This is a genomic window from Vibrio sp. AIC-3 (genome assembly GCF_013114515.1).
In the GTDB taxonomy this organism is placed as follows: Bacteria; Pseudomonadota; Gammaproteobacteria; order Enterobacterales; family Vibrionaceae; genus Vibrio; species Vibrio crassostreae_C.
This window is the reverse complement of the sequence record NZ_VTXG01000002.1, coordinates 288,357-369,599: the sequence shown is the minus strand read 5'-3', so window position 1 is coordinate 369,599 and position 81,243 is coordinate 288,357. Positions and strand designations below refer to the sequence as shown.

Below are 81,243 nucleotides of genomic sequence, written 5' to 3'. Positions count from 1 at the left end.
TGATATCAGGAACTGTGCGCCTGTTGGTGACGTTCACCTAAATCCAGAAAGAGAAGCTGCTTAATAAGTAAGCAAATGATGACAACTACCTTGAAAAACACCGATTGTGAGCATGAAGACCATTCATCTCACATTTATCTATCCTTACGGATTTAATTTGTCCGTTGGAAAAAGAGCCTAAATTGTAACAACCAATAAGTTGAAATATCTTTTCTGGCTGATTATACGAGTCAAATGAATTACTGAAACCTTCTGGAAAATAGATGTTATCAAAGCGTATAATCAGTTCTGATTCCTGATTTTTTATCAGAATTTCAAGCTGCTCATCAAATTTATTTTTTTCGAATTGACGTGATTTAGGACTGTAATCTGCCTTTTCACCAATAAAAAAAACCTTCGGTCCTATGTAGTACTTCGGGGTGTGTAATAAACAGTAATGATGGCCATTCCTATCTTGATAAACTATCTCAGGAGAGATAGCTCTACAATCTGATCCTTTAGATCCACCCCAGTGGTAGCATGTTGCCACTTTCTAATACTCCTTCAAGCATATGACGCCTTATAGACGGACTTTTCCGTCTTTGCATTCCGTCTATGTTGCTGCCATTTATTATGAAACTCAACTGGTATCAACCTGTTATGTGAATCGGCATATAGTTGTGGGGTCGAATTACGGAAAAACTCCGTAAAAAGTGAACAACGTACGGATTAGATCAACTTGGTCTATTGGTGTACTGTTCAGGTGTTCCGTTTGCAGGTTCTGAGAAGGTTTGGGGCAAATCCGTGTTAGTCCTACTAAAAATCCCCTCCTAGCCTCCCCTTAATCAGTATCTACAATCCATTGTGGTTCGTAGAAAGGGGAGGAACTGAATACAGATCGTTACATGTGCAGTTACACATTCAGCGCTAAAGAAGGTTCTCCCCCTCGGTCGTCAATCTAGAGGGGGGATAAACTTAATTGGAGGGGGAGTTAGAGGGGGTGGGTGTTTCAAAATCGACGAATACACGGCAGCCTATCAGCTATTGAAAGCACTGCGATTGAGCCTGATATGAATGGAACGCACATACGTTCCAATTGAAAGGTTTAGCGTTCTAAAACTCACAACGTATAAGCGTTATTCGATTCCAACCACTCTTTTACGGCTCGGTTAAAAGTGACCAACTTCTGCGGTGTTACCCTTCTTTGAGCATAGATAAGGCTTAGCTTTTGGGCTTTTATCGACCATTCTGGGAACACGTGAATAAGCTTACCTTGTTTGATCTGCTCTTCAACTTGATAGAACGGCAAGCTGGCGACACCTATCCCTTGCATCGCTAACTCTAAAATTGAACTGTAGGTATTAGAGCTAACACTTCCGGTTACTTCAACATGGTAGGTTTGTTCGCCATTGCTCAACTCCAGCTGATTCCAGCGTTCATTTTGACTGTTAAGAATGAAGCTGCATTTATGGATGTCTTTAGTGGTGGCAAGTGGGTTAGTCGATGCGTAACCCGCACTGCAAACCAGAACATTGCGGATATGTCCGAGATCGTTGGCAATCACATCATTAGGGAGTTCATCGTAGGCTCGGAAAGCAATGTCAAAGTCGCCAGACTCTATCTTCTTTTTCATCGGCCCAAAGTCGAGAATCAAATCCACTTTTGGGTACTCTTGCTTGAAAGTAGGGATGATATGACGACAAAGCGCACGCCCAAACTCTATCGGCGCGGTAATTTTCAAATCGCCTGCCACTTCCTGCGTCATGTCTAAGACACGCATTTCCGCTTCGATTGCTAATAGTTGAATTTGCTTCGCTTTCGAATACAACTCTTCACCCACTTCCGTGAGGCTGATAGAACGAGTCGTTCTGTGAAACAGCTTAGAATTCAATGTTTCTTCGAGTCGTTGTACATGCCGAGACACCAAACCTTTTGACACATCCAATACTTCAGCGGCCTTGGTGAAGCTTTGCTCTTCGGCGACAGTCAAGAAGGTCTGCATATAAATCAAATTCATCATTAACATCATTTAGTAAACAGTGAAGTCATTTTGTACTGTTTTTCTCACTCCTTCAAGCAACTAAGATTCAAAACGTAAACAGAAAGGAGAAGAACAATGAACAAATTACTACTTATTACCGCTGCAATGGCTGCCTCTGTGAATGTTTCAGCTGCCTCTGTTGTAGAAAGCAACCCAACATTGGTTGGAGACTCATTCGGCTTTGTTGAAGGCCCTACATGGGATGTGGAACATCAACGTTTCTTGTTTAGCGATATTCCAAATAACACAACCTATTCTTACGACCTTAACGGCAAGTTGAGCGTTTTTGATGACAATTCTGGCTATGCCAATGGTCTCGATATTGATGCCAAAGGCAACCTGTGGGCTGCCCGCCATGATAGAAAGCTGTCGTACCGTCAGGGCAACGGAGAGAAAGTGATTGTCGCTGCAACGTATAACGGCAAGCTGCTTAATAGCCCGAACGATTTAACCGTTAATAGCGATGGAAGCGTGTGGTTTACCGATCCTCCGTTTGGTATCCAAGGTTACGGCCCAGCAAAGGCAGAACCAGAGCAAGCGGTTAATGGCGTTTATCGTTACCTAAATGGTGATCTAAAGTTGATCACTGGAGAGTTCAAGTTACCAAACGGCATCGCTTTTTCTTCTGATGAATCTTCGTTATACGTTGCCGACACATCTGATGGCTGGGTATACCGATTTGATGTTGATGGACAGTCACTCAGCAATAAGACGCAATTTGCTCAAGTGAAAGCGGAGTCTGGCTCTGAACCTATGGTTGATGGCGTTGCTGTTGATGCCGATGACAACCTCTTTGTTGCAGCGCATGGTGGCGTGGGTGTGTTCGATAAAGACGGTAAGCAAATAGACTTCATTGCTATCGATGCGGGCCATATCAGCAATCTAGAAATTGGCGGGAAACAGCAAGATTTACTGATGGTAACGGCATACAACAAAGTGTTGGTGTTCAAGCTTAAGTAATACCTTACACAAACGAAAATAAAAAGGGACGGGTAGAAATACCGGTCCCTTTTCTCATTTGAATAGGTCGAAAGTGGGTTAGCTCGATGCGCAGTAATGATGCTGCCGACGATTAAGGCTTAGGCTGATTAGCTTCTATATCAAGGGCCGTCTGGTTTGGCCTACTGAAATACTTCTTCCATTTTATTGGCATCATAGGAATGACGATCAGGCTAATACCGACAAGGGTCAACATGTCTGGAATCTCGTCAAACCACATCACGCCAAATAGGGTCACAAACACCAACCCCGAATATTCTGCGAGAGCAATTTGGTTTGCTGGCGCTTTTTTATAAGCGACCACCACAAGGGCATGGTACCCCAGAACGAATAGGTTGATTGCCATAATCCACCCAACATGACGCCATTCAATCGCCGCCCATGCAGGCAGAGCAAGAGCCAACGCCAGCGGTAGAGTCATCACACTGGTCCAAAATAGTGTCGAGATAATGTGTTGTTCTGCGTGAAGACGTTTAATCAAAATATTGCCGACACCCATCGCGAGCGCACTGCCTAACCCTGCAATAGCGGCCCAGTGAAATTGCTCTGGACGCAACACGATTAACACACCCACGAAACCAATCAATGTCGCCACCACTTTTGATGATGTCGGCTTCTCTTTCAGTAAAACAATAGAAAGCGGGAGCATAAGAATGGGCCCAACATAGAACATCGCATTTGCGGTCGCCAACGTTAGGTGTGTGATGGCAATCATTGCGCAGCCACTACCTACTAGGATGAATTGAGCCCGTAAGAAGTTGATGCGACAGCCACCTTGCATGCGCGTCTCTCTGGGTAGCTTTAGCCAAAAAGGAAGCAGCAACATCACGCTCAATAGCTGGCGGATAAACACATATTGGAACGTGGGCACTTCGCCATTCAGTACTTTTAGTGAAACGTCTGAAAAGGAGGCGAGCAGGTTGGCGAATACTAAGAGCAAAATCGCGTGGTTGGTGGCTTTGGTCATACAGAAACGGCGCTACATATTTGTCATACAATTATGGGCGCACATAATACATGAGAATCGAAAATATGTAAGAACAAAAAACCAAGTAAGAACAATGTCGTTCGATGCTTAGTGATATGGGGTGCGAGATCTGCTATTACGACCTGAGTTCAGTAGGTGAGTGCCCAGTCCAATTCGGTATTTATCGAATAATCGAATGAATATGCAACAATATCAGCGCATTGGAGATCATCGCTGCTTGAACCTACTTGGCAGAGAGACACTGTCGGGTAGGATCTCGCAACTCAATAATGGTATTGCTTGTGTCGATTCGTTTGAAAGCAGAGTCACTGACTTGGGCATTGCTGAAATCGGTACGGAATAAATCGGCGCGCAGTAAATCGACGTTGAGCATTTGGGCGTAACTCATGTTGGCGTTACGCAAGTCAGCATCGCGGAAGCTGGTATTGTTGAGGTTCGTGTGGCTGAAATTGGCGTAGGTGATATCAGCCTCATTCATGTTCGCACCCGATAAATCGGCGCCACTAAAATCAGTACGTATCAGGTTGGCGCAACGAAGGTCAACATCTTGAAGCGCTAGATTACTTAGATCGGTATTACCTAATTGTGCTCGTTCGCCGCCTTGGTTTTCCAACCACAATTTATGCTGATCTAAAATAGAATCGAGTTGTTGTCAGAGTTTGTTGGTCGAAAGCGAGATCAGTTTTAGGCGATTCAAAGAAAAGCAAACAACCAAGTTAGTCATCTCGGTTATTTGCTTTAGATTTGTTGCTTTTATGGTGAATGGACGAGCGCTTTTCGAGGTTAAAGCGTGTTTTTGTACACCTTGCCGTCTTTCATGATCAGTTTTAGTGTCTCTGTGTTTGCCACACAAGCAACACTTTCCAGTGGGTTGCCATCGATGATCAATAAGTCGGCATACACGCCTTCAACGATCTGACCTAACTTGCCTTCTTGGTATGGGTGTTGATAAGTCGACATTTCGAACAGGCGTCCACAGTTTGATGTCGCCATGCGAAGCGCGGTGATGGTATCGAATACTTGCTCAATCGCACCAAGTTCATTCAATTGTGTCGCATGAACGTTGGTTTCACCCACACAGTCGGTACCAAAGGCGATGTTTTGGATATCGTATTTCTTAATCAGTTCTGCCGACTTGAACATGGCTTTACCTACGCGTTCTGTTTTGCGGTATGTCTCTTCGTTTGGTAGTGGGATCTTACGCTCTGCAATCAATGAAGAGGTAAAGTAAGAAGGAATCACCCAAATGCCTTTCTCTTTAATGATCTCGGCAATGTCGTCGTCCATGATGGTCGCGTGTTCGAAAGACATCACGCCCGCTTCAGCTGCTCGGCGCAGCGACATAAGTGCCGTAATCTGAAGCGGCATCAACCGCAGCTTTCATCTCTTCAGATGTGAACTGCAATGTGTCTAGCGGATCAAACGTTGAAGATGCGCCACCACCCGCCATGATCTTGATTTGGGATGCGCCCATAAATAGCTGTTCGCGAACCGCTTTTAAGACTTCTGAACGACCATCTGCCACTTTCATTGCGCCAAGCTTCCTCATAGGTGAGTCTTCATGGCCGTTTGCTAAACGCTCTTGTGCTTGGTTTTGACGGTAATCGGAGTGACCACAGGTTTGTGAGATAGCTGCCATTGAAGGCAGAATACGTGGGCCAGTGGCATAGCCGTTGTCGATACTGGTTTTTAAGGCCAAGCGTGTTACCTGCTACATCACGAATGGTGGTAAAGCCACGCATTAACATCTCTTCAGAAATCTTTGCTGAGCGAATCGCCACTTCTTCACGCGTCATGGTATCAATGACATTGAATGGTGCAGATAAAGTGATATGAACGTGCGCATCAATCAGGCCTGACATGACCGTGCCACCTTGAGCATCAATCGTTTCATCGGCAATCGTTGGGTCAATCTCTCCAATCTGAGTGATCAAGTTATCTTCGATGAGGATTGATACGTTCTCGATTAAGTTGTTATCAACACCGTTAAATACGTTCGCGTTAGTGATTAGTTTTTTCATAATCTGCACCTTTTGGAAATGAGTGTGTGTCGCTGATGGAGTCATCTTATGGGGCGCAGCATTTGAAGAATGGCCATTTGGTGACAGTGATGAATTGGGCGTGTTTTTGCTATTGTTATAAGAGAGGCAAAGGGGATTTTTGTCGAATCATTAATTTGAGGAATGAATGTTGGCGATGTCATGAAATGGTAAGTTTTGCTTCGATTCGAACGCTAAGATGTATTTCAAATCAAGGCGACTTATCAAATTAGATTAGAGAGAGACAGAATGACTAAATCAGACAAAGTTTACGGGTTCAACACACCACAACGTCTATTCGTAGGTTACACGTTAGCCGTGCTGGTGGACTTAGTAGTGCTTAACTTCTTCGATGAGTACTGGGACTTCGTCAACATTGAGTCTTTCACTATATCTTTGATTGCGGCGTTGTTGTTGCAGCTATTATTGAAGCTCTCTATTGGTTTAGAGCACAAGATTGCTGAACACTTCAAAAGCAAGCCGGGCACTGCACCTAAGGTGTACCGAGCAATCACCACTTACATTATCTTGGTGGGCTCAAAATTCGTGATGCTAGAAGCGATTAACCTTCTGTTCGGAGATAAGGTGAGTTTTACAGGACCTTGGGGCGGCGTGGTTGCTTTCTTCGCTGTGGTATTTACGATTCTGGTTGCGGAAGTGATTGTATCGAAGATCTACTTTGCTCTGGATGACAAACAAGATTCACATGTGAAAGCGCTTAAAGAGACCAACGCGTAACAGAACTAAAATACAGATGTGAATAACAGACGAGCCAGTTGAATAAGCTGGCTCGTTTTCGTTTGAGTTGCGATAACCAATTCGATACGCGAATTGGCTCTATTTTTCGTAAACCACGTTCCCGCGTAACACCGTCATCAACACCTGAGTTTTGGCGATTTGTCTTGCTGACACTGTGGTGATGTCGCGGTCGAGAATCGCGAAGTCCGCCGATTTTCCTACCTCAATAGATCCAGTGATGTCGTCGATGCCCAAGCTAGAAGCGGCATTAATCGTGTAAGCGTCGATAGCCGTGTAGATATCAGTTAGGCCCGTTTTACCCATGATTAAACTGTTCGCGATGCCGACCAAAGGGTTGATGTCGTGTACATTCCAATCACTACTTAAGGTGATATTCGCGTCGGTCTTGAGTATCGCGTCGAGGTTCATCATGGCTTTGGCACGGCGAGCACCAAGAAAAGCTTCGGCCCATTGGTGTTGATGCCTTGCAACGTAATCAGAGCCGACTTGGAAATCTGCGGTCACGTCTAATTGGCGAAAGCGTGGCACATCTTCATCATTGATTAATTCGACATGGGTTAGGGTGTAGGGTTTGGTTGAACCTTGTTTGCGAATACTTTCTATCGCATCAAGAGATTCACGAACCGCTCCATCACCAATGGCATGAATGTGGGCGCTAAAGCCGATTTTCTCGAGCGCAGTTAGCCACTCCTTCATTTGTTCTGGTGGAATATAGTTCAAGCCATTAGGAGACTGGGGCAGATAAGTATCTAAGTAGGGCGCGAGTGTTTTGGCGGTGCCGTTGATGAAGATGCCATCGCTGTACATTTTCACCTGATCGACAAGTAACAGATAGCTTTTATCGTCGGAATGCATTTTCTCAAAGACTTCTAATTGAGAAGACATCACCATCGATGGGTACACCCAAGGGCGTAGCGATACTCGCGCCGTTAAGTCTTGATTTTGCTCGGCCTCTAGCCAAACGTCATACCAACCTCGTTTCCAATACATGTGACCGTCGCCAATGGTGGTGATGCCGTGGGTTGCCGCTTCCTCAAGCCCGAACATTAAGCCTTGGTAGCTTTGCTCAAACAGTTCACTTTGGCTATTCCAAGCCATCTCCATCACTTGATCGCCAGCATTGTCTAGCAAGATGCCATTGAGCTTGCTGCTGTCTTGGTCTTTTAAATAAACACCGCCTTGTGGGTCTGGAGATTGTTGGCTGATTCGAGCGATTTTTAGTGCTTTTGAGCTGACCCACATCGAGTGTGAAGTCTGCTCCATAAGCACCACGGGGCGATTAGGGAAGACACTGTCGATGATCTCTAGTGGCGTGTAGTCAGAGTCGCTATCGAGCGTCGCTTCCAAAGAAAAACCATAGCCCATAAGCCAACCTCTGCCATCGGTATCAGCATTGATCTTACACGCTTCTAAGTAGGGGATTTGCTCTTCTAACGTTGCTTCAGAGTCGAGTTCACAATTGCCACCCAGCTCTGAGGCGGCTTCAAACACATGGTTATGGTTATCAATAAATCCCGGAAGGACAAAGGCATTGTCTAAATCAATGACATCAGTGCTTTGCCCTTGAAAAGTTTGCGCCTGTGATTGGTTACCAATGAAGATGATCTTGCCTTTGTGGGTAACGATCGAGTCCGACTCACAATGCCCGTATATATCAGCATTGATAAAGATCTGGTCAGCACTTTGGTTATGAACAGATGTTTGCGCTTGAACTGCTGTTTGTGTTTGAACTGCTGTTTGCGCTTGGACAACGGTGTTGGCTTGTGCAAGCACCGGCGCTACGGCCGATAAGCTTGTGAGTAATGCTATCCATGCAGTACGTGGCAGAGTGAGCTTGTTATTCATTATTATGTCTTCCATGTTCCACGGTTTAGTAAGTATAGAAAGCGAGTGGCGAGAATCATATCGTGAATTTTTAATAATAAAGTGTCCTTGGTTGCTCTCTTGTTTGAATGTAATTCCAGTGCCTTTTGAGGTGGTTGTGGGAATACAGCTCGTCAATAAAGGATTGCGAATCCATTCGCAGACTAAACAATTCACATAAGGTTCTGAATAAATTACAGTTAAGTGAGCTATAAAAATGGATTTAACGTATTACCAAGGATGTAAGTTTATGTTTTCAAGAGACTTACTCGCATTACTAATAAAAACAAGTCGAGGTTAGGATGAAAAAAATATTATTGCTGCTTAGCGTGATCTTATTGGGTGGTTGTGTTGGCATGCCCGAAACGGTAAAGCCTGTTCAACAGTTTGAGTTGGAACGATACCTAGGGAAATGGTACGAAGTGGCTCGTTTGGATCACTCGTTTGAGCGTGGCTTAGACAACATCAGCGCTGAATACAGCCTTCGTGATGATGGCGGCGTGAAGGTGATTAACCGTGGTTATTCGGCGGAAGAAGGTGAGTGGAACGAAGCGGAAGGAAAAGCGTACTTCGTTGAGGGCTCTGAACAAGGCTATTTGAAAGTGTCTTTCTTTGGCCCTTTCTACGGCGCTTATGTCGTGTTTGAATTAGACAAAGAGGGCTACCAATACGCGTTTGTTTCTGGGCCCGACACCGATTACTTATGGCTACTCGCAAGAACGCCTGAAGTCGCACCAGAAGTGATGGAGAAGTTTAAAGCCATGTCGAAAGAGCGTGGCTTCAATACCGATGAGCTGATCGTTGTGGAACATACCCAATAAACCGATCGCTGTTATTGCTGAGAGTGACTGATGATTGATAAGGCACAGAGGATGAATTTCTCTGTGCCTTTTTTATTCAAAGATAGAGCTACAATTAACGAGGCTGGTTGCCGTTCAAGAATAGCGCGACACATTCGCGAGTGTAGTGAAGCCTTTCTTCTTCGGATTCTCCGCTATCGTGACCGAAGAATGACCAATACGCCGATTTGCCGTGAAACATCAGCAACAGTTGGCGTGCTGCAATGACTGGTGAGCTTGATGTCGACAGTGTGAGATCACCAGAGTCTATTTTCGACTGCAAATAATCAGCAAGTAATTTGGTGGTTTTCTGAGGCCCAGTTTCTAAATAGATAGAGGCGATCTCTGGGTGCGTGTTGGATTGGCTCACAGCATTTTGAAAGGTCTGTCTGGACTGCTCATCAAGTAACAAATCTTGAAACTTCACACCAAACTTCACCAATTCGTCTTCCAAAGTGGCATTCATATCAAAAGCAGAAGGGCTGAGTTCGCGCTCGGCACACTTAGTTTGCATGCAGGTTTCGAAAAGCTCGTCTTTGTTTTTAAAGTGAGAGTAGACCGTTTGCTTGGAAACGTTCGCTGCTTTGGCTATTTGATCCATATTGATCTTGAAGCCATGTTCAGAGAAAAGTTGGCTGGCTGCGGTTAAGATCTGCGATCTCTTCTGTTCACTCTTGATGATTTTAGTCACGTGCTTGCTTCTCGTTACTTAGTGTTGTCTCGTTACCTAGTTTGTCTCTTTGCTTGGTGCCTGTTGGTGCTCAGTTCTATGTGTCTCGTTTTACGCTAAGCATTATGCTTTTTGTGATGGTTTTATCAATCATTAACGATGAAACTTATTTTTAACACAATCAAACTAGACAGTCTAGTTTGATTTGGTTAGTCTAAAAAAAGAACATAATTGAGTACCGCATAGGAACAGTACGTATGTATAAATTGATGAAGGGAAGCGCAGTGGCAGTGGCGTTGTCGGCTTTTCTTGTTGGATGTGGCGAAAAGGAACAAGCCCAAGAGTCGGTTGATTCAACCTCTGAAACGGCATCGAGCGTCCAAACTATTTTAACCGTGGAAACGATGTCCTTGGCGCTGTCTTCCTCTTATGCAGTACAACGCGAATATGTCGGTGTGGTTAAGGCGGGTCAACAGGCCAATTTAGGTTTCGAGTTGGCCGGAAAAGTAAACGAGATTCTGGTGGATGTCGGTGACACAGTCACAACGGGTCAGCCGTTGATCAGACTGGATACCCAACTTTTGGAAACCGAGTCTAGCCAACTGAAAGCGCAGGCTGAAGAAGTCAAAGCTCAATTGAGTTTGGTGGCAGCGAACCTTAAACGTCAACGTTCATTGAAAGCAAAAGGCTTCAGTGCTGAGGCGGAAATTGATTCGTTAACCAGTGAACAGCGCGTGTTGCAGGCGAACTTATTGCGTATTGATGCCTCGGTAAAAGGCAATGAATTGAAGTTGGTTAAGTCGACGGTTCGTGCGCCTTATTCGGGCACTATCGCGACGCGCTTTGTTTCGCTCGGAGATGTGGTGAATGTAGGGAATCCAACTCTTACACTGCTTGCCTCTGAAGGGAAAGAAGCCTTTATCGGTATTCCTGCCCATCAAATGAAAAAGGTTACTTCACTTTCCGCACCAAGTATTCGCGTCGGGCGAGATGAATTCGCTGTGAGCCTGTTGAATCCGGGCGCAATGGTTGACACACAGTCTCGCAGTGTCGGTTTGCGTTATCTGTTTCCTGAACAATCAGCGGTATTAGAAGGACAACTTGCCTATCTGAAATTTGACGAACAGATTGACGACCAAGGCTACTGGGTGCCATTAACGGGTTTGATTGATGGATTGCGCGGTGTGTGGAACATCTTTGTGATTGGTGAAGACAACAAGGTTGAGCGCCGAAGTGTTCAAGTGTTGTTTGCCAACAATCAACAAGCGTACGTGAGTGGGGCGATTGAAGACGGTGAACAAGTGATTGCCAGTGGCTTACATCGTTTAGTTCCCGGACAAACCGTGAAGCCAGCAAGCGTTACTGCTGAATAGGAAATAGCATGAAAATCATAGAGACTATTTCCAACACTCGACTGCTTATCTTAATGACCGCACTGCTGATGGTGAGTGGTATTTCGGCGTTCATGACGTTGCCACGTGCAGAAGATCCAGTAATCATCAACCGTTACGCGAACATTACTACCAGTTTCCCCGGAGCCAGTGCCGAGCGTGTTGAAACCTTGGTAACAGAAGTTATCGAGAACAAGCTGCGTGAGCTGAGTGAAGTTAAACTCGTGAGCTCGACGTCAAGGCCGGGCGTGTCTATTGTCACCTTAGAATTGAATGACACCATCACCGAACCTGAGCCGGTTTGGTCTCAAGCTCGCGACAAGCTATCTGACATCGAATCCATTTTGCCTGCGGGCTCTCATTCTCCCGATCTCGATAGCGACCATACCTATGCTTTTACAACCATCGCATCTCTAACCTGGTCTGGTGCAGGCGAGCCTGACAGGTTAACGCTGGGTCGTTATGCCAAAGAACTCGCTAAGCGACTAAGAACTTTGTCGGGTACTGAATTCGTTGATGAATACGGGATGCCACAAGAAGAGATTCAAATCAGTTTACGTACCGCAGATGCAGCCGCGCTTGGTCGTTCAAGTGCCAATATCGCAGAATCTTTGGAAGGAGCAGATGCGAAAAACTCTGCCGGTGAACTGGTCAGTGCTTATTCTCGCTTTGGCTTAGAAATTAAATCTGAACTGGATTCCATTGAACGCATTAAGCAAGTGCCAATAGCCACTGATAGCAAAGGTCACATCATCCGTATGGAAGACATTGCTTCGGTGAAACGTGGTGAGAAAACCCCACAAGACCAGATTGCTATTGTTGATGGTGAGCCGGGTGTGATTGTCGCGGCAAGAATGCACCCTGATCTGCGAGTTGATAACTGGACGTCGCGAGCTAATGCTCTGATTGGTAAATTTGAGCAAGAGTTACCAAGTAACGTTAAGGTGACCGTGCTCTTTAATCAGCAAGGTTATACCGAAACTCGCTTAGACGATTTAGGCAAAAGCTTGATGATCGGTTTCGGTCTGATCTTGATTGTTCTGTTTGTCACTTTAGGCGTGCGTGCCGCGATCTTAGTCGCCATTTCTCTGCCGTTAACCTCATTATTGACCTTGTCGATCATGAAAATGACCGGTGTGCCGATTAACCAAATGTCGGTGACAGGCCTAATTGTGGCGCTCGGGATCATGGTTGATAACGCGGTGGTGATGGTCGATACCATTCAAGCTTATCGTTTGAAAGGGCAACAACGAGCAGAAGCGACCATGAATGCATTGAAGCATTTATGGGTGCCGTTATTAGGCTCAACTTTAACTACCGTGTTGGCGTTTGCCCCGATTATCTTGATGCCGGGTGCATCGGGTGAGTTCGTCGGTGGTATTGCGATTACCGTTTCTTTCTCATTGATCGGCTCTTACATCATCTCGCACACCTTAATCGCAGGCTTAGCGACCAAGCTATTGCCGAAACAACTCAGTGATGTCGATAAGAAAGGGCAGCACCATTGGTACATGACGGGTTTGAGAATCCCGGCTTTGACGCGCTGGTTCTCATCTTCTGTCCGCTTTGGTGTCACGCATCCAATCATCACGATTGTTTTGGTGTTGTTGGTTCCGTTTACCGGTTACTGGAGTATGTCTCAGCTGACTGAGCAATTCTTCCCGCCATCAGACCGAGACATGTTTGAGATCCAGGTGTACATGCCGCCGCAAGCGAGCATTTATGCCACTAAAAACACCTCTGAAAAAATCGACGATATCATTCATCGTTACCCTGAAGTGGAGCGTATCGATTGGCTCGTGGGTGCAAACTTCCCATCCTTCTATTACAACCTGCAAGCAAGGCAAAATAATGCGCCATACTTCTCGCAAGCCATGGTGAAAACAGAGAACTTTGACCAAGCCAATACGCTAATTCCACAGTTGCAAAAGGTGTTGGATGAAGAGGTGCCGGAAGCACAAATCTTGGTACGTAAGCTTAACCAAGGGCCTCCATTTACCGCGCCCGTTGAACTGCGAGTGTATGGTGAAAACCTCGATACCCTAAAAGCGATTGGTGAAGATGTTCGTCTAATTTTGGCGGGTGTTCCTCATGTCACGCACACAAGGGAAACCCTGCAACCAGGTACTCCGAAGGTGTGGTTGAAGGTTGATGAAGACACCGCAAAGCTGAATGGTATTTCATTGAACCAGTTCGCAGGTATGCTGCAAACTACTCTGACAGGTCGTGAAAGTGGCTCTGTGATTGAAGGCAGTGAGTCGGTACCAATCCGTGTTCGTGTGGCAGATGAGGCGCGTGAAAACTTGGTTCACTTAAGCAATATTCGTCTGCCAATCAGTTCTGATGTCTACTCAACAGGGATCAATGTTTCGACGCTGGCAGAACTGGAATTGACGACCAGTCGTGGTGCGATTACCCGTCGTAACGGGCAACGAGTGAACACCATTGAAGGTTACATTGAAGCGGGTGTTTTACCTCAAACCGTCCTTAATGAATTCCAGAAACGCTTAGCAAGCTATCAGATGCCATCGGGTTATACGATTGGTTTCGGTGGTGAATCCGCTGAGCGTGATAATTCAGTTAACAGCCTTATCTCGAATGTCGCCGTTGTGGTGGTATTGATGGTGTTGGTGGTGGTGATGTCGTTCAACTCGTTCCGAATGAGCAGCATCATCTTCATGGTAGCAGGGTTGGCTGGTGGACTAGGGCTGTTGTCGGTATGGATCTTCGGTTATCCGTTCGGCTTTACGGTGATTATCGCGATGCTCGGGATTGCAGGCTTAGCGATTAACGCGGCCATTGTTATTCTGACGGAATTGAAACTCGATAAAGAGGCTTCATCAGGTAATGTAGATGCAGTCGTTGAAGCTGTGATGTCATGCACTCGACATATCAGTTCAACCACGATAACGACTGTTGGCGGCTTTATGCCATTGATCATTGCTGGCGGTGGTTTCTGGCCTCCGTTTGCGGTCGCGATTGTGGGTGGTACTGTGTTAACCACGCTTATCTCGTTCTACTTTGTGCCGGTGGTTTATCATTTGATGACTCGAAATCAGCGAAAAACCATCGCGACTCAAGCGGCATAACTGTTTTTTAATTTAACTGCTTTTCAATTGCCCATAATCGAGCCGTATCTGGCTCGATTATGGTGTTGTTATTCTCGATAAATTCATCCCAATTCCTACCATTGTGTTGTTCTTTTCACCGCTATAACGTTCTCAATTAGTCAAATTATCCTTTCTGTTAGTCATAATATTCTTTCAATTCGTCACATTAGTGCATCGGTGAATGCTTGTTTATCTAGTTGCTGAATGAGTGGGTGTTTTGAATAATCTAATCAGTGAATACCTTGTAAATGGTATGTGAATTCACAATCTTGACGGGCGTCACACTTCTATTTATTCGCTCTTTCTAATGTACCTTGAACTGGCTCTGAGCTGTGGTGACGCGCGAGTGTTTATCTGTTTTTTGTAAATCCCTTGTCAGCACTGGCTCCACCTATGTAGCACGCTGCTGGTGTGTGTCTTAATCCTCTTCTACTTCTTAGTTTTCTCATCCATAAATGGAAGGTTAGTTTCCAAGTTTGTTTGGTGAGCTTTCAAATTCAACTCTTCATAATGCGCCAAATGTAACAATGTATTTCAAAGTGTAACAATTAAGTCATGTTTCCTGTGTGGTTTTAACCCAGCGGTAACGGGCTCTATTGCATTGCTTTTTGAGATGCGGCGTTTCACATGCTCAACACATAAATATTCTAATGACCATGACAACCAGTACTCGGGCGTTCGTTCTGAGGCTGGATAACCATCGAGAAAGTTAATGGAAGCTTCAAGATATAAACGCATTTTATCGAGGACAAATTTGTCGAAGATTGGTTTGCTGGGAACCGTTCTGATGCTCGAAGGATGTAACTCCGCATTGCTCGACCCAAAAGGTAGCGTTGGCGTTCAGGAAAAAGAGCTGATTATCACGGCTCTGTTGCTGATGTTGATTGTCGTCATCCCAGTGATTCTGATGACCATCTACTTTGCTTACCGATACCGCGAAAGCAATACCACGGAAGAGTATGCACCAGACTGGGCGCACTCAACCAAAATTGAAATAGTGGTATGGACAATTCCAATCATCATTATTGCGATTCTAGCCACCATCACTTGGCGAACAACTCACGAACTGGAGCCATCTAAGCCTCTGGTGAGTGACGTTAAGCCTATGGTGATCGAAGTGGTCTCTCTGGACTGGAAGTGGCTGTTCATCTATCCGGAGCAAAACATTGCGACGGTTAACTATGTTGCGTTCCCGAAAGATGTACCGGTGACGTTTAAGCTAACTTCAGACAACATCATGAACGCGTTCTTTATCCCGCGTCTTGGTTCGCAGATCTACGCGATGCCAGGAATGGTGACCAAGCTGAATTTGATCGCGAACCACGAAGGTGACTTCAAAGGTTTTGCATCGAACTACAGTGGTAAAGGGTTCTCTCAAATGAAATTCACCGCATCAGCCATGCCTGATCAAGTGGCGTTTTTAAACTGGGTGGAGAAAGTGAAAGCAAGTCCTGATCGTATTGAAGATTGGGAGCAGTTCCGTTCATTGGCCGCGCCAAGTGTGGCTGAACCTGTGACTCTGTTTTCTAGTATCCCACCATTTTTATTCACTGATGTCGTGACCCAGCACCCTGGTTCAATGAACTGTTTGCCGGAAACCCAAGGATAATCGTCATGTTTGGAAGATTAACTCTAGACTCAATTCCCTACCACGAACCCATTATTTTGATCACCTTAACCATGATCGCTTTAGTGGGTAGTTTAGTGGTGTATGCGGTAACAAAAGCCGGTAAGTGGCAATACCTATGGAATGAATGGTTTACGTCTGTAGACCACAAAAAACTAGGCTTCATGTACATTGCGGTCGCGATGGTGATGTTAGTTCGTGGCTTTGCCGATGCGGTCATGATGCGCAGTCAGCAGTTGCTTTCTGCAGCTGGTGAGACTGGCTATTTACCGCCACATCACTACGACCAAATCTTCACGGCTCACGGCGTGATCATGATTTTCTTCGTAGCGATGCCTCTGGTTATCGGCTTGATGAACATCATCGTGCCGCTGCAAATTGGCGCTCGTGATGTTGCATTCCCTTATCTGAATAACTTGAGCTTCTGGCTATTTGTGGTGGGTATTATCCTAACCAACATGTCGCTTGGCTTGGGTGAGTTTGGCCGTACGGGTTGGTTGGCGTATCCGCCGTTGTCTGGCATTGAGGCGAGCCCGGGAGTCGGGGTCGATTATTGGATATGGGCGCTGCAAATATCCGGTGTGGGTACCACACTAACGGGTGTGAACTTCTTTGCGACCATTTTGCGCATGCGTACTCCGTCTATGCCAATGATGAAGATGCCAGTGTTCACATGGGCATCTCTGTGTGCCAACATCCTGATCATCATCTCTTTCCCGATCCTAACTGTGACCATTGCGTTACTGACTTTGGATAGATACATCGGCACGCACTTCTTCACCAATGACCTTGGTGGCAACGTGATGATGTATGTGAACCTGATTTGGGCATGGGGACACCCTGAGGTGTACATCCTAATCTTGCCTATTTTCGGAGTGTTCTCTGAAGTTACTGCGACTTTCTCTCGCAAAAAACTGTTTGGTTATACCTCACTGGTATGGGCGACGGTGGCTATCACTATTTTAGCGTTTGTGGTTTGGCTGCATCACTTCTTTACCATGGGTTCAGGCGCCAATGTGAATGCCTTCTTTGGCATCGCAACCATGATTATCTCTATCCCGACCGGGGTTAAGATCTTCAACTGGCTGTTCACCATGTACAAAGGTCGTATCCGTTTCACAACACCTATGTTGTGGACAGTTGGCTTCCTTATCACCTTCACTGTTGGTGGTATGACGGGCGTATTAATGGCAGTACCGGGCGCAGATTTCATTCTGCATAACTCAGTATTCCTGATTGCTCACTTCCACAACGTGATCATCGGTGGCGTAGTGTTCGGTTGTTTCGCTGCTATTGGTTACTGGTTCCCGAAAGCGACGGGTTTCACTCTGAACGAACTTTGGGGAAAACGCGCATTCTACTGCTGGATAATCGGTTTCTTGATGGCGTTCTTGCCGCTTTATGCTCTGGGCTTTATGGGCATGACGCGTCGTTTGAGCCAAGACATCAATCCTGAATTCTTCCCTCTACTGGCGGTTGCGGCTGCAGGTACGGGCGTGATTGCGATGGGTGTGGTTTGTCAGTTCGTTCAGATTTACGTGAGTGTTCGTGACCGCGACCAAAACCGAGATCTAACCGGTGACCCGTGGGGCGGACGCACATTCGAATGGGCAACGTCTTCACCACCGCCGTTCTACAACTTTGCAAAATTGCCTAAGGGCGATGAGATCGATTCGTTCTGGTATCAAAAGCAAAGTGGTGAGTTTGATCCAACTCAGGAAGAAGAATACGAACGTATTCACATGCCTAAGAATACACCGACAGGCATTTATGTGTCTGCATGGGCGTTGGCATTTGGCTTCGCAATGATTTGGTACATCTGGTGGCTAGCGGCGGCAAGCTTAGTGGGCATCGTGGTGACGTGTATTCAACACAGCTACAACGACGATGTGGACTACTACGTGGAAGTTGAAGAGATCAAAGCGATTGAAGCGGCTCGACGTGCACAGCTTGAAGAAGCTAAGAGACAGTCAGTGAAGGGCGACAACTCTGGTCGTGGTAACAGCGCTGACGGTGACAGTGATAACAACAATAAAGATGATTTGGAGACGACGTATGCAAGCTAATACTCCGTCACACACTTATGATCTTGCACACTCGCATGATCATCACCACGAAGCTGCGGGTAACAAGTTGTTTGGCTTCTGGGTTTACTTGATGAGTGACTGTGTCCTGTTTGCCACACTTTTCGCGACTTATGCCGTGCTTGAGAGTGGTTCAATCGCAGGGCCTACAGGCAAAGACATCTTTGAACTGCCGTTCGTGTTTGTCGAAACCATGATGCTGCTGTTCAGTAGTATCACCTTTGGCTTTGGCATGATTGCAATGAAGCGCAAAGACGTTACCGGACTGAAGCGATGGATCAAAGTTACTTTCGTATTGGGCTTAGCCTTTATCTGTATGGAAGTGTATGAGTTCCATCACTTAATTGCAGAAGGTTATGGTCCTCAAGAGAGTGCGTTCCTTTCTGCGTTCTTTACCTTGGTTGGCACACACGGGTTGCACGTAACGTTTGGTCTGATTTGGATGGCAGTGGCGTATCACCAGCTTTCAACCAAAGGCTTGAACGACAACATGTCGATGCGTTTCCAGTGTTTAAGCTTGTTCTGGCATTTCCTTGATATCGTTTGGATTTGTGTATTTACCATTGTGTACTTAATGGGGGTGATGTAATGGAACAGCATCTAGACAGCGGTGCAACGGATTATGTGAAAGGCTTTATTGCGTCACTAATTCTGACCATTATTCCGTTCTACATCGTGTGGTCACATGCGCTATCAAGCACGGAAACTTACGTGATCTTGTTCGGGTGTGCGCTGGTGCAAATCTTTGTGCACTTTAAGTACTTCTTGCATATGGAAGCGAAATCTTCCGATGGGCGTTGGAACTTGGTGTCACTGATGTTTACCGCCATCGTTGTATTGATTCTTATCGCTGGTTCGGTATGGATCATCTATAACATGAACGTCAACATGAAGTTGTAGGCTAGGGTATGCTGAAAAGATATCTGTCTATTACCAAACCGGGCATCATTTTCGGCAACCTGATTTCTGTTGCGGCGGGGTTCTTCCTCGCCGCAAAAACAGAACCAGCCAATGCGATGTTGTTACTGACAACATTAGCGGGTGTGGGACTTGTGATTGCATCAGGTTGTGTGGTGAATAACATCTTTGATCGAGACATCGACCAAAAGATGAAGCGCACACAAAATCGAGAATTGGTTCAAGGAAACATCAATACAGATGTAGCGTTCGTCTATGCCTTGGTTTTACTGCTAGCAGGCACAGCGCTGCTGTTTCAGTTCGCTAATCCGATCTCTGCGGTCATGGTGTTGCTTGGCTATGTGTTTTACGTCTTTTTCTACACCATGTGGTACAAGCGTACATCGGTTTACGGCACTTTAGTTGGCAGTATTTCGGGAGCCGTTCCGCCGTTAGTGGGCTACTTGGCGGTGACTAATTACATTAGTTTGGAAGCGGTTTTGTTGTTCGCGATGTTCTGTTTATGGCAAATGCCACACTCGTACGCGATCGCGATGTTCCGCCTTCAAGATTATCGAGATGCAGGCATTCCAGTGTTACCGGTGAAAGAGGGCGTCGACAAAGCACATCAACACATGAAAGCGTATGTTGTGGCGTTTGGCGCAGTCTCGTTGGCGCTGTTCCTACTTGGGGAAGCAGGTTATGAATACCTAGCGGTGTCGGCAGCAGTCTGTTTTATGTGGACCAAAGTGACATTCCGCAAAGTCGATTGCCTTAACTACATCCAGTGGTCAAAGACGGTCTTCAAGGTCTCTCTGCTGGTAGTTATGAGCATCAGTGGTGTACTGGGGCTGGAGTTGATTCCGTTGCCTACGCTTTTTTGATTTAAGTTTGTCGTTGAACCCTCAATGTTCTGAAGTCCGAGGGTTTGACGACTTTTTATCTGTCCCGCTTTAAGCTATTACCCTTCAAAAATATCACTAAGCCAATCTTCAAGCTGCTCTCGTTTATCTTGTGGGCCATTGATGATCACTAAGCCGTTTAGTGTCGCGTGATCCCAAGATATAGTGCCAGTTGCTAGCGCATCGAACACATCTAATTCAGTAATTAACAGTAGATCTTCTTCAGTAGGCAAAGTGTCTCTACCTGACACATCGACACCCTTCTCAAGTTTCACTTGGCTGTAATGACCTTTGATTGCTTCGAACAAGTTGAACTCAATTTTGCTTGGGTGGGGTTTCGCAAGCGCAGCCTTGATGGCAAAGAGTCGAAAGTGATCTGGCTTATTGAGGTTGTTGAATTCATCGTCTTGTCTGGCTGTAATGACGTTGCCAAATACCTCGAGTGAACCGGGCTCTGTCACTAAACTAAACCCTGTCTCTTGGTGAAGACCGCAGGCAAACGTAAGTGAAGAGGTGAGTGAAAGAATCAGAGCAAATCGTTTTAATATAATGGTTATCGAGACCTATAACAGGGTTAAGAATCTGACGGCAGAAGCCGAACCTGACGATAAAAAAAGGGACCACAAAGGGTCCCTGTATTTGTTTGTCGTCCATGTGAAGCGGTCAGCGTATTGGTTGATAGTGTGTTAGTGATTGTTTACTAACACGCTATCATCGAAGAGCGACCGTTCGAGCTCACTATTAGCGAACGATGAGCATGATCTCTTCTGGAGTCATTGGCTTATCGAAGTAGCTCATGAATTGACCGAAGCCTTTGATGTCGCCATTCGAGAACTTGAATGCACCAGACTGTAGGTTGGTACCAATCACTTGTTGAGCGTTTGGACCCGCAATCAAGATTTGGTTCAATACTTCACGAGTGGTGTCGATTTGAACGTCTGCGCCTTTCACTGCCTCTTCGTGTAACTGAGCAATGCCGTTACGAATTTCGATAGTGAATGCTTCGTTAGTATCAGAGAAGTTGTACGTTAGCATCATGTTTATGTCTAACGAGTTTTCTGCGATTAGCGTCGACGTCATCATATCGAAGATTTGCTTACTTGGTAGGGCAGTTAGTACGTCTACAGAAGCAAAGCTGATCATGTTAGAGAAATCACGAGTACCTTCTAGTTCAGCTGCAGCATTCAATGCCCAGTTGCGCCAGTTGATGTTCACTTGATCGGCAGACCATGCTTTGTAAGCTTGTGCTTTCAGTAAGCGTGCTTCCATGTCATCTTTGTTTACCGTGATTGGGTAAGAAAGAATCTCTGCTGCAAAGGTATAGTTCTCAGCTTTCATCGCTGCTTTTGCTGTGTCGATGATGTTGTCACGACCGCCCATGATCTCTACGAATGCTTTAGCGCGTTGCTCGTAAGCCATTGGCTCTAGCTGCCATGGAGCCGCTTCGAAGAAACCGTTGTAACCTACGTAAATCTGGCGAACGGCGTGTGCAACAGTGCCGTAGTGCTAACCTAACCAAGGGTGTTCTGCAAGGTGCTTAGGAAGTTTAACCACTTCAACTAGCTCGTCTGGCGTCATACCTTTGTTCATGTAACGGATAGTTTGATCATGAGTGTATTGAATCGCATCACGGTAAGCCGTTAGTACGTCAGATACCGCTTCTTTGCCTTCAATAGGACGACCGTGAGAGTTAATCATGATCTCAGTGTCGAACTTGCGCATTACGTCGATGCCCTTGAACCACATTGATGGGTCACGGAATTTAGTACCACGGATGGTGTGAAGGTTAGGGAAGTTCTCACCTTGAAGTACTTCAGCCGCGTGCAGGATTTTCTGGTCTGGGAAGTAAACCACTAACTCATCTTTAGTTTCAGATGGCACGTTCTCGATGTGCATTTTCACGCCAGAAATTTCGATTTCGATGTGGCTTTGGCTTGGTACAAGCAGGTTTGGTTCGATGAACGAGATAGCACCTTGCATGAAGCGCGGACCAAGGCCGTCGTTTACTGTGCCGTGCTCGCCTTCTTCTACGTGCTTAGCACCTGTGTAAGAAGTACGGTGACCAAATAGAGTACCTAGGTTTGAAGACCAGTTAGCCACTGCAGCGGTTAGGCCTTCTTCAGCGATGATTTTTACTTCACCTGATGCCACTTCTTCGTCAGTCACCCACGCACGCACACCAGAGATGTGGTCGATGTGGTTGTGAGAATAAATGATTGCTTTAACCGGCTTGTCGGTGATTTGACGGAACTGTTCTTTAACCCGATTGAGCCATTTCTACCGACTCGCCTGGATCAACAATGATGATGCCGTCCGTACCTTCAATCATGACGGGTGTATCTAGACCGAAACCGTAACCAAGATATACGTTGTCATCTACTTTGATGATTGCTTGGTCCATTTTACGACCATGCTTGGTGAGGATTGGGTGAACATGGTCAGACTCAGCAGTGTAAGCTAGAGAATCGCCTGTTTTAGAAACAACTTGAATACGTTCGCCTTTTCCCCAGAACATGTTTGATTTGTGTTCGAATAGAACCTCGCTCTTGTAGCGAGCATCAAGATCAATGTTTTGGTATTGCGCAGCATTTGCCGTCTGAAGTTCTTGGCCGACTTTCGATGTCGCTTCTACAGTTGGCGTTGCAGATGCAAAACCAGAAGCAAGTAGAGTGCTCGCAATAGCAACAGGAAGCGCCATTTTTTTGAATGTATTAGTCATGGTAGTGACCTTATATTTGGATACAGGAATTGGATTTCTTGAGCCAAATGATAGAGGTGGGGGAGGTCGCTATCTACGCGCTAATAATATTTCAATCTATCGTTTTTTCGATGATTTGTTTGATAAACGATTGTATTGGCGATTAATTTTAATCTAAATCAATTAGTAAATGAGCTTGCAACAGATACAAAAATGCCCTGAAATTCAGGGCATTTGTTTTACAATTAGTCGCTAGTTCATGAGTGGCTGTGATACGAGTGAATAACAGCCAAATCATTGAATATTTAATTGCTTATCAAGAGCTAATCGTTTACCAAGAGCTTAATCGTTTACCAAGCACCTAGGTATGACTTGTAAGATTGTAGGCGAACTGTTGCTGCGCCGATTACATCAATGAAGCCCCAGAACGGATGTGGCTTCTCAGCCGAGATCCAAGCCGCGCCAGTTGAACCAATAGGGATGTTGTAACCTTCTGGTTCAATGATCTCAAGTACGATAGTACGACCTAAACCATTGCCGTTTCTTACCACGTGTTGACCGACGCTTTGTGGCCCCTGAAGTGGAGAAATACTCGACTCACCGGTACCGGCATTAAAGCTGTGTACTTTTGCTCGGAACACGTGGCCTGGGTATGCATCAACGAAGAACTCAGCGAAGTCTCCTACTTGAACATAGCCATAAGTTTGGTCTGAAATACGCATCTCAAGAAACTTTTTGCTGGTGTTGTAGAGGTGCATGTTACCCATGACAGAACCTTCAGCAATATTCACTATCGATACCTGACCATCAAACTCAGCTCTAATGGTCTTTTTCTCTTGCGCCCAATTTACTTTTTGTAAATCGGCTTTTAACGACACCAGTTCAGCATGCAGCACTCGAAGATCAGAGTCGTACTTTTCTACGTCACGCATATTGAAAATTTCAGGTGACGTTTCAGCACGCTCTAAGTCGCGATCCATTTGCTTGATCTCTTCTTCTTTCTGAACAATTGAAGATTCGATCTTTGCTTTGTCTGCGGCTGAATCAATGTCGACGAGTGTGTAAATTACGTCGCCTTCTTTAACCATTTGGTTGTGCTCAACAAGCACTTGGTCGATCTGCTGGCCAAAGATTGGTGACATTACCGCGTGTGGTGCTTTCACTGTGGTTGAGTTGGTTAAATCAACGGGTGCCCACAAGCGAGAGATAACCGCTAATACCGCAAGAATCGTTACGCCACCAATGGCAGCCCATGTGTAGTTCTTGAAGTTCTTCTTAAGTGCGCCTGTCGCAAACAGTGACCATACAATTAGGATGTATGGGATCATCATCTCTTTCATTATGCGACCTCTTTTTCTGTAGCGGATGGTGTTGTTGGAGTCTTTTCTTCTGAAGCCTGTTCTTTTGAAGATTGCTCTACTGAAGACGGCTCTGTTACCGGTTGTTCAGGTGATACGTGGACTGCGGCTGTCTCTGTATTGGTCGTGTCTTGTTTAGGCTGTACACCACGGCGAATTACATCACTCAGTGATTGACCAATATGTTTCCAGTTCGCCAATGCGATAACCAAAGCGATGACCCAGAATGTTTTGCTGATGAAGAGTCCGCAAAGTGACAGTGCAAACACGATTTGAACGTGAGCGCTTTTGTGCTCTTTTGCTTTATGCACACCCAGTTCATGCAACTGCCACATGCCGTAAACACCGGCTAAAACCACAGCAATGGTCACTGAGAACAAGTAACCAGAGAAGGACTCCATCTGGAAGAAGTTCATCATCATTTCATTGGGATGATTGTTGAATTGAGACATGTCGATGTCTTTAGAATGGATTGTGCCTAATGGTGCAAGAGCCCATGCTCCCGCAAACATCACTGCCATAAACAGGCAGAATTTAATCAAGACCATCACAACGGCCCAGATTTTCTGGAAAACGATTTTTATAAAGTTCATATCTCAACCTAAATAAGGAGAGAGAAAGTGCAGCCTTGGTACAAGACTTTTAGAAGACATCTGAAAGAGGTGTTGAACTCACGTAACCGTATAGACCTACTGAGTCAAAAGTACTAGATGACAATTAAAAATCGCTTTGACCACGTAGACAACGCATTCTCGCGAATAGAGTGTTAAAAACACCTGGCGAAATCATTCTTAAGTAACGTCTACCATTGATAGGTTCGTTTGCTGCATTGGGTTTTAAGGCCGTCTTCCGTGATGTGTGCAACACCATCATCTACACATTTTTAGGTTTTCTGTTTAGGTTAAGAATTGATTTGTTGGCGAAATAATAGGAAGTGTAACTGGTGCTATCTACGCATTATTGCGATATTGAATTATCGTAATTACGATGAATTGAGTGGTTGCTTAAACGTGAGGTGGGTTTATTTGAACAGGCTCAAACTCGGCTTATAAAATATGTCTATTTAATTAGCCTGGATCATAGAAGTGGCTATAAAAGTATCAATAAGGCAGGACGGAAATATTGAATACTCCGACCAGTCTAGGGTGAGTTTGGGTGGATTAAGCGTTACTGGCACAGCGAAGAGATTTAGATTCCAATCTGGCGAATGTGGCAGCTATTCGAAAGAGTGAGTTGTTCTGACATTTTTGCTCTTTACCATATGATGCTTCCTTCTCAGTTTTGTTTTCTCAATGAGCATCCGTTGTTTCATTCTATCGCTTTTACGATAAGATAATTAAATCTATCGCCAAATGAGCACTGAATCATGAGTAATGACATTCCGAATTTTAACTTATTGGCTGTGTTTTCAGCGGTGATGGAGCAGGGCAGTTTGAGTAAGGCTGCCGATCATTTGAATACCAATCAATCGACGATCAGCACTGCGCTCGGCCGACTGAAAAATGAAATTGGCCAAGAGTTGTTTGTGCGCAGTGGGCGAGGGGTTGTGCCTACTGCTTACTCGCAAAGCTTGTATGAGCAAATCAAAGCGCCAATACACGAGCTCAACGGCGTGTTTCAAGGTATGGCTGGGTTTGATGAAGCGAGTACAGAGCGCAGGTTTGTGGCTTCGGTTCCCGAACATTTAAAGTGGATGTTGCTCGATCGATTTTCTCAGTTATCTAACCAAGGCTTATCTCTTGAGGTGTATGACCAACCAGATAGTGATGATCAAGTCCATGAGGATCTATTAACTCAGAAGTTTGATTTGATGATCGACATTGTGTTGCCTGAGCATTCAAGCATGATGAGCGAAAAGCTCTACGACAGTGAGTTTGTGATTGTTTGCCGAAATGGGCACCCTAGGATCAAAGGTGAGATCACCGAGGCGCAATATCTCAGTGAGCAACATGCGGTTTTAGCCAGAACACGTCGCCAAGTAAGAAGTTTGACTCACTACACTTCGTTAGACTTATCCTCGCGTAAAATTGTAATTCACGGCAGCTCTATGGCCAGTAACCTAATGCTGTGTAGCCAGACTGATTACATCACTGTTGTGCCGCTTTCTATGGCGAACCAGTATCAGGAACGTCTTGGGTTACAGTTGTTCAAACCGCCTTTCGATTATCAGCCTATCTCTCATTACCTCATTTGGTTGAAAAAACAGAACACCGATCCGGCACATAAGTGGTTGAGAGAGCAGATCATCAATACGACTAATGACATGTCTAAATCACTAAACAGTTGGCGCTCCGCTTTCTGATCGTCGCCCTATCTTTTGTTTGCCAAATATCTTCTTAACAAATCACTTGTATTAAGTGAGTTATAATAAAAAATTATCACAATGAGAATTTATGATAATTTCATTTATTTGCTGTCAGCTCGTATATTAACCCTAACAAAGAAGTGGGTAACCTCCACTCACGATTATATCGGCTCAGGTTGCTGGGCTAAAAAGGGCGAAATATGAAATTCCTACACACAATGATCCGAGTTACTGATTTAGACAAGTCTATCGAGTTCTACACCAAGGTATTGGGAATGAAGGAACTTGAACGCCACGAAAACAAAGAGTACCGCTACACATTGGTTTTTGTTGGCTATGAGCAAGGCGGCACGACTATCGAGCTAACGTACAACTGGGATACGAATGAGTACGAGATGGGCAGCGCGTTTGGTCATCTGGCATTGGGTGTAGAAGATATTTACGCAGCATGTGACAAAATCAAATCGCTAGGTGGCAACGTCACTCGCGAAGCGGGTCCAGTGAAAGGCGGCTCAACTCATGTCGCTTTTATTACTGACCCAGACGGCTACCAAATCGAACTGATTCAACTAGGTTAATCGAGGATATAACAATGACAAACGCACTATTTCAACCAATTCAACTTGGTAATATCGAGCTTAAAAACCGTATTGTTATGCCACCGATGACGCGTTCTCGCGCAACGCAACCTGGTAATTCAGCAAACGATATGATGGCGGCTTACTACGCTCAGCGTGCTTCTGCAGGTTTGATTATTGCTGAAGGCACACAAATTTCACCTATGGGTCAAGGCTATGCTTGGACTCCGGGTATCTATTCTGATGAGCAGATCGCTGGTTGGAAAAAAGTGACTGATGCCGTACATGAAAAAGAGGGCGTTATCTTCGCTCAACTTTGGCATGTAGGCCGTGTAACACACCCAGACAACATTGGTGGTGAACAGCCAATCTCGTCTTCTGCACTTAAAGCACAAAACGTAAAGGTATTCATCGATAACGGTACTGATGAACCGGGCTTTGTTGATGTGGTTGAACCTCGTGAAATGACGAAACAAGACATCAAAGAGGTGGTTGAACAGTATCGCCAAGCGGCTTTGAATGCGGTTGAAGCAGGCTTTGATGGTATCGAACTTCACGCAGCGAATGGTTACTTAATCAACCAATTCATCGATTCTGAAGCAAACAACCGCACTGACGAATACGGTGGTTCAATTGAAAACCGTTTACGTTTCCTAGGCGAAGTGGTTGAAGCTATGGTTGAAGCGATTGGTGCTGACCGTGTTGGTGTACGCCTTGCTCCGTTCACATCGTTGAATGGTACGGTTGACGCTACACCAGTAGAGACTTACACAGCGGCGGCAGCACTACTTAACCTATACAAAATTGTTTACCTACACATTGCAGAAGTTGATTGGGACGATGCACCTGAAACGCCAAAAGCATTTAAAGCAGCAGTTCGTGAAGCCTACGAGGGTGTCCTTATTTATGCGGGTAAATACGATAGCGAGCGTGGCGAAAAAGCCGTTGCTGAAGGCGTAACTGACATGGTTGGTTTTGGTCGTCCATTCGTTGCGAACCCAGATTTACCAGCTCGTATTCAAAATGGTTACCCACTTGCAGCGCACGATCCAAACACATTGTTCGGTGGTGCTGAAAAAGGTTTAACGGATTACCCAGAATACACAGGCTAAAAACAGCTGCCTGAAGCAGAGTATTGAGATAGTATCTCGATCCTGTTGAATGTTTATAAAAAGCAACCTTGCAGAGTCGGGTTGCTTTTTTTGTTATTGGACTAAGTAAAATGATGAACGTGAAAGCGATGCGCGGAGAGCTTTACCTTCTATTTGCCACCCTGCTAGCTGGGGTGGGATGGATTGCATCTAAGCTGGTGGTATTAGAAATGCCTGGGCCAGTGTTCATTGGTGTGCGATTCCTCGTCGCGAGTCTTATTCTTCTGCCATTTTGTATTCACCATATTCGTAAGCTTTCGTTTAAGCAGATTCTGTCTCTTTGCGGCGTGGGTTTGTTGTTGTCTGCCTCATTGCTGGTATGGGTGTTTGCAGTTTCGGTGACTGAAAGCTTGTCGGAAGGGGCATTCATCATGAGCTTAGCCATGATCATTGCACCGTTTGTGTCTTGGATTTTGTTTCGAGTTAAGCCTAATCGCGCGTTTTGGATGTCTTTCCCGATCGCGATTATTGGCATGCTGTTGCTGACTTTGGGTAACGGCTGGCATGTTGAGCAGAGTCAGATTTATTTCTTACTAGCATCGATGTTGTTGTCTGTTCACTTTGTGATGAACAAGCGTGTGATTACCAATATCAAGCCTATCGCATCAATCTGTGTGCAACTGTTTGTGGTGGGTGTGAGTGGTTTAGCCTTTGCTTCTATGACAGCTCAGCCGGAGTTCGAAATCACCAAAACCTTAGTCTTCTGGTTTATTGTCTCTGCGGTGATCGCAACGTCTATTCGTTACTTGCTACAAACGGTCGGTCAGCACTCCGTGAACATGGAAGTGGCGGCATTGATCATGATTCTTGAGCCTGTGTGGACGCTGCTGTTAAGTGTGAGTGTGCTTGGCGAAAGTGTAGAGATGCAGAAGCTGCTCGGTGGGGCGGTGATCATTGCTTCACTATTTTGCTATATCAAATGGTCGAGACGAAAATAAAACACTCGGCGCAAGGCCGAGTGTGGGTTGTTTTTCAATACACGTTCAGAGTGTAATAATTTCTAAGCACTAAGCTTGCTAAGCAGTGAACGCGGTAAGTTCAGATTGCCGCGACTACTTTCTGAAGTAGCTTGAGCATTTGTTGTTGCTCTTCAGCATCTAACTCGTTCATCAACTCTTTGTTTAAACGAACGGGGATAGGAACGAGTTGTTCTTCAAGTGCTTTTCTGAGCCTTATCAGGCGAGTGTTGAACAAGACTTGTCGAGTGCAGAGCAAGGGTTAAATTCTGCGAATAAGACGTGCAAAGGGTGTCACCGTACTTATCGTTCTCGCTGGTAACTATTCTAACAACGAGCTTTGAATACAGGTGGTAAAGTCGAACCCTTACCACCATAGTCCTATCGCACAGCCTTCTTTTCTTTATGCCATCAATTCGAATGCACTAGGGGCGGGAAAGGACGTGAATGAATTAGTCGCGAATAGTGACTTTTGTAATCACAATATCTTCGCAAGGCACATCTTCGTGTCCCCAGCGAATGGTTGTTGGTGCTTTCGCAATTTTGTTTACCACATCCATACCTGCTGAAACCTTACCGAATACCGCGTAACCCCAGCCAGCATTGGTTGTTGAGGTGTGATCTAGGAAATCGTTGTCATCAAGGTTGATGAAGAACTGCGCCGTTGCAGAATGTGGTGCATCAGTCCGAGCCATTGCCACAGAACCAATCACATTCTTCAAACCACGGTTTGCTTCGTTGACGATTGGGGCGCGAGTTGGTTTTTCTGTCATGTCGATAGTGTGACCACCACCTTGAATCATGAAACCTTCAATAACACGGTGAAATGTCGTGCCTTCGTAGAAACCGTCTTGGCAGTATTTAAGGAAGTTTTTCGACGTTACTGGCGCTTTTTCAAGGTTCAGTTCAATCTCGATATCGCCAAAGTTGGTGGTGAAAGTAATCATAGGGCTACCTAAAGTTGAAGTTTTACTGAGTCGTAATGACGAAAGTGGGTTGCAGTATAGGGAAAATAACAGCAGATACTAGTGATGGTTTTATTGTGGTTGAATTCTCATCAACCACCAAAATCACGCCTGATATTGTTTAAGGAACATCTCGACACTTGAAGTAATGATCACTTGTTTGTGCGCAGCATCCGGTGACGGCACATGACCAATGATTTGCGGCCAAAACGCAAAAGACTTAAGCAGACCAATGAACTGCGTGGAGGCGAATTGTGGGTCTAGTTCTACTAAACGACCGTCTGCCAACGCGGCTTTAATCCAGGTTGTAAGTCCACTTTCTGCTTGGGAATATTTTTCCATCGCTTGATGCGCCAGTTCGGCGTTATGGAAATACTCTGAGAACAACACGCGTGACAGGTCGATGAAGCCTTCAGACTCAAGTAACTCAAGTTCTTGATTGGCTATCGACGAAAGCTGTTCTTCAAGTGGCAGTTCTGCTTGATAAGGGAAATGCGTCGCGGCCAGAGTTTTGCTCCAAATGCTGTCCAGAATCTCATCTAAAAGCAGCTCTTTGCTGGCAAAGTGATTGTATACGGTTCGCTTTGATACTTCTGCGCGGCTCGATATTTTATCCATGCTGGTGGCCTTGTAGCCATGCTCAGTAAACTCTGCGATAGCAGCGGCAACGATCGATTCACGTTTTCTTTGGCTCAGCGTTTTTTTTACAGTCATCGGGATACTACTCAATATGTCGCGGTTAGCATTACATACGCTAATTTTACACCAGTAAGTTTACTTTTAGAACACCAATCCGCGTATTGGTAATTCGGTCAAGAGCAACTGAATCGCTTTGCAATGCACGGTGGGTATCATAGAATCGAAAGTGTATTCGAATTTTATTGATATCAACGGAAGAGAATAAACAATCAATGAGTAGTATTTTAGAGTGTATTCGTACAGTTGGACGAGGAGAAAGAGGGCGTAAGCCTTTATCGTTCGAACAAGCCTACCGCATCATGGATGAGTATTTAAGCGGAGAAGTCGGTGACGACCAAATGGCTATGCTACTGATGTTGATTCGTGTGCAGAATGAAACCAATGAAGAGATCGCTGGCTTTGTAAAAGCGTTTCAATCTCGAGTGCCAGATTTAGGCGCTGATATTGATTGGCCGTGTTATGCAGGTAAGCGTAACGATAACGCCAGTGGCAAGCCTTGGAACTTGTTGGCGGCAAAAATCTTAGCTGACAATGGCTATAAAGTGTTAATGCATGGCTATATGGATAAGCCGAGCGGTAGGACGCACGTTGAAAGCCATTTGCAAGATGTTGGTGTGCAAAGTGCAGAAAACCCTGAACATGCTAAGTCGATTCTTGAACAAGACGGCATTGCTTATTTACCGCTAGCTAACTTTGCTCCCGAAGCGCAAACCATGATCGGTTGGAAACACCGTTACGGATTAAGAACACCAATTAACACGGTAGTTCGAGCATTGAATCCCGGTGGTGGTCGTTTAGGTCTGCGTGGTAGTTTCCATCCTGGCTTCCCACAACTTCATGCGGAAGTTGAGCATGTTATCGGAAATAAATCCCACTCGGTGATTTCATTCAAAGGGATGAACGGTGAGTCGGAATATAATCCTAAAGTTAGCCAAACGGTATGGATGAGCTCTCCTGACAAAGTCGAATCGTTCTACTGGGAAGAGATGATGAACCTAGAGCTGCCACTTCCTAGTCAATGTTTACTTGGCACATCGGCTGAAGATATGGCGCTAATGGCGAATACCGTTGTCGACAGCATGACAGCCATTCTCTTTGCAGAAACGCACGATAAAACTGAGGCATACCAGAAAGCGGTGCGCCTGTGGCATGAGTATTGTGCGCGTTAGATGGTGGTTTGTAATCAATGAGAGAAGGTCAGCGAGCGCTGGCCTTTTTATACTTGATTTCTAGCAAGGGCTTTTCGTGAATGCCCAAACAATAAAGCTACTTCACTCGCATCAAGCGATGCATTTTGTCTTCGAACTGAATCTCAATCACCTGTGAGATTTTCATCTTATCAACACGATCAAGCATTCTCGCTTGGTAATCACGTTTTTTCATCCACTCTAGCGGTTCTTTAAAGCCATCTTCATTAATCACAAACGACTGATCGGTAATAGAGTCTTCAAAGATATGAACCACCCAAATGCGTGATTGGAAATCCAATAACTCACTAAAGTAGCTTTTTAACTTAGATAAGGAATTCGTTAGATAAGTTTTAGGTGGGGTTTGGGAAGACATAGTAAACCGTATTTGGACAATGAAAATCGGCAAGGGCGCCGTCTGATCATTATAGCCTTTACCCGTTAGGCTTGTCAGGTCGAATTCGGCAGCCATTCACGGCTATTGCGCTTGCTAATGCTACTATGGCTGCCAGTTAGAGATTAACCAAATCAGTGTCGGATTCACTATTTAACGAATAGGCCGAAGTCGATCTCTTGTTCTCTTTGATATTTCACCAGCTTCACTTTTAGGTCGTGTTTTGCTGCTAAATCAATGGCTAAGCATGACATGCGTTTTATCTCATCAACGCAGCTTGATATCAGCGGTTTTTCTTGATTATCGATAGTGGCGATGAGTGTGTTTTCTGTGCCATCGTTACCTGCGTAAATATACGCGTACATGTTGTTGTCGTGTTGCATAAACTTCCTAAAACGGGGTTTCTAATTATTAGTGCGGTGAAGATTACAGGGTTTATTTACGCAGGCTAGCTCGGCTAAGTAAGGTTAAGCAAGGGAAAGTAAGGCTTTGTAAGAGCTCTTTTTTTCTTTTTTCTGGCGTTCGAAAACGTGCTCAACCCTTTGTTTGTCTCACTTTTTTGTCTTGTTAGGTTTTGCCTATCAATAAAATTGTTGAAATCCATTTAGTAAAATCAAGATTTTAGACAACAATTAACTTAACAAGATAGAAAAATATATGACGCAAAGTATTTAGGGAGAACGCAATGCATTCAATTAAAGTGAAAGATTACATGACGCAGCAGGTTGTGACATTTACTCCTGATATGCCGTTAAGTCTAGCGTTAGACAAAGTGATGCGTAGCCACCATATGGGTGGGCCCGTAATCGATGATAACGAACAAGTGATTGGCTTCCTTTCAGAGCAGGATTTACTCGAGAAACTTGTGAAGGTCAGTTACTTCTGCCAAGACACACACCTTGTGGGTGACTGTATGTACCAAGAAGTGCTGTCGGTGTCACCTGACTTATCCATTATTGAATTGGCGGACATGATGCAGGTTGGAAAACCTAAAGCATACCCTGTGATCGATAATCGAAAACTGGTGGGTATTATCACCAGAACTGATGTTTTGAGAGCAATTGGCAAGAACTTGGAAGAATGCTTCAAACATCAGGTATAGTAGCGTGTTAAGAACGATTATTTTTCTCAATACTCTCAATTGAAAAAAGGCGCACTAGCGCCTTTTTTCTGTATAGCGCTTTTCTTGGTCGATCCTTTCTTTTTGGATCCCTAGCCAGTTGAACAGTTGATTAGGCTTTAGCTCTTGGGTATTCCAACTTTTGGAGGTTTCATGTCAAATCAAACGGCAAAGTTTGTTGAAGGTTCAACGATGCGCCACATATTGGTGATGTCGGGGGCTGGCTCTGTCGGTTTGATGGCGTTATTTGTGGTCGATCTGCTCGACATGCTGTTTATCAGTATGCTCGGACAGGTTGAATTGGCTGCTGCGGTAGGCTTTGCAGGTACGCTGACTTTCTTTTCTACCTCCGTTTCTATCGGTACTTCCATTGCCATGGGCGCATTAGTGTCCAAAGCCATCGGCTCCAAGAATCAAGAGCACGCTCGAAACCTAAGCACCAGTATCATGCTGACTGCGTTTGTTATCAGTTCAACCATAACTGCAATCATGTTCGCTTATATTCCAGAGCTGCTAGCCGCGATAGGCGCCAAAGGCATTGCAGCCGAACGCGCTCAAGCTTACCTACAGATTTTGCTACCTAGTGGTCCATTTTTGGCGTTAGCGATGGCAGCGGGTGCGGGCTTAAGAGCGGCAGGTGATGCTAAGCGTTCGATGTGGGCAACTTTGTCTGGCGGCATTGTTAACGCGATTCTCGATCCTCTGTTTATTTTTGGTTTTGGTTGGAACATCGAAGGGGCGGCTATCGCTTCGGTTGTCGCTCGTTTCTCGGTGCTATTCTTTTCGCTTTATCCTCTTATTCGCAGCCATCAGCTGGTAGCTCCGCCTTCTTTTGTGCAATGGCGCATTAACATTCGACCAATATTGGCGATTGCGCTGCCTGCGATTATCACCAATACCGCAACGCCTATCGGTAATGCGATTGTGACAACGGGTATCGCACAGTATGGTGAGGATTTTGTCGCGGGCTTTGCCGTGATAGGTCGTCTGACGCCAGTTTGTTTTGCGGTTATCTTTGCCTTGTCTGGCGCTGTGGGGCCAATCATTGGTCAGAACTTTGGTGCTGAACGCATGGACCGAGTAAAAGAAACACTCAATAACTCATTGCTGGTTACTACGGCATACACCATCGCTGTTTGTATTCTGTTGTACTTCGTTCAAGGTTATGTCATTCAAGGCTTTAGCTTACAAGGTGATGCAGCAATCATTGTGGCGGCTTTCTGTACCTATGTGGCGTTAACCTTCACCTTTAACGGTGCACTATTTGTTGCCAACACGTCTTTCAACAACCTAGGTAAACCGCTTTACTCGACAGCATTGAATTTGGGTAAAGCGACGTTAGGTACTCTGCCGTTCGTATATCTAGGTTCGCAATGGTATGGCGCTTTGGGTGTTCTCTATGGTCAAGCTTTGGGTAATGTTTTGTTCGGAATTTTAGGTATCTTGGTGCTTCGACATCATATCGCTGAACTGATGCAAGGATCTCAAGTTGATCCAGTGGAAGATGATGTGTCGATTGTCAGCTTGAACACTCAGCCATTCTGTTCACACGATGCGGTTCTTATTGATGATGTATCCGCTAACCGTGAAGAGTGTGCGGAGCTTAAATCTCAGTAAGCCATCGGCGCTGGCATAATATTTTTGTTTTCTTGAAAACTTCTTCTTGACCTTGGAGTAGCCTCCAAGGTTTATACTTTTGATGAACTTAAGGTTCTGTTGCTCGTAAGTTAGCAACAACCTCAAGGCTTTTGAGTATTAAGGAGATACATTATGTGCGCAAAACATGCAGCGTGCCGCTCAGCAAAAGTGGACGTTCAACCTCAAGCGGCAGGAGCAAGTTGCTCTAGCCCTAAAATTTCAAGCATCACAGCAGCAGGCACTTCATCTGGTTGTTGTAGCTCTTCTGCTGCTCCGTCATCGTCTGGAGATGATTGTTGTAGCTCGTCGGACAGTGGAGAAGAAGACAGTCAGTCCTCAACTTTATCTCTCGATGCCAAATTTTCGAAAAGTTGGCTGGTTGCCGGAATGGACTGCCCAGCTTGTGCAAGAAAAATAGAAAACGCGATCAGCAATATTGACGGTGTTATTCAAGCGAAGGTTCTCTTTGCTACCGAAAAGCTGGTTGTGAAATTCGATAATGAAAGCATTGCTGACACCATTGAACAGGTCTCTATCAAAACCGGTTTCCCTCTTACGGAAGTCGGTTCAAAGAAAGAAAAACAACAACCTGAGACTTTTTGGCAAGCTCATATTCAACCTAATTTACAGATTATCGCGATTGCAGCGGCAATGCTGTTTGCAGTGCTTGTGAAAAGCACCTCACCTCAATTAAGTGAAGGCTTGTTTACGGTAACTTGTCTGCTTGGTTTATATCCGGTGGCGAAAAAAGCGGTTCAGTTGGCACGCTCAGGAACACCATTTGCTATTGAAACCTTAATGAGTGTTGCCGCGCTGGGTGCTTTGTACCTTGGCGAAACTGTGGAAGCTGCGATGGTTCTATTGTTGTTCTTGATTGGTGAGCGCTTAGAAGCGTTTGCTTCATCTCGAGCAAGAAGTGGCGTTCAAGCGCTAATGGCATTGGTACCAGAAAACGCGACTAAGATCATCAACGGCGAACGTGTAGAAGTTGCCGTCAGTGAACTGGTTCCAGGTGATGTGATTGAAGTGGCTGCGGGCTCTCGTTTACCTGCTGACGGACAATTGATTACAGACGCGGCAAGCTTTGATGAAAGTGCGTTAACCGGTGAATCTGTTCCTGTTGAACATATCGAAGGTAACAGCATCATGGCTGGCGCTGTGGTGGTCGATAAAGTGGTTCGTATCACCATCACTTCAAAACAGGGTGAGAACGCGATCGATCGCATTCTTCATCTGATTGAAGAAGCAGAGTCTCGTAAAGCACCACTAGAGCGATTCCTCGATAAGTTCAGCCGTTGGTACACACCGTTAATGATGGTAGTGGCTCTGTTGGTCATCATCACACCACCATTGTTGTTTGCGCAGCCATGGGAAACATGGGTTTACCGTGGCCTAGCGCTATTGTTGATTGCTTGTCCGTGTGCCTTGGTTATCTCGACTCCTGCAGCGATTACCTCTGGCTTAGCAGCAGCAGCGAAACGTGGCGCGCTCATTAAAGGCGGCGCAGCGCTAGAGCAGCTTGGTAAAATCCAAACCATCGCCTTCGATAAGACAGGCACACTGACCGAAGGTAAGCCTCAGGTTACGGATATTCAACCTCTATCGGGGTGGCAACAAGACGCGATGCTGCGTGTGGTTGGGGCGATTGAAGTTGGCTCTACTCACCCGTTGGCGCAGTCACTTGTCGCTAAAGTAAAAGACCTGAATATTGAGATTCCTGAATCACACAACAAGAAAGCGTTGATTGGTAGTGGTGTTGAAGGGGATGTTGATGGTGTTAAGTATCAGGTTCTGTCACCGTCTAAAGTCACGTTCGAACTTGGTGCCGATGTGGTTTCTCAGGTAGAAGCATTAGAAGGTGAGGGCAAGACGGTTGTGGTTGCTCTTGAGGTTAAAGATCAAGAAGAATCAACAGAGCAAGCTACGACGGTGATTGGTCTGATTGCTTGGCAAGATACGTTACGTAGTGACGCTAAGCTTGCGATTGAACGACTTAATGAATTAGGTATTCAATCTATCATGTTGACCGGCGATAATCCGCGCAGTGCAGCAGCGATCAGTAGCAAGATTGGTATGCAGTACAAGGCAAGCCTATTGCCAAGCGACAAGGTATCTTACGTTGAGGAGTTATCTCAACAGTCGCACGTGGCGATGGTCGGTGATGGCATTAATGATGCACCAGCAATGAAAACGGCGAATGTCGGCATCGCAATGGGTGGTGGTACGGATGTCGCTTTGGAAACGGCGGATTCAGCACTGACTCATAACCGTTTAACTGAGCTGCCAGCGATGATTGAACTGTCGCAAGCGACCATGAACAACATCCGTCAAAACGTAGCCCTTGCGCTTGGTTTGAAGGTCGTATTCTTGGTGACAAGCTTGTTAGGTATTACCGGTTTGTGGGTGGCAGTTTTAGCGGATAGTGGTGCAACTGCATTGGTGACATTGAACGCATTGCGTCTGCTTCGATTTAAATCTAAAGCGGACTAAATCGAGCTCACCGACATAGAGCATTCTTAATATAAAAGCGCCTTTAGCGGTAATACGTTAAAGGCGCTTTTTGTCTCATTAGTATGCAACATAGGCGTGCGGATTGCTTATTTTTGTGATGCCAATCGGTTTTTTGTGAAACTTGAATTATTGTTGCGATCATCCATGTGACATGTGTCACTTCATTTTGTAACGAGCTTGGTTAGAGTGTGTTCGTACCCCACGAATTTACTATGAGCTTAAATAAGGGTAAAAAGCCCAATAAGCCAAAAGGAGCGAACTATGTCTCAAGCTGTTTTCCACTTAGGTGTTACTGAAGCAGATCTTAACGGTGCTACTCTTGCGATCATCCCTGGTGATCCTGCTCGTGTGCAAAAAATTGCAGAAGAGATGGAGAACCCAGTATTCCTTGCTAGTCACCGTGAATACACGCTTTACCGCGCAGAGCTAGACGGCAAACCAGTTGTTGTATGTTCAACAGGTATTGGTGGTCCATCGACTTCTATCGCAGTTGAAGAGCTTGCTCAACTTGGTGTTCGCACTTTCCTACGTGTTGGTACGACTGGTGCTATCCAACCTCACGTAAACGTGGGTGACATGATTGTTTCTACAGGTTCTGTTCGTCTAGACGGCGCTAGCCTACACTTTGCTCCTATGGAGTTCCCAGCAGTGGCTGACTTTGAAGTTGCAACAGCAATGAAAGCGGCAGTTGATGAATCAGGTGCAACAGTTCACATGGGCGTAACGGCATCAAGCGATACGTTCTACCCAGGTCAAGAGCGTTACGACACGTTCTCTGGTCGCGTTGTTAAGCGCTTCCAAGGCTCTATGCAAGAATGGCAAGACATGGGCGTTCTAAACTTCGAGATGGAATCTGCAACACTGCTAACTATGTGTGCAAGTTCTGGTCTGAAAGCAGGTTGTGTTGCTGGTGTAATCATCAACCGTACTCAAAAAGAGACGCCTGATCACGACACTCTAAAAGTAACAGAAGCACGTTCAATCAAAGTGGTTGTAGAAGCCGCTCGTAAAATGCTTTAAGTCTTAAAGTGCTCTGAGTTTTAGAGAGCATTAAGTCTTCAAGTGACATTAAATTTTGAAAATGGCCGCATCGTATGATGCGGCCATTTTTTTGTGCCGTCTGAAAGTAATCAATAGAGAAAACAGACAACAAAAAAGGCGAGTGACTTAATCGTCATTCGCCTTTTTAACAATCTGCTTAAGAGCATTGAGCTCTCATGAGCTTATTGGTTTTTAGTACTCTAGATCTTCACTGCCACCCGCAGCTGTAAACCATGCCGTTAGGTGTGTTTTAAGATCTTTCAATTCGTCAGGGCCAATCAATGCAAGGCCAAGATCTTCAGCTCGTGTGATGTCGTTATGGCGAAGAGGGCGGAAGCTCACTAACATTGCACGTGCTTGTAGGCCACCTAGCAGGTCTCTAAGCGATTCCAGTTTGTACAAGGTGTCATCACCATCATCACGCATGCCTTTGGTCTTACATTCGATGATGTGCAGCTTATTGTTCACCACAGAGGCAACATCAAGCTCGTTACGAACCTCACGTTCACCCAGTTGACGGTATACCTGAACATTCAAAGAACGGTCTTGAATGGTCGGCATGTCATCTTGGATCTGCTTAACTGTGCTGTGAACCAATGTTTCAAGCCATTCACCGTTTGAGAAGCGGCGCGCGTCTTCGTTGGCAAAGGTCAAAATACCATTGTCGTAAGTCGCAATTTTAGCTTCAACCAAATCGCTCAGCAGCATGTTGAGCTCGCGATAGCCTTGTTGCTTCTCAGATAGGCCTACATCAAGTTTTTGTTCTTTACGGCAGGTCGTTGCTAGGTAGTTCAATGTCGCAAGGCCAGGGCCTAGTTCGAGTGCGTTACTTGCCCAACGTTCACCCAGTTCATAAAGTTTCTGATCCAGTTGCGGAGACAGCTGAACATCGCTGAATTCACCGCGAGCACCGAACACAGTTAGGTAGTCGTCGATAGTGATGCGGTCTTGAACTTGTGCGTCTTCTTTACCATTAGGGTACAACCAGCAAAGCTTGTCGCTATTTGGTTCAACCACGAAGATTGGCCAGTGGTAAGTACGGAATACTTCGTACACAGAAAGTAGGCGGTGACGGAGGCCACAACTTGCGTTGAGCTTCACTTCTTGACCGCGTGCTTTGAGGTCTTCGGCAAGGGTTTGGATAGATTCTTTAATGACAGATGTATTTACGATGGTCGGAATTTCGAAAAACTCACTCGTAATGTCGCGCTTGTGCAAAACGCTGTCTAAACGTTTGTACATACTGACTTGATTTTTGTCACCGATAAACACGATGTGAGTGCTGACCGTTCGGTTATCAAGTAATGGGGTGAGCAAGCGAATGGGGTCTTGATCGATAATGCCAACATGAACAGCCATATAAATTCCTTAATAGCGGCTCGCTCATAAAGGTGAAAGAAAAAACGGGAAGCAGCAAGCCTTAATAATCATATAATGACAAAGCTCATAAAAAACAAGGGCAACCCTTGATAAAAGTTGCCCTAGCTCAATTAGTCACCACTATTGGGTAAGAAGTCTCAACAATCTCACTAAATATCTATCGATTCTTCATTTATCTATAGTTTGAATTGATGTACTAAATCACCTTGCTGATTCGCCAAAATTGTTAGGTTTTGGCTTGCCTCCGCAATTGAAGACATCGCTTGGTAACTCTTATCTGCGATGTGGTTGATGTCTTCGATGTTGCGTGCAATATCACCAGACGTTTCACTCTGCTCAGCGGCTGCTTGAGAGATGTGTGTACTCATGTGGCTGATCTCTAGAATCAAGGCTTGGATCTCTTCCATCGCACTGTTTGCACTTGAAGCTTGTTGAACCGACATGTCCATATCGCTCATACAGCTTTCAATTACGTTACTTGCAGTTTTCGAGCTTGATTGCAGATTGCTGATCATAGTCTCGATTTCAGAGGTTGATTGAGTGGTCTTCTGTGCTAGCACTCGTACTTCATCGGCAACGACTGCAAAACCACGACCTTGTTCACCTGCACGCGCTGCTTCGATTGCCGCATTAAGTGCAAGTAGGTTGGTCTGTTCAGCAATACCACGAATAACGTCAAGGATTGAACCAATCTGGCTACTCATCTGTTGTAGCTCGCCTACAGCGCCCACTGATTCAGTCAGGCGAACTTCAAGCTGATTAATGGTGCTGATGTTGGTGTTCATGATCTGACGACCAGACTCAGAAGCCGATTCTACTTGTTGAACCATGGTGAGTGAGCTTTGCGCGCTGTTCGCCACTTCTTGTACAGAATGAGACATCTCTGTCATTGCGGTCGCAACAGTCGCGGTTTGCTCACGTTGGCTGTTCAATTGAGCCTGCGTTTCAGATGACGTCTTCTGGTTGACGCTTGCAGTCTTAGTTAAGTCATCTGAAGCATCATTCAACTTCACAAGGATATTGTGCAGGTTGTCAGCCAAGGTGTTGATGTGACGGCTCACGCGGCTGAATTCGTTGTCGTAGCGAATATCGATACGCTGAGTCATATCACCTTCAGTTAGACCTTCTAATGTACCGAGGATGCGAGTTAATGGCTCTCGTACGCTGTGTGCAATGTGGTAACCAATCGCAGCAGCGAACACAGTCACAACAATGCCAATGGCAATCGCGTTGAATAGGCCTTTGTCGTAGATGCTGCTTGCGTCAGCGAGTGATGAGTTAAGTTGCTCTTCAGCGGTCACGTTGAACGAGTCCAAAACAGCCATTGCTTGGTCAACTTCTACGGCTAGGTTGGCGATGTTCACGTACAGCGCTTGCTTGGCTTGTAGGTAGTTGTTGTGTTTGTCTAGTACGCCACCTTTCTGACCAACGTCTTTGGTGAACTTCTGAACTGACTCATCGAAGACATTCTTAAGTGCTGGTAGTTGTGTTGATAGGCCGCGATAAGCGTAGTTAAGATGAGTAACGGCCTTTTTGTTTTGGTTAACGGCTTTCTGAACGAAGGCAACATCAGAGCTCGCAAGTGCATCAGAGGTGATGACTTCTGCATCTTGCAGTTTAATGAAGTAGCTCTTTGCCATCACTTTTACAGAGATGCTTTTTTGGTCGGCGACGTACTCTTTCATGCCAACGGTTAATTCTGAATGTAAACGTTGGAAGTCACGAGAGGCTTTTTGCACTTGTTCTTGCGCTTCGAACATCGCAACGTAGTTGTTCATCGCTTCGTCAGCTTCGGCGAAGTAGCGTTCTTCCATTGCTCTTAATTGCGCGATACGTTCAATAAGTGAAGCATTGTTTTGGCTTGCCGCTTCTAAACTACCGAGAACTTCTGAAAACGAGTTTTGTGATGCAGCAAATTCTGTACGCATTGCAGACATGCGTTCAGCGTTTTGTGTGGTTAAGAAATCTTTGAATGACTTATCAGCAGAAAGCAATTGAACACTTGTTTGATTTGAAAGCGCAACAAGTGGCAATGAGGTTTCTGAGACACTCTCAAAATTGCTGTGTATCTGATTCATGCTGTTCATCATGATGGTTATCGTGACTGCGAACATGATGATGATCAGTGCGAAACCAGCGTACATACGCTTGATCACAGATCCCTTCATGGCTTTCTCCCTAAATAAAAATGCAGACCTAATGTCAGGTCAAAGTAAAACTAACAAAATTGTCAGCATTCTATTGAGCTCGGCTTACGCGTTTTATGACGCATACGTCAAAAATAACGCTCAGTTATAACCAACATGCCATTCTTGAGAGCTAAGGCTCGTTTTCTTTGATTTGAACGGTGTTTTTTATTATGCTTTAAAGCAGATTTATTGTGGTTTGATGCGGCATAGCGCATACTCAAAGCATTAAAAAATAAATGTTTTATCGGAGAGAAACATGGCTGAAGAAACCATTTTTACTAAGATCATCAACAAAGAAATCCCAGCAGATCTACTATACCAAGACGATTTAGTAACCGCATTCCGCGATATTAACCCTCGTGCGCCAAGCCATATCCTAATCATCCCAAACAAGCTGATTCCGACAACCAACGATGTTGAAGTCGAAGATGAAGCGATGATGGGGCGCATGTTTACTGTTGCTCGTAAGTTAGCAAAAGAAGAAGGCATCGCAGAAGATGGCTATCGTCTTATCGTGAACTGTAACTCTCACGGTGGCCAAGAGGTTTATCATATTCACATGCACTTGGTTGGCGGCCGTCCACTTGGCCCCCTATTAATGAGCTAATGAAAAGCTAACGAGTTAATGAAAGCTAATGAGCTAGTTTAAACGCGCTCATTAGTGGGTTAACACAAGTAGTTAGTTGGAAAATTTGTAGTTTGTATGCCAACTTTAAGTTCTATCTGTTGTCTGAATGTCGGCATCGCTTAGGCAGAGGCTAAATCAGTAGGGTTTCAACTGGCTTGAGATCCTTTTTACAACGCGTTTCGTTTTGATAATGAGACCATTAAAGGTCAGCAGACCCTAATAAAGTAGGCATTTTAAACATGCACGGAGACGATAAGTGAAGCAACAGTTTAGATTCGCTTCCATTGCCCTGTTATCGGCGTTGACCGTAGGTTGTGCGAGTATGTCTGCAGGAAGCCTGTTCAGTCATTACAGCGCACAAAACAAAGCGATCTACCAAGCCGTTAAATCTGGAGATTATTCAGAGGCTCAGCAAGAGCTACCAGATTACGCGGCAGGCGACATCCTTGATAACTTTGAAAGAGGCAGAATTAATCTGCTGGATCAAAAATACCCTGAGAGTAAGGCTTCGTTTGAAGTGGCTGATCAGGCGGTTACTGAGCAGCAACGCAAAGCCGTGATCTCAATCTCAGACAGTGCAACCAGTGTGGGTGCGTTGGCTGTGAATGACAATATTACCGAGTATGTGCCAGCCGATTACGAGTTGGGCTTTCTTCATCTGTATCTCGGTTTAAATTACCTCAAGAAAAACGATTTAGAAGGTGCGGTGATCGAAATGCGTCGCGCCAACCAAGTTCAAGAACAAGCGAAGAAGCAACGCGAGGCTGAGTTAGACAAAGCAGCCAGCGATGCGAAGAAGCAAGGCTTGTCTGCCAATGTGGGTAGCATCCTTGCCAATTACCCTGATGCGGGTAAGAAACTGCAGTCAGTACAGAATGCGTATCTGATGTTCTTGTCTGGTCTGCTTTATGAAGCGTCAAATGATTTAAACAGCGCCTACGTTGACTATCGTCGTGCTTTGGCTGTGATGCCAGATAACCAAGAAATCATCGATAGAACCATGGCAACAGCCGCTCGTTTAGGGATGCGACAAGATTTAGCAACATTAGAAAAACGCTATAAGCAATCTTCTAAACTTAGTGCAGGTGAAGGGCGAGTGATTGTTCTTCAAGAGCAGAGCGCTGTGCAAGCTATGGACAGTTGGCGACTGGATTTGCCTGTTTATGACAGTCGCGATCAGGGGGCAATATACTCTCTTGCGCTGCCATATTACCCAAGTCAAAACGTAGAGCGTTTTTCTGCCTTGCGAATCAGCGGACAGCCGCTACAAGAACATTTGATCACTGATGTAAACGCGATGGCGCAGAACGATCTATCGGAACGTATGACAAGCATTGTTATTCGCCAAGCGCTACGTGTAGTCGCGAAAGATCGCATTCGAAAAGAAGCAACCAAAGGCGATGATGTCGGTAATATTCTGTTCAACGTGTGGAACACACTGACAGAGCAACCAGACACTCGCAGTTGGCAATCATTACCTGCAGAGATTAAGAGCAGTACGTTTGTAGCAAATAGCGGTCAATATACGTTGGAAGCGGGCGCTAAAACCTACGATTTTGATATTCGAGAAGGGCAGACCACTTTGGTATGGATTTCTCGACAAGGAAACAACGCAACAATGTGGCATAAACAGCTAGGGAGGCTGTAATGAAAAAGTGGTTAGTGAGCTTAGCAGCGGTTATGGCTCTGGCTGGTTGTGCTGATAATACAGCTGGCGTAAGGGTCGATAGTCTGACTCAGAACGTTTTCTTTGGTGACAAGGTATTGGGCAGCCGTTTACAGGTTGAAGATATTCGCACCGATCTGGTCGACGGTCATACGCGAGGAATCGTTCGTTTAAACAGTAACTATAAAGGCGATCAACATATTCTTTATCGTTTTTACTGGTACGACGATGCCGGGCTTGAGGTCAACCTTAAACAAGGTCCTTGGAAGCAAGCGATTGTTCGTGGTTTTGAAAGTATTTCGTTGTCGGAAGTGTCGGTAAACCCGAAAGCGACTCAGTTCAGAGTCCAGTTCCGAGAGCAGTAAGTTAGATTAAACGGGTCTCATGATTCGTAAATACAAGAATTTAAGAGTGTGGGTAAAACCCCGCTCAGTGATAAGTTGAGGAAACAAAATGAAAAAGAGTGTCATTGCGCTACTAGGTTTAGCGGTTATTTTAGGCGGTTGTTCAAACAAGGTAAGCTACGGTGATGCACAAGCAGTAGAAACCACGACAATCGATTTCGGTTCAACTGACCTTCAAACGATTGCGGGTGAAATGGTCGATAGCATGATGGCGTCTGGTTCTGTGTCTTACATTACTCGTGAACAGCGTCCAATCGTGTTTGTAGAGCGAATCAAGAACAAAACAAGTGAGCACATCGATACTGAGTCAATCACTGACACTATCAGTACTAAGATGCTGAACTCTGGTAAGTTCCGTTTCGTTGATATGGACCGTGTAGAGTCTGTTCGTGACCAATTGAACTTCCAAAACAACGATGAGCTTGTAAACCAAAGTTCAGCGATTCAATTCGGTAAAATGGTTGGTGCTCAGTACATGCTGTACGGCAACCTATCAAGCATCGTTAAGAAAGCGGGTAGCGATGAAGACGTATACTACAAAATGACGATGCGTCTAATGGATCTTGAGTCTGGCTTGATTGAATGGGCTGACGAGACTGAAATCCGTAAGCAACAATCTAAGAGCCTACTAGGCCTTTAATTTCGCTTACTTGCCAACTATGCGCAGCCGGATTTGACAATGTCTAGTATTGGCAGCGCTTAATCTTGACAGCGTATAGCTTGGTCACACGCCAATGCAGTGCATGATGTGCTGTTTATGAAGAGACACTGGCTTTTGGTCAGTGTCTTTTTTGTAGGGAATGAAGACGTTTATAGGGAGTAAATATGGCAATTTTTTCTTGGTCTGAGGCTAAGCTTCTTGATACCAGTTTGAGTTCGCTTGACGGTTACTTTTCTGAGCCTCCAGTTAGAGCACAGACATTAACAGGCGGTTTGACCAATCGATGTTGGAAGTTGGTCGATGCCGATGGTACTGCGTATGTTTGGCGTCCAATCACTCCCATCACCAAAGCCTTCTTTATCTCTCGTCATGAAGAGTATCAAGTGCTTTCCGCAATTGAGCGTCTAGGTATTGGACCAAGTCCAATAGTGGTCAATGAGCAAGGCTTATTGGTTGAATGGATTGCGGGTGAGACGCTTTACGAAGGCTTAGAGCTTGATGATTTGTTGAAGACTCTGATCTCGGTGCATTTGGTTAACACCGCGCGATTGCCGCTCCAACCGTTCAGTTTCACAGCGCGAGTCGATCATTACTGGCTGCAACTTGATTCGATTCATAAGACTGAAACCTGCACCAAGATTTATCAAGAGTGGCGCGTGGCTCCAAGTATCCCAAATGTTGACCTGTCTTTGTGCCATTTTGATTTAGGTGGTTATAACTTAGTGAGAAATAGCGATGGGATTAAGATTATTGATTGGGAATATGCAGCATTAGCTGACCCTAGACTTGATCTTACGTTGACCATTGCTGTTGCAGGATTACCAGTTGCTGAAGCCGTTAACAAGTACTGTCAGCTGCGAGGCATCCATGATGCCCAACCTTGGCTTGATGGGGTAGAAGCATGGTTACCAAGAAGCCAAATGATGGCGATGCTGTGGTATTTGCTTGCTCATCAGCTCTGGGGCGATGAAAGTTATCTGCGTGAAGCGGAGGCTCTGAGTCACACTTTATGTAGCTAGGATCACGTTTAGGAAGTGAAAAATATAATTTCTCAGCTGTTACCTTTAAAACCTTGTTTTTCGTGTTAGATTGATCAAAACGTACCAATATTCAACGGGGGAGGTACAATGATTATCTATCTACATGGCTTCGACTCAACAAGCCCGGGCAATCACGAAAAAATACTGCAGTTGCAATTCATTGATGATGACGTTCGTTTCATCAACTACAGTACTTTGCATCCAAAACACGATATGCAGCATCTGCTAAAAGAAGTGCATAAGGTGATAGAGCAATCCGATGATCCGCATCCCATTATTTGTGGTGTAGGTTTAGGTGGTTTTTGGTCTGAGCGTATTGGTTTCTTATGTGGGATTAAGCAGGTGGTGTTCAACCCTAATCTGCACCCTGAGAATAACATGGTAGGTCGAATTGACCGTCCAGAAGAGTACGAAGACATCGCAACTAAATGTGTTGCTCAGTACCGTATGAAAAACAAAGGACGCTGTTTAGTGGTGCTTTCTCGTGAAGATGAAATTCACGACAATACCAAAACAGCTGCCGCGCTAGAAGATTACTATGATGTAATCTGGGATGAGAAAGAGAGTCATAAATTCAAAAAGATCTCTCAACATCTTCAAGCAATGAAAGCGTTCAAAAACGCTTAATCAATCCAGATGTTTTATAAAAGCAGTGCTCAATGAGTGCTGCTTTTTCACATCTGAATCTTAGAGATTGGTATTGATAAAGTAGTTGTATATGTTTTATCGGTCGGTTTGTGCATTTATAGATCAGTTTGCGCAAACGTTAACTAATTCGTCGCGAATCCTCATTGAGGGTAAGGATTTTTTTGTTGCGGTCATCTTTTTGCTATATATAATGTTCCCAAGCAAAATATTTTGACAAATATCAAAAAAAATTGAGAGCGAGTGAAAAAACTTGCCCATAATTTGTGTTCTGCCTCTCAGGTAGTCACCTTTTTTATCCAAGTGAGCAAAGCGGCAAGCCAATGTTTGTTGCTTGTAACCCCTCTAACTACTCGGTGAGCTGTCGTTATTCTTTTTCGCGGTAATCCAATTTGTAACAGCCTTCGCATTCAAGGCCGAGTAGATACATAGAATTTATCGGTTGGAGTAATCGAGCCGAACCCCATTTATTCATTTTGTAGAGGATTGTCATTGTGACAAAAATTATCGTAGTAGGCGGTGGAGCTGGTGGTTTAGAACTAGCAACTAAGCTAGGCCGCACTTTAGGTCGTAAAAAGCGTGCCCAGATTACTCTGGTAGATCGTAAAGCAAGCCACCTATGGAAACCATTACTTCATGAAGTAGCAACGGGTTCATTGGACGAGGGTGTTGATGCGTTAAGCTACCGCGCACACGCAAAAAACCATTACTTCGATTTCCAAATGGGCAGCCTGAACGATATCGATCGTGAGCGTAAAGTGATTGCACTAAGCGAGCTTACAGACGAGCACGGTGAACTGCTGATGCCAAGCCGTGAACTTGAATACGATATTCTAGTGATGGCGCTAGGCTCAACGTCAAACGACTTCAACACTCCAGGCGTTCGTGACAACTGTATTTTCCTTGATAGCCCAGAGCAAGCACACCGTTTCCGTACAGAAATGAACAATCAGTTCTTAAAGCTTCACGCTAAGAACGGTCAAGGCACGGTAGACATCGCGATTGTTGGTGCTGGTGCAACTGGTGTAGAGCTTTCTGCAGAGCTACACAACGCCGTTAAAGAACTTCGTACTTACGGCTTCGGCGACCTAGATTCAAGCAAGCTGAACGTAAACCTAGTTGAAGCGGGTGAGCGTATTCTTCCAGCTCTACCTCCTCGTATTTCAAGTGCAGCACACTCTGAGCTAACCAAGCTTGGTGTGAACGTTCGTACGAATACGATGGTGACTCAGGCGGATTCTGACGGCCTAACAACCAAAGATGGTGACAAGATCCCAGCTCAAATCATGGTATGGGCAGCAGGTATCAAAGCACCAGATTTCATGAAAGATATCGGTGGTCTTGAAACCAACCGTATCAACCAGTTGGTTGTGAAGAACACGCTGCAAACAACACTGGATGACAACATCTTTGCAATCGGTGACTTGGCGCAATGTACACAAGCAGACGGTTCATTCGTTCCGCCACGTGCACAAGCGGCTCACCAAATGGCAAGCTGTGCATTCAGCAACATCATTGCTAAGTTGAACGGTCGTGACCTGAAAGACTACATCTACAAAGACAAAGGCTCGCTAGTTTCACTTAGCCGTTTCTCTACGGTAGGTAGTTTGATGGGTAACCTGACGAAAGGCTCGATGATGGTCGAAGGTCGTATTGCTCGTGTGGTTTACATCTCTTTGTACCGCATGCACCAGATGGCGCTTCACGGCTTAATCAAAACATCACTGATGATGCTGGTTGGTCGTATTAACCGTGTACTTCGTCCAAACCTAAAGCTTCACTAATCAGGTAAGCCTTCTCAGAGCATTACGCTGATAATAAAAAAGAGCTCTTCGGAGCTCTTTTTTGATCGTGTCGATTATGGATTATCGCAGGTGTTGAACTCATTTCTGCTGTTAAGACGTTGGAGGTAGCACAGAATAAACCACGCCATCTTTCGGCTTACCGTTAAACAGAAATCGATTCTGGGCAATGGTTTCTCGCTCAGCTCCACACTTCTCGATCAACTTTTGGCTGGGTAGGTTCTCGGTATCGCAGACAATCTCCAAACGCGTTAACTTGAGTTGCGCGAAACAAAATTCAAATAGGGCGAACATCGCTTCTTTGGCGATCCCTCTCCTTTGAAAGTCATCACCGACCCAATAACCTAAACTCGCCATATTAAAGGTGTGGTAAAGCTCATTAATGGCAACCATACCGACTAACTTATCGCTTTTTCGTTCAAAGATGCCAAAGCCAAACGCATCGGCTTTCACCCAGTTCAGGCGAGTTGCCAGAATAAATTTCTCGGCCTCGACGATAGAAAACTCTTTATGACACCAGTCGACCCATGGCAGCAAGCTAGGGGAGGACTTAACCAGCTGAGAAAATTCTTGAGCATCTGAGGCCTCAATGATTTTAAGGCTAAGATTTTGTGTGTTGATCTGAAATTCAGGGCTCATAGAGCGTACCAAGTAACGTGTAAGTACTGAGCAAAGAGAGTCAGTACAGAATAAAGATAGATAGCACTTAATAAAACGCCCTCACTAGGAGGGCGGATTGAATTATTTATATAATTATAGCCGAATCGGCAAGTAATTTACTGCGCTACACGTCTAACTTGAATCACTATTCCAAGAAGTGGGTGGTCAAGGTAATGAGTTTCTGTACTGCGCATACGACGTTTTTGGTCCATGCGGTAGCTCTTAAGGAACTCTTGGACTTCAACCGTCGGAGAAATTTCAGTTAGATTGCCCACCTGGACGTTGCTTTCTGCGCCACTTACTGGTGAATCTAGCTCAATTTGTTGCTCTTGTAGAGTCACTTCACGAACGCTTGGCGCTTTTAAATCTAATGTCGTTTCAGCGTATAGGTAGTGCTGAACGTAGATTTGCAGCTTGCCGTCTAATTCGTAGAGTGGCTTATCAATGGTCTCTTCTTGGAACCCATCAGCGCTGCCTGCAGTGATTGCGCCTTTTTCAGAGCCATCAGCATTAAACTGTTTAGAGAAATCTTTACCTGCTTGAATATGGAAAACAGGTGCCGAGCTCTTACCTTGGTCGCCTTGACGCCAAGCGGTATGCATCAGAACTTCAAAGCCAGCGTGTTTACGTAGCTTGTCTTTCTGAGGCGTTAACTTGTATTCCGAGTAAGGTAGCATTTGAACGCCTTTCTTTGCTCGGTATTGGGTATCTTGAAATGAACCAACGCGTTCAAGTGAAATCTTAGGCTGTGTATTTGGCCAAGATTCGTTCACCTTCTCTGCATCAACAGCGCGCTTAAAAATGATCACTTCTATATCAAATTGTCTCTGCGCCAAACTTGGCAGTGAGACGAACAATAGTAGCAGTGGGATCAGTCTTTTCATTTTTACTCCGTCTTCCAGCCGAACTACCGGCTGGATAATTTATATGTGCAAGTGGATTGGGTCTTATGCTGAAGGCAGCAAGTTTTGTCTGAATTCGCCCAATAAATCACTAACAAATTGAATTCGTTTCCGTCTGTCGACCAATGGTATCGTAAACTTGAACTTTGTTGGTCCTTCCATTGAAAACTTTTGCGGTTGAGATTGCAACAGTTTAACAAGGTAGGTCGGGTTTATGTCAGCATCCGGGTAGAATTCTAAGAATCCACCCTTATCGTGGGCTTCAATTTTCTTCGCTTTGATAGACGCTGCGGCTAATTTTAGCTCAGAAACTGATAACAAGTTCTTGGTTGCATCAGGCAGAAGGCCGAAGCGATCAATCAGCTCGACTTTCAACTCTGCCAATTCGTCGGAGTCACTCACACTCGCAATACGCTTATAGGTAGACAAACGTGTATTGATGTCTGGGATGTAGTCATCTGGTAATAGTGCTGGCAAACGCATCTCAATTTCAGTTTGTTCACGCAGTAGGTCATCAAGCGATGGCTCTCGACCTTCCTTCAATGCTTCAACCGCTTGTTCAAGCATCTCCATGTACAAGGTGAAACCAACTGACTGGATTTGGCCACTCTGTTCATCACCTAACAGCTCACCCGCACCACGAATCTCTAAATCGTGAGTTGCTAAGGTAAAGCCTGCGCCCAAGTCTTCGAGCGAAGCTATCGCATCCAATCGCTTGATCGCATCTTTGGTCATTGCTTTAGGGTGTGGCGTTAACAAGTAAGCATAAGCTTGGTGGTGCGAACGACCTACACGACCACGTAATTGGTGCAGCTGTGCTAAACCAAGGTTATCGGCTCTGTCCATCAAGATGGTATTTGCCGTTGGTACGTCGATACCGGTTTCAATGATGGTTGTACACACCAGTAAGTTGAAGCGCTGGTGGTAGAAGTCATTCATGATGCGTTCCAGTTCGCGCTCTCGCATCTGGCCATGAGCTACAGTCACGCGCGCCTCTGGAATCAGCTTTTGCAATGACTCTGCTGTTTTCTCAATCGTGTCGACTTGGTTGTGTAGGAAGTAAACCTGGCCACCACGCATGATTTCACGCAGCACCGCTTCTCTGACGATGGCATCATCACTCTCGCGAACGAAGGTTTTAATTGCCAAGCGTCGTGCGGGTGGTGTAGCGATGATCGAAAGGTCACGCATGCCACTCATTGCCATGTTCAGCGTTCGCGGGATCGGTGTCGCAGTAAGCGTTAGAATATCGACATCCGCACGCATCGCTTTCACTTTCTCTTTCTGACGTACACCAAATCTGTGTTCTTCATCGACAACCAGCAGGCCTAGGTCTTTAAACTTAATATCGCTCGAAAGCAGCTTGTGAGTCCCGACTAGGATATCCACTTTACCGTCGGCGACATCTTGCATGATTAGTTTTTGCTCTTTAGCTGATTTGAATCGGGATAGAACCTCAACACGAATCGGCAAGTTGGCGAAACGGTCACGGAAGTTTTCGAAGTGTTGCTGAGCAAGTAGAGTAGTAGGAACTAAAACCGCTACTTGTTTGCTGTTGTCGGTACAAACGAATGCTGCACGCATCGCGACTTCGGTTTTACCAAAGCCAACATCACCACACACCAAACGGTCCATGGCTTTGGCTTGGCACATATCAGACATAACAGCATTGATGGCCATCGCTTGGTCATCGGTTTCTTCAAACGGGAAGCCAGATTTGAAAGTCGCGTATTGGCCGCGGTCGAGTACAAACTTGTAGCCAGGTTTTAGCTCACGCTTAGCGTAAACATCAAGTAGCTCTGCTGCAACATCACGGACTTTCTCCGCGGCGCGTTTACGCGCTTTTTGCCACGCTTCGCCACCGAGTTTATGTAGCGGTGCAGAATCTTCAGCGCCACCCGAGTAACGCCCGATTAAGTTCAAAGAAGCAACGGGCACGTACAGCTTGGCATCGTTTTGGTACTCAAGTGTCACGTATTCGGTTTTCATGCCACCGGCTTCGAGTGTCTGCAAGCCGATGTAGCGACCAATACCGTGGTCAATGTGCACTACAGGTTGACCTGGTTTAAGTTCGGCTAAGTGACGAATGACAGTGTCGCTGTTAACACTTTTTTTGTCTTTCTTACGGCGCTGAACAACGCGATCACCCAACAGGTCGCTTTCACAGATAAGGGCGATGTTTTGCTCTTCATGGATAAAACCGTGTTCAGCAGAGCCAAGGATGAGGCTGAACTTGTCTTTGCCTTTAATTGAGGCATCGAGGTTTTCAACTTCGCTTGGTCGTACTTTAATACCACGAAGCAGTTCACTCAGCGCTTCACGACGACCTTCTGATTCAACCGAAAATACTACTTTGCCGTCGAAGGCTTCTGTGAACTTTCTTAGGTTAGCTAAAGGTTCTTTATTTTGATGCTGAACACTGAGATCAGGAAGAGACACAACCGGAAGGTTGGTACGTCCAGCTTTCTCTTCAATTGAATCTAAGCTCAGATTGACTTGTGGCTTCTGTTTGAAGTGTGCGAACAGCTCGTCTTTCTTCAGCCACAGTTGTTCAGGCGTGAGAAGTGGCCGTAATGGGTCAACACCGCGCTGTTCGTATCGATGAGCAACGTCCGTTAGGAATGAGTCTACTGCAGTCTCGACATCACCTAGAATCAGCAGTTGCGCTTCATCGGCAACGTAATCAAACAAGGTTTCTGTGTGATCGAAGAACAGCGGTTGCCAGTACTCGATACCAGCAGGCCAAGTACCCTTAGAAACCTGCATATAAACCGATTCTGGTTCGCGGCGCGCATCAAATTGTTGGCGCCAGCGAATGCGGAAATCTTCAATAGCACTTTCAGAGGTTGGGAACTCGTGAGCTGGCAGCAAACGGATCTCAGAGATGTCTTCAATAGAGCGCTGATTTTCAGGATCGAAAGTACGGATGGTGTCGATCTCGTCATCGAAGAAGTCGATACGATACGGGTCTTTGCTGCCCATTGGGAACAAGTCGAGAATTGAACCTCGACTCGCATACTCACCCGGGCCAAACACTTGGTCTACATAACGATAGCCAGACTTTTCAAGTTGAAGACGCAGCTTCTCTAACGAGTACAGATCGCCCGTTTTCACCATTAACGTGTGTTGTAGCAAAAAGTCTCGCGGTGACTGGCGTTGCAATAACGTGCTGATCGGAACAATCGTGATGCCATCTTTTAATGTTGGCAGTGCGTAAAGGCGTGCGATACGATCTGAGATGATCTCTTGGTGCGGCGAGAAGCTATCGTATGGCAGCGTTTCCCAGTCAGGGAATAATGCGACTTCATGTGCCGTAAACTGTTCAATTTCAGATTGAAGCTTAAGCGCCACTTGTGGGTCGGGTACAGCCAAGACGGTATGGCTGTTGTGTTGCTCTGCGAGTTTGGCAATGGCAAGAGCGAGAGACGAACCGACTAGGTTACCGATGTGCTTTTTGTCACCGGCACCTTTAAGTTTAGGTAGTGTAAATATGGATTTTTTGGTCATGTTAATTTACTTGTTATCTCGGTCTAGAGAGCGTTGACGCAAGAGTTTCTGTTGTTGATAAAGTGCCGCTTTAATTAGCAGGTCTTGGTCGGTATCGCGAAGATGAGCGTATTTAAATTTGATTTCGAAACCTGAGTCTTTCGCCTCGCTAGCAAATACTTCTGCGTAGCAATAAATGGCTGCAGCCGGGTGCTCTAGAAAAAGTTTGGCTTTTACTAAGCGACCCGGTTCGATGTCTGCTTTTGAAAAGCAGGAAAACTGACTCGCACCAAATGAATAGGTGTGAGTGCGAAATTTCTCATCATCTTGCTGCGATAACATAAAGCTCAACAAGAGGTTTAATTTTGAGTTTTGTGCATCCAATAAACTGGTGACATTCTTCAAGTCGCTGTTTTTCAGTTCCGCTCGAGCGCTGTCAGCTAACAGATCCAATTGGCTAAATTCACTTGCCACCACAAATGGTGCTGGGATCTCAGATTCGAATTGAATTTGAGAAGGTAAAGTGAAGCCGCTGTCCATTGGTTCAATATTAGCGGTAAGGCTATGGTGAACGGTGAAAAACTCTTGTTCTGTCATGCGTTAGTTCCTTGAAGTGATCTATTGATTATCGCTATGTGGCCGCAGTAATCAAGGTCAGTTAATTGAAACTATCAAATAGTTGTTTGAAATTTGGTGTTTTGACAGGGTTCTGTTTTTCAGGCCTAACTAATTGAGTTAATTCACTCTATATTTTCAATTACCCCCTACACAGTAACAGCAATACCCGTTACATTAACCCGCATCCCTTTTTGATGGTTCAAAGTATGTTTCATCCTATTTCAATGTTTGTTGGCCTGCGTTATTTGAAAGGCCGTTCAGGTGATCGCTTTAGCCGTTTTGTTTCTTACATGTCGACGGCAGGTATCACCATTGGTGTGCTGTCTTTGATTACTGTTTTATCGGTAATGAATGGATTCGAAGCGCAATTAAAAGACCGAATTCTCGGCGTTCTTCCTCAGGCTGTGGTTTATGAACAAGGAGGCACGACCTCACTTTCTGAAAAAGCCCCAAGCTTCGCAGAACAAATTTCGCTTAATGGTCATGTTGAACCGATTGTTCGCAGTGAGGCAGTGATTCAGAGCCCTGCTCAGCTTTCTGCTGGCCTTTTGATTGGCATCCAACCCAATTCTGATGATCCACTTCAAGACCACTTAATCGCGGGTCGCTTGTCTTCACTTCAAGCTGGGCAATATCAGCTGTTTCTTGGTCATACTCTGGCGAGAAACCTAAAAGTATCGATGGGCGACAAAGTTCGTCTAATGGTGACCAGCGCGAGTCAATACACACCATTGGGGCGTATTCCTAGCCAACGAAATTTCACCGTTGCCGGTATTTTCAATACAGGTTCTGATATCGACGCTCAACTGATGGTGACAGACATCCAAGACGCTGGGCGTTTGATGCGTTATAAATCAGACACTATTTCAGGCTGGCGACTATTTTTTGAAGACCCGTTTGAAGTCGCAGAGTTATCAACTCAGCCATTACCGGAAGGTTGGTTGTGGAGCGACTGGCGAGACCAACGTGGCGAGCTGTTCCAAGCGGTTCGTATGGAGAAAAACATGATGGGCCTAATGCTTGGTCTGATCATCGGGGTTGCTGCATTTAATATTATCTCTGCGCTGATTATGGTGGTGATGGAGAAACAATCTGAGGTCGCGATACTTAAAACTCAGGGCATGACTGACGGCCAAGTGATGGGCATCTTTATGGTTCAGGGCGCGAGTAGTGGCGTGATTGGCGCACTATCCGGCGGCGCACTAGGTGTTGTTCTGGCAATGAACCTTAACCCGATTTTAGAAGCGATGGGTGTTGCTCTATTCTCGTTTGGTGGACAGTTACCAATTTTGATTAACCCAATTCAAATCGCTGTTGTTGTGGTTCTGGCTATTGCACTTAGCCTGATTGCTACTGTATTCCCTTCTTATCGTGCATCGTCTGTGAAACCTGCTGAGGCCCTTCGTTATGAGTAATTTTCTTCAATGTAATGATATCCGTAAAACGTACCGTGAAGGCTCGTTAGATACTGAGGTGCTCAAGGGAGTCAGCTTTGACATCGAAAAGGGTGAGCTAGTAGCAATCATCGGTACCTCTGGCTCGGGCAAAAGTACCTTACTGCATATCTTAGGCGCATTAGACGATGCTTCTGCGGGCAGTGTGAGTTTTCTTGGTCAAGATTTAGCATCTTTGAGTTCGAATAAGCAGGCGAAGCTTCGCAACCAGCATCTTGGCTTTGTGTATCAGTTCCATCATCTTCTATCTGACTTTTCAGCTTTAGAAAACGTGGCGATGCCGTTATTGATTGGCGGCGAAAAGCCCGCTAAAGCAAAGCAAGAAGCACAACGTTTGTTGGACAAAGTTGGATTGAGTCACCGCGTGGACCACCGACCTTCAGAGCTTTCTGGTGGCGAGAGGCAACGTGTGGCGATTGCTCGTGCATTGGTGAATAAGCCTGCGCTAGTGTTGGCGGATGAACCAACCGGTAACCTTGACCATAACACCGCACTGTCTATTTACGACTTAATGCGTGAACTGAACCGTGAATACGATACTGCCTTTTTGGTCGTGACTCACGATGGTGAACTTGCCGGTAAGATGGATCGCCAACTTCACATGCAAGATGGTTTACTGGTCAACGTAGAAAAAGAGGAGAGCTAAGTGTTTTCCTCTTTATCTCTATTGATAGGCGGCCGATTTAGCCGTGCGAAACAACGAGACAAGATGGTGTCGTTCATCTCATTGTCTTCGACGATTGGTATTGCGGTTGGTGTCGCGGTGATCATTATCGGCTTATCTGCGATGAATGGCTTTGAGCGAGAGCTTCAATCACGAGTACTTTCTGTCATTCCTCATGGTGAATTTGAAGGCGTGAATGAGCCTGTGACTCGTTGGGAGCACGTGATTGAGGAGTCGGTTAAGCACGATAAAGTCGTTGCTGCTGCGCCTTATGTGAAAATTACTGCGCTTGCTGAAAAGGGCAAAGAACTCAAAGCAATTGAAGTTCGCGGCGTTGATCCGCAGCTAGAACAACAGGTATCAAGCCTATCGAGTTTTATCGATAAGCAAGCTTGGAGCGAGTTTAAGGCAGGGCAACAACAGATCATTTTGGGTTCTGGTGTAGCGAATGTGCTGGGTGCGAAAGTCGGTGATTATCTGACTTTGATGATTCCGACGGTAAACGGTTCTGTGAAGGTTCAGGCACCAAAACGTGTTCGAGTGAAAGTGGTTGGCTTGCTGACGCTTAATGGTCAGATAGATCACAGTTTGGCGCTAATCCCGATTGGTGATGCTCAGGTCTACGCAAACTTAGGTGAGGCGGTAACTGGGGTTTCTTTGAAAGTGACCGATGTGCTGAACGCGAACTCTATTGTGCGTGAAGTGGGCAATCAGCTTGATGTGTATGTGTATCTACGAAGCTGGCAGCAGAAGTTTGGTTTCTTGTATCGAGATATCCAACTCGTTCGTACCATCATGTATCTGGTGATGGTACTGGTTATTGGTGTGGCTTGTTTCAATATTGTCTCGACGCTAATGATGGCAGTAAAAGACAGAGCATCAGAGATCGCGATTTTAAGAACCATGGGTGCATCAGACGGCCTTGTGAAGCGCATCTTTGTTTGGCAGGGCGTATTCTCAGGCGTGTTAGGCAGTTTAGTGGGCAGTGCAATAGGTGTGCTAGTCGCTCTTAATCTCACGACACTAATCAAAGGACTTGAAAAGTTGGTCGATCACCAGTTCTTGTCCGGTGATATCTATTTTGTCGACTTCTTGCCATCACAACTTGATATGACGGATGTTGTTGTGGTTTCCGGCACTGCGATTGTGCTGAGTTTACTGGCGACATGGTACCCAGCATCACGCGCGGCGAAGTTGAATCCAGCCTCAGTGCTGAGTTCTAAATAGCATTAGCCTAAATAACAGGCCGTCAGTTTTCAGTCGATACAAAAAAGGATCCCAGTGGGATCCTTTTTTATTGAATTCAATTCGTGTTCTTTACGACTTTCGTTACATGCCAATCTTGCAGAGGTAAGTAGCTCATCCGATTTTAACTTGTGTACGTTTTAAGTGAAGCGCATACAAGGTTAGATTGAATAACAAGAAATGGCGTTCAGTGCCTTGCTTGTCGCTTCTTCCAACTTCTTACTACTGAGTAGCGCCATAAACCGCGAATACCAAAGTAGCCAATCATTGCTGAAACTACGCCACAAATCAGACAACCCAATAAGAACGGAGGCCCTATAGTGCTCATTTGCGCCAAGATGAAGTCCCAAGACAATTCGAAATGGAAGGCTTGCGGTGGCACATGCATAACAAACGCCCCGACTTTATAAGCAAAGTAGAAGAGAACAGGCATGGTAACCGGGTTACTGATCCAAACAAGTGCGACAGCTAAAGGCAGGTTAACGCCACATGCGACAGCAAGGCCTGCAGACATAATCATTTGACTTGGTAGAGGGACAAACGCCATGAATAACCCAACAGCAAACGCGCCAGCCGCAGAGCGACGATTAAGGCACCATAAGTTGGGGTTGTACAAAACATTGCCAAAAACTTTCAATGCTTTCTGACGCTTGATTAGATCATGGTCAGGCATAAATCGTTTGATAAACTTTCTTGGCATAGGAGGAAGCTACTCTCTTGTTTAACACTTGGTTCTTGATTTCATTTGCTGCGACAGTTGTGTCTGCCAGCTTCTGGCCTGTGATGCCACATTGGGTTTGGGCACCATTGATGCTGTTGTTACTGCTAGCACCAACAAAGTATAGCGTTTTCCGGAGTGCAAGAGGTCCAGTAACAGCATTGATACTAGTTATCTGCCTAGGGAATGCGATTGAAATACAAACGAGTCGCTTATTCCAATCAGGGCAGAATACTACCATAAATGCGTCGGTTGTTAGCCTTTTTAGTGAAAATAGCCACGGTTTTGAAAGCGTAATAGTAGTCAGATCAATTGGCGGCGAAAAATTAATCTTTCCTCAATTGATAAAATTGCGTTTGTTTACTCCTTTCAAGCTAACGCTTGGAGATGATGTCTATTTATCGGCCTCAATAAAGCCGATATGGGGCAAACTCAACGAAGCCGGCTTTGACCGAGAAAAGTACTTGTTTAGTGCTGGCGTGGTTGCCAATGCAACTTACAGAGCAGATACCAAGTACCGAATTCATTCTAGCACCAACTTACGCGCCCAATGGTTTGAAGCCAGCCTTGAAAGGTTAAGTCTGCTGGCAAATCAAGATCTCATTATCGCTTTGAGTTTTGGATATCGAGACCTTATTCCGCCTCAGCGGTGGGATATGCTTAAAAGCAGTGGCCTGATTCACTTGATGGCTATTTCGGGGCTGCATATTGGGATTGCCTTTGGTATCGGCTATCAGATTGGCAAGATATTAAGGTTACTTTCCCCTTCATTTCTTTGGTTACCTACAATATTCGGGCTCGGCTTGGCGTATTTCTATAGTTGGTTTGCTGGATTCACGCTGCCAACTTTGAGAGCTTTGGTGATGTGCGTTATCGCGAGTTATTTCTTGTGGCGTGGGCAAAATATCAGTTTGCTTCGGTATGTTACTTTAAGTGTGTGCGTGGTTCTGCTGATTTGGCCGTTTTCAGCTTTGTCGAGCAGTTTTTGGTTGTCCTTTGGTGCATTGGGCGCTGTTTTCTATATCGCCTGTAATACTCAGCGCTCAGCTTCAAGCTTTACATTTATCGACCACGCACTCCAACTTATTAAGCTTCAACTGATGCTGACATTCCTGATCACACCGTTTTCGATGCTGTTCTTTAGCGGAGTTAGCTTAGTCTCTGTTTTCTACAATTTACTCCTTTTGCCTTGGGTATCGATGGTGACGATCCCGCTGTTGTTTCTGGCAATGTTTCTAAGCTTAATATCGGAGTCAGTGTCTGGCGTGGTTGGTATAACAGCGCTAGACAATGATTTGGTCAGTCAGCTGTGGAAGTTAGTCGACTTATCGCTTGAGCCTCTCGTATTTAGTCTTCCTTTCTCTGAGCGATTTTGGATCCAAGTCGATAATCAGACGATTGCATTATCAGTATTCCTTATCTTGTTTTTGAGCTTTGTTAGTCGGTATTTCAAGCGAACATTATCGATATTGGTAACTGCAGTGTTTGTGCTGTGGTGGGAGTTCAGCAAACCCCAGCAAGACAAACTAACTATTGATATCTTGGATGTTGGGCATGGGTTGTCTTTGGTCTTGGAAAAGAACAATCAGATTGTTGTTTATGATCTTGGCAATGCGTGGCCAGGAGGCTCGGTTGTTGAGTCTTTGTTGATTCCTACTTTGAATCAGCGGGGGATTTATGAATTAGAAGGCGTGATTGTGAGTCATTTCGATTCTGACCATGCTGGTGGTTATCCGGCATTACTTGAGAACTATACGCCAAAGTGGATAAGAACCAGTCAGAACATTATTCAAGAACGCCAATCTATCACTCAAGCCCCGTCTAATATTCAAACATGTACTATTGGAGAGGTTTGGAACTGGCAAGATGTTGTTTTTGAGGTGTTGTGGCCGCCTAAGCAAGTAAAGAGGGCGTATAACCCACATTCGTGTGTGGTCAAGATCTCAGATCATAGTGCTGATTTCTCAATGTTGCTCACTGGTGATATTGAACTGGTAAGTGAGTGGTTACTTGCTCGTGAAGGAGAACAGCTAAGGAGTGATGTTATGTTGGTTCCGCATCATGGCAGCGATTCGTCATCGATTAAGTCGTTTATTGAGGCGGTGTCTCCTCAGCTGGCGATAGCTTCTCTTGCCAAAGGCAACCAGTGGGGAATGCCGAGTGAGTTTGTTATTGAACGTTATCAGGAAGCGGGGAGTACTTGGCTAGATACTGGAGAAAGCGGACAAATAACCATCACTCTTAGCAAAGAAGGTTGGCAATATCATGCGATTAGAGAACAACAAGGCGGGCAGTGGTATAGGCAGATGCTCCGTAAGGGAGTAGAATAGATAGATTATTGTGAGAAAATTAAGCGATTCTATGTCAACACAAACAGATGAAACTACCTGGGTCACATTTAAAAGACTTTGGACTTATATTCGATTATATAAGGCCGGCCTAGGTGTTGCGGTAATTGCGCTTATTATAAATGCCGTTTCTGATACCTATATGATTTCCTTACTAAAGCCGTTACTTGATGAAGGCTTTGGTAATGCTGAATCTGACTTTTTACGTACACTTCCACTTATTATCTTTGCCATGATGTTCGTTCGTGGCGTCAGTGGCTTTGTTTCAACCTATTGCTTGAGTTGGGTCTCTGGCAATGTGGTGATGGAAATTCGTCGTAAGATTTTCAGCCATTTCATGCACATGCCTGTTTCTTTCTTCGATAAAGAACAGACAGGCGCATTGCTATCTCGAATTACTTACGATTCAGAGCAAGTGTCTGCAGCAACCAGTAAAGCGTTAGTCAGTATTGTCCGTGAAGGTGCAAGTATTATTGGCTTGTTGACGCTGATGTTCTGGAATAGTTGGCAGTTATCTTTGGTGTTATTTGCTGTAGCGCCTTTGGTTGCGTGGGCGATCAGTATCGTATCGAAGCGATTCAGAAAGATCTCTAAGAACATGCAAACTAGCATGGGTCACGTTGCTTCTTCAGCTGAACAAATGCTGAAAGGGCATAAAGTGGTTCTAACTTACGGTGGTCAAGATCTAGAAAAACACCGCTTTGATAAAGTTAGTAACCAAATGCGCCAACAAAGCATGAAGTTAATCACTGCTCAAGCGGCCGCTAACCCGATTATTCAAATGATCGCATCAGTTGCGATTGTTGTTGTTCTATTCCTTGCTAGTGTCGATTCTATTAAAGCCGAGCTTACTGCTGGTACGTTTACCGTTGTGTTCTCTGCAATGTTTGGTCTATTACGTCCGCTAAAGGCGTTAACTAACGTAACGTCTGAATTCCAACGTGGTATGGCTGCGAGTACGACTCTATTTGGCTTGATGGATCTAGATACCGAGCAAAACAAAGGGACGTTGAAACCTGAAACTGTAATGGGTGAAGTGGCTGTTAAAGATGTCACGTTTACTTATGACGGTGCAGAGAAACCAGCACTTGATAAGATCAGCTTCAATATACCGAAAGGTAAAACGGTTGCGCTTGTTGGGCGATCTGGCTCGGGTAAGAGTACCATTGCTAACCTATTCACTCGTTTTTATGACGTAGACTCTGGTTCAATTGAGCTTGATGGCCACGACATTCGTGATTACGAATTGAGAAATCTGCGTGAGCACTTTGCGCTCGTTTCTCAAAATGTACATCTGTTTAACGATACGGTGGCTAACAACATCGCTTACGCAGCAGAAGAACAGTATTCACGTGAACAGATCGAATACGCGGCTAAGCTTGCTCATGCAAGTGAGTTTATCGAAGGCATGGAAAATGGCATCGATACCGTTGTTGGTGAAAATGGCGCAAGCCTTTCTGGTGGTCAAAGACAACGTATTGCGATTGCACGTGCTTTATTAAGAGATGCGCCTGTGCTGATTCTTGATGAGGCGACGTCTGCACTGGATACTGAGTCAGAGAGAGCGATTCAATCTGCACTAGAAGAACTGCAGAAAGACAAAACAGTATTAGTTATCGCACACAGACTCTCTACCATCGAGCAAGCTGATGAGATTCTAGTGGTTGATGATGGTCATATTGTAGAAAGGGGCGCACATGCTGAGCTAATCGCGCATGATGGTGCTTATGCACAATTACACCGAATTCAGTTCAGCGGATAAATTAGGTCTTGTTGTGATCGAAAAGATTTGGTTTAACAATCACCCGTTGAAATATCTTCTCTGGCCGCTTTTGTGGCCACTGAGTCTGCTGTTCAAAATGATCAGTAGTCGGCGTCGTGACGCTTATCTCTCAGGGAATAAAGAGACCTACCGCCCGCCTTTACCTGTTATTGTTGTGGGCAATATTACTGCTGGTGGAAATGGTAAAACACCGGTTGTGATTTGGTTAGTTGAGATGCTTCAGGCTCACGGCTTTAAACCCGGAGTCGTATCTCGTGGCTACGGTGCAAAAGCACCAAGCTATCCGTTGGTGTTGGATGAAAATACCCCAGCTGAGCATTCGGGTGATGAACCTCGCTTGATTCGTAAGCGAACTGGTGCGCCAGTCGCAGTCGACCCTGTGCGAGCTAACGCAGTGAAAGCATTGCTGAGCAAAGGCGTTGATGTGATTATCACTGACGATGGCCTTCAGCATTACGCGCTTGAACGCGACATTGAATTTGCAGTTATCGACGGCGCAAGACGCTTTGGTAGTGAGAGTTTGATTCCTTTAGGTCCATTACGAGAGCCGGTTTCTCGTTTAGATGAAGTCGACTTTTTGGTAAACAATGGCGGTAAAGCGCACGGTCGAGAGTTCTCGATGTCTTTGCTTCCAAGCCAAGCAGTTAACCTAAAGACTGGTCAGAAAAGGTCTGTGGCAGAATTACACAAGCTGGTGGCTTTTGCCGGTATTGGCCACCCACCGCGCTTTTTTAAAACATTGGAAGATCTTGATGGTGATGTGGTTTTCACACAGGGCTTCGCCGACCATCAAGATTTTGATAAAGATGAACTTCATGCCTTAGCTAATAAAGGTATGAATCTGATTATGACAGAAAAAGACGCTGTAAAATGCGAAGAATATGCGCAAGATAACTGGTGGTATCTTCCAGTTTCTGCGCAGTTTGATGAAGATTCGCAACAGCAAATTTTAAAAAGAATAAAAGAGGTTATGGAATACTATGGATCACCGTCTACTTGAGATCGTTGCTTGCCCTGTATGTAAAGGTAAACTAACTTTTGACAAGGATAAGCAAGAGCTTGTTTGTAAAATTGATCGCCTTGCTTACCCAATTAAAGAGGGTATTCCTGTTCTTTTAGAACCTGAAGCTCGCACCGTTTCTATGGATGAGGGTAAGTAATGTCTTATACGGTTGTTATACCTGCAAGATACCAATCGAGCCGTTTACCAGGGAAGCCACTTGCTGACATTGGTGGAAAGCCGATGATTCAATGGGTATACGAACAGTCAATGAAAGCGGGTGCCGATAACGTTATTATCGCTACCGACGACGCTCGAGTTGAAAAAGCGGCTAAAGCATTTGGCGCGACCGTTTGTATGACATCACCGAATCACGAATCGGGCACTGAACGCCTAGCTGAAGTGATTGAAGTTATGAATATTCCTGATGATCATATTATCGTGAATGTTCAAGGTGATGAGCCACTTATCCCACCTTCAATCATTAATCAGGTTGCCAACAATCTTGCTAACAGTACAGCCCCGATGGCAACGTTAGGTGTGGAAATTACTCATGCTGATGAAGTGTTTAACCCTAACGCTGTAAAAGTCGTGACGGATAAAGACGGTTACGCACTGTATTTTAGTCGTGCGACGATTCCTTGGGATCGCGATGCTTACGCGAACAACGGTACAGCTGCGGAATCTCCTTTGCTTCGTCATATTGGTATCTATGCTTACCGAGCGGGTTTTATCAATACCTACATTAATTGGGAACCAAGCACTCTTGAACGTATTGAGTGCCTAGAGCAATTACGAGTACTTTGGTACGGTGAAAAAATCCACGTAGACGTTGCGGCGGAAGCACCGGCTGCTGGTGTTGATACGCCTGAAGACCTAGAAGCGGTTCGAGCTATTATTGGCTAAGCTTCTTTGAGCGAGTTCTTCTTTGCTCTACAAAATGAAAAATCATGAGCCTTGCTTATTGCGAGGCTTTTTTCTATCTACCGAAAAGTGCGCTATCGAAAAGCGCGTGTGTGTCTTATTGACCTAAGCAAACGGATATTGGGATAGTTGCATTGGTTTATGCATCATCAACACGGAATTATCTGAGATTTACCTCGCTCGAGTTCCAATTTTTCTCTATAATATGCCGCCTATAAAGTAGTGGCGAATCGCTAGTACAGAATAAAACTTACGACAAAACGTGGAGTAAAAGATGCCTTCTCAAAGCCCAGTGATTACGGTTGATGGACCAAGTGGTGCAGGTAAAGGTACCCTGTGTATGTTGCTAGCAGATAAGCTAGGCTTTCATCTTCTAGACTCAGGCGCGATCTATCGCGTATTGGCTTTAGCGGCAATTCACCATGGTGTGGATACTGAATCAGAGGATGCTTTAGTACCGCTTGCTACACACTTAGACGTGCAGTTTATTGCTGAAGGCGACTTAGTTAAGGTTATCCTAGAAGGTGAAGATGTGTCTGGTGAACTTCGTAAAGAAGAGACAGGCATGGCGGCTTCAAAAGTTGCTGCTTTACCTCGCGTTCGCGAAGCACTGCTTCGTCGTCAACGTGCATTCAGCGCTGCGCCTGGTTTGGTTGCAGATGGTCGTGACATGGGAACTGTTGTGTTTCCTGAAGCTGAAGCGAAAATATTTTTAGATGCAAGTGCTGAAGAGCGTGCGAGTCGCCGCCTTAAACAGTTGCAACAGAAGGGGTTAGATGTTAAATTTGACGACCTTTTGAGCGAGATCCAAGAGCGAGACGACCGAGATCGTAATCGTCCAGTGGCGCCACTTCGCCCTGCAGAGGATGCTCTAGTGCTTGATTCCACCTCAATGAATATTGAGCAGGTAGTAGAAAAAGCACTACACTATATTGAATCGAAACTGGCTGGGTAATTTCGCCGAGCTAGTACGAACGTTGGTCGCAAGGATGATGACCGGCGAATTTATCAACCCCATGCGGTAGGATACCCATGGACGTTTAATTATTGAAGATTAAATAATGACTGAATCTTTTGCTCAACTCTTTGAAGAGTTTCTATCTGAAACTGAATTCCAACAAGGCAGCATCGTTAAAGGTACTGTAGTAGCTATCGAGAACGGTTTCGTTCTTGTAGACGCTGGTCTTAAGTCTGAATCTGCTATCCCTGCTGAACAATTCAAGAACGCTGCTGGCGAACTTGAAGTTGAAGTTGGTGCTGAAGTAGACGTAGCTCTAGACGCTGTTGAAGATGGTTTCGGTGAAACTCAACTTTCTCGTGAGAAAGCTAAGCGTCACGAAGCTTGGATCGTACTTGAGAAAGCTTGCGAAGAAGCTGAAACTGTTGTTGGTATCATCAACGGTAAAGTTAAAGGCGGTTTCACTGTTGAACTTAACGGTATCCGTGCTTTCCTTCCTGGTTCTCTAGTAGACGTACGTCCTATCCGTGACACTGCTCACCTAGAAAACAAAGAGCTAGAGTTCAAAGTAATCAAGCTAGACCAGAAGCGTAACAACGTTGTTGTTTCTCGTCGTGCTGTTATCGAATCTGAAAACAGTGTTGAGCGTGACGAACTTCTTGAAACTCTACAAGAAGGTACTGAAGTTAAAGGTATCGTTAAGAACCTTACTGACTACGGTGCATTCGTTGACCTTGGCGGTGTTGACGGTCTTCTACATATCACAGATATGGCTTGGAAGCGCGTTAAGCACCCATCAGAGATCGTTAACGTTGGTGACGAAATCCTAGTTAAAGTTCTTAAGTTCGATCGTGAGCGCACTCGTGTTTCACTAGGTCTTAAGCAACTAGGCGAAGATCCATGGGTAGCAATCGCTAAGCGTTACCCAGAAGGTCACAAGCTTTCTGGTCGTGTTACAAACCTAACTGACTACGGCTGCTTCGTTGAAATCGAAGAAGGCGTTGAAGGTCTAGTACACGTTTCTGAAATGGATTGGACTAACAAGAACATCCACCCTTCTAAAGTTGTTAATGTTGGCGACGAAGTTGAGGTTATGGTTCTTGATATCGACGAAGAACGTCGTCGTATCTCTCTAGGTCTGAAACAGTGTAAAGCTAACCCATGGCAGTCATTTGCAGAAATGCAAGCTAAGGGCGACAAAGTTACTGGTAAGATCAAGTCTATCACTGACTTTGGTATCTTCATCGGTCTAGAAGGCGGTATCGACGGTCTTGTACACCTATCTGACATTTCTTGGAACGCTGCCGGCGAAGAAGCTGTACGTGAATACAAGAAAGGCGACGAAATCTCTGCTGTTGTTCTAGCAGTAGATGCAGAGCGTGAGCGTATTTCTCTTGGCGTTAAGCAAATGGAAAACGACCCGTTCAACGCATACGTTGCTGACAACAAGAAAGGTGTTCTTGTAAACGGTACTGTTACTGCAGTTGACGCGAAAGGCGCTACTATCGAGCTAATCGAAGGCGTTGAAGGTTACATCCGCGCTTCTGAAGTTTCTCGCGACCGTATCGAAGATGCATCTCTAATCCTAAGCGTTGGCGACAGCGTTGAAGCGAAGTTCACTGGTGTAGACCGTAAGAACCGCGTAATCAACCTATCTATCAAAGCTAAAGATGAAGCTGATGAGCAAGAAGCAATGGCTTCACTGAACAAGTCTGAAGAAGGCGCGTTCGGTAACGCAATGGCAGACGCATTCAAAGCTGCTAAAGGCGAATAATAGCTTCTCATTAAGAGAATTATAGCTATCTAGCCAAGAAAGGAGCCGTAAGGCTCCTTTTTTTTTGCTTATTTTTCCGATAGGTCTATAATTTCTAAAAAGAAAACCAACGAGGGTAACTATGACTAAGTCTGAATTGATTGAAAGACTGTGCGCTGAGCAAACGCATCTTTCTGCAAAAGAAATTGAAGACGCTGTAAAAGACATTTTAGAGCATATGGCTTCAACACTAGAAAGTGGTGATCGAATCGAAATTCGCGGTTTTGGCAGTTTCTCTCTGCATTATCGTGAGCCTCGTGTTGGACGTAACCCAAAGACTGGTGACAAGGTTGAGTTAGAAGGTAAATACGTTCCTCACTTCAAACCAGGTAAAGAGCTGCGTGAACGAGTAAACTCAGGAATGTAGCCTACTTATCGGAATTAAGAAAAGCGGCATACTATAATGTATGCCGCTTTTTTATGACCATAATATGGTGGTCTGATTAGTAATTTTCCTGCATAATCGTACAGCTAACCAACCAATGAGTGATGAACTATGAAAATTATAAAAATAGTCGCCGTTATCGCACTTTTCCTAATTGCACTGGCTTTAGGCTCTCAAAACCAAGCAACTGTGAATTTCAACTATCTGCTAGCGCAAGGTGACTTCCACCTATCAAGTTTATTAGGTGTTGTATTCGTTTCAGGCTTCGCCCTTGCTTGGTTAGTCTTTGGTAATATGCACATGCGGTCTCAGCTAAAAATTCATCGCTTGAAGAAGCAACTCAATAAGCAATCAAAGCAGGTCGCTGCTGATACTAAAGCTTAAAGGCTATATTTGATGTTAGAGTTACTGTTCTTACTTTTGCCCATCGCAGCCGCTTATGGCTGGTATATGGGTAATCGTAATGCTCAGCAAGAAAAACAAAAGCAATCACACCAGATCTCCCGTCAATACGTGACGGGTTTGAACCTATTACTGTCAGACCAATCTGACAAAGCGGTTGATCACTTCATTGAGCTGCTTCAAGTAGACAATGAAACCATCGATACTCACTTGGCTTTGGGCAACTTGTTCCGCTCAAGAGGCGAAGTCGACCGCGCTATTCGTATTCACCAAAATCTCATCTCTCGTTCGGGGCTTACCCTCGATCAGAAAAATCTCGCACTGCAACAATTAGCTAAAGACTACATGGTCTCTGGCTTCCTTGATCGCGCTGAAAAAATCTTTGAACAACTTGTAGAAGAACCTGACCATAAAGAGGGCGCTTTACAGCAGTTGGTGGCTATTTATCAGCAGACCCGTGAGTGGAACAAGGCTATCCATTACGGAAATATCTTAGTTAAGCTCGGCAAGAAAAAAATGAAGATGCGTGCGACCGTTGCGCATTTTTGGTGTGAACTTGCAATGCAAGAACAAGCCGATGGTAATCGTTCTAAAGCGCTCCAGCATTTTAAGAAGGCGCTTTCTGAAGACCCTAAATGTGTTCGTGCAAGTATCGCGCTAGGGAAGTTCCACTTAGCGAACGAAGATTACCAAAAGACAATTGATTGTCTTGAGTCGGTACTAGAACAAGATATCGATTTTATCAGTGAGGTGTTACCAACCCTTGCTGAGTGTTACCACAAGCTTGGACAAGAAGCTCAATTGGTCGAGTTCCTCAAAGCGTGTATTCAGAAGAAAGCAGGTGTATCTGCTGAACTGATGCTGGCGCAATTGGTTGCTCACCATGAAGATGTAGGCTCTGCTCAAGAGTTACTGACAAAGCAGCTTGTTAAAAATCCAACCATGAAAGGTTTTTATCGATTAATCGATTACCACCTAGCGGAAGCAGAAGAAGGCCGAGCAAAAGACAGCTTAACCACACTTCAATCTATGGTTGGTGAACAGCTTAAGGTTAAGCCTCATTACCGTTGTCGTCAGTGTGGTTTCTCGACACACTCTTTGTATTGGCACTGCCCTTCATGTAAAGGGTGGGGGACGATCAAGCCTATTCGTGGGCTTGATGGTGAATAGATTTGTGGTCACTTTAAGACCAAATTATTAATTGCAGCTTTCGGGCTGCATTTTTATGACTGTTATTTATCACCTGCTTAGGTGATTAGAAATTTTTAGAAAGTTAACTGCGTTAGGAGATGAAATGAACGACCAAAAAATCATTGTAGCCTTGGATTATGATAATCAAGCGGATGCGTTAGCCTTTGTCGATCGAATTGACCCAGCATCTTGCCGCCTAAAAGTGGGCAAAGAGATGTTTACCCTGTTTGGCCCTGAATTTGTTCGTGAATTACATAAGCGTGGTTTCTCAGTATTTTTAGACCTTAAATTCCACGACATCCCGAACACATGTTCAAAAGCAGTCCGTGCTGCCGCTGAACTGGGTGTTTGGATGGTGAACGTACACGCAAGTGGCGGTGAGCGTATGATGACGGCTTCTCGCGAAATCTTAGAACCTTATGGCAAAGATCGTCCACTGTTAATCGGTGTAACGGTACTCACCAGTATGGAGCAATCTGACTTAGCGGGTATCGGTCTGGATCTTGAACCACAACAACAAGTGATGCGCTTGGCTTCTCTAACGAAAAACTCTGGCTTAGACGGTGTTGTATGTTCTGCACAAGAGGCTTCTTTGCTTAAAGGTGCACTTGGTCAAGAGTTCAAGCTAGTTACTCCAGGTATTCGTCCTGTCGGCGCAGATGTGGGTGACCAGAAGCGCATCATGACGCCTTCTAAAGCGATTGAATCAGGTTCAGACTACCTTGTTATTGGTCGTCCGATTACGCAAGCGATAGACCCTGCTGCTGTACTTGCAGAGATCAACGGTACGCTTGCTTAAGTCTATATTTGGATTGAGATATAAATAAAGAAGGCCAGCAAATTGCTGGCCTTAATTTTTTAGTCTGGATTAGTCTAAACTGGACTGAATGTTCTGTGTGGAGCCTAAACCGGAGCACCACTATGGAATTTGAAGTCGCTGTCTTCTGAAGTGATAAGATCAGCTTCTACTTGAGCAAAATGCGAAATACGCTCTGAAATATCTTTCCCTGCGATCTGTTCTGCTAGCTCAAGGTAATCTTGGTAGTGGCGAGCTTCTGAGCGAAGTAGAGACACGTAAAACTTCTCCATGTCTTCTTCCAAGAAAGGAGCCAATTTAGCGAAGCGCTCACAAGAGCGAGCTTCAATAAACGCACCGATGATAAGCTTATCAACCAGAGCATCAGGCTCGTAAGTCTTAACTTGTTTGATCAAGCCCTTAGCGTAACGACCCGCCTCGATTGGCTGGTAAGTCACGCCTTTCTTCTCCATCAACTCCATGACTTGGTAGAAGTGATGCAGCTCTTCTTTGATCAGTAAAACCATCTTATCGATTAGGTCAGCACCGTAATTACAGCCTTCTTTCGCTGTGATTTGCTTGGATACGTTGCTTTTACCACGCAGAGACTCTAAGTCTCCGATACGACGGTAAGCAAATTGCTCGTATGGCAAAATCCATTCATTCAGTTGCTTCGCGCTTTCTTTATCGACGGCGTACTTGCGAATAAGGAATAAAGCACTCTGTGCCGCCTTAAGTTCACACAGCATGTGATCGCGTAGAATGATGTGAAGATTTTCTGGCTTTTTGGCTTCATCTATCCATGAATCTGGCGTTTCGGCTTTAAGAAAAGAGTGGATTGGAGCGAGTAATTCTTGATACATGGTCAGGGAAATTTTGTTGATAATGCGGGGATTTTATCACAGCTCAAGAGATCTCCCTATACAGAGAAAGGAAATTCAACAGCTACAAAAAAGGCCGCCTATTTAATGTAAATAAGGCGGCCTTTAAGTGTTGAGTTAGACTGTTACCATTTCTTCTTCTGACCGAAGAGGGCATCCATATCGTCTTCTCGTTCTTTAGATTCCATCTGCTGCAAATCTTGAGCGTTTTTGTCTTGGCGTTTCTGGTCAAGCTCGTTAAGCATCTGTTGAAGCTTTTCTTTGGCTTGATTAGAGTACGAGTCGTTCTTAGTCGCCAAAGCATCAATACCTTTGCGTAATAGCTGAATCGCTGTTCCCGGTTGTCCGCGAGAAATCGAATCGTTTGCACGTTTGATAACATTTTCAATGTTAATACGGATTTGAATTGTTTCTAGGCGAGCATTTTCAACCACATAAGCTTGAGTCTCGAAACGGCCTTTATTGTGCTCGTTGCGCACCGTATCACGCAGGCGTTTAACTAACTTAAGCATCATGATCGCTTGCTTGTCACTACTTGGTACGCGGAAAGCGGTACTCTCGCCACCTTTGTAGTTCTCTTTTAGCTGAGTGATTTGTTGTTTTACGCTTTCAATGCGTTGGGCAAGCTGCTTATTTTTTGGATCGAGTTGATACATGTTTTCTAATGCATCAAGAATTCGATTGTTTAAGCATACAAGAAGATCTTGGCTAAACGGCATGTGATGAGCGTTGCCAATCAGTTCTTCTGTACCGTCAATAATGGTTAGATAACGAGAAGCTTCCTGTTTCTTCGCTGTTTCTACCTTAACTTTATATTGAAGCATGATGTTGTAGCCTAAAACTAACACCAAAAGAACGGCTACTAAGACGATTATTAAACCAATATTCATATATTTGAGTCTGCTTATTATTTTCTATAGCTAACTGGAGAGGATACACGATTCCATTGTGTATCGGCACTCGTAAATTGCAATTTCTGATTATCTCTTGTTGAGCGAAATCGGCAATCAAAACTTACCAACTAATGTATGAGAATGAGGGTTGGGTTGCAAAGCGTTAGTGATGTTTTTGTTTGTTAAGCTAGAAAAACTCAATTTTCCTGTCATTTTTGTGTTCGAAGCGTTATAACTATTAATTATATTACACGCGACTATAACGCTCTCTTTGCAAATAAGTTAGCACAGAAATGAGTAAAGGATTACGAGGTTAGATATGAAGTTACAGCAACTGAAGTACATTGTTGAGGTTGTAAACCATAACCTAAATGTTTCAGCTACAGCAGAGAGTTTGTACACATCTCAGCCTGGCATTAGTAAGCAAGTTAGATTACTTGAAGACGAACTAGGCATTCAGATTTTTGAGCGTAGCGGCAAGCATCTAACGCAGGTTACCCAAGCGGGTGAGGATATCATTCGTATCTCTCAAGAGATTTTGGCGCGCGTTGAAAGCATTAAAGCGGTAGCGGGTGAACACACACATCCAGAGATGGGTACATTGAATATTTCAACGACTCATACTCAAGCTCGTTATGCACTGCCTGATGTGATTAAAGGTTTCACGGCGCGCTATCCAAAAGTATCGCTTCACATGCACCAAGGTACGCCAAGCCAAATGTCAGAAGCCGTCGCTAAAGGTACAGCGAATTTTGCGATTGCAACGGAAGCGCTACACCTTTACCAAGATGCGATTATGCTGCCTTGTTACCACTGGAACCGTTCGATCGTCGTGACCAAAGATCACCCTCTGGCACAGAAGCGTAATATCACGATCGAAGATCTTGCGGCTTACTCTCTCGTGACTTATGTATTTGGTTTCACTGGCCGTTCTGAGCTTGATACCGCGTTTAACAAAGTAGGTTTAACACCGCGTGTTGTGTTTACTGCGACCGATGCAGACGTAATCAAAACCTACGTTCGTATGGGCATTGGTGTTGGTGTAATTGCAAGTATGGCTATTGACCACGAGCAAGATACTGATTTGGTTGCGATTGATGCGAGCCATCTATTTGGTGCGAGCACAACTAGCATTGGTTTTAGAAAAGGCACCTTCTTGCGTTCTTACATGTTTGATTTCATGGAGCGTTTTGCACCGCACTTAACTCGCCCTGTGGTTGAGCAAGCTATTTCTTTGAAATCGAACGAAGAGATCGAAGAGATGTTTAAAGATATCGAACTGCCAGTTCGTTAATCTCATCGTGTAAATTTTGATTCTTATTCGGCCTGTATTTGCAGGCCGTTTTTCTTTTGGGCTTTTAGTTTTCGTTTTCTTTATCGGGCCTTTCCATTTCGACCTCTTACCCCTACAATCCACGCATCATAGGGGGAAGCATGCATTCACGATTTAAAATACTCGATTCATTTTTGCTAGAGCATCAGATTTACTGGCGTTCAGAGCCTTTTCACCTATGCCAAACTCAACAGCAGCCGTGGAAAGAGGTCAATCGTCCACTCGTTGATTGGTTAGAAAGCTTAGATAATGAAAGCATTCAAACCTTAAAAGAGCAGCCTCAGCTTTTGATTGAGGAACTGACTCGTTTCCTACCTGAATTAGAAACTGCTACCCAAAACATCCAGTTCGATAACACTGCTTTGGTTGGTTTAGACCTCCCACGTGGTACTGCTGATGGTATTCCTGGCCGAAAGCTACATCAAATTGTCGCAATGGGCGAGGCTGCATTATGCCATCACCATGGCAAAGAGTGGCTCGAGTGGTGTTCTGGTAAAGGCTTTCTTGGTCGAATCCTATCTCAGCAATCGGATCAAAAAGTCACTAGCTTTGAATGGCAGCAATCGTTATGCGAAAGCGGACAAAAGATTGCGGATGACCAGAAGTTAGCGATGGATTTTGTTCAAGGAGATGCGTTTTCAGACAAGGCCGATGACGTGTTTAATTCGTACCAACATGCCGTGGCCCTTCATGCTTGTGGTGATCTTCATGTTGAGCTAGTTAAAAAGTCAGTGTCACATGGGCTACCAGCGGTCACTATTTCTCCTTGTTGTTATCATCTTATTCGAGACGAAAACTATCAAGCGATGTCTTCTATCGCGAAAAGCTCAGCATTAACGTTAAGTAAGAGCGACTTGAGAATCCCGCTTCAAGAAACCGTTACTGGTGGTGAAAGAGTAAAAAGACATCGTCAACTAGAGATGAGCTATCGTCTAGGCTTCAGCCAGTTGCTTAAGGCTGAACTTAACATTGACGAATACATTCCTGTACCGAGCATCAAAAAATCAGAGTTAGCTGAGGGTTTTGAATCTTTCTGCCGTTGGGCATCTGAAGTGAAAGAGCTATCGCTGGGCTCAGATATTGATTTTGACTCTTATTTGATTCAAGGCGAAGCGCTTTTCTGGGAAATGGAAAAGCTGAGTTTGGTTCAACAAGTCTTTAGACGACCATTAGAGATATGGCTGGCTTTAGATCGCGCTATCTATCTGCAAGAGCAAGGTTATGAAGCTACGATTGAAGAGTTCTGTGAACGCAGTATTACGCCAAGAAATCTATTGATTCATGGGGTTAAAATCGAGCGCTAGTGGTAAACCGTACTGTTACGTGTTTTTACGAACTAAATCCATTAATGCAAAAAAGCCAGCGCGACATAATGTCGTACTGGCTTTTTGTTTAATGTGTATGAGTTAACTGAACGCTTCAACGAGAAGATTATTGCGTTCAGTTAGTCATTACATCATTAGTTAAACATTGCGATTGCTTCTGTTGGGTCTACGTATTCAAGGTCAAAGCTTTCTGCAACTTCTTTACAAGTTACTTTACCGTGAATAACGTTTAGACCTTCTAGGAAGCCTTCATCAGATAGAAGTGCTTCGCGGTAGCCTTTGTTCGCTAGCTTAACAATGTAAGGAAGTGTTGCATTGTTTAGTGCGTAAGTTGAAGTACGAGCAACAGCGCCAGGCATGTTTGCAACACAGTAGTGAACTACGTCATCAACAATGTAAGTTGGGTCTGCGTGAGTGGTTGCGTGAGAAGTCTCGAAACAACCGCCTTGGTCGATTGCAACATCAACAACTGCTGAACCTGGCTTCATCTTAGCGATGTGCTCTTTTGTAACCAATTTTGGAGCTGCTGCGCCAGGAATTAGTACTGCACCAATTACTAGGTCTGCTTCTAGAACATGCTTCTCAATGGCGTCTTCAGTAGAATAAACCACTTTTGCGCGACCTTGGAATTCTTCATCAAGTCGACGCAGTGTATCTACGTTACGGTCAAGAATTGTAACATCAGCGCGAAGGCCTACAGCCATACGTGCTGCGTTAGCACCTACAACACCGCCACCAACAACAACAACTTTTGCTGGTTCAACACCTGGAACGCCACCAAGAAGAAGACCACAACCACCGTTAGATTTCTCTAATGTTTGTGCACCTGCTTGAATAGACATACGACCAGCTACTTCAGACATTGGTGCTAATAGTGGCAAGCGACCCATATTATCTGTTACAGTCTCATAGGCTACGCAGACAGCTTTGCTCTTGATAAGCTCTTCAGTTTGTGGAAAATCTGGTGCAAGGTGTAAATAGGTAAATAATATTTGCCCTTCGCGAAGCATAGCTCGCTCGACAGCTTGAGGTTCTTTAACCTTTACAATCATCTCTGCTTTCGCGAAAACGTCAGCAGCAGTAGGAAGAATGGATGCGCCTACAGCGATGTAATCATCGTCTGAAAAACCGATACCAGTACCGGCATTGGTTTCTACAAAAACTTGGTGGCCGTGTGAGATTAGTTCTCTCACGCTAGCTGGGGTCATACCAACGCGGTATTCGTGGTTCTTGATTTCCTTAGGTACGCCAATGATCATCCTGACTCCTCATTTTATTTTGGTTGTTTTATCTATGTGTAGGGTAATTCTGTCGAATTAATATCTAGTATAGATAGGTTTAGATAAAATTTGATACTGAATATTAAAAAGTTGTAGTATATTTTTTTGCAAGGAAGTAATAAGGTGGAATAAAAAATGGCAGACAATTATAAGAAGCCGTCCAAGGAACTAGATCGTATTGACCGCAACATTCTTAATGAGTTGCAAAAAGACGGTCGTATCTCAAACGTTGAACTCTCAAAACGAGTAGGACTTTCTCCAACTCCATGTCTTGAACGTGTTCGTCGTTTAGAACGTCAAGGTTACATTACTGGGTACACAGCGTTGCTGAACCCACAGTACCTTGATGCTTCACTTTTAGTGTTTGTTGAAATTACGTTGAACCGTGGTGCGCCAGATGTGTTCGAACAATTCAACACCGCTGTGCAGAAACTGGATGACATCCAAGAGTGTCATTTAGTGTCGGGTGATTTTGACTATCTTCTAAAAACACGTGTATCTGATATGGGTGCTTACCGTAAGCTACTGGGTGATACGTTACTTCGTCTACCGGGCGTAAACGACACTCGAACTTACGTAGTAATGGAAGAAGTGAAACAAACCAATCAACTTGTGATTAAAACTCGTTAGTCACAATTGGTGAAATGAAAGAAAGCGGACATTTGTTCCGCTTTCTTGCTTTCTGGAATTGGGTTTTTCTGTTTGATATGGTTAAATCAACAGTAGTTTCATTGAAACGAGCGGCTTTGGCCGCTCGAGATGTTTTTATCCCGTTTAATTATTAAGTTGGTTTATGTTCAAGCAGAGCAGTAATAAAGTAGAAACAATCATTAAAACGAGTGAAGAGCCTCAGTCTCCTCGTTTGAGTGGTTCTCAACGTCTCAAAGAGTGCAGTCTGATTCTCGGTGTTCTCTTCTCTATTCTACTTGCCGTTGCGTTATTAACTTTTAGTCCTGCAGACCCATCATGGTCGCAAACGGCGTGGGGTGGTGACATTCAAAATGCGGGTGGCTACCTAGGTGCTTGGTTGGCGGATACGCTTTTCTTCGTATTTGGCTCTTTGGCTTACCCTCTGCCTATCTTAGTGACGGTTGCTGCGTGGGTTTTATTCCGCAAACGTAATGAAGACGAGCAGATCGACTTCATGCTGTGGGGCACTCGCTTACTTGGCCTGACTATCCTAATTCTTACGAGTTGTGGTTTAGCGGATATCAACTTTGACGACATCTGGTACTTTTCATCCGGTGGCGTGGTAGGTGACGTTTTAACAAGCCTTGCACTTCCAACGTTGAATGTTCTTGGTAGTACGCTGGTTCTTCTTTTCTTATGGGGTGCTGGTTTCACTCTATTAACCGGTATCTCTTGGCTAAGCATTGTGGAATGGTTGGGTGAATGTGCCATCAAATTTTTCACGTCTACTGTTAATAAGGCTCGTGGTCAAGACCAAGAGCTGCTTGAGCCTCAATTAAGAGAATCAGCAGACCGCGATTTAATCGAAGAACGTCATCAGCAGCATCAAGCGCCAACTTACCGCGATGTTCCTGCTATAGAAGGCAACAAAGAATCAACAGAGCATGATCCGCTAGATCCTGCGATGAGTTTTTCTGCGACCAATGAGTCGGCAGACGTGGCGACAAATGCGCGAGACAATGCTGCATCGCCGAAGCGTCATTACAATATTCATATGCCTGTCGATGCTCCTGCGAAGCAAGAAGCTCCTGTTCATGAAGAACCTCAGGTTCAGCCTCAAGCGGTAATTGAGTCAGAGCAAACGATCCCTGCAGCAGCTGTTTACCAAGCGCCAGAAGAACCGCTAGAAGAAGGTATTGAGCGCTCTAAACAGTTGAATGCAACGATAGAGCAGCTAGAAAATGCGGCCATGTATGAAGATGACCTAGCAGAACAAGATCAGGTTGACGCGCATGATTCTCAGGTTGCTTACCAACAATACATGCAGAACGAACAACCAGAAGTTGGCCCTGCTCATGCTGACCTTAAAAGTGCTGAACCAGAATTAGATAGCTCACCACAAGTAAATGGCGAATTTGGTTCTGAAGATGTTCAACCTGAATCTTTATACGCTTCACCTATGGGCGAGCCAGAAGCAACCGTGGAAGACGATTTCTCTGCACAACCTTCACCGTTTGATGTTACGGAAGAGCAAAGCTACCAACAGGGCTCAGAGCTTGAATCAGAACAGGCTGAAGCTGAATTAGCTGACGCAGCATTAATCGAAGAACAGTTTGAACCTTTCCCTTATCAAGAAGAACATTCAGAACCTGAACAGCCAACAGCACAAAACCTAGAGCCAACTGTTGATCTTCCTTGGGAAGAAGTAACGGAAGAAGAACCTGCGCATCAAGATCAAGATGTCGCCGCATTCCAAAGCATTGTTTCTGAAGCCCAAGCGAATATGGCAGCGGCGCAGAATCCGTTCTTGGTTCAACAAGATGTTAATTTACCTAAGCCTGCTGAGCCATTACCCACGCTTGAATTGTTATTCCACCCTGAAAAGCGTGAAACCTTTATTGACCGTGATGCGCTAGAGGCAATTGCTCGTCTTGTTGAATCTAAGCTAGCGGACTACAAGATCAAAGCAGACGTTGTCGACATTTTCCCAGGTCCAGTAATCACTCGATTCGAACTTGATCTGGCTCCAGGTGTGAAAGTAAGCCGTATTTCTGGCCTTTCTATGGACTTAGCGCGTTCGCTCTCTGCATTGGCAGTACGTGTCGTAGAAGTGATTCCGGGTAAACCTTATGTTGGCTTAGAACTGCCGAATATGAGTCGCCAAACGGTATTCTTCTCAGACGTGGTTGCTAGCCCTCAGTTCCAAGAAGCGAAATCGCCAACGACAGTGGTTCTAGGACAAGACATCGCTGGTGAAGCCGTTATTGCTGATCTATCGAAAATGCCTCACGTTCTGGTTGCAGGTACAACCGGTTCTGGTAAGTCGGTAGGTGTGAACGTAATGATTCTGAGTATGCTTTACAAAGCATCACCGGAAGATGTTCGCTTCATCATGATCGACCCGAAAATGCTTGAGCTATCGGTTTATGAGGGTATTCCTCATCTATTGTCTGAAGTGGTAACCGACATGAAAGATGCGTCGAACGCCCTTCGTTGGTGTGTTGGCGAGATGGAACGACGTTATAAGCTGATGTCAGCATTAGGCGTTCGTAACATTAAAGGTTACAACGATAAGCTTAAGATGGCAGCGGAAGCGGGTCACCCAATTCACGATCCACTGTGGAAGCCTGGCGACAGCATGGACCCAGAAGCGCCATTGCTTGAGAAACTGCCTTACATTGTGGTTATCGTTGATGAATTTGCCGACCTAATCATGGTGGTTGGTAAGAAGGTTGAAGAACTGATTGCACGTTTGGCACAAAAAGCACGTGCGGCGGGTGTTCACTTGATCCTAGCGACGCAACGTCCATCAGTGGATGTTATTACTGGTCTTATTAAAGCGAACATTCCAACCCGTGTGGCCTTTACGGTATCAACTAAAACGGATTCACGAACTATCCTTGACCAAGGTGGTGCGGAATCACTATTGGGCATGGGTGATATGCTTTACTTGCCTCCTGGTTCTAGCCATACAACTCGTGTTCACGGTGCCTTTGCATCTGATGACGATGTACACGCAGTCGTGAATAACTGGAAAGCGCGTGGTAAGCCAAACTATATTGATGAAATCACCAACGGCGAACAAACTCCAGAAACCTTGCTTCCGGGTGAGAAGATGGAAGGTGATGAAGAGGTCGATCCTCTGTTTGATCAGGTGGTAGAACACGTTGTTCATTCACGTCGTGGCTCAGTTTCAGGTGTACAGCGTCGATTCAAGATTGGCTACAACCGTGCTGCACGTATTGTCGAGCAACTTGAAGCTCAAGGTATCGTAAGTGCTCCAGGTCATAACGGTAACCGAGAAGTCTTAGCACCAGCGCCACCAAAAGATTAGTTCCGGTAGGAACTCATAACTATTCAGTCGGTCAAATCGAAAATATGACCGACTTATGTTCTAACAGGATTATTGATGAAAAAAGTATTCGCACTTTTATTTATGAGCTTCTCAGTGTTTGCTTCTCCGAAAGAAGAGTTGAGTAGCCGCTTGGCATTAAACGCAGGCTTCAGCGCTGACTTTAAACAAGTCGTGACCAGCCCTGATGGTGATGTTGTTATGGAAGGTGAGGGCACGGTAGAGATTGCACGCCCAAGCCTGTTCCGCTGGGAGACCACGTTCCCTGATGAAAACTTGTTGGTATCTGATGGCCAAAGCTTGTGGTACTACAGCCCGTTCATTGAGCAAGTGAGCATTTATTGGCAAGAGCAAGCGACATCACAGACACCTTTTGTCCTGCTTACACGTAACCAAGAAAGTGATTGGGATAATTATAATGTGGCGCAAACGGGTAACCAATTCACGCTAACGCCAACTGCTGTCGATTCTAATCAGGGTGACTTCCAGATTAATATCACCGAAAAGGGCATTGTTCAGGGCTTTAATGTGATTGAACAAGACGGTCAAAAAGGTGAGTTTACCTTTAGCAATGTTGATTTGGGTAAACCTGCAGCAGACCGCTTTACTTTTGTGGCACCGGAAGGTGTCGAGGTCGACGACCAAAGAAACTGATCTAAACAAGCAGATCGTTTGGTAGTACGTCGATAGGCATTAATGCCATCAACGAATCAAGAGATTGCAATTGAGTAATTACAGCTTAGATTTTGCGGGGGACGAAGATTTTCGTCCCCTTGCTGCTCGTATGAGACCGGAAACTGTCGAACAGTACATCGGTCAGCAGCATATATTAGGCCCAGGTAAACCACTTCGCAGAGCGTTGGAAGCGGGCCATATCCACTCGATGATTTTGTGGGGGCCTCCGGGCACCGGTAAAACGACGTTAGCCGAAGTTGCAGCAAACTATGCGAATGCTGAAGTGGAACGTGTATCGGCGGTAACCTCGGGCGTAAAAGACA

The 81,243-nt window shown here is 45.0% G+C and carries 69 protein-coding genes and 4 pseudogenes (1 of these 73 cut by a window edge); 47 read left to right on the top strand and 26 right to left on the bottom strand.

The features are described from left to right. Window positions 1–85: 85 nt before the first annotated feature. Together F0229_RS03225 and F0229_RS03220 are read right to left on the bottom strand one after the other, a co-directional pair. A complete protein-coding gene (locus F0229_RS03225; RefSeq protein ID WP_171732212.1) occupies window positions 86–529 on the bottom strand; it encodes a hypothetical protein in 444 nt (147 codons plus the stop codon). 570 nt (window positions 530–1,099) lie between these two features. Then, window positions 1,100–1,996 carry a LysR family transcriptional regulator gene (locus F0229_RS03220; RefSeq protein WP_171732221.1) on the bottom strand — a complete coding sequence of 299 codons (897 nt, stop codon included), beginning with the start codon at window positions 1,994–1,996 and terminating at the stop codon, window positions 1,100–1,102. Between the two features lie 99 nt (window positions 1,997–2,095). Here F0229_RS03220 and F0229_RS03215 point away from each other — a divergent pair, with 99 nt between their 5' ends. After that, window positions 2,096–2,980 (top strand): SMP-30/gluconolactonase/LRE family protein, encoded by an 885-nt coding sequence (locus F0229_RS03215; RefSeq protein WP_171732211.1) that lies wholly within the window; start codon window positions 2,096–2,098, stop codon window positions 2,978–2,980. 112 nt (window positions 2,981–3,092) lie between these two features. Here F0229_RS03215 and F0229_RS03210 read toward each other — a convergent pair whose 3' ends face one another. The 3 genes and pseudogenes from F0229_RS03210 to F0229_RS03200 form a co-directional block, all read right to left on the bottom strand. Beyond that, window positions 3,093–3,986, bottom strand: coding sequence for a DMT family transporter (locus tag F0229_RS03210; RefSeq protein WP_102332974.1), 894 nt, complete (start codon window positions 3,984–3,986; stop codon window positions 3,093–3,095). A 244-nt stretch (window positions 3,987–4,230) separates the two neighbouring features. Next, entirely contained in the window at window positions 4,231–4,626 is a 396-nt protein-coding gene (locus tag F0229_RS03205; protein ID WP_171732210.1) for a pentapeptide repeat-containing protein, read from the bottom strand. A 164-nt stretch (window positions 4,627–4,790) separates the two neighbouring features. Further along, window positions 4,791–6,028, bottom strand: a pseudogene (locus F0229_RS03200) (amidohydrolase family protein). A 267-nt stretch (window positions 6,029–6,295) separates the two neighbouring features. Between F0229_RS03200 and F0229_RS03195 the strand changes: the two are divergent. Further along, window positions 6,296–6,784: a hypothetical protein gene (locus F0229_RS03195; RefSeq protein ID WP_017068109.1), complete on the top strand. Its 489-nt coding sequence runs from the start codon at window positions 6,296–6,298 to the stop codon at window positions 6,782–6,784. A 99-nt stretch (window positions 6,785–6,883) separates the two neighbouring features. Here F0229_RS03195 and F0229_RS03190 read toward each other — a convergent pair whose 3' ends face one another. Further along, window positions 6,884–8,650 carry an amidohydrolase gene (locus F0229_RS03190; protein ID WP_171732209.1) on the bottom strand — a complete coding sequence of 589 codons (1,767 nt, stop codon included), beginning with the start codon at window positions 8,648–8,650 and terminating at the stop codon, window positions 6,884–6,886. Between the two features lie 320 nt (window positions 8,651–8,970). Between F0229_RS03190 and F0229_RS03185 the strand changes: the two genes are divergently transcribed. Next, a complete protein-coding gene (locus tag F0229_RS03185) occupies window positions 8,971–9,489 on the top strand; it encodes a lipocalin family protein (protein WP_017060193.1) in 519 nt (172 codons plus the stop codon). Between the two features lie 94 nt (window positions 9,490–9,583). On the opposite strand, the gene F0229_RS03180 is transcribed toward F0229_RS03185, so the two are convergent. Then, the gene (locus F0229_RS03180) at window positions 9,584–10,198 is read right to left on the bottom strand and encodes a TetR/AcrR family transcriptional regulator (protein ID WP_102393158.1); all 615 of its coding nucleotides are present in this window, start codon (window positions 10,196–10,198) and stop codon (window positions 9,584–9,586) included. A 236-nt stretch (window positions 10,199–10,434) separates the two neighbouring features. Between F0229_RS03180 and F0229_RS03175 the strand changes: the two genes are divergently transcribed. From F0229_RS03175 to cyoE, 7 genes are all read left to right on the top strand, one after another. Next, a complete protein-coding gene (locus F0229_RS03175; RefSeq protein WP_171732208.1) occupies window positions 10,435–11,550 on the top strand; it encodes an efflux RND transporter periplasmic adaptor subunit in 1,116 nt (371 codons plus the stop codon). A gap of 8 nt (window positions 11,551–11,558) precedes the next feature. Beyond that, window positions 11,559–14,657 carry an efflux RND transporter permease subunit gene (locus tag F0229_RS03170; RefSeq protein WP_171732207.1) on the top strand — a complete coding sequence of 1,033 codons (3,099 nt, stop codon included), beginning with the start codon at window positions 11,559–11,561 and terminating at the stop codon, window positions 14,655–14,657. A 733-nt stretch (window positions 14,658–15,390) separates the two neighbouring features. Then, window positions 15,391–16,287, top strand: coding sequence for a ubiquinol oxidase subunit II (gene cyoA / locus F0229_RS03165; protein WP_171732206.1), 897 nt, complete (start codon window positions 15,391–15,393; stop codon window positions 16,285–16,287). 5 nt (window positions 16,288–16,292) lie between these two features. Next, window positions 16,293–18,371 (top strand): cytochrome o ubiquinol oxidase subunit I, encoded by a 2,079-nt coding sequence (gene cyoB / locus F0229_RS03160; RefSeq protein ID WP_171732205.1) that lies wholly within the window; start codon window positions 16,293–16,295, stop codon window positions 18,369–18,371. Continuing rightward, window positions 18,361–18,978, top strand: coding sequence for a cytochrome o ubiquinol oxidase subunit III (gene cyoC, locus F0229_RS03155; RefSeq protein ID WP_010439790.1), 618 nt, complete (start codon window positions 18,361–18,363; stop codon window positions 18,976–18,978). The genes cyoB and cyoC overlap by 11 nt, the downstream gene beginning before the upstream one ends. After that, window positions 18,978–19,289, top strand: coding sequence for a cytochrome o ubiquinol oxidase subunit IV (gene cyoD / locus F0229_RS03150; protein WP_017105301.1), 312 nt, complete (start codon window positions 18,978–18,980; stop codon window positions 19,287–19,289). Before cyoC ends, cyoD begins: the two co-directional genes overlap by 1 nt. An 8-nt stretch (window positions 19,290–19,297) precedes the next feature. Then, complete coding sequence (cyoE, locus tag F0229_RS03145) at window positions 19,298–20,170, top strand: heme o synthase (protein WP_171732204.1); 873 nt, start codon at window positions 19,298–19,300, stop codon at window positions 20,168–20,170. 77 nt (window positions 20,171–20,247) lie between these two features. Here cyoE and F0229_RS03140 read toward each other — a convergent pair whose 3' ends face one another. The 4 genes and pseudogenes from F0229_RS03140 to F0229_RS03125 all read right to left on the bottom strand — a co-directional run bounded on the left by F0229_RS03140 (window position 20,248) and on the right by F0229_RS03125 (window position 24,837). Continuing rightward, complete coding sequence (locus F0229_RS03140) at window positions 20,248–20,736, bottom strand: hypothetical protein (protein ID WP_076645552.1); 489 nt, start codon at window positions 20,734–20,736, stop codon at window positions 20,248–20,250. Between the two features lie 193 nt (window positions 20,737–20,929). Then, window positions 20,930–22,907, bottom strand: a pseudogene (locus F0229_RS03135) (alkyl sulfatase dimerization domain-containing protein). 329 nt (window positions 22,908–23,236) lie between these two features. Continuing rightward, window positions 23,237–24,226 (bottom strand): efflux RND transporter periplasmic adaptor subunit, encoded by a 990-nt coding sequence (locus tag F0229_RS03130; RefSeq protein ID WP_059020979.1) that lies wholly within the window; start codon window positions 24,224–24,226, stop codon window positions 23,237–23,239. Further along, window positions 24,226–24,837 carry a hypothetical protein gene (locus F0229_RS03125; protein ID WP_017070446.1) on the bottom strand — a complete coding sequence of 204 codons (612 nt, stop codon included), beginning with the start codon at window positions 24,835–24,837 and terminating at the stop codon, window positions 24,226–24,228. Before F0229_RS03125 ends, F0229_RS03130 begins: the two co-directional genes overlap by 1 nt. A gap of 773 nt (window positions 24,838–25,610) precedes the next feature. On the opposite strand from F0229_RS03125, the gene F0229_RS03120 reads away from it, so the two are divergent. From F0229_RS03120 to F0229_RS03105, 4 genes are all read left to right on the top strand, one after another. Beyond that, window positions 25,611–26,546, top strand: a complete 936-nt coding sequence (locus F0229_RS03120) for a LysR family transcriptional regulator (protein ID WP_017068098.1) — start codon at window positions 25,611–25,613, stop codon at window positions 26,544–26,546. 203 nt (window positions 26,547–26,749) lie between these two features. Next, window positions 26,750–27,127, top strand: a complete 378-nt coding sequence (gene gloA / locus F0229_RS03115; RefSeq protein ID WP_171732203.1) for a lactoylglutathione lyase — start codon at window positions 26,750–26,752, stop codon at window positions 27,125–27,127. Between the two features lie 14 nt (window positions 27,128–27,141). After that, window positions 27,142–28,239, top strand: a complete 1,098-nt coding sequence (locus tag F0229_RS03110; RefSeq protein ID WP_171732202.1) for an alkene reductase — start codon at window positions 27,142–27,144, stop codon at window positions 28,237–28,239. Between the two features lie 110 nt (window positions 28,240–28,349). Continuing rightward, complete coding sequence (locus F0229_RS03105; RefSeq protein WP_171732201.1) at window positions 28,350–29,216, top strand: DMT family transporter; 867 nt, start codon at window positions 28,350–28,352, stop codon at window positions 29,214–29,216. Between the two features lie 100 nt (window positions 29,217–29,316). On the opposite strand, the pseudogene F0229_RS03100 reads toward F0229_RS03105, so the two are convergent. Then, window positions 29,317–29,442: pseudogene (locus F0229_RS03100) on the bottom strand (MarR family transcriptional regulator); the annotation flags it as partial. Here F0229_RS03100 and F0229_RS22025 point away from each other — a divergent pair. Next, window positions 29,434–29,556, top strand: a pseudogene (locus F0229_RS22025) (cytochrome c); the annotation flags it as partial. The pseudogenes F0229_RS03100 and F0229_RS22025 sit on opposite strands and share 9 nt — an antisense overlap. 130 nt (window positions 29,557–29,686) lie before the next feature. Here F0229_RS22025 and F0229_RS03090 read toward each other — a convergent pair. Together F0229_RS03090 and F0229_RS03085 are read right to left on the bottom strand one after the other, a co-directional pair. Then, complete coding sequence (locus F0229_RS03090) at window positions 29,687–30,181, bottom strand: peptidylprolyl isomerase (RefSeq protein WP_017060208.1); 495 nt, start codon at window positions 30,179–30,181, stop codon at window positions 29,687–29,689. 123 nt (window positions 30,182–30,304) lie between these two features. Beyond that, complete coding sequence (locus F0229_RS03085; RefSeq protein WP_017065287.1) at window positions 30,305–30,913, bottom strand: TetR/AcrR family transcriptional regulator; 609 nt, start codon at window positions 30,911–30,913, stop codon at window positions 30,305–30,307. Between the two features lie 167 nt (window positions 30,914–31,080). On the opposite strand from F0229_RS03085, the gene F0229_RS03080 reads away from it, so the two are divergent. Next, the gene (locus F0229_RS03080; protein WP_171732200.1) at window positions 31,081–32,067 is read left to right on the top strand and encodes a glycosyl transferase family protein; all 987 of its coding nucleotides are present in this window, start codon (window positions 31,081–31,083) and stop codon (window positions 32,065–32,067) included. A gap of 97 nt (window positions 32,068–32,164) precedes the next feature. Here the strand turns inward: F0229_RS03080 and F0229_RS03075 are convergent, their stop codons facing one another. Both F0229_RS03075 and F0229_RS03070 read right to left on the bottom strand, forming a co-directional pair. After that, window positions 32,165–32,461 (bottom strand): hypothetical protein, encoded by a 297-nt coding sequence (locus tag F0229_RS03075; RefSeq protein ID WP_029235295.1) that lies wholly within the window; start codon window positions 32,459–32,461, stop codon window positions 32,165–32,167. A 167-nt stretch (window positions 32,462–32,628) separates the two neighbouring features. Continuing rightward, a complete protein-coding gene (locus F0229_RS03070) occupies window positions 32,629–32,862 on the bottom strand; it encodes a hypothetical protein (protein ID WP_017060212.1) in 234 nt (77 codons plus the stop codon). 302 nt (window positions 32,863–33,164) lie between these two features. Here F0229_RS03070 and F0229_RS03065 point away from each other — a divergent pair, with 302 nt between their 5' ends. From F0229_RS03065 to udp, 4 genes are all read left to right on the top strand, one after another. Next, window positions 33,165–33,581 carry a CBS domain-containing protein gene (locus tag F0229_RS03065; protein ID WP_017060213.1) on the top strand — a complete coding sequence of 139 codons (417 nt, stop codon included), beginning with the start codon at window positions 33,165–33,167 and terminating at the stop codon, window positions 33,579–33,581. A 171-nt stretch (window positions 33,582–33,752) separates the two neighbouring features. After that, the gene (locus tag F0229_RS03060) at window positions 33,753–35,216 is read left to right on the top strand and encodes an MATE family efflux transporter (RefSeq protein ID WP_017065289.1); all 1,464 of its coding nucleotides are present in this window, start codon (window positions 33,753–33,755) and stop codon (window positions 35,214–35,216) included. Window positions 35,217–35,369: 153 nt separating this feature from the next. Beyond that, window positions 35,370–37,727, top strand: a complete 2,358-nt coding sequence (locus F0229_RS03055; RefSeq protein WP_102429146.1) for a zinc/cadmium/mercury/lead-transporting ATPase — start codon at window positions 35,370–35,372, stop codon at window positions 37,725–37,727. Between the two features lie 282 nt (window positions 37,728–38,009). After that, a complete protein-coding gene (gene udp / locus F0229_RS03050; protein ID WP_017065292.1) occupies window positions 38,010–38,768 on the top strand; it encodes a uridine phosphorylase in 759 nt (252 codons plus the stop codon). Window positions 38,769–38,981: 213 nt separating this feature from the next. On the opposite strand, the gene F0229_RS03045 is transcribed toward udp, so the two are convergent. Together F0229_RS03045 and F0229_RS03040 are read right to left on the bottom strand one after the other, a co-directional pair. Continuing rightward, complete coding sequence (locus F0229_RS03045) at window positions 38,982–40,148, bottom strand: DUF1887 family protein (protein WP_017065293.1); 1,167 nt, start codon at window positions 40,146–40,148, stop codon at window positions 38,982–38,984. Between the two features lie 197 nt (window positions 40,149–40,345). Then, the gene (locus F0229_RS03040) at window positions 40,346–42,337 is read right to left on the bottom strand and encodes a methyl-accepting chemotaxis protein (protein WP_048609363.1); all 1,992 of its coding nucleotides are present in this window, start codon (window positions 42,335–42,337) and stop codon (window positions 40,346–40,348) included. Window positions 42,338–42,614: 277 nt separating this feature from the next. Between F0229_RS03040 and hinT the strand changes: the two genes are divergently transcribed. The 7 genes from hinT (at window position 42,615) to F0229_RS03005 (ending at window position 49,186) form a co-directional block, all read left to right on the top strand. After that, window positions 42,615–42,965, top strand: a complete 351-nt coding sequence (gene hinT, locus F0229_RS03035; protein ID WP_017065295.1) for a purine nucleoside phosphoramidase — start codon at window positions 42,615–42,617, stop codon at window positions 42,963–42,965. 277 nt (window positions 42,966–43,242) lie between these two features. After that, entirely contained in the window at window positions 43,243–44,634 is a 1,392-nt protein-coding gene (locus F0229_RS03030; protein WP_017065296.1) for a COG3014 family protein, read from the top strand. Further along, on the top strand, window positions 44,634–45,017 hold the full coding sequence (locus tag F0229_RS03025; RefSeq protein WP_017060222.1) for a YcfL family protein: 384 nt from the start codon (window positions 44,634–44,636) through the stop codon (window positions 45,015–45,017). Before F0229_RS03030 ends, F0229_RS03025 begins: the two co-directional genes overlap by 1 nt. Before the next feature lie 88 nt (window positions 45,018–45,105). Further along, on the top strand, window positions 45,106–45,696 hold the full coding sequence (gene lpoB / locus F0229_RS03020; protein ID WP_017060223.1) for a penicillin-binding protein activator LpoB: 591 nt from the start codon (window positions 45,106–45,108) through the stop codon (window positions 45,694–45,696). Between the two features lie 185 nt (window positions 45,697–45,881). Further along, a complete protein-coding gene (locus F0229_RS03015; protein WP_171732199.1) occupies window positions 45,882–46,736 on the top strand; it encodes a phosphotransferase in 855 nt (284 codons plus the stop codon). A 108-nt stretch (window positions 46,737–46,844) separates the two neighbouring features. Further along, the gene (gene ycfP, locus F0229_RS03010; protein ID WP_009847155.1) at window positions 46,845–47,384 is read left to right on the top strand and encodes an alpha/beta hydrolase YcfP; all 540 of its coding nucleotides are present in this window, start codon (window positions 46,845–46,847) and stop codon (window positions 47,382–47,384) included. A 512-nt stretch (window positions 47,385–47,896) separates the two neighbouring features. After that, the gene (locus F0229_RS03005; RefSeq protein ID WP_009847154.1) at window positions 47,897–49,186 is read left to right on the top strand and encodes an NAD(P)/FAD-dependent oxidoreductase; all 1,290 of its coding nucleotides are present in this window, start codon (window positions 47,897–47,899) and stop codon (window positions 49,184–49,186) included. Window positions 49,187–49,297: 111 nt separating this feature from the next. On the opposite strand, the gene F0229_RS03000 is transcribed toward F0229_RS03005, so the two are convergent. The 4 genes from F0229_RS03000 to F0229_RS02985 all read right to left on the bottom strand — a co-directional run bounded on the left by F0229_RS03000 (window position 49,298) and on the right by F0229_RS02985 (window position 54,849). Beyond that, the gene (locus tag F0229_RS03000) at window positions 49,298–49,843 is read right to left on the bottom strand and encodes a GNAT family N-acetyltransferase (protein WP_017060225.1); all 546 of its coding nucleotides are present in this window, start codon (window positions 49,841–49,843) and stop codon (window positions 49,298–49,300) included. Window positions 49,844–49,980: 137 nt separating this feature from the next. Beyond that, window positions 49,981–50,748 (bottom strand): peptidoglycan binding protein CsiV, encoded by a 768-nt coding sequence (locus F0229_RS02995; protein WP_171732198.1) that lies wholly within the window; start codon window positions 50,746–50,748, stop codon window positions 49,981–49,983. 63 nt (window positions 50,749–50,811) lie between these two features. Continuing rightward, the gene (gene mfd, locus F0229_RS02990) at window positions 50,812–54,273 is read right to left on the bottom strand and encodes a transcription-repair coupling factor (protein WP_171732197.1); all 3,462 of its coding nucleotides are present in this window, start codon (window positions 54,271–54,273) and stop codon (window positions 50,812–50,814) included. Window positions 54,274–54,279: 6 nt separating this feature from the next. Then, window positions 54,280–54,849 (bottom strand): hypothetical protein, encoded by a 570-nt coding sequence (locus F0229_RS02985; protein ID WP_017065300.1) that lies wholly within the window; start codon window positions 54,847–54,849, stop codon window positions 54,280–54,282. 227 nt (window positions 54,850–55,076) lie between these two features. Here F0229_RS02985 and lolC point away from each other — a divergent pair, with 227 nt between their 5' ends. From lolC to lolE, 3 genes are read left to right on the top strand one after another with little or no spacing between them, the layout of a single operon-like run. Further along, the gene (lolC, locus tag F0229_RS02980) at window positions 55,077–56,285 is read left to right on the top strand and encodes a lipoprotein-releasing ABC transporter permease subunit LolC (protein ID WP_017060229.1); all 1,209 of its coding nucleotides are present in this window, start codon (window positions 55,077–55,079) and stop codon (window positions 56,283–56,285) included. Continuing rightward, complete coding sequence (gene lolD / locus F0229_RS02975; RefSeq protein ID WP_017060230.1) at window positions 56,278–56,970, top strand: lipoprotein-releasing ABC transporter ATP-binding protein LolD; 693 nt, start codon at window positions 56,278–56,280, stop codon at window positions 56,968–56,970. Before lolC ends, lolD begins: the two co-directional genes overlap by 8 nt. After that, a complete protein-coding gene (lolE, locus tag F0229_RS02970) occupies window positions 56,971–58,215 on the top strand; it encodes a lipoprotein-releasing ABC transporter permease subunit LolE (protein ID WP_017072111.1) in 1,245 nt (414 codons plus the stop codon). Window positions 58,216–58,420: 205 nt separating this feature from the next. Here the strand turns inward: lolE and F0229_RS02965 are convergent, their stop codons facing one another. Next, entirely contained in the window at window positions 58,421–58,933 is a 513-nt protein-coding gene (locus F0229_RS02965) for a DUF2062 domain-containing protein (RefSeq protein ID WP_017060232.1), read from the bottom strand. A gap of 17 nt (window positions 58,934–58,950) precedes the next feature. On the opposite strand from F0229_RS02965, the gene F0229_RS02960 reads away from it, so the two are divergent. From F0229_RS02960 to pyrF, 11 genes are all read left to right on the top strand, one after another. Beyond that, window positions 58,951–61,281: a DNA internalization-related competence protein ComEC/Rec2 gene (locus tag F0229_RS02960; RefSeq protein ID WP_171732196.1), complete on the top strand. Its 2,331-nt coding sequence runs from the start codon at window positions 58,951–58,953 to the stop codon at window positions 61,279–61,281. 31 nt (window positions 61,282–61,312) lie between these two features. Beyond that, window positions 61,313–63,061 (top strand): lipid A ABC transporter ATP-binding protein/permease MsbA, encoded by a 1,749-nt coding sequence (msbA, locus tag F0229_RS02955; RefSeq protein ID WP_017060234.1) that lies wholly within the window; start codon window positions 61,313–61,315, stop codon window positions 63,059–63,061. 13 nt (window positions 63,062–63,074) lie between these two features. Then, window positions 63,075–64,082: a tetraacyldisaccharide 4'-kinase gene (lpxK, locus tag F0229_RS02950; RefSeq protein WP_171732220.1), complete on the top strand. Its 1,008-nt coding sequence runs from the start codon at window positions 63,075–63,077 to the stop codon at window positions 64,080–64,082. After that, entirely contained in the window at window positions 64,063–64,242 is a 180-nt protein-coding gene (locus F0229_RS02945; protein ID WP_004736429.1) for a Trm112 family protein, read from the top strand. Before lpxK ends, F0229_RS02945 begins: the two co-directional genes overlap by 20 nt. Further along, a complete protein-coding gene (kdsB, locus tag F0229_RS02940) occupies window positions 64,242–64,988 on the top strand; it encodes a 3-deoxy-manno-octulosonate cytidylyltransferase (protein WP_017060236.1) in 747 nt (248 codons plus the stop codon). The genes F0229_RS02945 and kdsB overlap by 1 nt, the downstream gene beginning before the upstream one ends. Before the next feature lie 292 nt (window positions 64,989–65,280). Then, entirely contained in the window at window positions 65,281–65,961 is a 681-nt protein-coding gene (cmk, locus tag F0229_RS02935) for a (d)CMP kinase (RefSeq protein ID WP_017060237.1), read from the top strand. 106 nt (window positions 65,962–66,067) lie between these two features. Beyond that, the gene (gene rpsA / locus F0229_RS02930; protein ID WP_010439921.1) at window positions 66,068–67,738 is read left to right on the top strand and encodes a 30S ribosomal protein S1; all 1,671 of its coding nucleotides are present in this window, start codon (window positions 66,068–66,070) and stop codon (window positions 67,736–67,738) included. 121 nt (window positions 67,739–67,859) lie between these two features. After that, window positions 67,860–68,144, top strand: coding sequence for an integration host factor subunit beta (ihfB, locus tag F0229_RS02925; protein WP_017060238.1), 285 nt, complete (start codon window positions 67,860–67,862; stop codon window positions 68,142–68,144). Between the two features lie 129 nt (window positions 68,145–68,273). Continuing rightward, window positions 68,274–68,546, top strand: a complete 273-nt coding sequence (locus F0229_RS02920) for a LapA family protein (RefSeq protein ID WP_017065308.1) — start codon at window positions 68,274–68,276, stop codon at window positions 68,544–68,546. A gap of 12 nt (window positions 68,547–68,558) precedes the next feature. After that, window positions 68,559–69,734 carry a lipopolysaccharide assembly protein LapB gene (gene lapB, locus F0229_RS02915; protein WP_017060240.1) on the top strand — a complete coding sequence of 392 codons (1,176 nt, stop codon included), beginning with the start codon at window positions 68,559–68,561 and terminating at the stop codon, window positions 69,732–69,734. Window positions 69,735–69,858: 124 nt separating this feature from the next. Then, window positions 69,859–70,554 (top strand): orotidine-5'-phosphate decarboxylase, encoded by a 696-nt coding sequence (gene pyrF, locus F0229_RS02910; RefSeq protein ID WP_017078954.1) that lies wholly within the window; start codon window positions 69,859–69,861, stop codon window positions 70,552–70,554. A 104-nt stretch (window positions 70,555–70,658) separates the two neighbouring features. On the opposite strand, the gene F0229_RS02905 is transcribed toward pyrF, so the two are convergent. Both F0229_RS02905 and F0229_RS02900 read right to left on the bottom strand, forming a co-directional pair. Further along, window positions 70,659–71,414: a tRNA-(ms[2]io[6]A)-hydroxylase gene (locus F0229_RS02905; protein WP_017060242.1), complete on the bottom strand. Its 756-nt coding sequence runs from the start codon at window positions 71,412–71,414 to the stop codon at window positions 70,659–70,661. Between the two features lie 143 nt (window positions 71,415–71,557). Next, window positions 71,558–72,322: a hypothetical protein gene (locus tag F0229_RS02900; protein ID WP_017060243.1), complete on the bottom strand. Its 765-nt coding sequence runs from the start codon at window positions 72,320–72,322 to the stop codon at window positions 71,558–71,560. Between the two features lie 322 nt (window positions 72,323–72,644). Here F0229_RS02900 and cysB point away from each other — a divergent pair, with 322 nt between their 5' ends. Continuing rightward, entirely contained in the window at window positions 72,645–73,619 is a 975-nt protein-coding gene (gene cysB, locus F0229_RS02895; protein WP_017060244.1) for an HTH-type transcriptional regulator CysB, read from the top strand. Between the two features lie 140 nt (window positions 73,620–73,759). Beyond that, window positions 73,760–74,962 carry a methyltransferase gene (locus tag F0229_RS02890; RefSeq protein ID WP_102393838.1) on the top strand — a complete coding sequence of 401 codons (1,203 nt, stop codon included), beginning with the start codon at window positions 73,760–73,762 and terminating at the stop codon, window positions 74,960–74,962. Between the two features lie 155 nt (window positions 74,963–75,117). Here the strand turns inward: F0229_RS02890 and ald are convergent, their stop codons facing one another. After that, window positions 75,118–76,242, bottom strand: coding sequence for an alanine dehydrogenase (ald, locus tag F0229_RS02885; protein ID WP_171732195.1), 1,125 nt, complete (start codon window positions 76,240–76,242; stop codon window positions 75,118–75,120). A gap of 156 nt (window positions 76,243–76,398) precedes the next feature. On the opposite strand from ald, the gene lrp reads away from it, so the two are divergent. The 4 genes from lrp to F0229_RS02865 all read left to right on the top strand — a co-directional run. After that, the gene (lrp, locus tag F0229_RS02880) at window positions 76,399–76,893 is read left to right on the top strand and encodes a leucine-responsive transcriptional regulator Lrp (protein WP_004734558.1); all 495 of its coding nucleotides are present in this window, start codon (window positions 76,399–76,401) and stop codon (window positions 76,891–76,893) included. Window positions 76,894–77,056: 163 nt separating this feature from the next. Beyond that, window positions 77,057–80,227 (top strand): DNA translocase FtsK, encoded by a 3,171-nt coding sequence (locus tag F0229_RS02875; protein WP_171732194.1) that lies wholly within the window; start codon window positions 77,057–77,059, stop codon window positions 80,225–80,227. Window positions 80,228–80,302: 75 nt separating this feature from the next. Further along, window positions 80,303–80,899: an outer membrane lipoprotein chaperone LolA gene (gene lolA, locus F0229_RS02870; protein ID WP_017060248.1), complete on the top strand. Its 597-nt coding sequence runs from the start codon at window positions 80,303–80,305 to the stop codon at window positions 80,897–80,899. A 64-nt stretch (window positions 80,900–80,963) separates the two neighbouring features. Next, window positions 80,964–81,243 carry the 5' end (the start) of a replication-associated recombination protein A gene (locus F0229_RS02865; protein ID WP_017060249.1) on the top strand. Its footprint extends 1,076 nt past the window's final position, so the window shows 280 of its 1,356 coding nt (coding positions 1–280); it begins with the start codon at window positions 80,964–80,966; its stop codon lies beyond the right edge, outside the window.

Bases quoted from the DNA above. Each gene is read 5' to 3' on its own strand.
- F0229_RS03220 (WP_171732221.1), bottom strand. From the start codon at position 1,996: ATGAATTTGATTTATATGCAGACCTTCTTGACTGTCGCCGAAGAGCAA.
- F0229_RS03215 (WP_171732211.1), top strand. From the start codon at position 2,096: ATGAACAAATTACTACTTATTACCGCTGCAATGGCTGCCTCTGTGAAT.
- F0229_RS03210 (WP_102332974.1), bottom strand. From the start codon at position 3,986: ATGACCAAAGCCACCAACCACGCGATTTTGCTCTTAGTATTCGCCAAC.
- F0229_RS03195 (WP_017068109.1), top strand. From the start codon at position 6,296: ATGACTAAATCAGACAAAGTTTACGGGTTCAACACACCACAACGTCTA.
- F0229_RS03190 (WP_171732209.1), bottom strand. From the start codon at position 8,650: ATGAATAACAAGCTCACTCTGCCACGTACTGCATGGATAGCATTACTC.
- F0229_RS03185 (WP_017060193.1), top strand. From the start codon at position 8,971: ATGAAAAAAATATTATTGCTGCTTAGCGTGATCTTATTGGGTGGTTGT.
- F0229_RS03175 (WP_171732208.1), top strand. From the start codon at position 10,435: ATGTATAAATTGATGAAGGGAAGCGCAGTGGCAGTGGCGTTGTCGGCT.
- F0229_RS03170 (WP_171732207.1), top strand. From the start codon at position 11,559: ATGAAAATCATAGAGACTATTTCCAACACTCGACTGCTTATCTTAATG.
- cyoA (WP_171732206.1), top strand. From the start codon at position 15,391: ATGGAAGCTTCAAGATATAAACGCATTTTATCGAGGACAAATTTGTCG.
- cyoB (WP_171732205.1), top strand. From the start codon at position 16,293: ATGTTTGGAAGATTAACTCTAGACTCAATTCCCTACCACGAACCCATT.
- cyoC (WP_010439790.1), top strand. From the start codon at position 18,361: ATGCAAGCTAATACTCCGTCACACACTTATGATCTTGCACACTCGCAT.
- cyoD (WP_017105301.1), top strand. From the start codon at position 18,978: ATGGAACAGCATCTAGACAGCGGTGCAACGGATTATGTGAAAGGCTTT.
- cyoE (WP_171732204.1), top strand. From the start codon at position 19,298: ATGCTGAAAAGATATCTGTCTATTACCAAACCGGGCATCATTTTCGGC.
- F0229_RS03130 (WP_059020979.1), bottom strand. From the start codon at position 24,226: ATGAAAGAGATGATGATCCCATACATCCTAATTGTATGGTCACTGTTT.
- F0229_RS03125 (WP_017070446.1), bottom strand. From the start codon at position 24,837: ATGAACTTTATAAAAATCGTTTTCCAGAAAATCTGGGCCGTTGTGATG.
- F0229_RS03120 (WP_017068098.1), top strand. From the start codon at position 25,611: ATGAGTAATGACATTCCGAATTTTAACTTATTGGCTGTGTTTTCAGCG.
- gloA (WP_171732203.1), top strand. From the start codon at position 26,750: ATGAAATTCCTACACACAATGATCCGAGTTACTGATTTAGACAAGTCT.
- F0229_RS03110 (WP_171732202.1), top strand. From the start codon at position 27,142: ATGACAAACGCACTATTTCAACCAATTCAACTTGGTAATATCGAGCTT.
- F0229_RS03105 (WP_171732201.1), top strand. From the start codon at position 28,350: ATGATGAACGTGAAAGCGATGCGCGGAGAGCTTTACCTTCTATTTGCC.
- F0229_RS03090 (WP_017060208.1), bottom strand. From the start codon at position 30,181: ATGATTACTTTCACCACCAACTTTGGCGATATCGAGATTGAACTGAAC.
- F0229_RS03085 (WP_017065287.1), bottom strand. From the start codon at position 30,913: ATGACTGTAAAAAAAACGCTGAGCCAAAGAAAACGTGAATCGATCGTT.
- F0229_RS03075 (WP_029235295.1), bottom strand. From the start codon at position 32,461: ATGTCTTCCCAAACCCCACCTAAAACTTATCTAACGAATTCCTTATCT.
- F0229_RS03070 (WP_017060212.1), bottom strand. From the start codon at position 32,862: ATGCAACACGACAACAACATGTACGCGTATATTTACGCAGGTAACGAT.
- F0229_RS03065 (WP_017060213.1), top strand. From the start codon at position 33,165: ATGCATTCAATTAAAGTGAAAGATTACATGACGCAGCAGGTTGTGACA.
- F0229_RS03060 (WP_017065289.1), top strand. From the start codon at position 33,753: ATGTCAAATCAAACGGCAAAGTTTGTTGAAGGTTCAACGATGCGCCAC.
- F0229_RS03055 (WP_102429146.1), top strand. From the start codon at position 35,370: ATGTGCGCAAAACATGCAGCGTGCCGCTCAGCAAAAGTGGACGTTCAA.
- udp (WP_017065292.1), top strand. From the start codon at position 38,010: ATGTCTCAAGCTGTTTTCCACTTAGGTGTTACTGAAGCAGATCTTAAC.
- F0229_RS03045 (WP_017065293.1), bottom strand. From the start codon at position 40,148: ATGGCTGTTCATGTTGGCATTATCGATCAAGACCCCATTCGCTTGCTC.
- F0229_RS03040 (WP_048609363.1), bottom strand. From the start codon at position 42,337: ATGAAGGGATCTGTGATCAAGCGTATGTACGCTGGTTTCGCACTGATC.
- hinT (WP_017065295.1), top strand. From the start codon at position 42,615: ATGGCTGAAGAAACCATTTTTACTAAGATCATCAACAAAGAAATCCCA.
- F0229_RS03025 (WP_017060222.1), top strand. From the start codon at position 44,634: ATGAAAAAGTGGTTAGTGAGCTTAGCAGCGGTTATGGCTCTGGCTGGT.
- lpoB (WP_017060223.1), top strand. From the start codon at position 45,106: ATGAAAAAGAGTGTCATTGCGCTACTAGGTTTAGCGGTTATTTTAGGC.
- F0229_RS03015 (WP_171732199.1), top strand. From the start codon at position 45,882: ATGGCAATTTTTTCTTGGTCTGAGGCTAAGCTTCTTGATACCAGTTTG.
- ycfP (WP_009847155.1), top strand. From the start codon at position 46,845: ATGATTATCTATCTACATGGCTTCGACTCAACAAGCCCGGGCAATCAC.
- F0229_RS03000 (WP_017060225.1), bottom strand. From the start codon at position 49,843: ATGAGCCCTGAATTTCAGATCAACACACAAAATCTTAGCCTTAAAATC.
- F0229_RS02995 (WP_171732198.1), bottom strand. From the start codon at position 50,748: ATGAAAAGACTGATCCCACTGCTACTATTGTTCGTCTCACTGCCAAGT.
- mfd (WP_171732197.1), bottom strand. From the start codon at position 54,273: ATGACCAAAAAATCCATATTTACACTACCTAAACTTAAAGGTGCCGGT.
- F0229_RS02985 (WP_017065300.1), bottom strand. From the start codon at position 54,849: ATGACAGAACAAGAGTTTTTCACCGTTCACCATAGCCTTACCGCTAAT.
- lolC (WP_017060229.1), top strand. From the start codon at position 55,077: ATGTTTCATCCTATTTCAATGTTTGTTGGCCTGCGTTATTTGAAAGGC.
- lolD (WP_017060230.1), top strand. From the start codon at position 56,278: ATGAGTAATTTTCTTCAATGTAATGATATCCGTAAAACGTACCGTGAA.
- F0229_RS02965 (WP_017060232.1), bottom strand. From the start codon at position 58,933: ATGCCAAGAAAGTTTATCAAACGATTTATGCCTGACCATGATCTAATC.
- msbA (WP_017060234.1), top strand. From the start codon at position 61,313: ATGTCAACACAAACAGATGAAACTACCTGGGTCACATTTAAAAGACTT.
- F0229_RS02945 (WP_004736429.1), top strand. From the start codon at position 64,063: ATGGATCACCGTCTACTTGAGATCGTTGCTTGCCCTGTATGTAAAGGT.
- kdsB (WP_017060236.1), top strand. From the start codon at position 64,242: ATGTCTTATACGGTTGTTATACCTGCAAGATACCAATCGAGCCGTTTA.
- cmk (WP_017060237.1), top strand. From the start codon at position 65,281: ATGCCTTCTCAAAGCCCAGTGATTACGGTTGATGGACCAAGTGGTGCA.
- rpsA (WP_010439921.1), top strand. From the start codon at position 66,068: ATGACTGAATCTTTTGCTCAACTCTTTGAAGAGTTTCTATCTGAAACT.
- ihfB (WP_017060238.1), top strand. From the start codon at position 67,860: ATGACTAAGTCTGAATTGATTGAAAGACTGTGCGCTGAGCAAACGCAT.
- F0229_RS02920 (WP_017065308.1), top strand. From the start codon at position 68,274: ATGAAAATTATAAAAATAGTCGCCGTTATCGCACTTTTCCTAATTGCA.
- lapB (WP_017060240.1), top strand. From the start codon at position 68,559: ATGTTAGAGTTACTGTTCTTACTTTTGCCCATCGCAGCCGCTTATGGC.
- pyrF (WP_017078954.1), top strand. From the start codon at position 69,859: ATGAACGACCAAAAAATCATTGTAGCCTTGGATTATGATAATCAAGCG.
- F0229_RS02905 (WP_017060242.1), bottom strand. From the start codon at position 71,414: ATGTATCAAGAATTACTCGCTCCAATCCACTCTTTTCTTAAAGCCGAA.
- F0229_RS02900 (WP_017060243.1), bottom strand. From the start codon at position 72,322: ATGAATATTGGTTTAATAATCGTCTTAGTAGCCGTTCTTTTGGTGTTA.
- cysB (WP_017060244.1), top strand. From the start codon at position 72,645: ATGAAGTTACAGCAACTGAAGTACATTGTTGAGGTTGTAAACCATAAC.
- F0229_RS02890 (WP_102393838.1), top strand. From the start codon at position 73,760: ATGCATTCACGATTTAAAATACTCGATTCATTTTTGCTAGAGCATCAG.
- ald (WP_171732195.1), bottom strand. From the start codon at position 76,242: ATGATCATTGGCGTACCTAAGGAAATCAAGAACCACGAATACCGCGTT.
- lrp (WP_004734558.1), top strand. From the start codon at position 76,399: ATGGCAGACAATTATAAGAAGCCGTCCAAGGAACTAGATCGTATTGAC.
- F0229_RS02875 (WP_171732194.1), top strand. From the start codon at position 77,057: ATGTTCAAGCAGAGCAGTAATAAAGTAGAAACAATCATTAAAACGAGT.
- lolA (WP_017060248.1), top strand. From the start codon at position 80,303: ATGAAAAAAGTATTCGCACTTTTATTTATGAGCTTCTCAGTGTTTGCT.